At 39.7% G+C, this 81,905-nt stretch carries 83 protein-coding genes and 1 CRISPR repeat array; of the genes, 18 read left to right on the top strand and 65 right to left on the bottom strand.

Features of this window, described 5'->3' with window-relative positions; all coding sequences use genetic code 11:
• Positions 1 to 375: 375 nt before the first annotated feature.
• A CRISPR array of direct repeats spans positions 376 to 1,518; the repeat unit is 29 nt; unit sequence GTTTTATCTGAACGTAGTGGGATATAAAG.
• A 180-nt stretch (positions 1,519 to 1,698) separates the two neighbouring features.
• The 6 genes from cas6 (at position 1,699) to MBEAL2_RS34370 (ending at position 9,092) form a co-directional block, all read left to right on the top strand.
• The gene (gene cas6 / locus MBEAL2_RS16720; RefSeq protein WP_047153416.1) at positions 1,699 to 2,430 is read left to right on the top strand and encodes a CRISPR-associated endoribonuclease Cas6; all 732 of its coding nucleotides are present in this window, start codon (positions 1,699 to 1,701) and stop codon (positions 2,428 to 2,430) included.
• A complete protein-coding gene (gene cas8a1 / locus MBEAL2_RS16715) occupies positions 2,427 to 4,121 on the top strand; it encodes a type I-B CRISPR-associated protein Cas8b1/Cst1 (RefSeq protein ID WP_047153415.1) in 1,695 nt (564 codons plus the stop codon). The genes cas6 and cas8a1 overlap by 4 nt, the downstream gene beginning before the upstream one ends.
• Positions 4,108 to 5,004: a type I-B CRISPR-associated protein Cas7/Cst2/DevR gene (gene cas7i / locus MBEAL2_RS16710; RefSeq protein ID WP_047153414.1), complete on the top strand. Its 897-nt coding sequence runs from the start codon at positions 4,108 to 4,110 to the stop codon at positions 5,002 to 5,004. The genes cas8a1 and cas7i overlap by 14 nt, the downstream gene beginning before the upstream one ends.
• On the top strand, positions 5,001 to 5,741 hold the full coding sequence (gene cas5b, locus MBEAL2_RS16705) for a type I-B CRISPR-associated protein Cas5b (protein ID WP_047153413.1): 741 nt from the start codon (positions 5,001 to 5,003) through the stop codon (positions 5,739 to 5,741). The genes cas7i and cas5b overlap by 4 nt, the downstream gene beginning before the upstream one ends.
• A 67-nt stretch (positions 5,742 to 5,808) precedes the next feature.
• Entirely contained in the window at positions 5,809 to 8,043 is a 2,235-nt protein-coding gene (locus MBEAL2_RS16700; protein ID WP_047153412.1) for a CRISPR-associated helicase/endonuclease Cas3, read from the top strand.
• Between the two features lie 815 nt (positions 8,044 to 8,858).
• On the top strand, positions 8,859 to 9,092 hold the full coding sequence (locus MBEAL2_RS34370) for a hypothetical protein (protein WP_439644882.1): 234 nt from the start codon (positions 8,859 to 8,861) through the stop codon (positions 9,090 to 9,092).
• A gap of 1,685 nt (positions 9,093 to 10,777) precedes the next feature.
• Here MBEAL2_RS34370 and MBEAL2_RS16695 read toward each other — a convergent pair.
• The 19 genes from MBEAL2_RS16695 to MBEAL2_RS16615 all read right to left on the bottom strand — a co-directional run bounded on the left by MBEAL2_RS16695 (position 10,778) and on the right by MBEAL2_RS16615 (position 25,162).
• Positions 10,778 to 11,065, bottom strand: a complete 288-nt coding sequence (locus tag MBEAL2_RS16695) for a tyrosine-type recombinase/integrase (RefSeq protein WP_047153411.1) — start codon at positions 11,063 to 11,065, stop codon at positions 10,778 to 10,780.
• Positions 11,066 to 11,105: 40 nt separating this feature from the next.
• Positions 11,106 to 12,629 carry a hypothetical protein gene (locus MBEAL2_RS31155; RefSeq protein WP_152667816.1) on the bottom strand — a complete coding sequence of 508 codons (1,524 nt, stop codon included), beginning with the start codon at positions 12,627 to 12,629 and terminating at the stop codon, positions 11,106 to 11,108.
• A gap of 1 nt (position 12,630) precedes the next feature.
• Positions 12,631 to 13,728 carry a tyrosine recombinase XerS gene (xerS, locus tag MBEAL2_RS16685; protein ID WP_047153409.1) on the bottom strand — a complete coding sequence of 366 codons (1,098 nt, stop codon included), beginning with the start codon at positions 13,726 to 13,728 and terminating at the stop codon, positions 12,631 to 12,633.
• Positions 13,729 to 14,022: 294 nt separating this feature from the next.
• Positions 14,023 to 14,406 carry a GNAT family N-acetyltransferase gene (locus MBEAL2_RS16680; RefSeq protein ID WP_047153408.1) on the bottom strand — a complete coding sequence of 128 codons (384 nt, stop codon included), beginning with the start codon at positions 14,404 to 14,406 and terminating at the stop codon, positions 14,023 to 14,025.
• A gap of 281 nt (positions 14,407 to 14,687) precedes the next feature.
• Entirely contained in the window at positions 14,688 to 15,155 is a 468-nt protein-coding gene (locus tag MBEAL2_RS16675; RefSeq protein WP_047153407.1) for a hypothetical protein, read from the bottom strand.
• A gap of 84 nt (positions 15,156 to 15,239) precedes the next feature.
• The gene (locus tag MBEAL2_RS16670) at positions 15,240 to 15,935 is read right to left on the bottom strand and encodes a nuclease-related domain-containing protein (RefSeq protein ID WP_047153406.1); all 696 of its coding nucleotides are present in this window, start codon (positions 15,933 to 15,935) and stop codon (positions 15,240 to 15,242) included.
• A gap of 223 nt (positions 15,936 to 16,158) precedes the next feature.
• Positions 16,159 to 17,094, bottom strand: coding sequence for a hypothetical protein (locus MBEAL2_RS16665; RefSeq protein ID WP_047153405.1), 936 nt, complete (start codon positions 17,092 to 17,094; stop codon positions 16,159 to 16,161).
• 411 nt (positions 17,095 to 17,505) lie between these two features.
• Complete coding sequence (locus tag MBEAL2_RS16655; protein ID WP_047153403.1) at positions 17,506 to 17,793, bottom strand: hypothetical protein; 288 nt, start codon at positions 17,791 to 17,793, stop codon at positions 17,506 to 17,508.
• 18 nt (positions 17,794 to 17,811) lie between these two features.
• Entirely contained in the window at positions 17,812 to 17,913 is a 102-nt protein-coding gene (locus MBEAL2_RS30315; RefSeq protein ID WP_161798224.1) for a flagellar biosynthesis anti-sigma factor FlgM, read from the bottom strand.
• Positions 17,914 to 18,506: 593 nt separating this feature from the next.
• A complete protein-coding gene (locus MBEAL2_RS16650) occupies positions 18,507 to 18,713 on the bottom strand; it encodes a hypothetical protein (protein WP_047153402.1) in 207 nt (68 codons plus the stop codon).
• Positions 18,706 to 18,879, bottom strand: a complete 174-nt coding sequence (locus MBEAL2_RS30310; protein WP_082129979.1) for a flagellar biosynthesis anti-sigma factor FlgM — start codon at positions 18,877 to 18,879, stop codon at positions 18,706 to 18,708. Before MBEAL2_RS30310 ends, MBEAL2_RS16650 begins: the two co-directional genes overlap by 8 nt.
• A gap of 22 nt (positions 18,880 to 18,901) precedes the next feature.
• Positions 18,902 to 19,300 (bottom strand): hypothetical protein, encoded by a 399-nt coding sequence (locus MBEAL2_RS16645; protein WP_047153401.1) that lies wholly within the window; start codon positions 19,298 to 19,300, stop codon positions 18,902 to 18,904.
• A gap of 31 nt (positions 19,301 to 19,331) precedes the next feature.
• Entirely contained in the window at positions 19,332 to 19,505 is a 174-nt protein-coding gene (locus MBEAL2_RS31825) for a hypothetical protein (protein WP_161798223.1), read from the bottom strand.
• A gap of 166 nt (positions 19,506 to 19,671) precedes the next feature.
• The gene (locus MBEAL2_RS16640; RefSeq protein ID WP_047153400.1) at positions 19,672 to 20,484 is read right to left on the bottom strand and encodes a CHAP domain-containing protein; all 813 of its coding nucleotides are present in this window, start codon (positions 20,482 to 20,484) and stop codon (positions 19,672 to 19,674) included.
• 265 nt (positions 20,485 to 20,749) lie between these two features.
• On the bottom strand, positions 20,750 to 22,531 hold the full coding sequence (locus MBEAL2_RS16635; protein ID WP_052947768.1) for an SIR2 family protein: 1,782 nt from the start codon (positions 22,529 to 22,531) through the stop codon (positions 20,750 to 20,752).
• A 65-nt stretch (positions 22,532 to 22,596) separates the two neighbouring features.
• A complete protein-coding gene (locus MBEAL2_RS16630) occupies positions 22,597 to 22,974 on the bottom strand; it encodes an RES family NAD+ phosphorylase (RefSeq protein ID WP_047153399.1) in 378 nt (125 codons plus the stop codon).
• On the bottom strand, positions 22,920 to 23,450 hold the full coding sequence (locus MBEAL2_RS16625) for a hypothetical protein (RefSeq protein ID WP_047153398.1): 531 nt from the start codon (positions 23,448 to 23,450) through the stop codon (positions 22,920 to 22,922). The genes MBEAL2_RS16630 and MBEAL2_RS16625 overlap by 55 nt, the downstream gene beginning before the upstream one ends.
• 138 nt (positions 23,451 to 23,588) lie before the next feature.
• Complete coding sequence (locus MBEAL2_RS29375; RefSeq protein WP_052947767.1) at positions 23,589 to 23,918, bottom strand: YolD-like family protein; 330 nt, start codon at positions 23,916 to 23,918, stop codon at positions 23,589 to 23,591.
• Positions 23,915 to 25,162, bottom strand: coding sequence for a Y-family DNA polymerase (locus tag MBEAL2_RS16615; RefSeq protein ID WP_047153397.1), 1,248 nt, complete (start codon positions 25,160 to 25,162; stop codon positions 23,915 to 23,917). The genes MBEAL2_RS29375 and MBEAL2_RS16615 overlap by 4 nt, the downstream gene beginning before the upstream one ends.
• Before the next feature lie 335 nt (positions 25,163 to 25,497).
• Here MBEAL2_RS16615 and MBEAL2_RS16610 point away from each other — a divergent pair, with 335 nt between their 5' ends.
• Positions 25,498 to 26,127: a hypothetical protein gene (locus MBEAL2_RS16610; RefSeq protein ID WP_047153396.1), complete on the top strand. Its 630-nt coding sequence runs from the start codon at positions 25,498 to 25,500 to the stop codon at positions 26,125 to 26,127.
• 24 nt (positions 26,128 to 26,151) lie between these two features.
• Complete coding sequence (locus MBEAL2_RS16605) at positions 26,152 to 26,415, top strand: YiaA/YiaB family inner membrane protein (RefSeq protein WP_047153395.1); 264 nt, start codon at positions 26,152 to 26,154, stop codon at positions 26,413 to 26,415.
• 390 nt (positions 26,416 to 26,805) lie between these two features.
• Here MBEAL2_RS16605 and MBEAL2_RS16600 read toward each other — a convergent pair whose 3' ends face one another.
• The 29 genes from MBEAL2_RS16600 to MBEAL2_RS16460 form a co-directional block, all read right to left on the bottom strand.
• Positions 26,806 to 27,000: a hypothetical protein gene (locus MBEAL2_RS16600; protein WP_047153394.1), complete on the bottom strand. Its 195-nt coding sequence runs from the start codon at positions 26,998 to 27,000 to the stop codon at positions 26,806 to 26,808.
• A gap of 221 nt (positions 27,001 to 27,221) precedes the next feature.
• Positions 27,222 to 27,590 (bottom strand): hypothetical protein, encoded by a 369-nt coding sequence (locus MBEAL2_RS16595; protein WP_161798222.1) that lies wholly within the window; start codon positions 27,588 to 27,590, stop codon positions 27,222 to 27,224.
• Between the two features lie 35 nt (positions 27,591 to 27,625).
• Positions 27,626 to 27,934 (bottom strand): hypothetical protein, encoded by a 309-nt coding sequence (locus MBEAL2_RS16590; protein WP_047153392.1) that lies wholly within the window; start codon positions 27,932 to 27,934, stop codon positions 27,626 to 27,628.
• A gap of 50 nt (positions 27,935 to 27,984) precedes the next feature.
• Positions 27,985 to 28,962: a DNA adenine methylase gene (locus MBEAL2_RS16585; protein WP_047153391.1), complete on the bottom strand. Its 978-nt coding sequence runs from the start codon at positions 28,960 to 28,962 to the stop codon at positions 27,985 to 27,987.
• Positions 28,963 to 28,998: 36 nt separating this feature from the next.
• Entirely contained in the window at positions 28,999 to 29,334 is a 336-nt protein-coding gene (locus MBEAL2_RS16580; protein WP_047153390.1) for a hypothetical protein, read from the bottom strand.
• A 29-nt stretch (positions 29,335 to 29,363) separates the two neighbouring features.
• A complete protein-coding gene (locus tag MBEAL2_RS16575) occupies positions 29,364 to 29,936 on the bottom strand; it encodes a hypothetical protein (protein WP_047153389.1) in 573 nt (190 codons plus the stop codon).
• Positions 29,933 to 30,553 carry a hypothetical protein gene (locus tag MBEAL2_RS16570; protein ID WP_047153388.1) on the bottom strand — a complete coding sequence of 207 codons (621 nt, stop codon included), beginning with the start codon at positions 30,551 to 30,553 and terminating at the stop codon, positions 29,933 to 29,935. The genes MBEAL2_RS16575 and MBEAL2_RS16570 overlap by 4 nt, the downstream gene beginning before the upstream one ends.
• Entirely contained in the window at positions 30,540 to 30,830 is a 291-nt protein-coding gene (locus tag MBEAL2_RS16565; RefSeq protein ID WP_047153387.1) for a hypothetical protein, read from the bottom strand. Before MBEAL2_RS16565 ends, MBEAL2_RS16570 begins: the two co-directional genes overlap by 14 nt.
• A gap of 15 nt (positions 30,831 to 30,845) precedes the next feature.
• Positions 30,846 to 31,184, bottom strand: a complete 339-nt coding sequence (locus MBEAL2_RS16560; protein ID WP_047153386.1) for a hypothetical protein — start codon at positions 31,182 to 31,184, stop codon at positions 30,846 to 30,848.
• 148 nt (positions 31,185 to 31,332) lie between these two features.
• Positions 31,333 to 31,917: a hypothetical protein gene (locus MBEAL2_RS16555; RefSeq protein ID WP_047153385.1), complete on the bottom strand. Its 585-nt coding sequence runs from the start codon at positions 31,915 to 31,917 to the stop codon at positions 31,333 to 31,335.
• Between the two features lie 22 nt (positions 31,918 to 31,939).
• Complete coding sequence (locus MBEAL2_RS16550; protein ID WP_047153384.1) at positions 31,940 to 32,551, bottom strand: hypothetical protein; 612 nt, start codon at positions 32,549 to 32,551, stop codon at positions 31,940 to 31,942.
• Positions 32,552 to 32,782: 231 nt separating this feature from the next.
• Positions 32,783 to 33,550, bottom strand: coding sequence for a hypothetical protein (locus MBEAL2_RS16545; protein ID WP_047153383.1), 768 nt, complete (start codon positions 33,548 to 33,550; stop codon positions 32,783 to 32,785).
• A 138-nt stretch (positions 33,551 to 33,688) separates the two neighbouring features.
• Entirely contained in the window at positions 33,689 to 34,168 is a 480-nt protein-coding gene (locus MBEAL2_RS16540) for a hypothetical protein (protein WP_047153382.1), read from the bottom strand.
• Between the two features lie 14 nt (positions 34,169 to 34,182).
• Positions 34,183 to 35,727: a M23 family metallopeptidase gene (locus MBEAL2_RS29370; RefSeq protein ID WP_052947766.1), complete on the bottom strand. Its 1,545-nt coding sequence runs from the start codon at positions 35,725 to 35,727 to the stop codon at positions 34,183 to 34,185.
• 57 nt (positions 35,728 to 35,784) lie between these two features.
• The gene (locus MBEAL2_RS16530; protein WP_047153381.1) at positions 35,785 to 37,989 is read right to left on the bottom strand and encodes a hypothetical protein; all 2,205 of its coding nucleotides are present in this window, start codon (positions 37,987 to 37,989) and stop codon (positions 35,785 to 35,787) included.
• A gap of 19 nt (positions 37,990 to 38,008) precedes the next feature.
• Entirely contained in the window at positions 38,009 to 38,992 is a 984-nt protein-coding gene (locus MBEAL2_RS33640) for a 3D domain-containing protein (RefSeq protein WP_052947765.1), read from the bottom strand.
• Positions 38,992 to 41,100: a VirB4 family type IV secretion system protein gene (locus MBEAL2_RS16520; protein ID WP_047153380.1), complete on the bottom strand. Its 2,109-nt coding sequence runs from the start codon at positions 41,098 to 41,100 to the stop codon at positions 38,992 to 38,994. The genes MBEAL2_RS33640 and MBEAL2_RS16520 overlap by 1 nt, the downstream gene beginning before the upstream one ends.
• On the bottom strand, positions 41,048 to 41,989 hold the full coding sequence (locus MBEAL2_RS16515; RefSeq protein ID WP_047153379.1) for a hypothetical protein: 942 nt from the start codon (positions 41,987 to 41,989) through the stop codon (positions 41,048 to 41,050). Before MBEAL2_RS16515 ends, MBEAL2_RS16520 begins: the two co-directional genes overlap by 53 nt.
• Positions 41,990 to 42,001: 12 nt before the next feature.
• On the bottom strand, positions 42,002 to 42,304 hold the full coding sequence (locus MBEAL2_RS16510; RefSeq protein WP_047153378.1) for a PrgI family mobile element protein: 303 nt from the start codon (positions 42,302 to 42,304) through the stop codon (positions 42,002 to 42,004).
• A gap of 86 nt (positions 42,305 to 42,390) precedes the next feature.
• A complete protein-coding gene (locus tag MBEAL2_RS32415) occupies positions 42,391 to 42,753 on the bottom strand; it encodes a hypothetical protein (protein ID WP_047153377.1) in 363 nt (120 codons plus the stop codon).
• A gap of 221 nt (positions 42,754 to 42,974) precedes the next feature.
• On the bottom strand, positions 42,975 to 43,373 hold the full coding sequence (locus tag MBEAL2_RS16500; RefSeq protein WP_047153376.1) for a hypothetical protein: 399 nt from the start codon (positions 43,371 to 43,373) through the stop codon (positions 42,975 to 42,977).
• A gap of 340 nt (positions 43,374 to 43,713) precedes the next feature.
• Positions 43,714 to 44,856, bottom strand: a complete 1,143-nt coding sequence (locus tag MBEAL2_RS16495; RefSeq protein ID WP_047153375.1) for a hypothetical protein — start codon at positions 44,854 to 44,856, stop codon at positions 43,714 to 43,716.
• A gap of 24 nt (positions 44,857 to 44,880) precedes the next feature.
• Entirely contained in the window at positions 44,881 to 45,189 is a 309-nt protein-coding gene (locus MBEAL2_RS16490; RefSeq protein WP_047153374.1) for a hypothetical protein, read from the bottom strand.
• 626 nt (positions 45,190 to 45,815) lie between these two features.
• Positions 45,816 to 46,565 carry a hypothetical protein gene (locus MBEAL2_RS16485; protein ID WP_047153373.1) on the bottom strand — a complete coding sequence of 250 codons (750 nt, stop codon included), beginning with the start codon at positions 46,563 to 46,565 and terminating at the stop codon, positions 45,816 to 45,818.
• A gap of 77 nt (positions 46,566 to 46,642) precedes the next feature.
• Entirely contained in the window at positions 46,643 to 47,047 is a 405-nt protein-coding gene (locus tag MBEAL2_RS16480; RefSeq protein ID WP_047153372.1) for a hypothetical protein, read from the bottom strand.
• Positions 47,048 to 47,066: 19 nt separating this feature from the next.
• Complete coding sequence (locus MBEAL2_RS16475) at positions 47,067 to 47,318, bottom strand: hypothetical protein (RefSeq protein WP_047153371.1); 252 nt, start codon at positions 47,316 to 47,318, stop codon at positions 47,067 to 47,069.
• Positions 47,319 to 47,528: 210 nt separating this feature from the next.
• Positions 47,529 to 49,391: a group II intron reverse transcriptase/maturase gene (gene ltrA, locus MBEAL2_RS16470; protein ID WP_047153370.1), complete on the bottom strand. Its 1,863-nt coding sequence runs from the start codon at positions 49,389 to 49,391 to the stop codon at positions 47,529 to 47,531.
• 724 nt (positions 49,392 to 50,115) lie between these two features.
• The gene (locus tag MBEAL2_RS16465; RefSeq protein WP_047153369.1) at positions 50,116 to 51,993 is read right to left on the bottom strand and encodes an SNF2-related protein; all 1,878 of its coding nucleotides are present in this window, start codon (positions 51,991 to 51,993) and stop codon (positions 50,116 to 50,118) included.
• Positions 51,994 to 52,068: 75 nt separating this feature from the next.
• Positions 52,069 to 53,166 (bottom strand): beta clamp domain-containing protein, encoded by a 1,098-nt coding sequence (locus MBEAL2_RS16460; RefSeq protein WP_047153368.1) that lies wholly within the window; start codon positions 53,164 to 53,166, stop codon positions 52,069 to 52,071.
• 411 nt (positions 53,167 to 53,577) lie between these two features.
• Here MBEAL2_RS16460 and MBEAL2_RS16455 point away from each other — a divergent pair, with 411 nt between their 5' ends.
• The 4 genes from MBEAL2_RS16455 (at position 53,578) to MBEAL2_RS16440 (ending at position 57,115) form a co-directional block, all read left to right on the top strand.
• Entirely contained in the window at positions 53,578 to 53,793 is a 216-nt protein-coding gene (locus tag MBEAL2_RS16455) for a hypothetical protein (RefSeq protein ID WP_047153367.1), read from the top strand.
• A 53-nt stretch (positions 53,794 to 53,846) separates the two neighbouring features.
• Complete coding sequence (locus tag MBEAL2_RS16450) at positions 53,847 to 55,181, top strand: N-6 DNA methylase (RefSeq protein WP_152667815.1); 1,335 nt, start codon at positions 53,847 to 53,849, stop codon at positions 55,179 to 55,181.
• Between the two features lie 25 nt (positions 55,182 to 55,206).
• Positions 55,207 to 55,476: a hypothetical protein gene (locus MBEAL2_RS16445; protein ID WP_047153365.1), complete on the top strand. Its 270-nt coding sequence runs from the start codon at positions 55,207 to 55,209 to the stop codon at positions 55,474 to 55,476.
• Between the two features lie 247 nt (positions 55,477 to 55,723).
• Positions 55,724 to 57,115 (top strand): S-layer homology domain-containing protein, encoded by a 1,392-nt coding sequence (locus MBEAL2_RS16440; RefSeq protein WP_152667814.1) that lies wholly within the window; start codon positions 55,724 to 55,726, stop codon positions 57,113 to 57,115.
• Positions 57,116 to 57,379: 264 nt separating this feature from the next.
• Here the strand turns inward: MBEAL2_RS16440 and MBEAL2_RS16435 are convergent, their stop codons facing one another.
• Entirely contained in the window at positions 57,380 to 57,709 is a 330-nt protein-coding gene (locus MBEAL2_RS16435; protein WP_047153363.1) for a hypothetical protein, read from the bottom strand.
• Between the two features lie 320 nt (positions 57,710 to 58,029).
• Here MBEAL2_RS16435 and MBEAL2_RS16430 point away from each other — a divergent pair, with 320 nt between their 5' ends.
• Positions 58,030 to 58,428 carry a hypothetical protein gene (locus tag MBEAL2_RS16430; protein ID WP_047153362.1) on the top strand — a complete coding sequence of 133 codons (399 nt, stop codon included), beginning with the start codon at positions 58,030 to 58,032 and terminating at the stop codon, positions 58,426 to 58,428.
• Between the two features lie 269 nt (positions 58,429 to 58,697).
• On the opposite strand, the gene MBEAL2_RS16425 is transcribed toward MBEAL2_RS16430, so the two are convergent.
• Together MBEAL2_RS16425 and MBEAL2_RS16420 are read right to left on the bottom strand one after the other, a co-directional pair.
• Positions 58,698 to 59,687: a nuclease-related domain-containing protein gene (locus MBEAL2_RS16425; RefSeq protein WP_047153361.1), complete on the bottom strand. Its 990-nt coding sequence runs from the start codon at positions 59,685 to 59,687 to the stop codon at positions 58,698 to 58,700.
• Positions 59,688 to 59,756: 69 nt separating this feature from the next.
• Positions 59,757 to 62,201, bottom strand: coding sequence for an S-layer homology domain-containing protein (locus MBEAL2_RS16420; protein ID WP_047153360.1), 2,445 nt, complete (start codon positions 62,199 to 62,201; stop codon positions 59,757 to 59,759).
• A gap of 309 nt (positions 62,202 to 62,510) precedes the next feature.
• Here MBEAL2_RS16420 and MBEAL2_RS16415 point away from each other — a divergent pair, with 309 nt between their 5' ends.
• Entirely contained in the window at positions 62,511 to 63,158 is a 648-nt protein-coding gene (locus MBEAL2_RS16415) for a hypothetical protein (RefSeq protein ID WP_047153359.1), read from the top strand.
• A gap of 157 nt (positions 63,159 to 63,315) precedes the next feature.
• Here MBEAL2_RS16415 and MBEAL2_RS16410 read toward each other — a convergent pair whose 3' ends face one another.
• The 11 genes from MBEAL2_RS16410 to MBEAL2_RS16360 form a co-directional block, all read right to left on the bottom strand.
• Positions 63,316 to 63,513 (bottom strand): hypothetical protein, encoded by a 198-nt coding sequence (locus MBEAL2_RS16410; RefSeq protein WP_047153358.1) that lies wholly within the window; start codon positions 63,511 to 63,513, stop codon positions 63,316 to 63,318.
• Positions 63,500 to 64,696, bottom strand: coding sequence for a DUF4062 domain-containing protein (locus MBEAL2_RS16405; RefSeq protein WP_047153357.1), 1,197 nt, complete (start codon positions 64,694 to 64,696; stop codon positions 63,500 to 63,502). Before MBEAL2_RS16405 ends, MBEAL2_RS16410 begins: the two co-directional genes overlap by 14 nt.
• A gap of 97 nt (positions 64,697 to 64,793) precedes the next feature.
• Positions 64,794 to 66,317, bottom strand: a complete 1,524-nt coding sequence (locus MBEAL2_RS16400; protein ID WP_047153356.1) for a DNA cytosine methyltransferase — start codon at positions 66,315 to 66,317, stop codon at positions 64,794 to 64,796.
• Between the two features lie 83 nt (positions 66,318 to 66,400).
• Entirely contained in the window at positions 66,401 to 68,314 is a 1,914-nt protein-coding gene (locus MBEAL2_RS16395) for a phosphoadenosine phosphosulfate reductase domain-containing protein (protein ID WP_047153355.1), read from the bottom strand.
• Positions 68,315 to 68,391: 77 nt separating this feature from the next.
• Entirely contained in the window at positions 68,392 to 69,279 is an 888-nt protein-coding gene (locus MBEAL2_RS16390; RefSeq protein WP_047153354.1) for a ThiF family adenylyltransferase, read from the bottom strand.
• Complete coding sequence (locus MBEAL2_RS16385) at positions 69,258 to 69,674, bottom strand: L5-gp82 domain-containing phage-derived protein (RefSeq protein WP_052947764.1); 417 nt, start codon at positions 69,672 to 69,674, stop codon at positions 69,258 to 69,260. The genes MBEAL2_RS16390 and MBEAL2_RS16385 overlap by 22 nt, the downstream gene beginning before the upstream one ends.
• 82 nt (positions 69,675 to 69,756) lie before the next feature.
• Entirely contained in the window at positions 69,757 to 70,407 is a 651-nt protein-coding gene (locus tag MBEAL2_RS16380; protein ID WP_047153353.1) for a hypothetical protein, read from the bottom strand.
• A gap of 1 nt (position 70,408) precedes the next feature.
• Positions 70,409 to 71,527, bottom strand: coding sequence for a hypothetical protein (locus MBEAL2_RS16375; RefSeq protein WP_047153352.1), 1,119 nt, complete (start codon positions 71,525 to 71,527; stop codon positions 70,409 to 70,411).
• Positions 71,528 to 71,584: 57 nt separating this feature from the next.
• The gene (locus MBEAL2_RS16370; protein ID WP_047153351.1) at positions 71,585 to 72,793 is read right to left on the bottom strand and encodes a hypothetical protein; all 1,209 of its coding nucleotides are present in this window, start codon (positions 72,791 to 72,793) and stop codon (positions 71,585 to 71,587) included.
• A gap of 18 nt (positions 72,794 to 72,811) precedes the next feature.
• A complete protein-coding gene (locus MBEAL2_RS16365; RefSeq protein ID WP_047153350.1) occupies positions 72,812 to 73,345 on the bottom strand; it encodes a hypothetical protein in 534 nt (177 codons plus the stop codon).
• Between the two features lie 15 nt (positions 73,346 to 73,360).
• A complete protein-coding gene (locus MBEAL2_RS16360; RefSeq protein ID WP_047153349.1) occupies positions 73,361 to 73,690 on the bottom strand; it encodes a hypothetical protein in 330 nt (109 codons plus the stop codon).
• Between the two features lie 488 nt (positions 73,691 to 74,178).
• Between MBEAL2_RS16360 and MBEAL2_RS16355 the strand changes: the two genes are divergently transcribed.
• Both MBEAL2_RS16355 and MBEAL2_RS16350 read left to right on the top strand, forming a co-directional pair.
• Complete coding sequence (locus tag MBEAL2_RS16355) at positions 74,179 to 75,072, top strand: hypothetical protein (RefSeq protein WP_047153348.1); 894 nt, start codon at positions 74,179 to 74,181, stop codon at positions 75,070 to 75,072.
• Positions 75,073 to 75,366: 294 nt separating this feature from the next.
• Complete coding sequence (locus MBEAL2_RS16350; protein WP_052947763.1) at positions 75,367 to 76,020, top strand: glucosaminidase domain-containing protein; 654 nt, start codon at positions 75,367 to 75,369, stop codon at positions 76,018 to 76,020.
• 45 nt (positions 76,021 to 76,065) lie between these two features.
• On the opposite strand, the gene MBEAL2_RS16345 is transcribed toward MBEAL2_RS16350, so the two are convergent.
• Entirely contained in the window at positions 76,066 to 78,087 is a 2,022-nt protein-coding gene (locus MBEAL2_RS16345; RefSeq protein ID WP_047153347.1) for a methyl-accepting chemotaxis protein, read from the bottom strand.
• Positions 78,088 to 78,956: 869 nt separating this feature from the next.
• Between MBEAL2_RS16345 and MBEAL2_RS16335 the strand changes: the two genes are divergently transcribed.
• Together MBEAL2_RS16335 and MBEAL2_RS16330 are read left to right on the top strand one after the other, a co-directional pair.
• The gene (locus MBEAL2_RS16335; RefSeq protein ID WP_047153345.1) at positions 78,957 to 79,388 is read left to right on the top strand and encodes a hypothetical protein; all 432 of its coding nucleotides are present in this window, start codon (positions 78,957 to 78,959) and stop codon (positions 79,386 to 79,388) included.
• 128 nt (positions 79,389 to 79,516) lie between these two features.
• On the top strand, positions 79,517 to 80,353 hold the full coding sequence (locus tag MBEAL2_RS16330) for a V-type ATP synthase subunit E family protein (RefSeq protein WP_047153344.1): 837 nt from the start codon (positions 79,517 to 79,519) through the stop codon (positions 80,351 to 80,353).
• Positions 80,354 to 80,410: 57 nt separating this feature from the next.
• Here the strand turns inward: MBEAL2_RS16330 and MBEAL2_RS16325 are convergent, their stop codons facing one another.
• Together MBEAL2_RS16325 and MBEAL2_RS16320 are read right to left on the bottom strand one after the other, a co-directional pair.
• A complete protein-coding gene (locus MBEAL2_RS16325) occupies positions 80,411 to 80,827 on the bottom strand; it encodes a 3'-5' exonuclease (RefSeq protein WP_047153343.1) in 417 nt (138 codons plus the stop codon).
• An 86-nt stretch (positions 80,828 to 80,913) separates the two neighbouring features.
• The gene (locus MBEAL2_RS16320; RefSeq protein ID WP_047153342.1) at positions 80,914 to 81,858 is read right to left on the bottom strand and encodes an HsdM family class I SAM-dependent methyltransferase; all 945 of its coding nucleotides are present in this window, start codon (positions 81,856 to 81,858) and stop codon (positions 80,914 to 80,916) included.
• Between the last annotated feature and the right edge of the window lie 47 nt (positions 81,859 to 81,905).

Genomic DNA, 81,905 nt, shown 5'->3' with positions numbered 1-81,905 from the left:
AATGGCTGCTTTTTTAAAGACTATATAAGTGAATCAATTTCATAATTACATACGATATCAATGAAAAAAGAGAACTCTCTATACCTGTACCAGTGGCAAATTCGAAAGATATTAAAAAAATAGTGTATGGAAGAGAAAAGCATGAAATCGATTTATTTCTCTAGCTGAATTACTTATAATAAAATTAAATAGTATTGATGGTTATTTGCAGTAGATCTATTTTTGGCAAAAATGCTTCAATGCCTTGATAATAAAGGGGTAACAGAGGTTTTTCGAAAGTTCTAAAAAACACGACTGCCGATGTACTGCAAAACACAAAAGATTGGCATATTACAAACCTTGTTAAATCAAGGTTTTGACAGCGTTAAAATAAGGGTTTTATCTGAACGTAGTGGGATATAAAGTCGGCAATGTCAGCCCAAAGTCTCATACCCGTTTTCGTTTTATCTGAACGTAGTGGGATATAAAGACAATTAAATCATGTGCCGGGACAGTGCCGGGTGCCGTTTTATCTGAACGTAGTGGGATATAAAGTCCACTTATTAAACTCTGTTGAATCGCATAAATGACGTTTTATCTGAACGTAGTGGGATATAAAGACAGTAGACGGAGACATTATCGAGTGGTACAGGAGTCTTTAATCTGAACGTAGTGGGATATAAAGGGCTTTGCCTTATCAATCGTTGCTTCTTTTACAGCATCGTTTTATCTGAACGTAGTGGGATATAAAGTCAATCAGGATTGCCCTTCCTTTGACTCCGCCTAAAGTTTTATCTGAACGTAGTGGGATATAAAGATGGGGAAAGTTCATCCTCAATTGGACAATAGGTTGGGTTTTATCTGAACGTAGTGGGATATAAAGGAAGCTTCTGGTCAATCATTCGAAAACCTTCTTGATTTGTTTTATCTGAACGTAGTGGGATATAAAGCCGCAAAAAAGAACTGGAACAATGCCACAAAGAGCATCGTTTTATCTGAACGCAGTGGGATATAAAGTCAATATCCCTCATGTATGCTACTTTATACTCTAGTGTTTTATCTGAACGTAGTGGGATATAAAGAGAGGTAAATTGTCCTTTGAATCCGTATGAATACTAGTTTTATCTGAACATAGTGGGATATAAAGGTCAATGTCTCAGGAGTGCGGGAAAACATTGTGAATTAGTTTTATCTGAACGTAGTGGGATATAAAGTATTTCCCGATAGAAAGAAAGTCATCGACGTTCTGCGTTTTATCTGAACGTAGTGGGATATAAAGGTTATGCCATGTTGAATTGTTGTAATGGTAATTATGTTTTATCTGAACGTAGTGGGATATAAAGGTTGAATTGATGGGCATGAAAGGGAAAGAAGTTAAGTTTTATCTGAACGTAGTGGGATATAAAGTGAACCAAGATAAATCCCTCCCCTGCATCTATTGTAGTTTTATCTGAACGTAGTGGGATATAAAGCTGAATCAAAAAAACCAATAACGGGATTATTTGCGGTAGTTTTATCTGAACATAAAGGGATATAAATATGAATTAGTCTCGGAAGAATTAATTCATACATTTTACATCAACGTAGCGGAAAAAGGTGCTCTATATTTATGGAGTGCCTCTTTTTGTTTATTTAAAAACATTTCCAACCAGCCATTTTTGTTGGTATTATTTTCTAGGTAAGCTGCATTATAAAAATAAACTAAAAGGAGGTGAGAACATGAAATTACGTTTAACCTTTAAAATCGACAAACTTCCTGTTTCTTATCGCCTTGGAATTCTATCCATTATTAAGGAGTGTATCCGGCGTTCTTCGGAAGATTTTTATACGAATTTCTTCGAGGTCAATAAAGCACAAATCAAGCCCTTTACTTTTTCAACATACTTTAAAAAAATGAGGATGGACGATGAATACATATATGCTGAACAGCTGGATGTAACTATCAGCAGCTCATCTTACGAGTTCATCATGCATCTATTCAACGGAAGTCAGGATGAAAAGACTTTTACCTATAGAGACTTCCAACTTAGATTAATCGGGATTCGTATGCTACAGGACAAGAAGCTCACTCCGCGTACATCGGCAGTTGTTTTCCGCCTTCTATCCCCGCTGCTACTCGAAAATAAGCAGAACAAACCTGTGCTTATCTCATCACCGGACTTTGAGAATGAATTGAATTACATTTGTGAGCTTACTATTAAGCGGATTCAAGGTCGTTCTTTACGAAAGCCCATCCGTATTCAATCATCGAGACTGACAAAACAAGTGGTCAAAGAAGCCTTTCATTTAGAAGATTCCCCTATAAAAACCCTGTACTTTACGGCACAAAAGGGGTGGATTCAACTTGAAGGGCATTACGAAGATTTGCAATGTTTGTATGATTGCGGTATTGGACACCGAACACAATTAGGATTTGGACTAGTTGAAGTAGAGGAGGTGATTACAGGATGATTTCATTACAAATGGGGGAGTGGCATATCTCTCAGGGTCTGGTTGGTTTTTATCGTATTATGAAACAAGCCAATCACAAAGTTCAAGTAAAAGACGATGGGTTACAACTCTCCATTATGGACCTAGAAATGCTTCCAGAATCCTATTTCCACTTCTTTTTAGATAAATATAGCGTTTTGAAGCGTGATGTTTACCGTTTAGAGCAAGCATTATGGCGTTTTCGTTCAGGAAAAAAAGAAGCAAAGAAAGTCATGGACGATATTATAAAATCGTTGAATGACAAAATCGGCAAGTATTTTTCTGACCTAGCAGCAGCGCAGGAGGCTCTTTCTTTAGGTGAACAGATACGCAAGAGTAAAGAATATACCCTAAATTTAGAAGAAGAAGTTTCGCTGTATTGCCAACGGATCGGAACCAAAGTCATCCATGATAAATTAACCTCAAACTATTTTAAAGCGGTCGTACTCGGTCCGTATTTTGGACAGGTTAGTTTCTTAAATGTTGTAAAGAATGATTTGAACATTCCAGAGCAAGTAGAATTATTTCGAAAAGATTATATCGTTCCGGCTATAGAAGAATATCAGTTCACCCAGCTATTGAAGACAGCAGAAACCGAACAGGAAATCACACAATGGTTGGAAGAATGCAATCACACTCATCTGACAAAGTTAAAGCGCCCGTTCAAAAAATTAAACCTTGAACAAATGAGGGAATACATAACCAATCATATTAACCGTTGTAGCTTCTTTGACGGTTTTTATGCGTTTGAAGAATACAATGAGGGCAATTTTTCACCTTTAGCATTAAGCGCAAAAAATGCGATTAATTTCACCTGGGAGGGAAGAGGCAACCTAACCATCCCTATGTCAGCAATAGCAAAACTTATTTTGTTTTGTGCACCCGCTGGAGCGGTGATTTCAGGAAAAAAATCATTATTTGTTCAGCTCGAAGGCACGTTTCATGAGCTTCTTCATGTGAACGAAAGTTACGCCCTTTCAAAAGAGAAAAACAAAGTTTTTGACGAAATTGTCTTTGATATCGTCCGAGAAACACAGCAGAAATCTCATGACACTCTCATTAAGCACTATTTATTTTTAGAATACGAGTCAGACTATTCCTCCAAGAAGACACTTCTAGACTACTTAATACTTACACCCGCTATATGCAAGCTTTTCATGGAACATCACGTTTTATTTACGAAGCTGTCCTATTCGTTACGTGATTCGCTTGTACATGAAATCCTTCGGCATCGAGATCCGAAGCCTCTCTTGATTACATATTTCCGTGAAAACATAGATTCTAATTTTATTTCTTCTGAAGTTTTACACGCTGTTTTGATTCGACATTTCTATCAACGGTATCAAAAAGGAGGGATAAACGTGGCTTTCGATGCGAGAAAAGAAAGTGACAAAGTAAAATCGCTCTACCGAAGCGGGTTTTACGTTCAACAGGAAATCGGAGAAAGAAAGGCAGAGCAAGTTGCTTATCGTCTGCTTAACGCAACACGGGCAGGGGATAAACAAATGTTTATGGATACGGTAATGCGTTTATATATTTCGGCGGAAAAGCGAATGCCGCAACTGTTATTAAATGCGCTGCATGAAGATGAATTAGATTTCCCTACTGTTGCAAACGCCTGGATTGCAGGACTTATCTCAAAAAAGGAGGAAAAGAAAGATGAACAAAAATAAGGCCCTTACCATGACGGTTGTGTTTCAGGCCAGTTCCTTAAATTACGGCGAGGGAACGGGAAACATATCCGAGTTGAAGAAATTTCACCGGGGAAACGGCAATGTTCACTCCTTTGCTTCCCGTCAGAGTATTCGCTACGATATAGTGCGGCTTGGCAACCAGTTTTATGATTGGAATTTAAACGTGGTTGATAAATCACAAGGGGTTGTTCAATTTAAGGCAGACTGTACCATTCAGGATTCCGTGGAAATGGACCTATTCGGTTATATGAAAACAAAATCGAAAGAAGGAGCGGAGAAGCGTTCTGCTGTTTGCCGCCTGAGTCACGCGGTATCCTTAGAGCCATATAAGAGTGATCTTGAGTTTTTAAACAATATGGGCCTTGCCACGCGAATTAATGAAAATGCGAACCTGGCTACCCTTGAACAGCATACAAGTCTGTATACCTACACCATTACGCTTGATTTAAGCCGGGTTGGAATCGACGGGGACATTGAATTATCTTCGCAGGAAAAGGCGGAGAGGGTCAAGCAACTTCTTGAAGTGACCAAATTCTTAAACCGGGAAATTCGTGGGCGACAAGAAAATCTGGCCCCGCTGTTTGTTATTGGGGGAATTTATCCCATAGCCAATCCTTTCTTCCTCGGTAGGGTTGAGTTACTGAATAATAACTATGAGCTGATGAATACAGAAGCTCTCAACGAAACCATCCAACAGACGGTATTTGGACAATCCATTCGTGAACAAACCTATATTGGCTATGTTAAAGGGATCTTTAAAAATGATGGTGCTTTTGAAGAACTGGCCCAAACCGGCTCGGTGGAGCAATTTTATCGGCACTTAACGGAACAAGTAGATGAATTTTATGGAGTACAGGCATGAACGTATTACGTTTAAAGCTATACCAAGAAACGGTATGTTACACGAAGCCGTTTGCGAACAAGGTGGCTGAAACTTATCCGCTTCCGCCTTATTCTACAGTGAAGGGATTCATTCATGAGGTTTTACAAGCTAAAACATTAGTTCCGTTTTCCCTGAGTATACAGGGTACATATGAATCAAAAATCGTGGATTACCGTAAAACCTATATGGTCAAGAAAAAGGCCGTAGCTATGCCCATTATATTAGACGGCCTGAATACTGCCGTCCCATATGATAATCAAGTGATGACCTCCATGCCGCTATATACGCACATGCTTTATAATGTCCAGCTAGTCGTGCATATCAAAGCGGAGGCTTCCATTCTTCAAGATATTTATGAGGCTTTCCAAACCTATGACCGTTGCCTTTCATTAGGGAGGCATGAGGATTTAGTTCGGGTGGATCATGTGGAATTTGTTACGCTGTCCCAGGAGGAAGAAGTAGATTTGCCTTGCGCTGCCTACATTCCAAAATCCTGTATTGCTGAAGCCGAACACATATCTGGCATCCCTTATCAACTCAATTGGACATATACCATCAAAAATGGCATCAGAGAATGGGAGAAGGTCCCGGTCCTATATGTGACAGAAAATACAGGACTTGATAGTGAACAGTTTAGCGAGCCGATTTATGTTGATAAGACCGACCAAGATAAAAGCGTTCCTGGTAAGATTTATCCGGTTTTTTGGAATACGTAACCTAAAAAGACTACGTTTCTCACAGGGGGGCGTAGTCTTTTAACTAAAGGAAAGGAAGGGGATATCTATGGAGGGAGTAAAGACCGCTTTTATAGCAAAATCAGAGCCGATGGAAACCCTTCGGCAACATACTGATGAGTTACATACCCGCTATCAAGTTTTAGAAAAAGCCTATCGCCACAGGTTGCAGGACGAGCGTATGTGGCATTTGCTCAAGCTGGCAGCTGATTACCATGATACAGGAAAAATTTATAGTAGGTTCCAATTCGATATTAGAAAGGCCTTGCAACTACCTGGTTCTGCAAATGACTTACCTAATATTCCTCACAATTTTTTATCTCCCCTTTTAGTACCATTTAATGAATTAGACTTATCAAAAGAAGAACGGAAAGTTTTAATCCAGGCGATTACCTATCATCATGAACGGAATCATGCGCTAGGGAATGAGGATAAAGAAGTGTTGGCACAGGTATTCCAGAAGGATCTGCTACACCAAGCAGATGAAGCAGCCTCTCATTTAGCCCTTCCAATCAACAAAGAAATCTCTTCCATGAACCGCCTTTTCCGCAACATGAAGGATCGGATTGATTCGAGAAAAGAGAAATCCTTATACAATCAATACGTTCTCGTAAAAGGGCTACTGCATCGACTTGACCACGCGGCTTCGGCCCATGTAGAAATCGAGTGCGATACGGATGAGAATTTAGCGGCTTATGCAGAATCGTTCCTTGAAAAACTAGCGGAAGAAAGAGCAGATAATTCAGCTGTTCTCCGGCCTTTGCAGGAATTCACCAAGAAGCATCACAAGGATAATCTCATTATTGTGGCTCAGACAGGGATGGGAAAAACGGAGGCGGCCTTACTGTGGGCGGAAAAGAAGAAAACCTTTTTTACCCTGCCTCTGCGGGTGAGTATTAATGCTTTATTTTCGCGAATTCAGAATAAGATGGGATTCTCAGGAGCGGGGCTTCTCCATTCTTCCAGTGCAAGTTATTTGGATGAACAGGGAGTGGAGAATTGGGAAATCGTACAGGACCAATCCAAGCACTTATCTTCCAAACTACTATTTACGACCATTGATCAGATTCTTAAATTCCCGTTTAAATACAAAGGGTATGAAAAACATTATGCTACAATGGCTTATTCTGCTGTTGTCATTGATGAAATCCAGGCATATGAGCCAAAGATTGCGGCGGTCCTGCTTAAAGCCCTGGAGATGATTCATGAAATTGGCGGCAGTTTTCTTGTAATGACAGCCACCTTGCCAGAGATTTACTTAGAAACCTTGGATGAACGCGGCATTCTAACCAAAGCTGATTTTGTTCAGAAGGAATTCGTGAATGAATCTAAGCGGCATCGAATTCAGGTTGTGGAGCAAAAAATCGAAGATAATTTGGAACGGATCCATATCTCAGCCACAACAAAAAAGGTCCTTGTCATTGTAAATACCGTGAATAAAGCGATACAGGTGTATGAAAAGTTAGCAGAAAAAACACAGAATATCCATTTGCTTCATTCTCGGTTTATTCAAAAGCACCGAGCCGCACTAGAAAGAGAAATTCTAGCCTTTGATAGTGATAGAGAAGCTACGGGGATTTGGGTTACGACACAGCTTGTAGAAGCCTCCATCGATATTGATTTTGATGAACTGTACACGGAAGCTGCTACATTGGATAGTTTGTGTCAGCGTTTTGGACGCTGTTACCGAAGGAGGGAATTAGACCATTCAAATGTGAATGTCTTTATTTACGCCGCCTCTCCATCAGGAAAAGGGACGGTTTATGATGAAGAAATCGTGGATCGAACGGTAGAAATGCTGTCAGGGTATCAAGGTAAAGTTTTAAGTGAAAAAGAAAAAGTACACTTGGTAAAAGAGTTATACAAACGAGAGAATTTAAAAGGAACTGAATTCCTAACTGAGTTTGATCAGGCCCTGCGTGTTATGGATAATGAGATTCGAGATTATTCTCTTTCCAGTAGTGAAGCGCAACGGATACTTAGGGATATTCAAGCGGAAATGGTGATCCCTAAAGCAATCTATGAGGAACAGCGTGAATTATTCAAACGGTTAGAAGAAGAAACAAACCCACAAGAACGGACCAGAATCAGAAGGACCATTGAAACCTATACGGTTTCTGTTCGTTCAACGGATAAAGTTACAGCTAAATTGGAACCTATTCAATGTTTTGGGAAAAGAAAAAACGGTACAACCTACCCATTATTGCCTTATTTATCTATCATTGATTTAGAATACAGCTTTGATGAGGAACAAAATAGCGGGATCGGTCTTATCCTACAGTAGCTTTTTTTGCAGTAGATCGGATTACATGAAATAAAGAGTGAATGGCTTGATATTACTGGCTGGAAGCCCGATTTTGAAAGCAATGTTGAAACATAACTGACGATTTACTGCAAATATCAGCTATCAATGATAAAATGGATGCAGGCAAATTAAGGGTTTTATTCGTTAAAACATAGGGGTTATATATGAACGTAGCGGGATATAAAGACGATTGCGTCCGGCGTCAATGATTCCCGTTTTAACAGTTATATATGAACGTAGCGGGATATAAAGGGGAATATACAAAAAGGACCCGCCAGGGGTCCTATGTTATATATGAACGTAGTGGGATATAAATATGAACAGATATAGGACAGGCAAAGCCGAACCAAAAAGTTATATATGAATGTAGTGGGATATAAATACAACAAAGCCGGATTGTTCAAACATTTTAAAAGGCAGTTATATATGAACGTAGTGGGATATAAATGAACAATATGAAATTTATTCGCCTGAGTTTGATGTGTTATATATGAATGTAGTGGGATATAAAGTTCAAACTGCTAGAGACAATGATGTTATCCCATTCGGTTTTATCTGAACGTAGTGGGATATAAAGACCTAAAACAAAAAGAACCAATGCAACCAAATGCCAAAGTTTTATCTGAACGTAGTGGGATATAAAGAAAGACGATGGCGGCCGTAAAGAATGGTTAGAATTTGTTTTATCTGAACGTAGTGGGATATAAAGTTGCAGCTGTCGCATTCGTAAATCCCGTTTTCTTCTATGCCGGTTTTATCTGAACGTAGTGGGATATAAAGCCGGGGCATAAACGATGTTCGGATACTTTTCAGCAATGTTTTATCTGAACGTAGCGGGATATAAAGAGGAACCGGAGCCACCGGAACCAACAGTAGAGGACAAGTTTTATCTGAACGTAGCGGGATATAAAGAGGAACCGGAGCCACCGGAACCAACAGTAGAGGACAAGTTTTATCTGAACGAAGCGGGATATAAAGGCTTAGAATTGTTGGAACAGTTAGCAGAAATTTTCCACGGTTTTATCTGAACGTAGTGGGATATAAAGTATAAAGAACCTTGATCCGATTTTCATCTAGTTTTATAGTTTTATCTGAACGTAGTGGGATATAAAGCAAGCAGATCGGCGGGCTTTGTGAGCAGGACGTCCAGTTTTATCTGAACGAAGCGGGATATAAAGGTCGGTGTCGTGGTGGCCAGTTGGGGCTTAATTGAAGGTTTTATCTGAACGTAGTGGGATATAAAGGAGGGAGACAGGGTGACAAACCCCGTCTTGGTTGATAGTTTTATCTGAACGTAGCGGGATATAAAGTCCTCTAAAAGCCGAGCCTTACAACTTTCAAGTAATCCGTTTTATCTGAACATAGTGGGATATAAAGGAATAAGCATTGTTAGGAAACACCAAAGATTGTAATAGATTATTCTTTCGAAGTTTAATCTGAACGTAGTGGGATATAAAGGTAGGAGCAAGTGTAAAAATGGCACAGCAAGTAGCGATTTTATCTGAACGTAGTGGGATATAAAGTGATTACTGACGAATTTAATTGTCACCATGTAATTTGCGTTTTATCTGAACGTAGTGGGATATAAAGTCTAAATACAAGTTATACCCGACAAGGTTGGGACTCATGTTTTATCTGAACGTAGTGGGATATAAAGAGAAACAGACACTTCAACTCGTTTAGTATGCCTTTCGTTATATATGAACGTAGTGGGATATAAAGATGAGATTAATTGTGTTGTACTCCCACATGCACCATGGTTATATATGAACGTAGTGGGATATAAAGCAGCCTTAACGCTATCTATCGCATTACCCGTTAACGGTTTTATCTGAACGTAGTGGGATATAAAGCTCGGGGGCTCTGCCAGACTTGCGATGAAAAAGAAACGTTTTATCTGAACGTAGTGGGATATAAAGCAGTTCTGGCAATCCGTTACAGTGACTTCTCTGAAAGTTTTATCTGAACGTAGTGGAATATAAAGGATGAATGGATGTGAACGTATGGCAATGGGGAGTAGGTTTTATCTAAACGTAGTGGGATATAAAATAGACAAAGGAGCACAAATGATAGCCACGTACATGAAAGTTATATATGAACATAGTGGGATATAAAGTGTTTATTCTTTGGTTTTATCTTAGGAGGTTATCATGGTTATATATGAACGTAGTGGGATATAAAGTAGAAGTTTCAAGTAATCCCTCGTCATTCAAGATAATGTTATATATGAACCTAGCGGGATATAAAGGATAACAAATCCGCAAATTTATCTACTGTTATTTCTCGTTATATATGAACGTAGTGGGATATAAAGGTGGATGCCTTGTACGTCTGATTGCCGGCAGTTGGAACTTATATATGAACGTAGTGGGATATAAAGACAATCCGCCCCGGTTTTCTGTTTCTTCTTTGGCTGCGTTTTATCTGAACGTAGTGGGATATAAAGCAAATGGAGACGGTTGATGTTCGAGTCCGTTTATTAGTTTTATATGAACGTAGTGGGATATAAAGTTATGTAAGGATTGGGTGAGTGCTGCTAACTTTGCTAGTTTTATATGAACGTAGTGGGATATAAAGATGAAACAAAAACTGAAATACGCCCTAATCATTCTCGCTAGTTTTATCTGAACGTAGTGGGATATTATTGTAAAAAAAGTAGCCTTTAAACTCGGCTACTTCTACTACCCTTATATCTAATTAGAGGCATACCTAATTACATGTTTTCTACTTTCTCTGTCTTCCTGTCCTTTAAAATGTGTGCATACAAGCCGGTTGTTTTCGGGTCGCTGTGACCCAGCTGTTCCTGCAACCAAAGGAGGTCACGGTGTTCATCATAATTTCTCGTCGCAAAGCTGTGCCGCAGCTTGTGGACGGTCATTCCTGGTTTGCCATACGCCTTTGCATATTTCTCCATCATTCTCTGAATCGAGCGTGGGGCTATGCGCTCCAATCCCTTATCCCCGCGGTTCGCTGAAATAAACACTGGTTTAAAATTTTTCAAAACTCACGTGCTCTTTTAATATTATAAGTTAAGTTGTCTTTCATAATCCAGCGGTACCACGTTTTCTAACGACATCGTAATGTTTACGACAATAACCATTACCAACGTGAGGATTATTGCAACCATCGACGGTACATGTGCGTTTTTCCCTTATCTTTCTTGTCGCTTTGCCTAATGGGTCGCCATACTTTATAACCCTGTTATAGTGAGTATTACAATATCCTTTACGATCACTTTGCCTTTCACACCATTCAACACTACATGTATCTTGTTTTTTTGGTGGAGAAACTGAGTTTATTAGTGGATCACCGTAATTCCAGTAATTTAAATAATGCTCTGTACAATATCCTCTTTTTGTACGAAGATTTTCACAGCCCTCAACGGAACATTTTGGTTGTTTCTTTGGTCGCGGAGCTGCTTTCCCCAAAGGATCACCATATAACTTAAATTTCCTAAGATGCTTTTCGCAGAATCCCTTTCCGGAATGAGGCTTTTCACAATTTTCAACAGAACATGTTCGTTTTAGAGCCGGGGTATATACCCATAACGGGTTCCCATATCTCTTATACTTATGATAATGCTTAGGACAGTAGCCTTTTGTTCTGGAAGGATTATCGCAGCCATCTATGGAGCATAATAAGCCCTTTTGAGGTTGACGTACCTCTTTTGGTGGCTCAATATGCTTCTTATAACTTTGGTAATGCTCATGACAAAAACTTTTACTGTAATCAGGGTTATCACAGCCACTTACAGAGCATAAGCCCTTGTGAGACCGACGCACCTCTTTTAATGGATCGCCATACTTCTTATACCTTTGGTAATGTTTGTCACAAAAGCCTTTACTTCTATATTTTCTTTCACAACCATCAATTGTACATATGCGGTGTTGTTGAGATTCAATTTCCCTCAACGGATTGCCGTACTTCCTCAATTTTTCATAATGCTTCGCACAATAGCCTTTGCTTCTATATTTTCTTTCACAACCATCAATAGAACATGCACGTTGTTGACGAGATCGTATTTCCTTTAATGGGTCGCCATACTTTTGAAATTTTCGGTAATGCTTTTGACAGTAGCCTTTGCTCTCATGAGGGTTATCACAACCATCAATCGAACACATTCGCTTTGGTGATACAGGAGATGTACCTAACGGATTTTTCGTTCGTTTTTGTTTCTGAGTAGACTTAACTAATGGATTACCATGTGTCCTATACCTCTGATAATGCTTCATACAATAACCATGACCTACTGAAACTTCGTCACAACCATCAATAGAACAAGGCAATCTCTTATTTTTTCTAAGTTCCCGTGTCTTAATTATTTGTGGGTCGCCGTATTTCCTTTGTCTTTCATAGTGTTTTGGGCAAAAACCCTTTGTTTTAGAAGCATTTTCACAACCATTTACACTACATTTAACAATGGTTTTATTAAAAGGGAAGTGTAATGGGTTTCCGTATCTTAACCATCTTTTATAATGCATCGAACAAAAACCTTTACCGTGATACGGATTACCGCAACCTTCAATAGTGCAATGAGGATTATTACTTGTAGTGGTCTCTGTCATTTCAATCACTCCGTACACCATTCATTTTATTTTTGTATTGCTCAATACCACCATCTAAATTTTTACGACGCTCTGATTTATCCAGTTGTGTGTAAAGATTCGTTGTCTCGATGCTGCTATGCCTCAACTGAGTTTTTAAGCCAATTATGTCACCGGTGCGTAGGTAGTATTCTGTAGCAAAAGAATGCCTTAATTTATGAACACTCATATCCTTAATACCAAAGGCTTTTGCATACTTTTCTACACATAATTGCACTGCGCGCTGGGTCATCCGGCCATGAGGTTTTTGGGAAGAAACAAACAGCGGTTGAAAATTCTTAGGCAGGTCATATCGTCCGTCGCGGATCGCTATGTACTCACGTAACGGTTCTAATGCAAACTTACTAAACTCTACAACGGTTTCCGTATTGCCTTTTCCTTCAATGAAACATTCACAGGTATTTAAATCAACTTCATCCACATTAAGGCCGACTAGCTCTGATAGACGTAAGCCAGAGGCGAGTAGGAGAGAGATAATCGCCACATCACGCTCCCGGTTAATTCGATAATTGTACATAAGTTTCTTATTATCCCTAAATTCCTCACCAAACTCGCTTGCTACATATTCCTGAAAGGTGTAAAAATCATCATAAGTCTTAAGGATTTTTTTGCTGAGAACAGTCATCCGGGCTTTTGCATCTATATTTTTTCTGTTTACCTCAATGTCTTGCATTACATTATAGGTGATATAGGGTACATTATCTTTCCCACCTGGACCTTTCGCAAGATAGCCAAATAGCTTACGGAGAGCTGATATTTTTCTAGCTACAGATACATCTTTATTATCACGTTTGTTTATAATGTGACGCCTAAAGTTATCAATATCAATTTCACTCAATTCTTCAAGAATAGAAGGGGGCATATCCTTTACTTCGCCAGTATAGAGTCCTTCTGCTAAAATCCAGTTGAGAAAAATAGAGAAATCTATGGCGTAGTTGTAAAGTGTATTGATACTCCTAGTAGTTTCATTCCGCTGTAGATATTCACGGATATAGTAGGGGAAATCCTTGATAATTTCCTCATACCTTTTGTATGTATTCTTAAATAATTCTTTTTTCATGCATTTATCTCCTTAGAATAGGGCAGGGTAGCATAGTTGTAATATAAAATTCCCAACATAACCAATCGTAATCTAACTTAAAGTAATTTAATTACTTTTAGGTTCGTATTTACCTATAAATACGAACCGAAGTTAACATAATTTTATTATGGTATGCTATATATATTTATTTTAGCAAGAGGGAGGGGCGTAATTGTGTCTTTATTCATATATATATCAACACAAAAGCACCTACATAATTGACACAAATCATCCCCGCTAGAATATCAAAAAGTCTTTTTGACACAAAACTACCTACATCAGCTTTAATTCATAATTGTCCGGATCGGCACCCGTAGTGTTATCGAATCCATGTTTTTCAGCAAATTGCCTGCTTGCGTCAGTAATAGCACTCTCTAACCAAATGCTTTTATATCCGTTATTTTTAGCAAAATCCTTTAACCAATAAAGAACCTGAGTACCAGTTCCGGTGCGTTGATTTTCAAATTCTATCTTGCGAACTACGAATTCATTATCCTCTGAAATCATGCAACTTAAACGTATTTCTCCTAAATCGTTTATAAAAGCAAAACGGTATTCATCATACACTCTAATATGTATTATTTCATCTGCATTGTTTTCTAAAATTGAAACTAAACCGCTGAACGTTTGCTGGTAATCAGATTGGATTGTTTTCAACCGTAAAACCTCCAAGTTAACCATAATTTTGTTATGGTTAACTAATTTTTTTCATCAAACTTATTCGATTCATAAAACATATATTATGCGAAGCGAATATGAGACACAAAAAACAAGGGTGTTACCCCCTCTTCTTTGAGACAACCCTTGTGATATTCCTCTTGTTACCTGTATAACCAACCTTATGTAATTAAGGATATTATACCTTTATTTTTTATCAATGTCATGTTCGTAAATATAATTTAGTTATGTTAGTGGTAATTAATTATTGGGTATGTACATCAGATTTTTAGTTTTTTCTTTTCTTTACAGCGCTCTACATATGATATCAATGCTGGCAACATTTTTTCGACATCCCATGAATTAAAATATGCTACATAGTTATCGATTCTGCGATTATTACGGACATAGAAACTATGCATAGTGAATATCCCAATATCATCACTATATACTTCTAGGGTATCAGGAGATGAGTCGTTAATTAATGTATAATCCATTAACTTAAACCTTCTTCTTGTGAATTCATCGAAGGGTTCTTTTCGCATTTTGCCAACTCTCTTTTCTTCCTCATCATATTCGGTATTCTTCAACGCTTCTAAGATAAAAGAGAAAGTGTCATAATCCATTTTATTATTATTTTCATCTACAAAGTAAGCAGTGCTTGTTTCTTTGTCAAATTTAAGCGTCCATTTGTTTTCTAAACTATTATTAATTTCTTCCTTGAAAAGTTCGTCCAAAAATTCGTCCATCTTGTTAGCTCCTTTTATGATAACCTCGATTTTTGCACTATATATTAACGACTTGCCGCACTTCCCTATTTTTCATTACATAAATTAACTTTTGTATTTCTTTATCTGTTTTACATGATTCTGTTTTACTTTTTCAGATACTTCTGAGTACGGTTTTAAGGTGCTATAAGTATGGTTAATTTCTTCTTGTGTAAACACTTTCGGGCTTTTTTGAATGACCTGCTTCATCACTTTGCCTATTTTATTCCTTTTGAAAACTTCTACACTTGTAGTGTCGAATGATACTTTTTTCAACTCACACCGTTCACTAAAGACAATAAGGGATTTAAAATAGCTAGCTGGTATAGATGTAAGTTGGCTTTGTAAGACTTTGATATGTGTCTGATTTTGTTTAATTGGATTATAAAAGAACTCCTTACGCTTGTTAGGGAACATTTGACACCAATTACGATCTTCTTCCTTTCCAAATATCCACCCACTATAATTTTTGGATTCAATCACATAAATACCCGTTTCATGGATAAATACAATGTCAGTCTCACTCATGCCACCTTTACCATTGGGAATATAGCAGTTTACCAATGTTTTATGATACCCACTTATCTTATCAAGCTTTTGCACCGTATAATATTCCCCTTGTAATCCTTTATCCCTTAACACTTTTAAAAAAGAATTTTTTGTTTCCTTACTATATGTACTTTTGGAGTATCTTTGGTATTTCACAACAAAAACTATCCATGCTGGGGAGCTTAAAAGTAAGAATATAAAAATTGCTTCCACTACTCGATACCCCTTTTTAGAATAAGAACGCTAAAACTTAAAGTAAGCAAATCATTCACCCTTCCCTTTTGTAATGCCGCGATGACAAAAATAACCCGCAAAGAAGAAAATAAGATAAGGTAAAAAAATCATCATAATATGAATAAAAGACTCCTTCAAAAAAATCACCACATTCCATAAAGACAAATTATTGAACATTGAACTATTTAAACTTGATGAATTGTTAATTAGCGATTAGCTGGCTATTCCGACGTTCCATATATTTATAGTTCTCATAATCTAAACCCAATTTAGCAAATGCTTCTTGAAAGCCAAATTTACCCCTAATCGACTCAAATAAATGGGGATCGCATTTTTGCAGATGTTTGCAGCCTTGCCATTCCCCTTTGTCAATCAACTCTTTCAGACTGCCTAGAGTTTCTTCCTCGGTCATTTTTAAGTATCCTTTGTGGTACTCTTGTTCTAACCCTAACTTTTTAAATGCCTCATTAAAACCGTATCGATTAATTCTTCGATAAAGCCAGCTATCATGCTTCATTAAATGACTAATTGAAAATCCGTGTTTTTGTATATAATGATGAAAAATTTGGAGTAAGTTTTCTTCATTTTCGACCACTTTTGGTCTAGGTAAAATAGCAAAACGATCATAATCTAAACCCAATGCATCAAAGGCCCCTCTTACGCCAAAATTATCCTTAACTGCGCTTGCTAAGCCAGAATCGTGCTCTCTAAACGAATCTACCCCTTTCCAACCATGTTCATTTAAATACTGCTGAAACTCGATTAACGTGTTTTCCTTCGTCCAATGTCCGTATGGTCTTACATTCTTCCTTGTTAAGTAATCTTGATAGTTTAATCCTAATTTTTCAAAAGCGACATTCATTTTCATTCTTTTTGCAATCTTAATATACAAGGATGGATAGCGTTTTTTTAAATCTCCAGGACCTTTCCATTCTCCATTATCAATCCATGCCTTTAATTCACTCAGCATAAATACCTCAGTCCATTTCTTTTCTACTACAGGCTTAATCAGTTCATCATCTGTCCAGCCTGCCTTTACTCTTGCTCGTAAAGTGGAAACTGGTATATTTAGGACAACAGACCAATCATTGAGTGTTTTTTCCATTCCATTAATACTTATCAGTTGGCTCTTTCTCATTCATAAACCCTCCAATATATTTATTGAAACTCTATAAAACCAAAAAACACACTTCTCCCGATGGGAAAAGTGCGTGCTTCGCAACTATAGTGATTACATGAAGTTTTAAATAAATATTTCTATCGCTGCTGAAAACTATTAATCAAATAACCTAAAATATACAAAAAACATATACCAATACATAGAAAAAGTATCTGCTCTACTATTTGTTACTTTTTTTGTTTTTCCCATTCCTGTTAAGCCAATAGAAGAATAATGTCCCTGCCACTCCTACCATTATGTACATTACATTAAATTCCAATAAAGCATAAATTGTACACAATATAAAGATAACCATACAAAAATAAGCAAGCCCTGTTCCTAGCATTTGTATCAGGTTATCTAGCAGGATAAAAAACTTCCCCATATAAATCACCTGGTTTCCTTTGATAAAGAGGTCAGTTCCGACAAAGTAAACCTTTTATCACAATTTGAGCATCGATAAGCGATTTTCACCTCGAATTTATCTACATTGAGAAAAGTAGTTCCATTACTTCCCTCTCCTATAAATACATTCCCCTTATCATAATGCTCTTTAATATCATTTCTCCTCATTTTTAAGCCGCATTGTGGACATTTCTTTTTGCCGAACAATATCAATGCAAGCTCTTTACCTGTTAAACGAGTTTTATGGTATTCGTTGGAGTTTGGTTTAAGCACTTTTTATCACTCCTTAGCTTAATGAGCTAACATTTTATCAGCGATAGCAGCTCCACTCACTTGATACGTCCGCTTCTGCACTTGTTCCTTTAATTTCGCTAAACGCTCCGTTCGAGGCAAATCATTCACCCTTCCCTTTTGTAATGCCGCGATGATAAAAATAACCAGCAAAGAAGAAAATAAGACAAGGTAAAAAAATCATCATAGTATGAATAAAAGACTGCTTCAAAAAATTCACCACATTCCATAATACAAGTTATAGGAGTGTAATCTATTATCTAGTATATCTACCTCTTGAATATCTCCCTCTTGAATAATGGCCTCCTGACTTTGAATAATTAAGGCTTTCATGGTAATTAGAATCGTATGTCCTTGTTATTAGCCATCCTACAAACAAACCTAGAAAGGCCATTACAATAATCATTAACAGGATCATTCACCCCTCATAAATAAACTTGAACAGCATACATAAACACCCAACAGAAGCTAAAATAATAAGAATCCCACAATTTCAAATTATCACCTCACTGTATAAAGACAAATCATTCATCCCTTGAAAAACTTCTAATAAGCATAAAAAGAATGAACAAACAAAGAGAACAAAACCATAAAAGTCTCAAAACAGGAGTAGACCAAATAAAATTCATAAAGTCCATTAAAAACAAACCATTCATCCTCTCTCAATGGATACTGAAACTCTCTAGTGTTTTGCCTTAGTTCTCTTCATATTCCTCATAAAATTCCCTTAAATAATTCCCGCTAAATCTTAAGTAAACAAAGCCACTAACTAAAACTATGAAAGAAATTACAGCACACCATTCATAATTCTCTTTGCTGAACAGATAATAAGCCGTTATCAAATAAGAAACACCGAAAAGATAAACAAGCAACATATGGATAAAATAAGCCCATTTATTCACCTGCCACTTCTCCTGTAAGTTCCTGTTCTGCCCAATCATTTGTCATCTTATCAGCAATTGACGCAGCACTTACATGATAAGTCCCGTCTTTGACTTGTTTCTTCAACTTCGCCAAATGTTCAATACGTGCCTTACTTATTTTCCTTATCGATGGCTCCACCTTCATTGTTCTATCCTCCCTCTACTTGTTAATTGCTTAAGACATATGATGTAAGCTGCTCTTCTTGAAAAAAGCCTTCTCCATATCGTTCCTGCAACTCTCTTGCTGCTTCTCGAAACAATCGATTGGCCGCAAATATAGTAAGCATGAGGACCGTATCCTCCTGAGCTTTTAACCACTGTTTCGATGCATTGTTATTGCTGGCATCCACAATTTCAGCTAAAAATTCAGGTAATGTTTTTTCGCCTTCAAATATTCTAACCAGCTCTAGATTAACCAGGCGGTTTCGTTTATTGGTTAATACTTCATAATGTTGTTTGAACAAAGGCGCTACCCTTTCATCTGTAGCTAATGCTTTATGATAGGTGCTATAAGCCTGGATGATTTTTTCTTCTACCTTCTCAAGCTCCTGTTTTTGTTCACGCATATTTCTCCTCCTGTCTTAAGAAAAACGTTGATTAACGAGCTTCGGCAATTGATACAGCTGTATTACGAGCGATATGGTAAGGGATTGGCTTGTTCGACATGAGTTCCAGCAGTGCCTTTCTACTGTCCTTTTTGTATTTATGATGTTCCTTTGGCTGTTGGTTTATATCTTGAATTGCTTGAGAAAGTACTTGAGAAAAAATCATTTATCCTGCCTCCCCTTCTTTTTGAGAAACAAAAAAAGCACGCACGAATCCCCTTAGGATTTCGTGCGTGCTTCGCATCTATTGTTGATCTATGAAATTTTCATTCATTAATTTTCATTTCTTACTTTAATAATACCAATTTGTGTGTAGGGATTCAATTTATTTTTTAATAGAATGCGATGACCTTTCCATTCATTTCTTTCATCATCCATTTTCTATCGGGACTTAAACGTATCGGTTTTGATGAATTGAACACGATTTTATCAAACTTAGCTGCATTACTTGGATTCTGAACATAAACGACAGGGCTAGAGTTAAAGGAAAGTTTAATCTGCTCGCTCGAAATGGGTTCTAATGCATAAACGTGAGGATTTTTTTCATCAGCGATAACATTTGCTCCTGATACAGTAGTATTGGTGCTTTGATTTTCCACTTTATCGATATACAAGTATTTTACATTTTTCAATTTGCTCATACCATCGTAGTCTCTATCTTGCCACCAACAACCATGCCATTTTTCTCCCCAATTAGGCGGGTAAACACCGCTCTCTAATACAGAAATGGAGTCATCCGATTCTACATTGTATACCCATGCTACATGCCCATAAAAATCCCCTGAAAAAGATTGTCCTGCATATGTAACCAGATCGCTCGGTTGAAAAATGACAATCGAATCTTTCTTTGGTTTGTCTGATAATTTTAGCGTATATTTCAAGTTCCCTTTATACGCGGTGGTTCCATCTAGTTGACTCCATAACCGCGCATCGCCTACGTGCGGGAGCTCAATTCCCCATTTTTGATATGCCATCTGCCAGGAAAACCACACGCAATTACCGCCACCGTAGTATGTATAGCTGTAAGGGGCGTCAGTATAAGGTCTTACATCTGTCGGTTCTTCTGCAAAAGCAGTTTGTACACCACATGCAACAAGTAAGGTTGTTGCCAGTAATGTGCTTTTCAGTCGCTTCCATATTTTCATGTGCGTTCTTTCCTCCGATTTTTTAAATGATGAAATAAAAAAAGCACACACAGATCCAAAGGATCCATGCGTGCTCCGCATTTACCGTCTACTACAGACATATTCAGTTGTTATTAGACTGACTATTCAAATGAAGTATATCTTGAAAACAATGTTTAATTAAACAGTTTCTTTATTAGCATAAAAAAAGCCATTGGTCTACTTGCTTACCAATGGCTTTATCCCTTTTCCAAAAAAACAATCTGCTTTTTCACTTCTTTACTATCTAATCAGTTAATAAATCATTTATAAATAGTGTCTCGCTATAAACCAGTTGTTGGGACACTCTTTGTAAAAAATCACTGTATATTTTCAAATTTACGTCTACATCTTCACGCCCTAAATTAAGCACCTGACTTAATGCATGATTTTCCCCCTGTGAAACAAGTGACTTCACATAATCACGAATGTGATGATGAGACGCAGAACGCCATAGAAAGCAACCGGGTGGTGCCCAATTTCTTTTATCCTCATTGATGTATGCAAAAGAATATAAGAACTCAAAGGTATCGAATGTAACCTGATAAGCTGTACCTGTGAAATACGGGCGAAATACATTTTCGAGCCAATCATTAAGCTCCCTATTTTGTAAGGTAAAAACTTCTCTGTCTGGTAGGGCATGTGTAAATGACTGCTTTGGTACCTCCCTAAAAACCTCAATAGCATAGGCTTGAAACAACAATCGTTCTCTTCCAATATCTAACCGTTCCGTTGATTTTGGTTCAACGATTACCGTATAAAAACCTTTCAAATTCCCGGAAGCATATGAAGCAATTCCGGTTGTATACATCACGAGTAATGTAGGTAATTTTGCTAGATTTATTAAAGAAGTATACCCGCCTGATTTTCTAATATATAAACTCTCGATAATTTTCTTTACTAAATCGAAATACTTTTTATCCTCAGCAAAATAACATACAGCTGCCACCATGTGAAGCAAAGTCTCCGACTTCGTATAATATTGTTTCATAAGTCTACGAAAAAATTCTGCGGAATTTGCCCTATCATATGTATCGGTTGGCACACTGTTAATGAATGAGATTACCTGATCCGCCTCCTCTTTTAGTAAGTCATGTAAGCCGATAAAGTCATTCGTGCGGAGCATTTTCTTGACCATTGCCCGTCCTATTTCCGGATTCAACGGATTCTGTGTCGTCATGCTTTCAAGTGCTTCAACTTGATGAACCAATTTGGTAAATATCTGGTCAGCACCATCAATTTGAATTACATTCGCGGAGCGATGTTGGGTGATATCCTGTGCTTCCGGTTGTACTTCTCCTCTTGATAGCCAATACCAACTATATCTTCTTGAAACTGTTCTAAGCATTGCGGCTTTTAACGCTTCATCCCATACTCCGGACCAACCAGCAACAATTAATCCGAATTCATCAAAAATCCTATGCAAAAGCTGATTTTGACGTTCTGAGTAAACCTCCAACTCTTCCCGGGTGTTTTTAATTCTTGTATCCTTAAAGTCACCATGCAGCTTAATAATTGTGCATTTAGAGTGGACATACGGGCGCATCCCTGCAAATCCATCATCATTCCAGGCAACATCATAATCCACCCCGATATCAGTTAAAGCCCTTTCCATTAACCGATCGAAGTTGGTTGTTAAAATCATTTTTATGTAGCCCTTTTTTACAAGTTCTGCGATAGATCGATGCGCAGCTGTGGGTTGCTTTATCCCTTCTTCAATCTCTTCTTCTGTAGGGATAAAATATTTATTAAGAATAGCCTGGCGTTCATCAGGTGTTTTTCCAAGCCGTTCCAATAAATCATCATAACGAGGCTCCTCTTCATATTTTTCTCTATACCATGATTCCGCCTCTGCCTCTGTTAGATTACTTACTCCTTCTAGTGCTGCCAACTGCCGGCACATATCTAATACGATGCCCCAACCGGTTTTAATACCAGCTGAGAAAGAAACTCCCGAACCTAATAGAACGGCATATATACCAGGATTTGTGTGAATAGAGTAGGCTAACGATAATTCATTATTAAGCACAAATTCCCCTCCTTTAACAAAAAAAGTTATGGACTTTCACAAAGGAAAGCCTTTGATTATACTTTTTACTCTATTCTAAACTTTCTTAAAGTATCAAGTGTAGGTTGAGCATCGGATGGGTCAAATAAAACAAGATTTTTTCCACCCTCTTGCACTGTACTCTTAAAAATAATTCCATCATACCCGAAGTACTGGAAATAGTAAGCGAAAGCATGGAAAGGAGCATATTCTTTTTCTCTTTCTTGCCCCGCTTCAATAGGAAGAAAAATTTTATCTGCTATCATTTTTAAATAAATTTTTCCCAATATTCTACCGGTCATCCCTGCTTTGCCATCAGCTTTAACGAGTTCTTCTATTAATTCATCATAAGTCTGATTTAAACCATCTACTAAGTTAATAACCTTCTTTTGTTTTGCCTTTTCTGCAATCTCAAATTCACACATAATAACCGAGTCGCCAGAAGCAGCACGAATTTCCCGCAGACAGGTTTGTTCGGGATAATTAAACTATCGTTATACTGCCTTTGTTCATTATCATACCCAAGATAAATAAATAGTTTATCGGGCGGATTCATTCGATTTAATGACTTATAAGCGGGATTCGGTATAAAACGTTGGTAATCCTCTTGTGCAGAATTCTTCGCAGCTCGGTGTAAATTGTTTACCTTAGTAAGCCGGATATCTAAATGCTTTCTTTCATGCCGCAGCATATCATCAAATTGCCGGATGAATTGAACCTTTTTTAAATCGTTTATATCGTTATATTTTATTTCACCAGCAATAAGAGCGTCCTTAAAATTTTGCCACTGCCTCTCTAGTAAGTCAAAACACCCTTTCCGCACTGCCGCTAGTTTAGCTTCCCTTTCATTAAGGTACCGAATATATTCAAGGGTATCCCGTGTTGCCCGTGAATAAAACACGCGTCTCAAATCCTTTCCTTATTTTTTTTATGTTTCACAAATCAAGCATTGTTCTTCTATTAACTTTTATATTAATACGTCCACTGGGATAAAAAAACCAACATGATTGCAAAGAAAAAAATAGAATATAATAATTTCTTATGTAATAAGCTTAAATGTTTTGATATGGCAACCCCTTAAGGTAAGAAATGTACCTCCATCTTCGCATACCTTCATCGTTCTTTGTTGCCTGTCTAGGCTTACAATATGCCCTCTCGTTACTCTTTTTCTTCCATTAAAATAATAAGTCATTTCCACAGCCTTATCTTCCTGTATGGCCCGCATAATCAGCCAGTCAAACTCTTCGAAAGTCTGCTCGTCTAACTCCGGCTCCTCCTCTTTCTGCTGCTCAACATATAGCTCCCGTAGCGCGTTCGCATGTTCTGGCAGAATGAACCCAACCCACTTAATATTAGCCCTATCATTCATCGCTTATGGCCTCCAATTTGATTTACCCTTTTAACCATAATCCCGCCTTTAGTATAGCTGGAAGCTCGAAGTAATGCACCGAAGCCGAATTTATCACGGATGGTATCAATGATTCGATCTAATTTGAGCTGCTTTTCGTTGTTTTTGAATAAGTCCAATTGGAGAAAATCATCTGATGCTAGGTTTGTTAGGGATACACCCACCTGACGAACTGCTCCGCCTGTATAATGGTTTTCAAATATGTACTTACAGACCCGGTAAATGTCAGCCGTAAGGTTTGTATGATATGAAAGTGAAAAAGATTTGGAAAGGGAACGCCTTTGCTCCTCCCTGCTGTATCCTATGTATAAATGAATCGTCTTGCCGGATCGGTTTGCTCGCCTGGCTCTTCTGCATACCTCTTCTGTTATCTCCAAAACAACCAATAGAATCTCCTTCTTTTCGTGATAATCACGTAGGAGCGTTATAGAATGACCAAAACTCTTCGCCTCTGAACCACCATTGTTCTTAAGATTGCTGTAATCGATTCCCCAGGCGTGCCAATAATGCATTTCACCAACCGAACCGAATTTCTTTCGTATAAGAGAAAGCGGGGCTTTGGCTAATTGTTCCATTCTGTAAATTCCTATTCTTCGCAGCTTAAGAGCTGTCGCCTCTCCGATCCCCCATACGGATTGAACTTCAAGCGGCCAGATTAATCGAGGTACGTCCTCATACCGACATTCAGCATAACCGCTTTTTTTACCATATCGGTCCATGACCACTTTACTAAGGAAAGGGTTATCACCAACGCCGATGGCAACCCGTATCCCGTAGGATTGCCATATAGCAGTACGTAGCTTCTCGGCTATTTCTCTTGGTTCCCCGTACAAACGTCTATAAGGGGTTAGGTTTAAAAAGGATTCATCGATGGAGTATGGAAAAATGTCCTCCATACTCACAAAGGTTGATAACAAACGAGTAATGCCTACGGATACTTCAAGGTAATATTCCATATTCGCTTCCACAATATGAATATGTTTGGGCACTTGGAATAACCTTGTTTGAGTACTGATACCATACACCTCTTTTGCGCGTGGGGAGGCAGCTAAGATAATAGAACCTGGTCTTTTTAAATCCCCTGCTACCACAAGAAAAGTTTTATCCGGGTCAAGACCGAGCCGCGCCATTTCACAGGAAGCGTAAAAGGAACGTGCATCTATGCAGAAATAATCATGTCTTGGTGCGTGTGAGTAGTCGATCATTTTTTCCTCCTCTGCATACATATATGAAATTTAGAAATACGAACCTATGTTCCTGTATTTTACCACCACCCGACCAAAAATAAAACAGAAAATCAAGTGCCTTGAGCAAAATTGGTTATTTAAACAGCTTTTTGATCTTTTCGCAATCTGTTTATTTAAACATTTTTTCTACGCTATACTTCAACTTGTAAGCAATCTCTCATGTACGCATGTGCGTAAATGAGTAAATACTACTCTCTCCTTATTTAGTCGCGTATCTTTAGAGCAAGGCTATTGAAATGCCGCTACCCCTCCCCCGGCGGGTAGCGGCATTTCCTATTTTAGGAGGAATTTGAATGAAGAAAGCTATATTCATTTTTCTTGCGGTCTATATTTTGGCGATTGGAGGCTACTATTTATACAAAAATTATACTGCCACAGAATTCAGTAACGAAGGAAAGCCCCATTTAGAGCGTAGTGCTGATTATCATGAAGGAATGGACTTGCAATGGGATGTAGAAAACGGAAAAAACGGTAACTATGTTCCGGTGGATTTTGAGTCTTATAAGCATATGAGCCAAGAGGAATTTGATGAAAGTCATGACATGCATCAGCTTGAAGGTGAGACAATCCCGAACGACCGCTTAATGAATGTCTTTGACCTGGCTAATCGGGATTATTCTCAAGAGGCGTTTGCTGTCTTTGATATTCGAGCTTCGCAACCAGATGTGGCCGATCCGAACATCTACAACAATATGGACCAATTTCTTGCCCGCTCCATCCAAACCATTACTCATAACAAAACTTTGAAAACAGTAAGAATCTCCAACCCAAAAACTATCACTCCTACCCAAATGACATATGACCTACGTGTAGAGTACCGAGATGGCAAGATAGTGGAAATTGCTGCTGTTCCAATGATTAAAGTCGAAATGGATTGGTACGTAAATATGCGATTTAGCGATTTTGTCAACAAATTCAGATAAAAAGATACAGGAGGAATGAAATTGATGAAAAGACGCCGGAATACACCCGCATTCACCTTTCTCGCCTGGGCTTGTTTCGCTATAGCGTTCATAGCGATGTATGGCGGGCTCTACACATTGAACGCAAGTTTTCCAGTCAAAGGCTACTATGCAATTACCAGTTTGTTCTTAATTTTTACCAGTTTCACATTGCAAAAGGTTTTACGGGATAACGCGGAGGACGATGAAATGCTCCGTGAGGATGAAAAATATAGCCATGAACGCGTTCAAAAAGACAAGGGCGTTTAATTAAGAGGCGAACGTAAAACTAAATATGAATTTCGATGAGTCTCATAAACTTTCATTCTATGACAATGGCTGGGTTACTCCGCATGATATATATGCGGGAGATAACGAAGGGAAATGGTACTATCTTGGTAGAATTTATGTAACTAATAACTGAAAAGAAAGTAAACCATTAGTTATTAATGGCGACCAATTACCAAAAGATATCCGATACTTTAAAATGACCATTGGTGGCCCAAGTCGTGCGTTAGATGCTTTCCGAATTACAACTGATAAAGTAAAAGAAGAACCGGTAGAATAGTTTTTGAAGAATAAAAACGGTAGCGGGATCCCCCACTACCGTTTTTTTATTGCCTATTATTTTCTTGTGTAAGTTTTTTAATCACTGTGTTCCTAAAACGCTACCCGTTGCGCCTCGTAAAAATAAGACATAAACGGAATTGGTTTTGCTGCATTACTCAACCTACATACCACTTGATACTCAAGACTTCCAGAAAAAGAATCAATAATCGGTTTTATAAACGAAACCCCAACCACTTTGTACTTTGCACCAACATTTTCTTCATTTAAATTCCGTTTAATATTCATAGTCATAATCCCCTTTTCATTTAATTTGACCGACCGCTATATAAAGACACAAACCCTATATTTTTTTGTAAGAATAATAAATGAGCAAATAAAAAAGCACAGGAATGCCTATTGGCAGTCCGGTGCTTCCGAGACTCATTTTAATGTGGTTAATGATAAAATTTTTTCCTTAAAAACATTATATATTAAAAATCATTGTTTAGCTAAACAAATTAGTAAGATTAACTAGGGATTTTCAAAAATGGTAAACCGAGCATAACCCGAATCACCTTGAGATCCCCTTCTTCTGGGTTATCATTTTGTATATCCGCCTTTACTTTGGTAAGCCAGGTTGCTAATTCACTAAATTCCTTTTGTTGTTCTTCTGTTTCAGCTTTCTTTAACAGGGTTTTTGTCCATTTTATCTCAAGCGAAAGCCATCGAAGCAACCGCCGTTTTGTTCTTCCCTCAATCTGTTCTGGCATACCCTTCAACATTCTTCCCAGGTAGGCTACTTCAATATGATGTCGCAGACGAATCACCATAAAACCTGAAATAAGTAATGTGGATACCAAAAACATTGTACCCATGTATTCAAATGAATTTAGCATTGCTACATCCCTCGCACACTTCTCCCACTGATAAATCATGCTGCTCCGTATTTTGTGAGATACGTTATAAAATCGTTATCAGAAATTAAAGTTAGCTCATGGAAAAAGGCGAGCTGCCGCAGATGAATCCGCTTAGGTTCCGCTTCCCACTCTTCCAACAATAATCTGATTTGATTATCAGTATATAGCAAATGTGCACTATTGTCATTGGAGGAAGTCTCTCCTATCATTTGCTCAAATTGTTCTTGGCTGACTTCCATACGCACCTTACCCTCTCTTACTTGATACAAGATTCCATCCTCTTGATAAAAAATGGTGAACATCGCCATTTCATCAAATTTCATATGCCCGTCCCTTCTTCCCTATTAACTCATGAATTGTATATATTCCTATCCTATATCGAATATGTACGGCTAATCACTTCTTTTTGAGGATAATCATACAAATCATCAAGCCACTTATTATAATCATAAGTCACAATGATATCAGCCCCAGGAAAGCTCATATGGAGTGTATCCAGAACTTGGGACAGTTCTCGATGGTCCTGTTCGGAATAATTACAATGATACAAGCGTTTCCCCTGCTCCACATAGGGCGGGTCAATAAATATGCTAGCATCATCTTGCCAGTAAGCCTCTTCGATTAACTCGACTGCATTAAGCTGTGTAATCGTAATGTGCTGGCTCAAGGAGTGGATATGATGAATTCTGTTCTCTAAGCTGATGGGATTCCAACGGGACAGCAGAGCTTTCTTTGTGCCTTTTTTCCCGCCTAAAGGATTCGCATAGGGAATACCACTGTAAGCCAGGCGATTGACAATTAGGGAAGCCCATGCAGCATCGAGAGCATCAACACCAACATAATCCCGTTTTATAATACCTTGTGCCTTGAAATAATCCTTGTGCGTAGGGGAAGCGGAACGTAAGCGTTCTATGATCGTATAAGGCATATGCTTGATGACCCACCACAATGAGTAAACACCAGTGTCTAAATCGTTTAGGTGCAGATTTTGAACTAAACCAGCATCTAACATCGCTAACTCGAAACCGCCTCCCCCGGTGAAGGGAGAAACGAGTGTTTTTGACTTGGTAGCTTGAAGATGTGAAGCTAAATATTCAATGATTTTTGATTTACCCCCTGGATATCGATAAGGAGATAATCGTTTAGCCAGTTTGATATTAGGAGGGGCAACCGTACTCTTACCTGCATGCTTATCTTCAAGAATTAAGGTGAAGCGATGCTTCACATCTGTTTCGTTTAGATAGGTAAATCCATCGCAATCTGAGCACCAAAATCCGGTGCCATGCCGGTCTAACTCAAACAGTTCACTTCCCTCTGCATCCGAAAGACCGCAGAATTGACAGGTTAGCATGAAATCCCCTCCTTTCTATTTCTCTATTCGCCGGCTCTACTGCTTTTTAAACCAAGTGACATCATCGCCAATTTTATTCCACATCCAAGTAGAATACGCTTCTTGAATCTCCGCCTCCGGCGTATTGCTATCCAGTCCGGAATCCTCAATATATTTATCATTCTCCCCCGCACCGCGACGATAGCTGAACATGATTTTCCCATCTTGCGGCCACCAGTGAAAATTCTCTCCGACTGTCTCATGCACCCATTGAACAAAATCGTTTTGAATGACAGATTCAGGGGTATCCGTATCATACTTACCTTCGCTTTCGAATGCATTGTGTTCTCCGATCCCTCTACTGTATCGGAATACAACCATCATTTCCTCCATATTTCTCTCTCCTTCGTTTCATTTATATATCATGTAATTTCCTTAAGAATAATTTCTTCTTGCCCTTGCCATTGCTCCTCAATAGAAGCGAATAACCAGCCTTTGGCGACCTTTAAAACGCCCGGTTCGCCATCCAACTTAATCGTAGCATTGATTCGATTTGGACCTGTTTCCTGTGTTTCCAAAAGGCTCCATTGTAGGCCTTCCCCACTTTGAAATTCCAGCACTTCCTCGATGCTACGTTTTAGATTTTGAAACGGGTACTCTGTATCATCGGAACGAACAACAAGCTGAATGGTGAAGATTAGGCATTTTGATTCTTCATTTTGATGCATGGTTTTCTTTTCAGGATCCGCTATGGTCTCTTTTTTCTCATGTACATCTTGTAAAATCGGACGTTTCCTCTTCTGGTTCAGCTGTTTTGGAGCTTGTTTGACCGGAACTCCTTTTCGAGTTTGGTACACGACAACGGAAAACACTCCTGCGCTCATTAAGAGAAGAAACCAAAACATAGAAACTGGCTCAGTACCAATCATCAAACAATAAGCGGATAGAATCATTCCTACCAGGCTGTATCCCAGTGTTTTATATTTCTTTATCATTGTTCCTTCTCTGCCTCTTCCCAGGCATTTGAATACGAATCGAACATGGATACCAATTTGGAATAGGAAGGGCCTACGACCTCTTTTCTTAATTCTTTCCATTCCCTAACTGTGGCTCTGCGACCAAGTAATTTTTTCATTGCTATTAGACTCGCCAAAGCTTGTTCTCTTTCATATTCAGGTGTATCTAAAATCCCTTCATCCGAGAAATACGACTCGTCCTTTATTGGGAGCCCATTTCTCTTGCAGAAAAAGTACAAAGCGATATTTCCATAAGCAGTAACACCTGTAATTTGCACTGTTTCCTGAAATTGTTCCTCAGCCCGTTTGCTTAATTCCTCATTAAAATAGGAAAAGTCTGAGGGACGTAGATTTACAGTTGATCGTTTTTGTTCATACTTTCCGCCTTTTTTATGCCGTGTAACTCTGCGAGCAGGATTACAAGGAAACGGAATATCCTCCTTAATCATACGTTTGATTTCAGATTCAATAATTTTTCCAATACTTAAACTCTCTTTTCGGTCTTTTCCTATGTTGTATTTAGAAATATATTCTGACACCGTGTTGTATAAAGATTCGAGAAATAAAGTTTGGAAAGCTGCTTTAGCTTCCTGCAATCAGATCACCTTCCGCTAACCGCTCAAGCCAGAAATAAGGAATATCACCTGCGTTTCGGATAGACGGTGCAAGTTGTACTGTATCATATCGGTAATCCGTCACAATGATTTTAGCTTTGGGCACACTAACTTCCAGCCCGGTTTCAGAAGTGTACTTTACGATACAGCGTTCCAACGAAAATTCCTGGTCTTGCCCTGATTCCTTATATTTCTTATAAAGCTTCAATAGCGTCCCAATGAGATTGGCTCTAAAATTTAATTCATTTAAACTGTCCAACGTGACCCCCCCACCTTATAGCGGCTTTTCCTCCGCTGTAAGAAGTAGTTCATATATATAGTCGATTATTTCCATCTTAGCCTGAGCAACAAGCGCTTGTTCTTTTAGTTTTACAAAGTCCAAAGCCGCACGTTCCCCAGGTGTTGGTTCAAAATTGGGGAAATCAAAATCCATTTCACCAAATCGTTCAACAGCCTCTTTTCTAGCGGTTCTTTTGGCTTCTGCGAATTTCCCCTTCATGTATTGATTAATTTCATCACGGTTAAGCTCATACTTTGATGTAGGCGGAACGGGCCACTCGACCCAAGAAATCGCCAACGAGTACTTCTCTGGATTTGATACCAATTTGGTCACGGTAAGCCTCCTCTTTCAAAATTAACGATAATTAAAACAATATAGTATAGTAATTTTTTATTTTCAACTAGCCTTTAAGGGCTTAGTAAAAAACTTTGCTGGTATCAAGCAACCTAGTAACCTTTCCCTATGAAGAGATGCATGAAACTTACCAGTCTTCATTGGCATCACTTAGCCAGGGCGTTGCGCCACTTTGCTCCGCACGATACTGCGCTTCATATGTACTTCTTTGCGGTTGGATACCTTCCCACCCTTCTTCCTGTGGCAGAACAGTTAGTTCCACGTTCACCTTGTCAGCTTCCCGTTTAGCATTATCCACGCCATATAAGAAAATCAATTCTCGCTGCCCTTGATACGTGAGTGCAAGGGGTACGCCAAAAGCAGGATGCGTGCGAAGCACCGCTGACTCATTAGCAGGCACCGGCCGTTCAGCTCCTCTTCTTGTATAAACAATCATGGGGAGTTGATTCACCGGATCATTTGGTACTTTCGATAAATCATACTGCCAACCAGACGGTACCAATTCATCTTGTTCATAATAATTAAAGGTATCCGGAAGAACATAGAGATAGCGAATAAAGTCTCCGTTCTCCTTACATGTCTTTGCAAATTCTGAGGAGGGTCCCTGCCGTTGCTCATCATTCAACTTGCATACGGAGCGGAGCGGATCAAAATTACTGCATAAAGAGCACGTAGGAATTAATGCCTTTTTGGGTTGTTTTGTCATCTTCATTTATATCATCCTATTCTATCTTCTATTTTCTGAGGTGAGGTGGTATATGTACTTCGCAATAATTATAGGTGAGCCGATATTGCTTCTTGAGCTCTAAATCTTTTTCCTGTAAAGGTATACGACACTTCATGCAAATCAGTTCACTTTTAGTAGAAGTGTGGCTATTGTTATTAGGTTTCGAATAACCATCCAATCCTGAACCTGGATTAGACGCCCATTCTCGATAGGGAGCTAAGTCCCGCCATCCCATCTCAAAATGATCTGCTGCGTCACGTAGAGCATCTGATCGAGCCGATTTAATAGCTTCCTTGAGATTAGCGATTTTTCCCGTATCGTTATAACGTTGAAGTTTGCTAAATCCAATGCCTTCTCGTTCAGCATCTAAAATTCGTAAAATACCGGTGTATTGAACCATGTCATCTTCATGATAAATCTCTGTCTTTCCATCCTTCCATGACCAATATAAACCAGCTTCTTCATTTAACTTATGAATATAGGGCTGAACTCGTATATAAGCACCGCTTCCCTTAGCTGCGGCTTTAGAATCTCTGAATTCCACTGTGCCAGGCGGGAACGGTTCCTTTAATTTCTCTATGATTTCTTTGAACAACCGTTGCTTTTCGTTGTGATCCAAAGCAATCCCTCCTCTTGAGTGTTTATTTTAATACATGTATTTTAAAAACACAATAGGGTTTCAGAATATTTTTCCATAATTAGTACCATATATAGGAAATTGTTACTAGATGTGGGTAGTATATCATGAAAACCCTCAGTTACACACATCCTGGACAGGTTTATATAAAGAAAAAAGAGCTTTACAGCTAAACAGCTGCAAAACCCTCTTTCATTAAATAAATTAGACGTATTACTTAGACAAAACGATATATTCTCTATCGTTGTTTTTATTGACCTGAACCTTCAAACCAACCGCTTTCTGTACATCAACGAGCTTTACATATCGGGATTGCGGGGCAGTATCATTAATTAATACAAAAGGGATAACCTTCTTTTGTTTGTTATACACAAAGCTTATCGTCTTTTTCTTGGCATCCACGCTGTAATTCGGGAATTTTACAATGGTTGTTCCTAAATCAATGAAATTTACATACGTCATCCTATTTACAGAACGGGCTTGAACAAGAGAATACACATTATTCTTCTTAAACACAATAAAGTTTCTATCATTGAACAACGCTTTTACTTCCGGACTATTAACATCCGTATTAGATTGGATATCCGTTACCATTTCGGTGAGATTTCCCTTTTGCTCATTGTTCAAAACACGGTCCAGGTAGGCGCGTTCAGCAGCAATGGTACGAGCAAACCCAGCTTTGAAATTGGCGAACTTTCCACTTAACCGAACATCAGTGATGGTTCGTAAGGTTACATTTGTCAGATACTCCACTACCTTTGCCTCGTGAATGCCAAAATCAACAACCCTCTCTTCTGGCGTTACATCCTCCTGAACCATTTCTTCTACAGGCGTATATTGCGGTTCGGATTGTATCGGAGTAATGGTGCCGCCATTATATTGCAAGTCACCCCACTTATAGTTTTCATCCCATTCAACGCCGAAAACCGTTTGTGCTGAAGCTTGAGAAGTAATGAATGTCGTGCTTAACCCTAAAATCATGGATAATGCTAAAGCCTTGTGCAGCCCCTTCTTCGTAAAGACGATCCCCCTCAATTTTTAAAATAATGTATATCTATGTGATAAATAATCCGGCGGGTGGATCCCGCCGGTTTTACCCTGGCATATTCTTACTCGCCCTTATAAATAGGAGAGCAAGGAAGGAACAAAATAGGCTACTCCAAGAACCAGCGGAGAGAACATGATGAGTCCCAAACCGATTCTTGCGCGTTGAGGATTTTTGGCTGTTTCAAAACGAATTACTAACCCAACGTAAGCAATCGTGGCACATACTGGTACAGCTAGATACCAAATAGCCTTAAACAAAGAATTCCCTATGGTAGTAGAACCACCAACCATATCGTTAACCGTTTTATGTTCAGCCACGTATAGAGGCGTTTCGGTTTGATAGGTATAAACAAGAGCTGGCACATAAGCAACTGCTAGAGTGCCGAAGAAGAAGAAAATCGTCATGACGAAACCTGCCCGCTTCCGCTTCGGATTTTTGCCCGATGTCAGGAGCAAAAGCAATCCTATCAAAAACAACGAACCCATAAGCGGAATTCCGACCAATTGCAATAGACGAAGAAATTGCTCAAACAATGAGGTAAACTTTACCATAATTTTTCTCCTTTCTACCTAGCTGCCCCACCAATATAAAGAAGTGGATTTACGGGGTGTGAGCTTGCTGCTGGTGTTCTATCAAATTTGCCAGCTTTGACAACTTCGAAATGTAGATGCCAAGCGTGGGGATTTCCCTTAGCGTCTTTACCTGAATTCCCTTCCCTTGCAATCACGGTTCCAGCGGTTACTTTTTCTCCTTCATGAACCATAATCGAGCCGTCCATTAAATGTGCATATCTCGTTTGAAGTCCGTTATCGTGCTGAATCATCACCATATTTCCATAACTATTGGAATAATAGATGTAAAAGACGACGCCATCTCTAGCAGCCACTACAGATTTGCCTTTATAATTTTTTCCACCTGTATCAATTCCCGCGTGCAATTTTCCCCAACGCATACCAAAAGGAGAATTCAACCTGCCAATGGAATCTGGCATCGGCCATACCCACCCGTTCACTGCATCCTGCTGAGGAATATCGCCCATATCCCAGTTATCATAATTGGTGTACGAATCATTTAGATTCACACCTGCAAAGTTACCCGCAAAGAATTTCATACTGCTGTCAAGAGGATCGGCAGCGGCAGTCCATTGATAGATGACCGGCACATCTGCTTCTTTGACCCCATTCGCTATCAGAATGTTGGCTATACGTGGAGGATCTTCTTTTAAATCTGGTGATGCCAGGTCATTCACTTCCGTATTTTCATATTGATACCAGACGGTTGTTGTACAATTTTCGCTCGATGTTTCTGAAATTTTGCGATAGGATTCCTTATTTGTGCTACCCTCATTGTTTTGTATTTGATCTTCGTTTTCAGTTCCTAGCCAATATTTCTTTAATGGTTTAACTGGTACATCTCCATAACCAGTCCATACATTGGTCAGTACTTTGTGAGCTGGACGAGGCTTGGTTTTGTATGTAATGGTCGTTGTGCATTTACCTCCGTTTGGCGGGCAACAAACCACAACGGTTTTCCATCTTTCCACATCATCTGATATGGTCGTATAACTAAATTTTGGCTTAAGGGCAGCGTATAACGCCGCTGCGTCTGGGTATTCCGGTTTCCCGTCCAAATTTGTTACCATTTTATAACGGGCAATAGAAACGCCGATGGCCCAGCTCGGCTTTACGATTCTCGTAAAATCTTGTTTCCAGTCAAAGTCCGAACGGATGGGTCCGATTTCCTCCACGCTTGAATCTGCTTGGTCGCGGTAAGAGTCCTCGTATGCTTTATCCATTGCGACTTGCTCAGCCGATCTGGATGTATCATCAAGATACCAGTCGGCCCCCGGGATACTAGAAAGTATAGCCAGGAAAGTTAAAGCAGCAATGAGAATAATCGTGCCATATACCCCTAAAAATGAGACAAGAATGCCTACCAGTTTAGTAATGATTGTTTTAAGAAGAGAAGCGACTAACTTTGCAAATTTCTTCCCTAGTTTACTTCGAAGTGCTTTTAAACCTAAACGTCCAGCTCTCTTCCCGTGGCGTTTCATGTCATCTGCTGCTTGTTTCCCGATATCTTGTGAATTTTGGTCATCATATAAAGACATAGGGTATTCACCTCAACTTTCTGTTACAAAAAAAGGAGGAGGTGTGACCTCCCCCTCTTAAACCACACCACGATGCCTATTTGGTCTTACTAAGGCAGTAGAACGTGTCCATGCCTGTGCTGTACCGACACCAACAGAATGCACTACATCAGCCATTCTATCTTGTCCTGAACGTTGGTCGCCTCGTCCTTGCGTGTTATTAGCAAAGTAAGCATCTGGATTGATAGAAGCTGGATTGATGCGTCGATCATCAAACTGCTGTCCGTCTGCACCGACCACATAAGCTCCCGAAGTTCGGGCAAGTTGAGCTGTTGAACCTGCAAGCCCTACTACCTGGCGTGTATCATAAACAGGAGTTGATTGTCCTTGTACATGGTGACTCACGATTTCTCCAACTGTTCCCGCTGGCGCATGTGGCACACCCGATGATACAGGAGGTGCAGATGAAGAAGCAGAAGGAGATGGTCCCGAAGGAATTGGACTTGCCGAACCTGTTTCTCCTGTTCCCGCTACCAGTACTGGGGAAGGACTAGAATTCACTCCTACTGTAGTTGAAGATGGATTAACTGTAGGATTCGAGCCTGCGACATGGGCTAACGAACCACCGTCTGCCGGATTTACCGAAGTTGGTGCTGGTGATGCTCCCGTCATAGACGGTGTTGCTCCTGGTGTTGCCACTGTTGCTGACTGGCTGCCGACCGTTGGAGTAGAAGCTTGTAATGGATTTTGAGAGCCAACATTTATATCTGGTGCATGTGATGTGCTTGCTACCTGTGCTGTCCCGCTCAAAATCTGTTCAGCAATGTTCTCCACTGCGGCGTTAGTGGCGCCTGTCATGCTGGCAACTGTGCCCATTGTATTACCTGCGGCACCTGCTGAATTCATGACCGTACCAGCTGTACGAGCAACGGAACCGGCTCCACCATAAGCATTTGTACCAATGCCTTGTGCGCGTGCACCAGGGGAGAAACTTGGATTAGTTGTACCTAATGTATAGGAGCCGTTTTCTTGACGAATCCACGGCGAACGATTATTGAATTGATAATCAATCCGTCGTTCCTCGCCATTTTTCAGAGATGAGTCTGCTGCACCCGTTGGGCTTATCTGTTGCCAGTTTCCGTCTGTATCTTGACGGTAAAAAGCAGAACCATTGCTATTCTGTCTCCATTGAACATTGGAGCCTGGATACTTTGAAGCGTAATCTTGTAAATCGCGGTTTCCGTATTCCTGATCCATGATTCGTTCCCGACTAACACCCGACATCATCTGTCCGAGAGCACGCCCTTGCGAACCCAAACCAACCATACCGCCGACCAATTCACCCACTCTACCCGCAGTTTCTCGTCGTAGAGATAAATCATTCCAGGCTTCTTTCGCACCGGATAAGGTATCTGAAATCACATTTCCTGTTGGATTTTGTGCGCGGTTTGGCAAATTACGGATCCCCTGAAAGGCATCCATCGCTCCCGTCACTCCACCCACTGCTACCTGACGAGCTAATTGAGGGGCTAGTTCACCGACTTTTTTACCGATACCTCCGCCTACCGCAGCACCCATTGGGCCGAGAACAGAACCGGCAAGGGCTCCTGTACCCATACCAATCATTCCGCTCATTCGCTTGAGCCTACCCCAACCAGCAGAGTTTCCGCCTGTCATCAGAGAAGTTAATCCTGTTGTTCCGGAATCGCTCGCTAAGTCACTACCATCACTATTAGTACCAGTGCCTCCACCGGAACCGCCAACTCTTCCTGTACCGCCTTTTCTCAGGTCATTCATTCCCTTTGCCATCATGGCTAAGGAGGCGATAGAACCTAAACCTGTCATAGCAGCTGTTCGACCCAGCATGGAAGAGGAATCTCCCATATTCAGCCACTTAGAAAGTAAGCCTGACACTGGAACAAACATAATCAGCATGCCCAACTTGAAAATCATCCCTGCTCCTGTATTCGCAGCGATTAAGGCAAATACACCAAGAACAATGGCATGAACGGACTGTAGAAAGATATTTCCGACATACTCTTTAAACCAAACACCAAAAAAGAATCGTGTTTTAGCGTAAAGAAGGGAGATAGCGGCAACTGGCGCAAGCACCATTAAAAACATGATCACGATTTTTCTGGCAACGTAGATAATATTCATATAGAGGGCAAGAATCCATTCCCCTAAAAATACGAAGATATCTCCGATAGAGAACCCCTGGGCAAAGGCAATAATAGAAACGCCTTTTACATCCCCGCCCTGTTGGGTAATCACGTTTTTCATTCCATTAACAATTCCCTCGTTAAATCCGAATAGAATTTCTGAAAACCATAGGAACGTGGAAACAAAAAAACGCAGATAGGACCCACATATTAATGTCTTGCCAAAAGTCTGCCCGAGCCTGTGGTCGAAGAGCTCCAACCCCTAGTTTCAACGCGGATAGCATAATAGCCAGAACAACAAATACGGCATAGGCTCCCATGAATAGCGAACACATCGGTTTAATGATTTTGTCAAACTCTGTTTGGGAGAACAGCGCATATAACATGGGCTCTTTTTCATCATCAAGCCAAACTTTATACGGATCCCCAAACACTAAGTTTTGCAAAGAGTTAATTCCACCAATATTAAAGAGGTTTTCTGCTTGTCCTACTAAAAACTTTTCGAGGATGCTTGAATTCTCTTTCGTTTGTTGGATTTGCTGACGAAATTCTGTGGTTACAACTTCGCCTTCCTTTGCCTCTTTAACACCGCCAGCTCCTCCACCGACTGTACCATTTCCGGTCACGGTCCCGCCCAACGTTTTTAAGTCAACCGTACCAACAATCGTTACTTTAGCTTGAGGGTTAGGATAATTCTTTGTGTCAGCTGGATTAGCATAGAACATATCAATGTCATTCCCTTTGATTGCGCTACCTGTGTCCTCCGCTATAAAATATCCTGAGTAACCCTCAATCTGCACAACAGATCCTAATGGTATTACTGATGGATCAACCGCAATAGTTCGGTTTGAAGTAGCTGTTGTTCCCGAAGCGGTTACGCCATAACCTGCATCCCCTGGTTTTTTTCCTGTTTCTGTAATCCCGTTACTATACGCTGTAACTCGGAATGTTCCCTTTTGCACCGGGGTTGTCTTTTGATACGAAAATCCAGTATCACTAGCGTTGGACAGAGTAGGTGTTGTACCAGGTACGATAATTGCAAATGCTTTACCAGGCGAGAATACTGGCAATGACACAATCAGTACGAGTAAAAAGCTAAACACGGCAAGGTAGCTTTTTTTCATTAGGCAACCCCATCCCCATAAAGTTCGTCATACTCCACTTCTTCTTCAAGAAATTGGAGTTCGTCCTTACGGGTACGTCGATTCTCCGGTTTTGACATATCAATATTTTGGTTTGTATTCAGATACGGCCATTCATCCGGCGTCGGCTCAGAACGGAAGGCAACAATTTCTTTACCCGCCTTCATAATGACGTCGCCCGTGTCCGCGGTACGAATCATTTCACCGACTTCTTGCGAAAATTTGAAGGTTTCGAGTATGGGCTCTATATCCTCGTCGGATTGTTTCATAAAGGCAACAGTGTTGAACTGGGCCAAAACATCCTTCGCTTCTTGGATTCGATGGAACATTTCATATCGCTGAGATACAAGAGTAAGAGATACGTTCCATTTTCTCCCACGCGCGCTGAGCAACTGTAAGAATTCGAGCATCGCCTTGTACTTTAGCATCATCCAGGCTTCATCTAAAATTATCCTTTTTTTACTTTTCGGATCAGATTTAACAAATCTTTCCCAAATATACGTCATCAGTACGTGCTGAGTAAGTGGGCGCTCAATCCCGTTGGCTGACAGTTTACTAATGTCAAATGTAACAATGGGAGCTTCTTCAAGAGACAATCCTGTGGTGGACTGAATACGGGTCTGACCGTCAAAAAGACCGAAAGCTTTTCCCTTGGTAAACAGTTTGACAACATTGGTGATTTCTTGTAATTCCTTATATCCGCCTTCAATCTCTTCCACCAGACGATTATATACGTCCGTAATAGTAGGCATCTCTGTATAAGCTTTTTTCCAAGTAATTTTTCCCTTATTATCAATATCTTCAATCTGCTGCCAGATGGAGTCCGGATTTTCAGTTACACCTTTCTCCGCATACAAAACTTCTAAAATGTCATTCAGCACGCCAATCTCAATCGGCGTTAACCCTTTAGAGGTTGGATGACATGACTCTTTCATTACCTTGAAAAATTCTAAAACTTCCTTAATTTTGTCGTTAATATTTATTTTTTCTACGATATACTCGTTTTCTCTTCCCTTATTTTTGACTTCTTTTTCCGGGTAGATATCGAGCGGGTTAATTCGGTTGGCATTCGGGTCTTTATTTGCGGTAAGCGGGATTACTACCCCACCTAGAGCTTCCGTTAAAGCAATATACTCTGGCTCCACGTCTATGATAATGTGCTTTTTTATTCCATCCATCGGTCCGCGGCCAATAATTTGTTTGACGAATACCCCTTTTCCCGCTCCGGATTCCCCGAATATACCCATTGAGTAATTATTCAATTTTTTATCAAATTGATTGAAATACACGTATTCTCTGTCATACACACCAATCGGCATTCCGCCTGTATGGTTGAGCTTCGACGAGCTGTGCGGGAAGATGGCTGTCAAAGATAGTTGGTCAAGGTTTCTTTCAGACTTGGTTAAATGATTTTTGCCCAGTGGCAGCGTGGAAAGGAATCCTTCCTTTTGTCTGCCGTAAGCACTAATCAACTCAATGGATTCGCCACCCATTGTACCTTCTAAATCCACGCATTTTTCATTTAATTCCTCAAGGGAATTAGCGAAAATAGTTCCGTGAATGCTGACGTAGTACAGACCATTGCGGTTATTTTTAATATTCCGCTGTAAGAATTTTGTATCTTCCTTCTTTTGAGCAGCATCTTCATACTTGCCCTGATCGCCTCTCTTGTAGGCACTATGGATAACGGTATCTAATTCGTCAATCTTGTCCTGTAGCTTTTTGATGGCCGAGTTTCTGTCGATGGGATTGATATGTACCGATACATCCATATCTTCACCGGTCAACATCCCCTCAATCCAACCGACACGAACTGTCCGAGGATAACCCGATGGCTTAAAGAAAAAGGAGCGACCGTACTTGATGTTTCCCAGCCCTGTCTGAATGACAAAGTGATCATTATGAAAAGTGATACCGTCATTCAACATGTTTTCTACCAAACTTGGGTAGCCGGTCTTTTGATGATCGATGTCATCCTCTACTTTTTCCGATGCCTCCATCTCAAGTTCTCCTAGAGATTCAAAATCAAGCTCGTTCTCAGATTGCTTCTTCCCCGAAGATTTTTTCCATGCCTTTAGTTTCTTCAACAAGTTTTCGCACCTCCTCTACAGAGCTAACAAGATCCTCATAACCTGGCAACGTTGTTGCGTCCGCCGTAATAAAAGGAAAGTTTTTCTCACGTCCGTCCTCAACCAGACTTTCAATCGGATTGACAAGCATACGATCACGGTTCAAGGCTCGCTTCATGACTTCCATCGCATGAAGGCTGTCAAGAAGGTTAGATTCAAGCCGGGCACGTTTTAACATTTTCATAACGGTACTCGCACGCATCCATAACTCTTGAGCGATTTTTCTTTCCTTCTGCTCCGGTGTTAATTTCGCCATACGGCTAACCTCATACGTATACGAGATGACATAGTAAATCCGAAGGGCAATACGGAATTCATTTTCACTTCGAGACTTGATGTAACGAATTACTTTCGTGTTATAGTCTGTTGTCTGGTCGTTACAGCTCTCAAGGTTCGCCATAAACCGCTTTTCTTCTTTGCGTAAATCCTGGCGAACCGCCTGGGCAAGAAGTTGAACCGGAAACCGGATAACCTTAAACAAACTTTGATAGCCTAGAATAATGGAGCTTTGGGCGGATTCGTTAAGAAGGTCAAAGTTTACTGAATCCGTGCTGATAATAACACAGTACTCATTTTTGTCCTTCTCAAAAATCCCGTGTCGAACGTCTTGAATTCCTACTAAATCGGCCAGTGTCATTACATTGTCGTTTTTCTTCTTTTTCTTCTTCTTTTTCTTATCCTTATCGTTGGCAGCAGGAGATTTCATTCCCTGCTCCTCTAGATATTGCTTTCTCTGCCATCCGAAAATGGGCTCGTTATTGTCCATTCTCTTTTTCGCATAGAAGAGAAAAATTAGAGTAACGCCAAACGTTCCCATCGTGAAATAGATAATAAAATCAAAAATAGACAATCCTTCTGCCTCCTAATAGTACGTTTTCTGAGATCGCCAGAATTTGAGTTGGGTGACGACATATTCACTTGCATATTGCTCGTATTTATCTACTTTGAAATATGCAAGCAAAAGTGCAATCCCCAAAGCAAGAAACGAAATCAATCCACGTAAAATCATGTCGGGAACGGTAGGTAGGAAGGGAATGTTACCGTAGAGAAGAAAAATGAGAGACAAGACACCCGTTGGAAAAACGAGCATAAACTGTCGTTTACTGAAAATCGCCAGGATTTCCTTTTCTTCTGCGGTAATATCAATTGGAACGACAATTTCCATACTTTCACCTCATTTCGTTTTACTGTCAGGTCATTGTATAAAAGAGTGGTAGTTAACCACTCTTTTACTTTTGCTGCCTACTGGCTTTAGGTAGTTGCCAAGCTCATGATTCCTTCGGCAAATCCAAAAGCTCCGAAGAACACAAATGCACCCGCAATACAAGAAATGAGAGCGACCCAGAATGTTCCCCGTTTCTGTGGTGAAATCGAACCAAAAATGATGAACAAAGCAATAACCATAATCGCAAGTGTAAAAGCGATACCGCCAACTCCACCAACCATTTTGATAATCTGTACACCCTTATCATGAATAGGGTTATTCGATGTATCGTTAAAAACTTCTTTTCCTACTGTAATTCCTGTACCACCTGCGAACGCCTGCCCAGCGTAAAAACCCAATGTTGCTACTGATGCACTAACTGTTGCTGCTGCTTTTTTAATGAAGCTCATACAATTTCCCCTTTCGGATTTGTTGTAAGCAATCCTCATGTACGGCTTCTTGCGCGCATCACCCCCTTTAAAAATGAACAAAAAAAGGAAGCACACGAAATCAGGGCGTTAATGCCCAAATGTCGAGGTGCTTCCTCTTGTCATAATTCTATGTAGTTATTGCTAAATGCAATTTGATAGATTCATTATGCTTCTAAATGGCTAAGTTGTCAATAATATCCTTACTGCCTTGCGTAATGGTAATGACGAACGATTTTGGCGGTTACATTATCAAAGTTGGTCCCGTCCTCTTGAACGGAATAGTTAATAATGATATCGCCGTAATCAATCTTATGCTTAACGCTCCCTAAAGCATTCCCTACCAAACGGATCAAGTTACTTACACCTTTCAAAGATACCCCTACCCGTTGTAGTTCAGGCTGCTCGTTTACCTGGCCTTGTTGAACAATATTAATTTCCTCTTCTTCATAACGCATTTGCACAAGACCATTACGAACAAAGAAGTGAATGGTCCCTTCGGGCTTCTTTTCCATTTCAAAAGAGCTGTCGAGCAGTTTTTGTTTGACTTCGTTGATTAAAGTTTTGTTAAGCTCATTTTTTTTGTTACCAGTGTTACTCATGTAAAATTTCCTCCCCGTTGGACCTATATAATAATTCCAAAAATAATCAAGGGCAGATTTCATAGGCAGGTGGCACTAATTATATGAAAATATCATTGTCAAAAAACATGAAAATTTCATTAATGCATCAGTAATAGTTATTATAGTACATTATTTTACCTGTTTAAACAACTTGTTTCACTGAAATTTTTCAAAATAATACCTACTATGAAACTATTAACTCCGCCCTTCCCTATGATTTTATGCCCAAACGAATAATCTAAACGACGCATAATGGGATAAAATAATAGGGAAGGAAAGAGAAAATATAAGTTTATTTCTCTATCCCTTACCTTTAGTCCTACATAATTGCTGTATATTGTTTCTCACTATCGAACATACCAGCTGCTCCTTTTACTGCCTCTACCGTTTCCCAAGAAAAAATCCGAAAGGTGTCTCCGCTGACAAATTGCCCTCTGATAAGGGATACACCATTTTCGCAAGGGACATTTCCGGTTAATCTTGTTCGTTTTCCACCGTATTCGATTTCCCCATCCACGATTTCAACGAGCATAACATCGTGAAATTGTCGTGGGCCGAGTTCCGGTGTGGTTGTTATTTTGCTGGCAATTTCCTCTCCATAACGCTGCGTAATAATGTGGTGCTCATGGAAAGGGATACCTGAATTGAAAAACTCATTTTCGTTCTCGCCCGAAAAATGAGACGGTGTGTTGTCTGGTTCATTTGCTAACAAGTCATGAAAACCGTTCTCGATTTCCTCTGGATTGATTGATGCTGTCCATTGGGATTCATTAGCTAACATTTCATCGAAACCTCTGTCAAGTTCATTGGAGCTCAATGAAGGCGTCCATTCTTGTGAATTTGATTCATCCTGGCTTACCGCCTTAATCAAGCTGGCAAGTGCTTCTGTCATATCCTCGCCCGGTTCGCTCGTGCTATATTGTTCCTCTTCGGCAAGGTGATTGGTTAGTAATTCGTCTACCATGGCATCGAATTCTGCGGTTCCCTCAGTCTGCTCTTCTTCTGTATTCGCTTCTGCAACGATTGATTCCGTTGGTTTAGTTACGATTTGAGACGGCATGGGTTCAGGAACAATCGTTAAAGTCGGTTGTGCAGGTTCTTCTATCGCTGGTTGAACCGGTACGGATGCAGCAGCAATTGGAGCTGGTGAATGGTTAGATGCTTGTTGTGCTTCCTGTGCCATTTCAAGTTCCAATTGACGACGACGACCATACCTAAAGGTTTGACCTGTGGCATGCACTTGATGGGGAGAGGGTGTTCTATCACCCAATGCCGCGCATAATCCTGCGATCATTCCAACAAAACCAGGGATAGCTAGGTATACCAATACAGCAAACCCACCTAATGAAAAACGTCCAATGTTTAACTCCATGCTCAACCGTGTATAGAAAAGCAGATTAATTGAAATCGGCAGCATAATCATAAATGCGGCCATGATGATTAACACTTTCCATAGTCTCATGTGAAAAAATGCCTCCCAAAAAGGTTATTTAGTCAACGCTATTACAGCACTTCCAAAAAAAATTAAGGCATAGAACATAACGCTAGTGAGCAAAAGAGTACCCCCGAATTTAAGCACCGTGAGTATGTCTTTTCTTCTCTCGCTTTTTGCTTTTGCAATGGCGATTTTACGTACTTTATCAATTGGCAAAGCGCGAATGTCTTTGTTTCTTAATAACATTTGCATATACTCTTGCTGCTCTACTGTTAATCCCTCATACAGCGAGTTGGAATTAACGGATTTTGCAATATTTTCTAAAATGTCAGCAGTAATTTGTGGGCTCTTGTAAACCATTTGTCATTCTCCTTTAAAGTAAAGTGATGTTTATGTATGGCTGTATATAAAAAAACGCCTGTCAGCAGGAGTGTCAAAAAGACATACTCCGCCAACAGGCGTTTTGAAAATAAAAATAACCTTAGTCATTAAAAAGTACACTAAGGATTCTACATCAAAGTCATTATTAGAATGGGGAAAGCTCCCTAAGTTAAAAAATTTACCATAAGGCTCCTTTCTCGCTTGAGAATGGAGAGATAATAAAAATGAAAATAAAATATATATTCATCATACCATGTTCCAATGCTAACAACAATAGTTATGATGTGTAACTGAATGAGAGGGTTATCCCAAAGCCATAACCTGCTTTCATTCCGTTTTTTCCTTAGATTCTCATGTTTGGTTACTTCCGATTACAAACAAAATCATGGTCCCGAACCGTATAAATAGGCTCTGATGGAGGATGAAGTTTCCGGCAGTCCTCACAATACCAAAATTTAAACTTTCTTAGAAAAAAATAGAATTTCCCATACGGATGATGTAATAAACGCTTGATATTCATTAGATACCATAGAAACCGCATATTATCCCTCCTCGTAGTAATAAAAAAGACGCTCCGCAAATACAGGCGAAAGCGTCTCTTTGAACTAAAATAATGAAAATTGATCAGCGGAAACAGATTTATTTCCTGCTGCCTTCGCTTCTCCAAAAATAGCATTGTTTTTGCCATTTTTACGAGAACTGGTTGGTTTTTTTGTAGTTGGGGCTGGGATTGGGTCCGGTTCAGGAGTGGCTTGCTTTTCCTCAACCACTTCCTCTTCTTTTTCCTCAACCATCTTCATGTTTTCTCCTACAGCCTCTTGCTCTGTCAGGTCGACATGCTCGATGGTTTCAGAACCCTCAATGACCATCTCCTCATTTTGGATAGGCAAGTCCTCTACCTGGTCGGCAGTTTTCTCGCTATCCATCTCTACTACAATCATTTCCTCATTTTCAATTGAAAAAGCCTCTGCATTTTGCTCTTCTGATTGAGTCTCCAATACCGTTTCACTTGATGAATTAGATGCAGGAAGTTCTTCTCCGAAAGAAAATTCCTCCATTGGCATTTCATCAAAGGAGAATTCAGCCATAGGTAACTCTTCCAAGTCATCAAGCAAAAATTCTTCTGGCATTCCTTCTTCCGCCTCGATTTTCATTTCATCCTGATGTGGGATTTCATCCTCTTCCTTATTCGATTGAACAGCTTCCTCTTCAATTTCCTCCTGTGGTTCAGGGTCAGGAAGCGGCGTGCTTAATTCAAAAATAAGGGTATCCAATTTACCGTCCGTCAAGATACGCGAACGATAATCTTCGGGAGATTCATTACTTTCCTGTTGCAGAATAATGTCATCGAGCAATAGGCAACCATGCTCTCCTTTGACTTCCTCCGGCCGGTAATAAACACCGAACGGGATGAATGCCGTGGGATAATTCCTTAAGTTTCGAGCGATGTTATCCAGGTTCTCAAGAATCCGTTCCTGCCTTCGGCATAAGCATTTGGAATGTGCTGGCTCAACTGACGAACAGCCCCCTTAATGGTTGGAGCTGAAAAAGGTTTTTCTCCTTTTTTATAAGCGTTCCAGTTGGCTATCCACCATCCAAACTTTCCATCTAATTGAGTGCTATTACACTTATAGTCATGGGCTTTCGCATAATCCTTCATCCAACTTGGCATCGCACCCTCAAAATGAGCACGGATTACTTTCGCAGGATCTTTAGGATGCAGCTGTGCCATACTCGGCAGCCGATTAAAGCTATGATAAATAGGAGCTGCCTTTTGGTCCTTCTTTTCATGCCACTCAATCACGATTTCACCAGTGAATTCATTATAATTTATCATTGAAAAATATCCCCTCTCTCTACGCAGTCTGAATCTCAGAACGTTTCGTACCGCGAGATAACATTTCACTTGCGAATTTCTCATAATCGACTGCCGTAGCACTTGTTCCGGCACCCTTAAATTCTTTCGCAAGTTCTTCAAAATTCAATTCCTGACGGTCAACAGCAAGGTTTACACCGCTGATTTTGGACAATACCAAACCATGCAGATTCACATCGATGGTATCGAGGCCCATCATCCAATGAACATCTACTACGTCCTTCTGGCCCATACGAACGGCTCTTGAGTAGCACTGCTCTAAACGCTTGCCGTTAAATTCAAGGTCGAATAGGAAAACGGCTTTCGCTTCGGTCAGTGTGTAGCTCTATAGTGATAGGTAAAGGTATTCCTCAGCATTACCCGTAGGAACCTTTTTCCCCCACTTCACACCGTACGTGAAGGTTTCCCATCATACGGCGTTCCATCAAAATTTCTCGTTAGGTCAGTTCAATTTCGCCCTAAACTTTTGAATTTTACTCCATATCTTTTTATCGATATGTTTATAGTCATTTCCATCGTGAATCATTTTGTGGCATCTGATATGGACAGTGGACAGGTTGTTTACTCTGTTTACAAGACTTATAGGAAGTTTTGGTTCAACGTGATGAAAATGTATCTCGTTTGCTTCCGGTTCTATACCGCACACTTTACATTTGCCTTTGTCACGGTTATACGTGTATGCCCTGTTTAGGAAGTATTCGAAGTTATATAGCTTACTTGCTCGTTTGGTTGCTATCAGACTGGACATGTGCAGTGAAAGCAAATCATCCGCTCTCGCTAGTAACGGCTTTTTCTTCATCCTCTTGTTGTATAATTCTCTTCCTTTGGGTGAGAATGGAGATTCCTCTTGCTGTTTTATTACACTCCTTTTCCATTTACAGAAATCTAAACCGGTGATACCGATTTTCATGTTTTCGAAGGTAATAAAAGCAACATATGAGGTGTAATTGCTGTGGACTGAGGGCAGGTTGTATGTTTCATTTGCCGGACCCCATTCTCCTCCAAACTTTTTTAGGGATTTGTACGCCGCATATTTAAGAACTGGTGCGTATTTCGCTAAGTCTAAATTGACCCAAGTAGCTGTTTCATAGTATTGGATTGTTCCCCGAATCATAGAGTTGATTCTATTGATTTCGTGAACGAGTCCGTTCTTATTATCCATCTTGAACTTCCTAATGCGTTGGATAACTTTATGGATTTCCTTTACTTTTTCTTTCAGCCTTTTCCTATTTGGTCTTATTTTTGGTATCCATCCTGTTACTGACTGACCTCGTACCGATTTATACTCGAAACCCAAGAAGCATATTGGCTTTTTCTTAATGTTAGTGATTAGAGTTTTATCTTCTGAAAGTTCCAGTTTCAGATTGGTTTTGAGATACTTTTGTATCCTGCATTTCCATTTACGGGCATTTTGTTCACTATCCGTAATTAGAATCCAATCATCTGCATATCTAATGAAGTATGCGGGCTTGAACTTTTTCTTCTTTAGAAGATGTTGTCGGTTCCTTTTGCCATATTTCTTCGTGAATTTCTTTTGTTCATATTCCCTTGTAATCCATTGGTCTAGCGCATCTAGGTATACATTAGCTAGGAGTGGCGAGAGGATGCCCCCTTGAGGTGTTCCTATGGGGTTTACCTTTATCTCATTCATTATTCCAGCTTTAAGCATCTCCTTTATTACCATGAGTACTCTTCTATCACGTATCCCCATGTGCCATAATCTTTTGATTAGGATGGTATGGTTTACGTTGTCAAAGAATCCTTTTATATCGCCTTCAACTACCCAACTGTATCCGGTTCTTAGCACCACTGTTGTTGCTCTTGCCATTGCCATATCAGCGTTTCGCATAGGGCGAAAACCGTATGAATGGTTGAAAAACTGAGCTTCGCAGATAGGTTCAACAACAATCCTGACACATTCTTGGATAATCCGGTCAATAACGGTTGGGATTCCTAGAGGTCGCTTTTCACTTTTATTTTGTTTGGGAATATAAACTCTCCGTACTGGTTTAGGTTTGTAATGCTCAAGCCCTTCTTGTATGCGTGAGATAACTTCCGGGTAGTCTTTCTCCAGAATGTTTTCCCGCATCGTTTCCCCATCACTGCCCGCTGTTATGCTACCAGTATTGGCTTTAATGTTGTGAATGGCTGTAAGTATTACTACTTCTGATCGGATGATTTCCAGTAGGTTTTTGAATTTCGGTATCTGGTTTTCTTCCATTGCCACTTTCGTTCTTTGATAGAAAGAATCTAGTGTATACCTTAGTTGGTATTCATTCGTAAGGGTTTCATGTTCTTGGACCATGGGCATCGCCTCCTTAACAGGACAATTCCATTGGCTTTAATCAGTTTTGCTCAATGGCTTCCATGAAAAGAAATTGAATGCCTAACTCTGAAATTCTGACTATGCCCCTTCGCTCCGCAGGCATTACCCTGCTTCATCACTACTACGGGCTGCTGCCATTCAGATTCAACAGTCATTTCCTACTGTTTAGAGACGTCAGGTTTCGTACCCCTTATCATTCTCTTCTGACTTCCGTTGTTCCGTATGTTCTTAGCTTTACATGATTGCCTTAGCTTCTCTCTATGACCCGTCAACCATCCTTTTGTCCACTGTTGGAGGACGCAGGACACTGATCTTCTATGAGATTAGTACAGATGCGTGAGCGTGCAGAAACCCACCTCTGCGATTGAACCCATTTTCATGGGTGAATACCTTGTTATTCGGTATCCCAAACGTTACGAGCCTAACATCCGAGAGTTCCTTCCAACGAAAAATCGTTCTGTAAGCATAGCAATTTTATAGCCCCCCGCATACTTCCCTAACCGCTTTTCAGGTCTAGTTTTCTGCGACTTCACCGAACTCTCGTACCCCATGTTTACGAATACATGGCGCACGTCGGAGTGCTTAGGGATAAGATGCCAACATTCATCTCTAACAGGAGCTTCCCCTGTCTATTCGAACATACAGTTAGATTCCTATTTCTGTGGAACCCCCTAGTTTTGTCCCATATTTCTATGAGGGTTGTCTAGGAACAACGCGTACCGGCACCGGTCTTATGTGAAAAAACAATAACAGACAGCGGGTCATTGGGGTCTTGGAATCGACGAATGAATTCCCAACGGTCTTTCATAGCAACGCCGCCATGAATAAATACCGCCTCTTTGCCAGGATAAAGTCCATTCAGAAGTTTGCTCAGCTCCTCCACGGTGTTTTTATGACCGGAAAATACAAGAAACTTCTGCCCACTCATAAGAAGATTTCTACCATTGCTTCGCAGGTAATCAAGTTTAGCGGTCGTATTTCCACCTTTAGCCGCATCATACTCGGCAAACTGCCACGGTGAACTTGCTGCTTTTCGCAACTTGTCCATCCAGGTGCAGATTTCGATGGTTGAAATACGGTAGCTATCCCCGCGATCTTCGGCTTCTTGCTTTCGGATTAATTCAAACTCATACCACTCTTTAAAGGCTTCTAGCAGGTTGTCATAGAGCTCGCGTTCAGCTGCATGCAGTGGCAGATGTACTCGGTGATGCTCTGGCTTCGGCACTTGTAAGTATTTTGCTACTTCCCTGTCTGCTTGTTTCTTTCGAATCATCAAGGAGTCAAGGATAGCCCATAGACCTTGAAGGTTACTCGCACGAGGCTCAACACTATCAATATCAAGGACACGACGCTTTTTCCCACCGCTATAGTGTTCACGGAAATGCTCAATCCCTTTGCGACCATACATTTGAAATGGTCCATTTTCAAGAGGATCTTCAAAACGTGAGGTACAGCCTGTGAGCCATGCCAAAATACTGAACAGATCGTCCGCCCCATTCTCAGCTGGCGTTCCGGACAGTGCAAGTCGTTTTGGAGCCGTAATCCGTAGAATCGATTGGGCTCTTTTACTCTGCAAATTCTTAATATAATGGGCTTCATCTATTAAACTGTGTGTGTACCCGTGATGATAATAATGAGAAAGCGGCTTTTTTCGCTTTTCTATCACGGAATAATTACACTTCACATTAATAAAATGACCACCCACTCTTTTTCTTGCGACATTCTGACACTGATAGGTGCCTTTCCAGGGATGATTACAGTCCGGGCAATGCTCCGGCATATCTTCCTCCGTCCAACGTTCATTCACAATGGGACTATATTTTCTCTTGGTATGAGAACAATAGCCTTTAATGCGATGACCATTCGGATCCAGACGCAATTTCATTCCACAACAAGGACATGTCTCAAGTACCTTATGCTTAAATGTAATGCGATCCGCAGCCCACTTTTCATAAGACACAAGATGAATTTTCTTGTCTGATTGTAAATCGCCTGGCTTCTCAAGAACGATGCAATCATCTTTATAACCTAGCAACTCAACCTCTCTTAGCCAGTCATTGACATTCCGGCTCATGGTCACAATAATGATTTTTTTACATGTTGGGTCTGACAGCATCGCAACTAAGCTGGTGCGCGTTTTCCCAAGTCCCATTTCAAAAGCCAGGAGCATTCTCTTCTTTACTTGGAATACTGCGCCCGCTTCTTTCTGAAAAGGAAACATGCTGGAACCATCAACGAAAGGCTGACCGAACATATCCTCTATCCGCTCTAATGCTTTTGCGTATTCGGGAGTGGTCATAACCTCTTCAACACTCCGTACATCTATACGATATCGACGCTGGAATGCCATGAGCATTTCATTCACCTTTTCTACTCCCGTAGAAGGCTCTAATCCCCAATCGGATAAAGCAGTAAAAGCAACTTCCTGTTTGAATGTCTTTTCACCCTTAATGTACTGGTGCAGTGAAAGCCCCTTTTTGGTATCGATTTTCGATGCCTCAAGGCATTCCGACAGTAAGCTTTGCTCTAATAAGTCCTCTCCTGAAAAGACAATCTTGTGACTGTTATAAGTAATTTTCATTGAAAAAGCCTCCCTAACTGAAATGAATCAGCTCAGGAGGCACACCTCACTCTCATAATAGATTTTTAATTTTTATTAGCCATTTAACATCATTTGGGCAACAAGGGCTTTAATGCTTGGCGCTTCTTCTGACGTTAATGTAAGGGGCTTTTGATTGCTAGGAACATGAAGCGTAATATCTTCAGTTCTAAATACATTGGCAGCCAACTCTAGAAACTCCGCATTTACAGCAAATTCAACGGGTGTTCCATCTACAGACACGCCCAATTGCTGCTTAAGCACTTTTGGAATAACCGCGTGTACTTTACCATCAATAATTCTAATTTCAAGCTTTGCCTGGCGTACTGCGGCTAATTTTTTTACACGTCGGCACAATTCCAACAATTCCTGACGATCAAAATGCCATGCGGAATTAGTGTTGGTATTGTACATGCCGTCAATATTCGGGAATGCACCAACAATGACCTGAGCAACCGCCGTCGTATTACCTGCGCGGAAAACAAACAAGGATTTCTCTTCATTCATCCCCACTTCCACCTCAGCATCAGAAGCAATGACTTCTGCTACTGCATTTAAGGAAGCAGTATCAATCGTGCATTGCTCTGAAAACCAATCCATTTTTCCAGCGGATATCGTTAAACCTTTGTAAGCATCTGTAGCTCGTACAAAAACTTCGCCGGTTAAAGCATCTTTTTGGAAGTTTGGACCTGCGATGGAAGGGTTTTTCATCCCTGGGTTGAAAGGAGCTGCGAAAGGAGTCATCATGCGAGCAATACCATGCAACACATTGGGACCCCATCTGACCGTTTCCACCAGCTCAGGAATTTCAATGAGAGGGGATTTTTCCTTCACAACCTCTACGCTGATTTTAGATCCTCTTCCCCACTTCATGTCCAACGTTGATTTCTCAAGACTAATCTCAATCGTTTCATCTTTGGGAAGTGCAGAAACTTTTTTCTCAATCTCCGGAACGGTTGTAGCAATCTCAAATTGTTTTGAAACTTTTGCATCAATACGTTTCTCAACTGAAATTTCAGTTCCGTTAAAATAAAAGCTCACTTGATCTTTGGTCGTTTTGATAAACAAAAGACGTTCGCCAAGAGCAGCCTTACGAGCACTCTTCGCCATAACATTCACAACACCCATTAATACATCCGATTGAATTTGCAACATCTTACATCTCTCCTCTTAAAGTAATTTGGTTTGGTTGGTTGGCCTTTAAAATTGAAAAAGCGCCCCAGGCGACCACAAAAGTCACACAAGAGCGCATATATAAAAATAGCCCTTGCAGCGACAATGGGAAATAAAAAATTTCACACTATCACCACAAGGGCGTATTTAACAAAGGGTTGTTAACGATTAAAAAATGGTGTCATAAAAACACTAAGGCTAATCCCTCGCTTGACGGATTAGAAATAAAAAATGAAAAAAATACTATATGGATATTCTACTTTCTAATGCGGTTTAAATCAACCATAAATTAGGCTGATTAGAAAACCTTCTCAATTTTTTGCGCCATCCCCTTAATTTGTTTTATTATATATATGTAATATAAAAACACAAACAACATTCAGGGGGGATGATATGGCTTATCCGGTCTACAAGCTTATTGGGGAAAAGGACGAATACTTTTTGGCTGCTCAATACAGGGGTTCGTATGCTACCTATGTTGCTGTAACGAGACTCCCCCACCTAAATATGCATTTAAACGAATCCTACGAATGCACACCATCAGGGATTGAAACAGATGACAATGAACTTCATATCTATCATCCTATACGAAAATTCGAGGATGAATGAACCGAATACACGACATTTGATATTAAAAATAAAGAGACAAGGGGAAATGAAAAATGACGGCTACTACGCTAGAAAAAAGAAACGAAAAAAAGAGAAAAAAGAAAAAACTGACGCCAGAACAACAACTACAAATGAATTTCTTGCAATCTTTATCGCCAGAGGAATTAATCATGCGTAATGTGAAAATGGCACAAATCGAAAAAACGCCTCTTTATATCCAACCTCCGGCCAGTGCAGCAGAGAGCACTTATTTTGGCTGGATGCGCGGGATTGCCCTTCAAGCAGAAACCATGACAAACGGTCGCTGGCACTACTGGTTAAGTCTTTTAGCAAAAGGCGATTACAATGGAGAACCTGCACCTGAAAATAAACTGGATAATAACATTTTGGGCTCCATCGGTTATAAAATGCTTGAGAAATGCGTGGAAGCCTGCAAGCAAGAAGGATATGGCATTGAAAATTTCTTAGAGTGGGTAGGTTATGCTCTTGGCATTGCCTGGTTCAGTAAAAAGCCGGATATTTCCGAGAGGTTATGGACTCGCTTGTTTGAAACATTCTCTATGGATGTACTTTTAATTGAACCTAAAGACTACTTTTCCTATCTACTTAGTATGCATGGATTTAGCGGGTGGTTAGAGTATTACCCGACTCCTTCTCATGTCTCTTCTCTGATGGTTCGTTTATTGGGTGACAGTGACCCTACGTTAAGCGTATATGAGCCTACATGCGGTGTTGGAAGTATCTTGCTTCACTCGGAGAGTTTGAATATGACAGGTACAGATTTGAACCCTTATATGATAAAAGGAGCCTGTATTCAAGCGTTCATGTATGCACCCTGGCTATTGTACACGCCTAGCGTAGTTCTCGGACTCCACTACTCAAAAGAGGAACAGCGTATGAACCGATATTTTGAGTTTGATACAGATACACGCCTTTATTGCGGGGATGCTTTGCTCGGGGAATTTAGGGCACCCGTTCACATTTTTGAACAGAACAGTGAAATAGTCGATGTGTATATCAGTCCTCTCGATTTATCCAAACGGGCCATTTTCAAGTATGAAGAAGAGATGCAAAAAGATTGGAATACTCTCTCGCAAGAAACGAAACTTGCGATCACCGCAGCTTATTGTAGAGATATGGGTTTCTGTTCGGGATTGGCTAACCCTCCATTCGGTAAGGTTCCCAAATTTACCCGAGAACAGATTGCGGAAGTGGAGAAGAAAAACGCCAAATTTCTTGAGGAGCGTGAGGAACGTTTGCGTCAGGCTAACATCGATCCGCACCCAATGGTCGCCGTTGCGGTACAGCAAGCGGAAGCAAAGGTAGAGCAGATTCAAATTCAAATCGAGCTGGAAGAAAAGACTGGAACCTTCCGCTTAGCTATTTAAGCGTTCTTAAGGTAGAGTGAATCATATGCTAACAAAAGAAAAACTAGTCAACGCAGCAAAACAAGCAAATGAAAATAACGATCATGTGTACATCATCCATTCAGGAAACGGTATTGAGGTTAGTGTAAAACCAGCTTCCACCTATATGCAACACAGGGAAGAGATTGTAGCCAATATGGATATTCTTAAGGTCATGATGCCGGATAGCATTCTCAAATACGACTTCTCGCAATGGCGAGGGCATGATGTTTCCATAGATATTTTAGTTGATGCAATTAATAAAGAATTTACTTAACAAAACTCCCCTCTTACCTGGTAATGAGGGGGAGTTTTAAATGACTTTATTATTTATTTAAATGACTTTATTATTTTTTAGCTCTATTAAACGTCATTGCTGAGTTTCTTTGCTCAACTAACGGGCAGTAATATTTAATATCCTGAAACCTATTTTGGCTTAGAGAAATTTGCTAAAAATAATTTTCTTCTGAATTTTTACCGATATAATAGCTTGGTAGGTAATTTATCATAGGAAGGTGAACGTGTTGGGGATAATCAAGAAAGTAAAAACTGGGTTAACAATTGCTGTCCTCGCTACTAGCTTTGTAGTACCAGTATATGCTGGCGGTTTGTCAGCTTCTAGTTTCAAAGATGTTAAAACGAATGAATGGTACTATAGTTCTGTTGATTGGGGCGTTAGAAACAATATAATAGCAGGTTATAATGACGGCACTCTTAAACCGAATGGAACGATAACGGAAGCTGAGTTTCTTTCCATGCTTGTCCGTTTCTTTCCGAATACAAAGGCGGATTTACAAAATCGAAACTCAAAAGTAAAACCCGCCCATTGGAGTGATCCGAGCTATGATGTAGCGAAAACATATAACGTAGCAGTAGGTGGTTACACTGACCTTAATCAAAGGAACAAACCTTTGAACCGTGGTGGGGTAGCTATTATCCTTGCTTCTACGCTGGGTAAAAACTATGAAACATCGGATGCAATCGCTATGCTATATGAGTTGGGTTTATCGGCTGGACGTAGCGGTAAAACAATTACCGGATACGAAGCGAACGGAACTATGACTCGTGCAGAAGCGGTCGCGTTCTTAAAGAATCTATCGGATAAAGGACTTGGAATACGTGCAGAAAATCGTCCGAATGTAATTGAACATAACCCTGCTACGGAGAAGTATGAAGCACCTACCCCAACGGCTCCTGTACCTACTCCACAGCCGACCCCTGCTCCAGTAGCCAAAACTGTTGCGGGTTTATCGCTGAACGAGTTGTACTTACCGATTCCTAAAGCAAAATGGAACGAGTCAATTAATGAGAATAAGCCACCTGGGGTTATAAAGTATGTTGAATTGAGAGGAATGTATTTTCCAATATCGTTAGAAGTTAATTCAAAGGAAGAGAATTTAAAGAATCCTGCTCCTTCGAATATTCCAGTTCAAGTGGACCCTGTATCAAAAATGCTTAATCAGACTTATGCTTCACTCAAAGGTTCACCTTTTCCAAGGGTTATAAAATCATCTAATTTAAAACCTGAACATTATAAGTATATGTACGATGAAGCTATAATCCATACAGATTTTGAAACGGCTAGAACTGGTATAACACCGCAAATTAGTATAGATTTAATTAAGAAGATATTACCTTCTTTATTAAATTCTGTTAAACGTTCTGATGGTAAGTACGAAACAACGATACCTTCGATTTCAGCAAACCAAATTGGACAATATACTGGAATCAATCCTATGCAACCGATTGATGTGAATATGTCCAAGCCTTATAAAGCTGTATTTGGAGGTACTTTGGGTATGGACGTATTTACGAAAACGTCCAAGGGGCTTTCGATAGGGGCGTCACTTGTCTACGATGCTACTACAGGTTCATTAGAACTAGATAACACGTCGGTAGGGTTTATTGTAAAGTAAAGGGGTGGCTTTCATGAGGTGGAAAAAGGCACTTCTATGTCTCTTCTATTGTGATAAGAAACAATGGAAGAAGTTAAATATGATATGAGGGCAGGGCTTATGCTCTGCTTTTTTACCGTTGGATAGCAAGGCAAATTCGCACAAAATGAAAGCTTAAAGCGTGAATATGTTTATTAAGCTAACGGAAATCGTTAGTGAAATAAAAGTAGCAAAACTTGAAAAGAGCCGATCCAATTTTTGAATTAGGTCGGCTCTTTTTATGTATTAAACAACGAGTGAACGAAGTTCGGTCAGTAATTTCTCGACTCCCTTCTCAAAATTACGCAGATTATAATATTTATCTTCCCACTCCTGTGTTTTCGGATTAAGTTGTATCGCTTCTATGGCAACGAAATTTATTTCAACAGCTGCATTTTTTATATTGGACAATAAAGATTCTAACTCTTGAATGATAGATTCAACACCTACAAAATTAACAAGCCCGAATCCGTCTAGATCAAAGACCGTTCTTTGTTCAATCTGTCTCCAATTTTTTTCAATTTTTTCATACACTTCCTTCCATTCTTTTAATTTATCGGTATTAAGTGAATACATTTATTACACACCTTACCTTTTTTACTTCTTTTTACCATATTTATAGTAGTATAAAACAGAATAAATAGAAGATTAAACAAAAAAGGAAAAATCATATCTCAATTAAATAATAAAACATAAAAGTTCAGATAACTATTTCTGAACAATCTTATCTAACTAGCGGTAGTGAAGTACGGCTGTTATGGAAGTCGTTTTTTATTTATTCAACTATCGGGCAGTTTAGTTGAATAAAGAACAGTAACCGTACTGTTAAAAATTGTTTAATTATTAAAAATATGCTAAATTATCCTTTGTAATACAGTCAAGATGGAGGGGTTTCAATGAAACATAAAGCTAAAGCAGCTTTTTCTATCGTATTTTCTTACATAATTGGATTCCTTTTTCTTATTCTCGTCTATCCCTATACTAAGGATGATGTGAGGTTGATTTTGTATGGCGGCACTATTATTTATCTCTTTTTATGTGTTCCTTTAACTTATTCATTAGTGGATTTCATAAAAAACAAAAGTAAAACATTCGATTATCCTCTTCTTCATGCACTTTTCTCCTGTTTGATTTTTTGTATTTGTTCGTTTTTAGTCATAGGATCTGTCCTTGGTGGTTTCATTTCAAGTACAACATTAACGGAATACATTAAAGGATCACTGCCAATTACATTGTTTTTTGGTGTTTCTGGCATTGTATTTGGTTTAGGATGGAGATACTGGGTAAAAGGTTAAAATAAATATAGTTTTAGGCAAGTATTCAAATGAGGTAGTTATTGTGCTAACGGGAATGGTTAGTGCAATAAAGCATAAAAAGCCACCCTAATATTAGGTGGCTTTTTATTATTTAATGCCAAAATCAACCCTAAAATCAACATCGAATGATAACAGGGCCTATTTTTCAAATGACTTTATTATACCTTGTGTAGATCCTTGATTAAATTCGTCATGAATTAAGGGTAAGTAACCATACCTGCCTTCTTTTTTGAGTTAACAATATCAAACTACAATTTGCCCTTATAGGTCAGAAACATTTTTACCGCGTAACCCAATACCGCTATATTTGCAGAAAAGAGAAAAGAAGCGGAGGTTTGATTGAAAATATCTCCCCAATCCATGTAACCGGCATTTGCGACATTAAAATGGACAAGCAGAGTAATAAGGCAGAACAAAGTGGCTGCATAGACATATGCACCGAACAGTGTTACCGAATCGACTAAAGGAACATACTCCTCTTTTTTTACAATTTTCCGTTCCGGCATATCCCAAAGTAAAGGTAACACTTTATTTAATTGTTCATCCGAATACATAGCTGGCATTTTGCGAATATGAAAATTAACTTCTTCCCGAATCGCTACTGGGACACTCCCTCTTTTTGTTATCTTTAAATCAATGTTTTTATTAGTAAACATAACGATGGAGTGAATGGCAGGTACATTTTTAATTCCTTTCTGAACTAAATAGTCCTGTAAGCGATTTGCACTCGTTGTTATATGAGCAATTGGATTGTTAAACGGCCTCTTCACTTCTTTGGTGCTCGTTTGGATAACCTGGCGCCATTGCTGGATTACTGAATCGCAACTTCCTTCAATTTGACCAACCGCATTGTTCAATTCGATAACAAATATCCCTGCCCTAGTGAGGACGATATGATCTATTTTCGTTTTCTGTCCGTTTTTTAAAGGTATCACTGCATCGTTAATCAAAAAACAGTCATCCGGCAAATCCCGCAGGATCGACGCGCTTTCGGACTCCTTTATTGCTACACTTTGAAGTTGTTCCCTTTTTCTTTTTTGTACCCATAACTTATTCTGAAACAACATTCCAAAAAGAAATAGGAGGGCAGCTATCCCTTCAAATGAGCGCATAACCAAAAAGTAGATAACCGCCACTCCATAGAATATAAATGGGATAAACTCACGCCATTTGCGTGACATTTCAACTTTAGCTGATTCTAAAATTAATGGGTTATCTGCTTCTCTTACAGTTGCCAATGATGATTCCACCTCTCTTTAAAAAAGAAGCCTGCGAGGGATTGCTTCCCGCAGGCCCTACTATGTTTCTTATTTTTGAACAGGTATCTTATCTAACAAACGGCTCACAAAAGCGATCGCTTCTGCTTTGGTCACTGAACCTTGAGCATTAAGATTTCGTTTTGTATCACCGTAAATCAGTTTTGTGTGCAGGGCATAGTTAAAATCAGATCGCGCCATGACACCGATTTTACTTCCATCCTTGTAATTTTGAACCAGGTTGGTCGACGGCGTAACAATATTCGCTTTTGTTCTGAGCGCACGCACAAGCATTCTTACCGCTTCTTCACGTGTGATAGGTTTTTTCAAGGACTCTGTACCCTTGATAAAGCCCTTATCAAGCCCCACTCGAATTTCAGATGCATATTTCCCTTTTAGAACACCCGGATTTACCGATGCCATATTGGTTTCATAAGCGCGGGCAAGTAAAGCAACAAATTCTTCCTGTGTTACCTTTTCATTCGGCTTAAAGGTTTGGGCATTATCCCAAATAAAGATATTCCGTTCCATTAGGTTTTGCATTTCCGTTTTAACCCAATGCTTTTGCAAAGTAGCTAAGATTTGCTTTTCGGCTGCTTCCTGAGCTTGAGACTTTACAACGCCGTTCGTCACCTTAATTACCACGTTTGGATTAACTGGCGGGTTTATGGTCGCTGTACCTGTTGGAGAAGTTGTAGATGCGTTAGGTGTTGTTGTGCTGTTTTGGCCGTCCAGATACTTTTGGATGGTTGCTAAGCGATTGAGTAATGTTCTTTTAGAATCACTTTCTGGCAAAGCATCTACAAGCTTTTTAGCAGCATCATAGTTCGCCTGTATACGATTCAATTCCGCTTTAGATACAGAAACCGATGCAGAAGAAATAACACCAGCATCTTTATCTACTTTTTCTTTCTCTGCAAGATAATCCTCTACCACACTCAGACGATTCAGCAGGGTGGATTTTTCAGCACTTGAAGGTAAAGCATCCACGAAGTATTTCGCTAAGTCATATGTTTCTTTTGTGCGACTTGATTCAGCTCTTCCTACTTTATCGATTGCACTATTAATTGCTTCATTATATTTGCTCGTCTCTGATTGTTCATCTAAATAAGCCTTGACTACCGCTAATCGATGAAGAAATATAACTTTTGCAGAATTAGATGGAAGAGCATCCACGGCAGACTTAGCGGTATCATAGTTAGCTAACGAACGAGTGGATTCCGCTAATTTCACTTTATCCTCTGCATTTTTAAGCGCATCTTCAATGTTTTGTGGCCCTGTTTGTCCTGGGGTCTGTGGCACGGTTTGTCCTGGGCTGATTTTATCTAAATAAGCCTTCACCACAGACAGGCGTTTAATAAGAATATCCTTATCCGATCCCGTTACAAGTTTGTCTACGAAGCTCTTCGCTTTATCGTAATTGGCCTGTGTACGAACATATTCGGCAGTCTTTACCGCTTCTTCCGCTAACATATATTCCGATTTCGTTTCTGTATCTGACACAAAATTTATAGCATCTAAACGATCTAAGAGTGCTGTTTTTGTCGTTCCGGATGACAATTGGTTAACCAGATTAAGTGCAGTGTTATATGCAGCTGTCGTCCTTACGCTTTCAGCATAAGAAACAGCTTGTGTTGCTTGTGTTATGGACTCCGGGCTGTCTGTTGCGCTATCACCTATATTGGAATCAACGAGCTGTAATTGGAGAAATGATAAGCGGTCTAACAGTAATTGTTTGTCCGGTGACCCCGGTAATGCTTTTACCAATGTATCAGCTGTCGTAAAATCTTCTTTTAAATGAGTACTTTCTGCTTTACTAACTGCTGATTGGGCAGTTGATAAGGTAGCATTTAAGCGGCTTTGAAGAGCCTCCAAGCGATTTAATAAATTGGTTTTAATGTCACCATTAGGTAAGGATTGAACAAGGTATTTCGCATAACTTACGATTTCCTGATTGCCTACCTTTTCCGCTTGTTCTACCGCTGCTGCTGCACTCGCCAGGGCTGTATTCTCGCTTTTGTGTTCGATTTTATATTGCACAGCCTCAAGGCGAACACCTAATGCATCCTTATCCGGTCCGTCTTTCAACTCGCTCACATACGCTTGTGCAACTTTAAATACATCTGTACACAAGCATTGTTCAACAAGAGAAACATAAAATTTGGCGTCATCCAATAGAACTCCGTTAATCAATAGTCTTTCTACTGAACGAAGGCGGTTTTGAAAGGTTACTTTCTGAGGACTTTCCAACATTTCGTTAACGTCCTGTCTAGCATGAATTAAATCATCCATATTTCTCGTTTGTTCAGCCTTCGCTACTATCGCTGTGATATGAGATAGCTCGGTATGTTCACCCGAAACAACGATTGTGCCTGTCTCTGCTGCAAATGCCGGAATAGCAGCCGTAAAGTTTGAGAGTAAAACCGATGTGGCTAATACGGCCATTGCCGGTATTTTAAATTTCATTTTTGTTTGAGAAGATTTTTCCTTTTTCATACTACCTACATCCCCTTATAAAGTTGAAGTTAGTTTCTCCTAGCGAAATTATAAAGGGAAAATGATGCTTAAATAACCAGATTCATGGTAATTTATTACATTTGAAATCGAACCATATCCTTGCCGAAAGTATATTTTTAAACCATAAGTTTGCCGAAAGTGCAATTTTATTATCACTAAATGAATTTATACCCTTGAAAATTTTTCAGTTCCTAATAATGGTGCTACAATAAATATGGAAAGGAGGTACAACTTTAGAATAAATAGGAATAAATGGTTTTATTTTGAAAGAAAGTAGAGGGAGAAAAAATGTTGAAACTAAAAAAAGGATTTATCAATCTAGTCATGTTACTGGTGTTAATTACAGGAGTTAATGCGATAGGCAATCAAGCTTTTGCTTGCAGCGATCATACATTTTATATTGAACCTGGGAAGTCATTCGTTTTCAAGAATATATATGAGGGAACAACCGATTTACCTTCTGTATATGTTGGTGGGGGTAGCAAATTCGACTCTGTGATTTATAAGCCTACTGGTGCAAATTCTTATCTGAATTACGAGGTAGACAAAGATTTAACACATAAAATTAACCCTTCTAAAGGTGACGAACTTGTAGTAACCAATACAGGAGAAAATGGAATTTCGGTTTTAGTTGATCCTGGTATTATTGGGGAACCTAGTGAACAACCAGCTTTTGCAAAGACGACCATTCTTCCCCAAGAGACAAAAGAGTTCATCAATGTACATCCTTTTACCATAAGCATTCAGTCATTCTTACCGCAAACCGGACAGTATTACTACGTTTTAAAAAATACAGAAGCTAACACTGTTTCTAACGAAAAGACAGTGATTGCTAATACATTACATAATATTGCTGCGGGACAAAAGTCAATCATCACAAATACTGGACAAAATAACGTACAAATTTTAGTCCCATACCGCCTTTACCAACAGTAATAATTTATAGAAGGGAGTCAGCCGTAGGTAGGCTCCTTTCTTTTATTATCACATCCTCAAAATTAAGTTGTAATGCCTCCTTACTTATCTCTTTACATTAAAAGAAGCCTGATATCATGTATCAGGCTTCAAAACTGTTCTCAAATATAGAAATATATTAGTTACGTGCCGTAGCTTCCGCAATTGCTTTGAGGATTGTGGCACTATTCTTTTTTACCTCAGCTAATTTTTCCCGTCTGATTTCAGTGACGCTTTTTCTGGAAGTCGCAAATAACAAGGAATCCTTTGGCGGTTGACCCGTTACCTTTACAACAGTACCATTTTTTGACGCATAAACAGGATTACGCTTGTTCATCTTGCAGCCCTCCTAAAATAAGTTTCATAAAATCAAAAATCAATACATTAGCGTGTGTGTTAATTATACCATTGGTAATATCCTCATGGAAATCATTATATTTCTCTTGATTCCAGTCAGAAACCGCCGGGAAGTGATAAGATATCACATACTCATTTACACGGAATGTCAGGTAGAACATTCTTTTTGTATCGCGGAAATACAACTGTTCATTGTCGCTGTCTTGCTGATAAGTCAACGAAACAAACGAACTTTCATCGCCAAGTTCATAAAAGCTATCCGGTGTGGTATCCCCCTCGGAAGAAACAAGCTCCAAAAGGTTTCCGCTCCGTTTAAAAACAGCGATAGCCGAACAATTCTTTATCTCTCCTAGCGGTACACTGGTGAATCCTCCAAATTCCTCATGTATCTCTCCACCGATAATCCGATTTCGTAAACTCGCTAGAAACCGTGACCAATCAGGTATGCTTTTGATTTCTATTTTACCCAGGAGATTAAATGCTAAATCCGAAAATTCGCCATAGGACGAGGCTAATTCCGCACTTTTCTTTAGTTGTTCGCTATGAGGTATTAATATGGCACCACGACGCATAATATCACTAGCGTATTGTTTCCAATCCACTATAACACCTAAGTATAGGCTTTCCGCATACAACCCTTTTTCTTCTATGATGTCATAAAGAAACACCCAAACATACGGGTCTACTTCACTGGGAGACGGAATGCCGGAATTATTGTTACCAGCTTGTCCCTTAAGCATTTCAAAAATCGATCGTTGATGCGGTTTTCTACCGTGTTCTCGGGTATAATTCCCGATAAATTCGAGAATAATCCATTTAACGTCCTGAAAATAACGCTTTTTAACAGAATCCTCAATAAAAACTAGAATCAGCTTTTGTTTTGCATGGGCTTCGATAAACTCTAAATGAGTAACCGTTTTTCCCGCATTTTCGAGATATGTCCCACCTTTATTATGCACAAAAAGCAAGAACATATGACAGTCATTGACCTTGCGGATACAATGGGTGACTCCATCTGCATCAGAAGTCCAGGGACCGAATGTTTCTTCATACATTTCCGGTTGATGCCCCAATTCTGAAAAAGTCCTAAACACGTCACTACGGATTCTTGTTAATGTATCTTGAGCAACAGAGCTAATAAAAATTTTGGTTGGATCAGCCATGTTTTTCCCCCAATTCTATTTTCAACTCTACTTAGCCGTTCTCCCGTTGTTTAAATTATAACAATTTCAGGAAATAAAGCAGTACAATTGTAACTCTTTATATACCGACAGGACATAAACGATTTCCAGCATTAAACTTCTCGACTGCCTTCTTTACAACCTTTGCAATCGCTCGTCCGAGGCGCACAGGCACACAGTTTGCGAGCTGCTGTTGCATCGAGGCCAACTTGCCTTTAAAAATGTAATCGTCCGGTATATCGTTTAATCTCGCACATTCACGCACAGATAAGATGCGATTATGCTCAGGGTGAGAAATACACGCTTTGCGCATGTTTACTATCGTGGGCGCAGTTTCCTCCCACTTTAGCCGACGGTACATGATGGAGTGCTGTCCACTTGGGCGAATCGATTCAGGGATATCCTTGATATTCCCGCCAGGTGGAACGTAGCTCATTCTCTCCAATGTTTCCGGCTTTGCCTTGGTTATATCCTTTTGATTTGGAATTCTATCATGTAGCCCTTCGAAAGCTTCTTTTACCGTCGTATATTGCTCGAAAGGCGTTTCCGGTTCAGGTAATGGAATCTCCCCAATCCGACTTCCGATAACGAACGCTCTCTTACGGACTTGTGGCGTTCCATAATCGGCAGCTGTAAGCACACCTGCTGTAATTTTATAATCAGGGAATGCTTCCTTTATTTCTTCAAAAAAGTGTCCATTCCAAGAGGTTAGTAGCTGCGGCGCGTTTTCAAGCACCCAGACATAAACTCCGCTTGACTGTACAGCACGAATATACTCCCGAATAAGTAAATTATTTGGATTATCAAGGTCATTGGTTACCCTGTTGCTATTCGTAAAGCCAAAACAGGGTGCGCCTCCGATAGCAATTGGTAGATTAGGGAATTTTTCAATTTCCCTTATATCCCCTTCCCAAACATGATTTCCGATATTATACCGATAGGTTTTACAGGCATCAGCATCCTTCTCTACAGCATTCATAATTGTAAAACCGGTGTCGATAAATGCCTTATCTAAAATTCCTGCGCCACAAAAGAGAGACAAAACATGAAGTGGAATAGGAAGATGATGAAGTACATTTTGGACCGATTGAGAAGCACTACCGGCATAGGAATGAGTATAAGTTTCGGTAAAAGCGACTTGCCCAAAGGACAATGGATCGCCGACCGCTCTCTCTAACTCCGAACGCGGTATGTAAATCTCCGCTTTTTTACGGACTTGAATGAGCTGAGTTATATCATAAAATTTACCAGTAGATTTCCTTGCTACTTCAAGCGAACTCGAGTCCTCGGTACTACCATCGCTCTCCTCGAATCCAATGACTTTAATTACATCATCATGAATCTCGATTTGAAGATAACCACAGCCCACAAATGGCGAAAGCGCCTTTTTGTCGCGAAGATCTATTAAAGGCTTAATCCCATCTTTAATGGAAACGGTATTTTTGGTTTTTTCCTCTGATGGTAGGATAAGAAGCTCTCTCTCTTTGACATTAACGACATATTTTACATGCTTTCCTTGTTGAAAGGCAGTCTCTAATAGTAATTTGTCTGCTATATAAATGCCACGTTTAGAATTTTTAGCGGGTCTTTTCTTTAAAAGCATAATTAATCTCTCCTTTTTAATTAAAAAAGTAAAAAAGAGAAGGCAATTATCACCTTCTCTCTTACGCTTCATATGAATGATTCTTAGAAAAGAGCAAGCTGTTCACTTGTTTCCTTTCTTTTACACTCGGCAATTCGTGCCAAAACCCGTTCTATGGCCGCTGCATCCTCTTCCGTTCTTCTGTCTACTCCGCAATTAAACGGGTCGAAAATCGGATTATACATCGCACCAGTAAAAAGCGGGCTAACGGTATAGTGACTGAATAACGCCTGACGGAATCGATTTGTAACCGCAATGCCTTCACTAATCTCCCGTTTCATCACTTCCTGATAAATACTCGTTACGATATTATCTGAAAGCTTGATTTCAAGCCTTTTAAGATGCAATAATAGCATTGTACGAATATCAATCGTTAAGTCACCAAAGCCATTGGTTATCGTAAATTTAGGCTTTCGCTGGTACCCCGTGAAGCCTCCATACCGGAGATCCTGGGTAGCCTTTAAAATGCCTCGATACTCATAATGTGGAAGCAATTCAGGGTAATCTAATGTTAAATTGCGTAAAGATACATCGTCATCGACCAGAGTACAAGTGAAACATCCGAATCTAGCCGAACGACCTGAACATTTCGCATCATTATCCGAAGTGATAGCAGCTCCTATGGGACATTCTCCAAAAGAGCTAGCTGATCCGTACAGACTGATTAAGCGATAATTGGAATACAGTTCATCCCAGGGCGCCTGTTCACGAACGAGGAATGTGACCACATTTTCTGCGGTCCAATCCCTTATTGGACTGGCCGTTGTGATATTGGAAACCGTATGAGGACTGTAAAAGTCATCACCGTATATTTTCTCCATGCTGCGGGCACGATTCTCACTTTCAGAACTACGTGTACCGAGCAATTGACAAGTAGGTTCCCCTTCGCCGAATAACTCTACCAACTTCTTTTGAGCTGGTATGATCTTCATTCTCTCAACACACCAGCGGTTCTTACTGGAAGGAGGAGCATAACCTTTCCCGAGAACACAAGAAAAATAATCTTGCCCAATCTCCGGTTCTACCAAAATAAAAGGAATCTTTCTCCCTATCTTTCGGCAATAAGCTTCTACCGCTTCTTTCATTTTCATTAAATGATTAATAATAAGCGGGTTATCGACCAATACATCAGCACTGATAATGGTAATATCATGCTTGCTTTCTGGATGCTTAAGTAAATAGCGGAAAACTAACAGCAAAATTACGGTACTGTCTTTTCCTCCCGAATAAGCAATAGCGATTTTCCGATGATCATTAAATACCCTTTCAATAGCTTCATCTGCCCTCTTCAATACATCCGGAGGTATTTGCTCTGGGATCCCTGCAAAGTCAATGATTTCTCCCTGTTCTGCCTTCTTCTTCTTCGGCTTATCTGGGAGTTCCATATCAAAAAGAGTGTCTTGCACAAACTCTAAATCCAATGCAGGAAAATTCATGTATTCATTAACTCCATAGGGGGCAAATGGCATGTTGCAGAAAAATTCAACAAGCAGCTGTGCACCTTCTGTCTTGGCCCAAAGTTGAAGCTTATGTTTCGGACTGTCGTAATGCCAATTATGGACATTTCCGTATGTATCAAGGATAAAGGCGTCGGTAAAGGCTTGCTCAGGTACATAATGGGTAAAACCTTTGTTTTGAAGCAATGTAATCACTTCAAAAGGGGTTTCTTCATCTCCGATAATTTCACCGATACAAATACCGCTGTCCTTGCCCACTAATGCTTCTAAAGGGGTTTCATCAATAAAATGATGAATTGCCACATGCCAGTTTTCTTTTTCAAACACTGCTGTCCAATCCCGTAAAACACCTAACAGCTCCCACCCTTTTTCTTCAAGTGAAGTCCATAAGGTACGAGTGCTGTTTTTATGTTTCTTAAGATCGGCTTTAGGAACAATTTTGGTTGGCATTTCCTTGAAAACGTATGATTCAACTTCCTGCGCCTCTATATGTAAGCTCATGATTAACACACTCCTTTTCAAATGAAAAAAGCACCCATGATTAAAAATCACAGGTGCTACACTCTTTCGTTATTTACTTATGCTTGTTTTGCCTCAACCGCATCCTTAAATCGTTGCACTTGCTCGTCCGTTAAGAACGTAGCCCTGGCACCGACAAACTGAGCATTAAAGGTGGTTGCACTCGTAAAAATCCACTGCTGCTGGTACAAATTATTGATATAACCTGTTGTCAGCTGAGCCGCGTATTGATTGGTCATCACTCTTTGCGGGTTGTTTAAAACAAGCTCGCCACATGACTCGCCCGGAAAAGCGGTCCGTATATCATTTAGGATATCTGGAAATACTTCCGTGATAGGCGGGAGAATCACTTCACCGGCCCATTTTAATCCTAGAACGATTTGCCCGCTAAAACCCGATAATTCTTGCTCTATTCTCTGCTCGCGAGTAAGAGACTGCTTCTCAAAATGAACAATCCCGTCGATTCCGGCATCTAAATAAAGTAGATTCTCCACTCTTTCGTCATGAAAAAACCGGTGAAATAGCTGACGCGATTTATTATTATCCACCATGCCCACTAACACAGGGATAACCTGATAGTAGTCCTGGTCAACATCGCCTACATGGAAAAGCTTATGCAACATGGCTTCTTCCTTGATGAACTCGGTCACATTTTTAATGTTGAGCCCATAGTGTTCACCATACCGTTCCGCTAAAGCCTCCACCTTGTAGTCAGCAATGTCATCAGAAGAAAAAATTTGGTTATTCAAATTCTTCGCTTCCACCCGATCGGCGTCCACAAGGCTAATGTCTACAACGTTTTCCTTGTATCCCTCGGCATTCATGAATGTCCGGCTGATCTGACAAAGGTTACGCACAAAATGGCTTCCATTTCCTCCGGTTCCCACGACCACAATTTTATAGAAAACACGTTTCTGCTTTCCTCTTAGTCGAATAAAGTTTTGCATACACTTACCTCCTCCGCAAAATACACTCGCTTATTGCTGCAATATGCGTATTCTAAAGCCCCTATAGGTTGATTGGTTTCTTCGTCGATAAGCGTGTCGCACACATAAGGGTCATAATATCCCTTCCGTGTCATTTCAGGTGGACGTTTACTGTTTCCCTCCATGAAATATCCGACAAGGAATGCATGAACACTGCGTACCCGCTCTTTTCTCGTTTTGGTTTGTGCGGCCTTCCTTACTACAAATGAACAATTCTTGAGGCTGACGGATGAAGCATACGCGCAGACAAGTCCTGTTCTGTAGTCTTGGATTGAGAAAAAGCCCTGGCGATTTAGATTTACGTATACTCGAACTTTCTGACCTTCTACAAGTGTCCTATCTTTGATTAACTCCATGATTTTCACCCTTTGTCATGTTTTATAATTGAAAAAAGAGAAGGAGTCCTAAATGGAACAACCTTCTCTTCACCCTACACTCTTATAAAATTGTAATTCGTTCCTTCCACTCCTGCGGAAAGTCCATCTCTTTCTCTTCCAACATGAAATCTTCAAAAATATATTCCAGAGGAAGTTCGATAAATTGACCATTAGTACCCACCCGAAGAAGCATCTCAGGAGTGACCTGATCGAGCCTCCCCACAACCGAATAAAGCATATACGCCTTTTCATCTGCATCATCAATGCTAGAAAAGAAAGCGTGCATACTGTTATGGGAGTGGATTTGGAGCACCTGGACATAACGTTCATTATGCATGTACTCATTGTCAAACTCCGCAAAAATGCGTGTTTTATTCACGGATTGATATGGACATTCGAGGAGATACTGATTCTCTCTCAAGTCGTAATATATCGTTACCATGACCTCATTACTTTCTAACTCTTGGCAGTAATCACGAAAGAAAGCCAACGTAGTCTCAAGCAAAATCCCAGGGATTTTCGGTAAATTAAACTGAAAACCCGGTTGAATAGGATCCAACTCTTGAACCACTTCTTTCCTTATTACAATCCTGCCTAAAGGATTTTCACGCACCTCGTAGAATCCATCCTGACCCGCAATCACCGAAAATGGCTTTTTATGCGAATCGGAAAGGAATTCCTTTATCGACCAGTAGAATTTGCGTAGAGACATGTTAACAGCCTCCTTTGCTTGCACCAGAAACATCAGGAAACAAGCGCTTTTTAGCTGTATCATAATCCCATTTCACACGTTCCTTTGTCATCTCAAAGAATTCACGCTCCATTGCAGCACGAATTTCTTCTAAAGATGTTTTCCCACTAGCGGGCATTGGGTTTACCACGTCACTCACACGGAAAAACTGAGCCGCGTAATGGATGGTCCAATCCCCCTCTACAGAAATATTCTGGTCTTTTTTCGCCTTTACGTGATTATTACTCGCCTTCACACCCGTCTGTGAAGAAGTGGTGGTTTGCTTACCTGATGATTTGGAAGAAGGATTTGCAGAAGTCGCCGGAATTTCAGGAGGCTTAGAACCAGAAGGAGTGGCCGTTACCGTTGCATTTTTTCCATCGTTCTTTTTCTTTTTCGGTGGAGCTGAAAAAGCAGCACCAAAATCAAAAAGAGCCATTTGCCCGGATGATTCGGACTGTATTTCTTCTTTTTCTGGTTCCTCTTTACCCTCGTTCACCGCTTCCGCTTCATCAACTGCCTGCGTATCCTCTTCCTTTTTCTCTTCTGGTTGAGTTTCTTCCTGTGAAGGAGCCAGTTGCTCTACTACAGGTTCGGTTTCAACATCAAAAGGAGCCTGGGATGATAAGCCGTCAACATAATCAGCTATTAAGTGGGAAAGCTTGCTGCCCAAATCTGCAAACACTTTAGAATAAGGTTCTTCCGTAGTAGTGGATGCAGTTAAAAGAGCATTAACAATGTCGTTTCCAACCCCAATAACTAGGCCAGCGTGATCTCCTGGCACACTCGCGACATACCACTTGATTGCCTGTAAGAGTTCATTAGCCAAAGCGTCTACCGTTTCAGAACCATCAAGCAACCGGGGGGCTGACTCTTCAAACTTATTGGCAATCCATTCAAATCTTTCCGAAATACTTTCATCAAGTTTTGAAGCGACAGCAAAGAGTTGTCCAAGTAGCTCAGTTTTCGCTTTTTCCAATGATCCTGTGCCTTCACTAACAACTGTAGCCGCTGTATTAATGGATGATGTGTCCTTATCTGGTGTGTTACTTTCTCCAAAAAATAATCCTACGATGTTTTCGTTTTGGTTGTTCGTTGTCATTTTAAATTTCTCCTCTCAAATTGAAAAAATGATGATTTTTGTGCCGGTCTTTTAGACTTAGGCTGATTTCTCTTCTTTGGATGATTGAATTCCAGTAGCCTTTTCAATAAGGGCTCTGCTCACTTTCATAACCTTTGGTTTTTTCTTTGGTTTCGGGGTGTACTGCTCCAATAAATCCTTCAATGTGGCTCTTGTTGGAGTCAGCATCGAGTTATCAAATTCCTCATATTGGAGGCGTGTATACCATTCGCGCAAATTGACTTTCCCTCTATAAAGATGGTCGTTGGCCGGACTGTTCAGAAACATAAATGGAAGCGACCCAACTTGGGCTAAATCCTTAATTTTCATGTCACTGTACTTCCAACAAACATGTCCATCGTTATACACGTTTGAAAATGGAAAAAGGTAGATTCTGCTATCCGGCTTCACCAGTGTTGTATCCATAGCAAAGCAGCGAATATAAGTAACGCGATTCAACGAAAAATGAATCTCAAATAACAGCGTAGGATAATGCACACCTTCAAACTTGGTGTTGTGGTATTGCACATCGAATCGCTGGGAATCAATCTTTAAGAGAACGACTTGCGTTCCATCCACCAACTCTTGATAGTGGATGCAGTTTGGCGGCAACATGGGTGTGGAACGAATATTTTCCTTTGCCAATGCCTTACTTAATGCCTGGCGTACCCACAACGGTCTTGCCTTCTCTGCTAGTGCAAGAAACGTTTCTTCAATAACTTGCAACTCCTCTTCCTTCTTCACCTTATTTGCCAATGCTCTTAAGATAGGAACAGCTTTATTCCCGTCCAAATCATTTACATCGAGTTTGGTTAATAAAGTGGCAAGCAGTTTATAGTAAGGAGAACAATCCTTCCATTGACTAATCCGCTGGCAAAGAAGCTCAAATAACTCACTCACGCTTGCTGCATCATAGCTCATTACGTCAATCTGTTGAGCTATGACTCTAAACAGCTTAGTGAGTGCAACATAGTCCTTTGTGGTCGATACTTTGTCTGCATAGACTTCCAGTAATTTATCGCCATCATGGTCAGCCAAATATCTGCCGAGCTGTGCGAATAAATCTTCATCGTTGCACTCCGAAAGGTAATGAAAAACTTCCGGACCCTCAAAGGTATCAAGCAAGCCAAAAACTAATTCTGAGGTTTTTATCCTCTTTCTACCAACGTTAATACCGTTTTCGATGTGGGAAACCTCTACTAACTCATGATCCTGATCCGTAATTCGGATAAGTGTCTCGTAACTCATGTAAAATTCCTCCTCGCATTATGCTAATTCTTTTTCCAAACACTCCATAAAATTGAAAAACTCCTCTATCGCTAAGTGGTAGAATTTGTAGCTGCCAAACGCCCATATCTTAAGACCATAAGGGGTAAGCTCAACCTCAAATTCCCCATCGGTAAATGAAGCCCCGATGTCCACTCCGTTTAAAGGAGATAAAATAGCTAACTCTTTTTTTGCAATGGTTTTTTTCTCTAACTTCTTTTTACGCTCATGCCATTTCTGCACTTGCGGTATCGGTATAGAGTAAATTACTTTATCTTCATAATAGGACATGCTCTCCTCTTCTTTATCATCCTCTTCATTATGAGGATGAACGCAAACTGGCGAGCCTATTATGATAGATAATGCCTTAATGAAAACTTCATCACGGTCATAACCACAGGATTCTATCCATGCTTCCGCACTCGATTCTTTTAAATAACCGTGGTCAAACAAAAGTTTCCCCGTCATAAAAATATCGAGTTCAAGAAGCCCGGTTTCCCAAGTGTCATTTGACATAAACAGCAGTCTTGCCATTCAACATCAATCCTCCTAAAAAAATGCTCTCCGCTTTTTAACGGATTTTAGTTCATGTACAACTTGTGCAAGACGAGCTTTACGATTGACTTCCACTACATGGGAATCCCATTCAAAATCATCTTCATCACCGCCCCATTCATCAGGGATATAAGTGAGAAGTGAGTTGAACGCATCCTCCAAATCTTCATAATTGAAGGAGTCAAACGTAATGCCTTTGAATGGTTCCCGGTAGAAGCACACCCTGTTCGTAATCATCATGGCATTTTCTACAACGGAAACCTTCTCTTCTGGCTCTGCTCGCATAGAAATAGCGTCAAACAAAGCCTTTGGATTTAAACTCATTCCCTTCCCTCCTAAAAATAAAAAAAGACGACTAACAATATGAATTGTCATTCGTCTCTCCATCAAAGTTATTTGGTTGTGAACGCAAAAAAAAACGCTCCCAAAAAGTACCAATAGACCTCAAAAAAGGCATGTCTGCATAGGCAGATTGGTCACTCTTTGGGAGCGCATTTACAAAACAGTTCTTTCCTCGCGCTTGCGGAGAAAGTAAAAAATACAATGAAAAATAAATATAAACCCAGTGTATCATGCTAGCATATGTCTGTCTATTCGTTTTGTTATATATTAGCAAAAGTGTTACAAGAAATATGTTATTGAAAGGGTACTTAATAAGTTTCAAAAAAGGGGATTCCATTTAATGACACAACCATGTTATACTCAATTCAGTTAATTTCATAATTACATAAACTAAATGTTGCGAAGCACGCACGATTCCTAAAGCATAGGGATTCGTGCGTTTTTTTATTGCCAAAAAGGAGGAATTTGAAGTGAATTTATCACTAAATCATGAAGTACTTGCCGATTTTTGTTTATTTTATGCCCAGGTAGAAGTAGCTGCCGGGAGAGAAGAATTGATCAGTAAGACATTATCAATGAAAGAAGTGCAGTTAGAATTAGAAAAGCTAAAATCCCAACTTAAAGATGATAGTATGAGCCTCTTTATGAAGAGAGATTATACAGATTATCTTTGTCTTGATTTTGGACCGGTGTTTAATATCCCTTATGAATGGTACGGTGAAAAGTCCGGCCCTCCTTTTGTATTCGAGATTCCGAAGAAAATGTGGGAACTTGTGTCTGATTATGTATCGGAATTAACAGAGGAAGAAACGATTGAACCGAAAGGGGAAAGTTATTATAAAGATTTTAAGGATAGATTCTACAGCGGGTGCTATGAAATCCTTACATCATTATGGCGTGAATACAAATTAACAGAAACCGGAGCCATGCTTTACATGTATTACTCAGCTAAGGAAATGTATGAAGCAGTCGCAGAGACACTTATTACTCATACCCTGTCTCCATTCCGACTTCATGTATACAATAAGGAAATTAAAAGACGAGTTCAAGTTGCAATGCCATTATTCGAAAAGATTACAACTCAAATTAAATTTGGACGTTTGGACAGTTTCCTTCCTTTTGATGAACAACTATTCTTTACGGTCATTTATGCCTGGGCAAAGATTAATGAGGAAGTGGAAGAGCCACATTATATCCCCGAGGATTGTGATTTTGCTGAACGAATCATTTGGCAGCTAGAAGCAAATTCAGCGAAAAAGGAAGAAGAACCACTCTTTCCCCTTTCTCATAGTGTTAAATCCGTTATTATCATTGAAGATTTAGTTGGGGAAAAAGAGGAAGAATCAGGAAACCCATTAAATTAATTTTAACTAAAGAGGGAGCTTACTCCACCCTAGAATAGTGTCTCGTTAATAGAGTCGGAATGATAATCAAATTGAGCATTCCGACTCTATTATTCCTTTACCTAAAAAAAGTCATAACGAATGATTTCAAACAAAGTATTTACCCAAATTAAAAACTTTGAAACAAATAGACTAGTAAAAAGTCTAATTATAAGGAAAAATTTTTCTTTGTTACATTGATTTACCAAAATAAATGTTTTTAAGAGGAGGAAAGAGTACAAGCCTTACTACTTTAATAGGAATTGTACTAAATATATGTTAAAAAAAATTACACTTACAGCGGTTACTATTGGCCTTGTATTTACAGGAGGAACGATTTCGGCGTCTACGACGAACAGTGTTTATGCCCAAAACAGTAATACAATTTTTATCCCTTTTTCTTCAACACTATTAAACTCTAAAACAACCGGAAAGCAGCCAATCATGGGTAAGGCATTAGCTACTGAACAACAAATGCTTGCTTTTGCCCGTAAAGTGAATCCGAACTTCCCTACTCAATTGCCTAAATTGTACTTAGAAATTGGGGAGAAATATGGAATTCGCGGAGATATCGCTTTTTGCCAGATGCTTAAAGAAACCGGCTATCATCGATTTGGTGGAGTCGTAACAGCGAATCAGCATAACTATGCAGGGATAGGAGCAGTAGGGAATAGTAGAACAACGAAAGGAAACTACTTTACAACACCAGAACAAGGTGTCCGTGCTCATATCCAGCATTTATATGCCTACGCAAGCAAAGGGAAACTGCCAGCCTATGAACCAGTGGCAGACCCGCGATTTAAATATGTGGCAAGAGGCATCGCACCGAATTGGCAAAACTTAAATGGTAGATGGGCCGTACCAGGAAAAGGTTACGGAGAGGATATACTAAAAATTTACGCTCAAATGCTTCGTACACCAGCTGTATAAAATGATAAAAGCCGATAAACTCACCAGGAGATTATCGGCTTTTAATTATGCTTTAAAAATACTTGCTGTTTTAGCCAGTTCTTGTGTTAAATTGTTAATCGTTTCAACCATTCCTGCTAATTGTTGAACAGTAGCCGATTGTTCTTCGGAAGTAGCTGACACTTCTTCGACGGAGGCAGAAACCTCTTCTGTGGCTGCCGAAACATTTTGAACGTATGAGATGACTTCATCTTTTCCACGTTGCATGTTATCCAATTCAACTGCAACTGTAGAAATACGATTAGCAATGTCTGTCACCTTATTCATGATTTCATCAAAAGACTCTTTGGTTTGGGCTACAAACTCACTTTGTTCGCTTGAGATGACTTTCATGGAATGAATACTTTCAATATTTGCTTTTGAATAGTTTTGTGTTTCCTGAATGATGCTGTCAATTTCCTTCACGGAATGGGCGGATTGTTCCGCTAATTTACGGATTTCATCTGCAACCACGGAAAAACCTCTTCCATACTCTCCTGCTCGTGCCGCCTCAATACTGGCATTCAACGCTAATAAATTGGTCTGGCTTGCTATGTCACTAATGACTTTGGTAATATTCCCGATATTTTGGGAAGAGATATCCAGGGATTCCGTCACCTGGGCAACCTTTTCTATTTCTTGATAACTTTGCTCGTTAATTTTCAACAGATTTTCAATGACCTGCTTATCACGACTGAAATGTTCAATAATGGCATTTGTATGTTCTTTGACCAATTCCGTTTGATTATTAATTCCATCAATTTGCAAACCGAGTTGTGTCATTTGTTGTGTTACACCTTCGGCATCCTGAGCTTGAGATTCAACCGCTCTCGCTATCTCTGATGTGGTAATTGCCGTTTCATTAACCGATTGGGCCGTTAATTTAGCGGAAGCGTCCAGCTCATTCGTACTTTGATTCAATATGCCAATAGATTGATTCATGTGAGAAATGACCATTCTCATTTTTTCGGACATGGTATTAAAGCTATCTGCCAACACTTTAAATTCGTCTTTATATTGCTCATTCATCGCAACATCCAGGTTCCCTTCGGACATTTCTTTCATATTCCCAACTAAGCGAGTAAGCGGAGTGGTAATCATCCGTGAGATGTACCAACCAATCAAAGCCGAAATCACAATGCCAAGGACCATCACCAATAACATTTTAAACAGGATTGCTTTCGCCGGAGCTTGGATATCACTATATCCATCCTCTACAGCGACCACCCAAGTAGAATCTGGAATATTTGCCACACTAACCAGGGAAGTTTCCCCTATACCATTTGGGTCATCAAATTGTTTGACATTTATTTGGTCGTTATTTTCAACACTATTGACTCCATTCATCAACTCAGTTCGTTCGGACTTCGTATTGATTTGTTCTTTTTCTGGATGGGCAAGAATCGTACCATCCCGATCCACTAGATAAGCTTTACCTGTAGTTCCGACTTTAATATTGTGAATATAGTTGGTAAAGAATTCGGCATTGATCGAATTGGCAAGGACACCAATCACCTCTCCCGAATCCGCTTTTATCGGAACACCTATGACAATGACTGGTTTTCCCGAGTTTTTAGAAATCACCATTTTGCCAACAGTGGCTTTCCCTTCCATCGCCCCTTTATAGTAGTCCCGGTCAGTATATGTGGTGGATTGATTCTCGAATTGAGGGTGGCTATCTGCAACATCGTAACCATTTTTATTGATGACAAACATATGGGCATGGTCTTTTGTCTGGTCAAAACTCTCTTTCAAAAAATTATCTACGGCTGATTCCAACCCCTTCATTCCCTGCTGATTCCCATAATTACTAAAGTCCACAAAATCTTTAACTCTTTTGTTGTTTGCCATGATGGAGCCCGTTAATATTTCTCCATTTTGGAGACTATCGATAATGCTTGCTGTTCGTTCAGCACTCGTATGTAATTCATGTTTACTACTTTCGATTAGAGCATTGGAGCTGCTTTCGTAGCTGATTAACCCTGAAACCAAAAGGGACGCCGTTACTAGTCCTCCAATGTACATCGGTAATTTCATTTTAATCGACATGTCTCTCTACTCCTTATTCAACCTATTCTCTTCCAAATAACAAAAAAAACAAAAAAGGCAGAAACTCCCCCGGGCATAACTGAATAAGACTTATTAAGTCTAGTTACATCCGGCGGTACTTCCGCCTATTGTTGGTCCGTATTTGGTTATTGTTTCAATAGATTAGCATAGAATCAAACATAATGCAATATACCTATTTTTTAACTTTTACTATCCTCTAATAGTAACAGATCGTCTGACTGACATAAAAAAGAGCCTCATACAGACTCTTACCTTAAATTGGCATATATAAGAAAACCACCAATGGGGATAATCCAAATTAACGGAAGCAAGCTCCAGAAGATACTGATTCTATATTTGGCCTTTCGATAAAAAACCCAACTAAAAAGGATAGAAAAAATAACGGCGAGTGGATAGGCTAGAATTCCAAAGTAGAGTGTAAGCATCTTCATATCTATTCCCATATCAAACATCATCACAGACATACCAGAGAAGAAGGCCCAAACTAACAGAAACAACACGTAAAAAACATGACTTAGTATTAGCCACCAAAAGACTTTGCGATTTTTACTTAAGAATATCTTATCCATAATTCCCCTCTCTTTATTTTCCACCTATTATAACCATAAACCAAGCTATATCACTATTACTTCCTTCATCCCTTTCACCCTCCCCGGGCGTTCATTAATAGTTTATTGGGATACTGACCATTTTTTCTAATAGGTGTTTTTTTAATTGTATTTAAATATAAATAGTTCTGTTATTTTATTCCTTTTTTTCAAAAACTTTATTATAATCATTCTATATTTCCAAATGTAATAACTTTGTTACTTGGCTATTATTTTTTATATTTCGATTGGAGGAATTTGATGAAGATTGTAAAAGTAATAGCACTATCCTTGATTATGTTATTCGGCTTGGTGGGATGCTCGGAAAAAGGGGATTCACAGCAAACAGGAAGCCAATCTACGGAACTACCATTTATTTGGAAAGGTCAAAGTGACGACTGGAAAGCTACGCTCAGAACGGAAGCAGATTCGCTTACAGAAAGAAAGCAAGAAAAATTAACGGTTGAATATATAGGAAAGAATCCAGAAAAAGTTGGTGATATTTCATATGCTCTGAAGAATGGAAAAGAAGCAATAAGAAGTGGAACAGAAACACTAAATCAAAGAAATGAGTTTACCCGTGATTCTAGTTGTAGCGGATGTCAAACTCTGTCTTTACCTAAAGAGGATTGGAGAGTAGAAATTACGGCCAATAAAAAAACTGAAACAATAACCTTGATTCAAACAAAGTAACTTACACATTGTGTAAAAATTCCAATATATTTAATATATTGGAATTTTTTGTTGATTAATACATAAAAAATGGTAGAATTAAACTTATTAAGGTAATTAATTACATTTATACTAAATGGAGGTTACTCATGAAAAAGTTACTTGCTTTAAGTTTAGCTGCCACTATGTTTTTGGTACCCCAAGTGTCATTTGCAGAACAAACTTCTGATGTACAGTTGGATGGCGAAGCTTTAGTGCAAAAAGGAAGTAAGGTCATCTTTAAGGCGGATGAGATAAAGGATGCAAAAGAAATTCTTAAAAAAGCGAAGAAATTAAGTAAAGAAGAGATTAAAGCGGAAGGTATGATAGCAAAATCAAGTAACAAAGATGAAAAAGTAAAGCTAAACGTACATAGATGGGAACAAAAATTGGAAGCTATCCAAAATCCAGACGGATCAATTGTTGAAAAATATGCCGTCAATACAATTGCTGATATTGGGACACAATCAGTTTCAGCAGCAGCAGCCGAGCCAACTGGTACATATTCAAATGACCCCTCTTCGGACATTGATTCTACATCTTCGGTAAAAACAAACATGACTTACTATTACTATATATATAAAGATGGGATTAATAACACTACTGTTTGGATTAAAGGACATGCCTTCTATGCCAGCTTTACAAAACTAGATTCCCAAGTTTCAGGTATTACGCAATTAACATTATCTATGTATGAACAAGGTAATCTTTATGGAGGCGGTAGATTAGGAACCGATGTTATTATCAATAACCCAATAGCAAGCCCAGTGTTTGGTACTAATTACTATATCAACGTTAACAATTATGCACCGTTCCACTATGTTAATACGACTGATGGTATTAGCGGGAATGCTGGATACTTTAAAGCAACCTTCAAGAGAGGGACAAGTGGAACCTTGTCATTCACAGCCGGTATTTCTAAAGGTGCCGCCGCTATTCCGTGGTAATATTACAAACGACAAAAATATAAAAATTAATTGTCAAAAAAAGAGCAGGGTTCGCCATTAGGCTTCCCTGCTCTTTTGCTGAAAGATTCCCTGTTGGATAGTCGTTGGAACTGTTCCAGGTCCTATAACCATAGAAGGCAACGGATTTGTGCCGGTATAGGAGACCCCTTCAAGGAATTTAGTGAATTGCTTTATTACCTTATAACTTGGTGGTGCTTCTGCTACGTCCTTATCTGTTATCTCCGTTAATTCCCGTACCGCTTTCGGTATCTTCATCTTGGGATTTACCAAAGTTTCAAAGCGGTCAATGACTTTTCCATCCTTCACCTTCAAAGCGGCTATTCCTATGATACGGGCATATCGGGCTATCTTATCGGTCGATTCAATATCTGCAACGACATACAGCGGCGGCAGGTTATGACCCGTGTAAGCCGAAAATGCAGTGAAACTTCTGGCCGGTAAAATCCATTTCAAAAAAATTACCCTTAATGACATTTGCGTGAAGTGAGGGTAACATTTTTTAGTTACCATGTAGGCGTTATGCATGAGTTCGACAGCGATTATCCAAATAACAAGAATTGTCCATTTTCCTCCATGAGTTGAGGTTCTGGTTCTTGAGGGATGGGTAGCGGAATGACATTGTTCTTTTCCTCTACGACAGCTGGTACGCTTACTTGATTTTGATGCCTGAATTCCCTATAGGCTTCTAAAATAGCGGGCAAGTCACTCTCGCATGCTGCCAAACGACGTGTCCACCCCACTTTTTCGCATTGTGCCATAAAAATCGAATAATCTCCTCTTTGCTCTGGTGTCATATCGTCATGCTGGATCATCATAACAGATGTACTTACGCTCGTTCCAACATGAGCGAAGGTTTCCGGAGGTAAAGATACGGTTCCAAGATAGCGGTATCTCTCCATTACATATTGTCTGAATGGTTTTTCTCTTGATGTGTTCAAGATCGAATCCGGTACCACCATTGCCAATATCCCACCTGGCTCAAGCAACCTTAAGCATTTATCTATAAAAGCAACCTCGGATTTGAAATTTTTGCCGTATTCATACTCATAGTCCACTTTCAGACCATAGGGCGGGTTCCCGATGATGTACCGAAACTTCTGGCCGGTAAAATCCATTTCAAGAAAATCACCCTGTATGACATTTGCATGAGGGTAACATTTCTTTGTTACCGTATAGGCGTCATGCATGAGCTCGACAGCTGTAACTTCACAGGTATCCGGCAATGGATTTAAGAAAGCACCAGCACCGGCGCTTGGTTCAAGCACTTTTCCCTCCTTAATATCCAGCATATCGATGACAAAACGAGCAACCGGTTGTGGCGTGAAGAACTGTCCATTTGCCCAGGCGCTCGATGTTAAGCCGCCAACCCCTGTATAAGACTCCTTTAAGTATTGGATTTCCTCAGCTGTAAGTTCTGTTTCTTTTTTTATTAACTCTAATGCGCGTGCATTATCTTCATACCTTTTTCGTTCTTTGCGCCCCATTATAATTCCTCCTATAAATAGCAAAAAGAGAAGGGAAATTCTTAAAT

Origin of the sequence: Aneurinibacillus tyrosinisolvens (genome assembly GCF_001015055.1) — a bacterium.
Classification (GTDB): Bacteria; Bacillota; Bacilli; order Aneurinibacillales; family Aneurinibacillaceae; genus Aneurinibacillus_A; species Aneurinibacillus_A tyrosinisolvens.
The sequence above is the reverse complement of the archived record's forward strand: the minus strand, read 5'-3'. Positions and strand labels throughout refer to the sequence as shown.

Excerpts from the sequence above, each read along its gene's own strand:
- MBEAL2_RS16605 (WP_047153395.1), top strand. The coding sequence starts at position 26,152 with ATGAAAAGACGCCGGAATACACCCGCATTCACCTTTCTCGCCTGGGCT.
- MBEAL2_RS16410 (WP_047153358.1), bottom strand. The coding sequence starts at position 63,513 with ATGAACAAGCGTAATCCTGTTTATGCGTCAAAAAATGGTACTGTTGTA.
- cas6 (WP_047153416.1), top strand. The coding sequence starts at position 1,699 with ATGAAATTACGTTTAACCTTTAAAATCGACAAACTTCCTGTTTCTTAT.
- MBEAL2_RS16415 (WP_047153359.1), top strand. The coding sequence starts at position 62,511 with ATGTTGAAACTAAAAAAAGGATTTATCAATCTAGTCATGTTACTGGTG.
- MBEAL2_RS16475 (WP_047153371.1), bottom strand. The coding sequence starts at position 47,318 with ATGGGCCAGAAGGACGTAGTAGATGTTCATTGGATGATGGGCCTCGAT.
- MBEAL2_RS16645 (WP_047153401.1), bottom strand. The coding sequence starts at position 19,300 with ATGCGTGAACAAAAACAGGAGCTTGAGAAGGTAGAAGAAAAAATCATC.
- MBEAL2_RS16590 (WP_047153392.1), bottom strand. The coding sequence starts at position 27,934 with ATGAAATTTGATGAAATGGCGATGTTCACCATTTTTTATCAAGAGGAT.
- MBEAL2_RS16430 (WP_047153362.1), top strand. The coding sequence starts at position 58,030 with ATGAAACATAAAGCTAAAGCAGCTTTTTCTATCGTATTTTCTTACATA.
- MBEAL2_RS16585 (WP_047153391.1), bottom strand. The coding sequence starts at position 28,962 with ATGCTAACCTGTCAATTCTGCGGTCTTTCGGATGCAGAGGGAAGTGAA.
- MBEAL2_RS16370 (WP_047153351.1), bottom strand. The coding sequence starts at position 72,793 with ATGAGTTACGAGACACTTATCCGAATTACGGATCAGGATCATGAGTTA.
- MBEAL2_RS16665 (WP_047153405.1), bottom strand. The coding sequence starts at position 17,094 with ATGAGAAAGAGCCAACTGATAAGTATTAATGGAATGGAAAAAACACTC.
- MBEAL2_RS16395 (WP_047153355.1), bottom strand. The coding sequence starts at position 68,314 with ATGAGCTTACATATAGAGGCGCAGGAAGTTGAATCATACGTTTTCAAG.
- MBEAL2_RS16640 (WP_047153400.1), bottom strand. The coding sequence starts at position 20,484 with ATGAAAATATGGAAGCGACTGAAAAGCACATTACTGGCAACAACCTTA.
- MBEAL2_RS33640 (WP_052947765.1), bottom strand. The coding sequence starts at position 38,992 with ATGAAAAAAAGCTACCTTGCCGTGTTTAGCTTTTTACTCGTACTGATT.
- MBEAL2_RS16400 (WP_047153356.1), bottom strand. The coding sequence starts at position 66,317 with ATGCTTTTAAAGAAAAGACCCGCTAAAAATTCTAAACGTGGCATTTAT.
- MBEAL2_RS16615 (WP_047153397.1), bottom strand. The coding sequence starts at position 25,162 with ATGATCGACTACTCACACGCACCAAGACATGATTATTTCTGCATAGAT.
- MBEAL2_RS16675 (WP_047153407.1), bottom strand. The coding sequence starts at position 15,155 with ATGGACGAATTTTTGGACGAACTTTTCAAGGAAGAAATTAATAATAGT.
- MBEAL2_RS16530 (WP_047153381.1), bottom strand. The coding sequence starts at position 37,989 with ATGAAAAACGTGATTACCCAACAGGGCGGGGATGTAAAAGGCGTTTCT.
- MBEAL2_RS16575 (WP_047153389.1), bottom strand. The coding sequence starts at position 29,936 with ATGATAAAGAAATATAAAACACTGGGATACAGCCTGGTAGGAATGATT.
- MBEAL2_RS16455 (WP_047153367.1), top strand. The coding sequence starts at position 53,578 with ATGGCTTATCCGGTCTACAAGCTTATTGGGGAAAAGGACGAATACTTT.
- MBEAL2_RS31825 (WP_161798223.1), bottom strand. The coding sequence starts at position 19,505 with ATGATTTTTTCTCAAGTACTTTCTCAAGCAATTCAAGATATAAACCAA.
- MBEAL2_RS16450 (WP_152667815.1), top strand. The coding sequence starts at position 53,847 with ATGACGGCTACTACGCTAGAAAAAAGAAACGAAAAAAAGAGAAAAAAG.
- MBEAL2_RS16435 (WP_047153363.1), bottom strand. The coding sequence starts at position 57,709 with ATGTATTCACTTAATACCGATAAATTAAAAGAATGGAAGGAAGTGTAT.
- MBEAL2_RS16460 (WP_047153368.1), bottom strand. The coding sequence starts at position 53,166 with ATGTTGCAAATTCAATCGGATGTATTAATGGGTGTTGTGAATGTTATG.
- MBEAL2_RS34370 (WP_439644882.1), top strand. The coding sequence starts at position 8,859 with ATGTTCGGATACTTTTCAGCAATGTTTTATCTGAACGTAGCGGGATAT.
- MBEAL2_RS30310 (WP_082129979.1), bottom strand. The coding sequence starts at position 18,879 with ATGAAGGTGGAGCCATCGATAAGGAAAATAAGTAAGGCACGTATTGAA.
- MBEAL2_RS16385 (WP_052947764.1), bottom strand. The coding sequence starts at position 69,674 with ATGGAGTTAATCAAAGATAGGACACTTGTAGAAGGTCAGAAAGTTCGA.
- MBEAL2_RS16545 (WP_047153383.1), bottom strand. The coding sequence starts at position 33,550 with ATGATTTTAGGGTTAAGCACGACATTCATTACTTCTCAAGCTTCAGCA.
- MBEAL2_RS16495 (WP_047153375.1), bottom strand. The coding sequence starts at position 44,856 with ATGAGACTATGGAAAGTGTTAATCATCATGGCCGCATTTATGATTATG.
- MBEAL2_RS16405 (WP_047153357.1), bottom strand. The coding sequence starts at position 64,696 with ATGGCTGATCCAACCAAAATTTTTATTAGCTCTGTTGCTCAAGATACA.
- MBEAL2_RS16330 (WP_047153344.1), top strand. The coding sequence starts at position 79,517 with ATGAAAAAGTTACTTGCTTTAAGTTTAGCTGCCACTATGTTTTTGGTA.
- MBEAL2_RS16555 (WP_047153385.1), bottom strand. The coding sequence starts at position 31,917 with ATGAAGATGACAAAACAACCCAAAAAGGCATTAATTCCTACGTGCTCT.
- MBEAL2_RS16360 (WP_047153349.1), bottom strand. The coding sequence starts at position 73,690 with ATGAGTTTAAATCCAAAGGCTTTGTTTGACGCTATTTCTATGCGAGCA.
- MBEAL2_RS16380 (WP_047153353.1), bottom strand. The coding sequence starts at position 70,407 with ATGTCTCTACGCAAATTCTACTGGTCGATAAAGGAATTCCTTTCCGAT.
- MBEAL2_RS16390 (WP_047153354.1), bottom strand. The coding sequence starts at position 69,279 with ATGCAAAACTTTATTCGACTAAGAGGAAAGCAGAAACGTGTTTTCTAT.
- cas8a1 (WP_047153415.1), top strand. The coding sequence starts at position 2,427 with ATGATTTCATTACAAATGGGGGAGTGGCATATCTCTCAGGGTCTGGTT.
- MBEAL2_RS29370 (WP_052947766.1), bottom strand. The coding sequence starts at position 35,727 with ATGTCTTTATATGATGACCAAAATTCACAAGATATCGGGAAACAAGCA.
- MBEAL2_RS16420 (WP_047153360.1), bottom strand. The coding sequence starts at position 62,201 with ATGAAAAAGGAAAAATCTTCTCAAACAAAAATGAAATTTAAAATACCG.
- MBEAL2_RS16630 (WP_047153399.1), bottom strand. The coding sequence starts at position 22,974 with ATGTGTGAATTTGAGATTGCAGAAAAGGCAAAACAAAAGAAGGTTATT.
- MBEAL2_RS16345 (WP_047153347.1), bottom strand. The coding sequence starts at position 78,087 with ATGTCGATTAAAATGAAATTACCGATGTACATTGGAGGACTAGTAACG.
- MBEAL2_RS16700 (WP_047153412.1), top strand. The coding sequence starts at position 5,809 with ATGGAGGGAGTAAAGACCGCTTTTATAGCAAAATCAGAGCCGATGGAA.
- MBEAL2_RS16595 (WP_161798222.1), bottom strand. The coding sequence starts at position 27,590 with ATGCTAAATTCATTTGAATACATGGGTACAATGTTTTTGGTATCCACA.
- MBEAL2_RS16580 (WP_047153390.1), bottom strand. The coding sequence starts at position 29,334 with ATGGAGGAAATGATGGTTGTATTCCGATACAGTAGAGGGATCGGAGAA.
- MBEAL2_RS16610 (WP_047153396.1), top strand. The coding sequence starts at position 25,498 with ATGAAGAAAGCTATATTCATTTTTCTTGCGGTCTATATTTTGGCGATT.
- MBEAL2_RS16465 (WP_047153369.1), bottom strand. The coding sequence starts at position 51,993 with ATGAAAATTACTTATAACAGTCACAAGATTGTCTTTTCAGGAGAGGAC.
- MBEAL2_RS16335 (WP_047153345.1), top strand. The coding sequence starts at position 78,957 with ATGAAGATTGTAAAAGTAATAGCACTATCCTTGATTATGTTATTCGGC.
- cas5b (WP_047153413.1), top strand. The coding sequence starts at position 5,001 with ATGAACGTATTACGTTTAAAGCTATACCAAGAAACGGTATGTTACACG.
- MBEAL2_RS16445 (WP_047153365.1), top strand. The coding sequence starts at position 55,207 with ATGCTAACAAAAGAAAAACTAGTCAACGCAGCAAAACAAGCAAATGAA.
- MBEAL2_RS31155 (WP_152667816.1), bottom strand. The coding sequence starts at position 12,629 with ATGACAGAGACCACTACAAGTAATAATCCTCATTGCACTATTGAAGGT.
- xerS (WP_047153409.1), bottom strand. The coding sequence starts at position 13,728 with ATGAAAAAAGAATTATTTAAGAATACATACAAAAGGTATGAGGAAATT.
- MBEAL2_RS16375 (WP_047153352.1), bottom strand. The coding sequence starts at position 71,527 with ATGACAACGAACAACCAAAACGAAAACATCGTAGGATTATTTTTTGGA.
- MBEAL2_RS29375 (WP_052947767.1), bottom strand. The coding sequence starts at position 23,918 with ATGAATGATAGGGCTAATATTAAGTGGGTTGGGTTCATTCTGCCAGAA.
- MBEAL2_RS16500 (WP_047153376.1), bottom strand. The coding sequence starts at position 43,373 with ATGAGTAACACTGGTAACAAAAAAAATGAGCTTAACAAAACTTTAATC.
- MBEAL2_RS16600 (WP_047153394.1), bottom strand. The coding sequence starts at position 27,000 with ATGAATATTAAACGGAATTTAAATGAAGAAAATGTTGGTGCAAAGTAC.
- MBEAL2_RS16540 (WP_047153382.1), bottom strand. The coding sequence starts at position 34,168 with ATGGTAAAGTTTACCTCATTGTTTGAGCAATTTCTTCGTCTATTGCAA.
- ltrA (WP_047153370.1), bottom strand. The coding sequence starts at position 49,391 with ATGGTCCAAGAACATGAAACCCTTACGAATGAATACCAACTAAGGTAT.
- MBEAL2_RS16510 (WP_047153378.1), bottom strand. The coding sequence starts at position 42,304 with ATGGAAATTGTCGTTCCAATTGATATTACCGCAGAAGAAAAGGAAATC.
- MBEAL2_RS16320 (WP_047153342.1), bottom strand. The coding sequence starts at position 81,858 with ATGGGGCGCAAAGAACGAAAAAGGTATGAAGATAATGCACGCGCATTA.
- MBEAL2_RS16490 (WP_047153374.1), bottom strand. The coding sequence starts at position 45,189 with ATGGTTTACAAGAGCCCACAAATTACTGCTGACATTTTAGAAAATATT.
- MBEAL2_RS16350 (WP_052947763.1), top strand. The coding sequence starts at position 75,367 with ATGTTAAAAAAAATTACACTTACAGCGGTTACTATTGGCCTTGTATTT.
- cas7i (WP_047153414.1), top strand. The coding sequence starts at position 4,108 with ATGAACAAAAATAAGGCCCTTACCATGACGGTTGTGTTTCAGGCCAGT.
- MBEAL2_RS16480 (WP_047153372.1), bottom strand. The coding sequence starts at position 47,047 with ATGATAAATTATAATGAATTCACTGGTGAAATCGTGATTGAGTGGCAT.
- MBEAL2_RS16365 (WP_047153350.1), bottom strand. The coding sequence starts at position 73,345 with ATGGCAAGACTGCTGTTTATGTCAAATGACACTTGGGAAACCGGGCTT.
- MBEAL2_RS32415 (WP_047153377.1), bottom strand. The coding sequence starts at position 42,753 with ATGAGCTTCATTAAAAAAGCAGCAGCAACAGTTAGTGCATCAGTAGCA.